Origin of the sequence: Apibacter sp. B3546 (assembly GCF_009827885.1) — a bacterium.
Taxonomy (GTDB): Bacteria; Bacteroidota; Bacteroidia; order Flavobacteriales; family Weeksellaceae; genus Apibacter.
This window is the reverse complement of sequence record NZ_WINW01000002.1, coordinates 148,354-263,696: the sequence shown is the minus strand read 5'-3', so window position 1 is coordinate 263,696 and position 115,343 is coordinate 148,354. Positions and strand designations below refer to the sequence as shown.

Genomic DNA, 115,343 nt, shown 5'->3' with positions numbered 1-115,343 from the left:
TAATATGAAAAGAATACTCTTTGTCTTTACTCTATTATTTTCGTTTCTTATTTTATCAGCTCAAGAGTCAGACAGAAAAAAACTGGAAGAATTTCTTTCGAAACAACAAGATATAACTTATGAAAGGATTGAAACTTATAAAGGAGGACCTTTACAATATAAGTTACAAATTAAACAACCTTTAGATTGGTCGGATACCTATGCCGGTTATTTTAATCAACAAGTCATTTTGACTCATACAGGCTTTGATCGGCCTATGCTCATGGAAACGCAAGGGTATGGGATGTATGATGTTAAAAATGAATTGCAGCAAATCTTAAATTCTAACGATTTAAATATTGAACATCGATATTTTGGAACTTCAATACCCGACTCTTCAATATTTAACTGGAAATATTTGACTCTTTATAATGCAGCTCATGATTTACACCATATAAATACTATTTTTAAAAAAATATACGGTAAAAAATGGATCAGTACAGGTATAAGCAAAGGAGGACAAACAACTATATATTATCGATATTTTTTTCCTGAAGATGTAGATGTCTCCGTTCCGTATGTGGCCCCGATAAATTATTCTTTGGAAGATTCGCGAATATATAGTTTTTTAAACTCGGTGGGATCGGAAACTTGCAGAAAGAAAATTAAAGATTTTCAATTGTTTATGCTAAAAAATGAAAAGGAAGCCTTAAAATATGTACAAGCCTATTCTGATATAAAAGGTCTTACCTATAAATATTTGGGATCCCTAGGCAAAGCATTTGAATATACGGTATTGGAATATCCTTTTTCATTTTGGCAATGGGGATATTCTTGTGATTCCATTCCTCAGTCAAACGAGGTTGCGAAGGGAGTGGATTATCTTATAAAAGCCGTTGATATAAGTTTTTTTAGTGATCAGGAAATTAAGCAATATGCGCCACATTATTATCAAGCAGCCTTAGAAATGGGATATTACGGATATGATATTTCACCATTTAAAAATTATTTAAACTATTTTACTGAAAATCCTTTAGCAACATTTCCTCCTAAAGAAGCAGGAAAAATCACGTATAGTCCGAAACTCACTAAAAAATTAGAAAAATGGTTAGATACTCAGGGTACTAATTTTATATATATTTATGGGGAATTGGACACATGGAGCGCTACCAAAGTTATCCCTTCTTTAAAAACTAATTCCCTTAAATTGGAACTTCCCGGAGCAAACCATGCTTCTGCAAGAATCGCAAACATGAATCAAGTGATGAGAAATCAGTTGAGCGATACCTTATATCAGTGGATAGGGATTAGACCTAATTATAGTTTATTTAATTAATTATTTTATATTTTTAAAAAGAAATAACTAATAAATTTATTAAAATATAAATAGGAAACTAAATTTAAATTTTTATTTTATCTTGGAATAGAATTTGTATTTAAATGATTTAATTGTAGGATATTTCTTTTTTTTAATAAAAATAGAGATAAATACAGGGTTAATCAAAAATACTTTCGTTTTAATTAATATTTAATTAACAAGAATTCTATATATAAATTATAATTTTGTGTAATCATTAATGTACTAATAATACGGATTGAATTAATTATAAATTTAAAAGTAATAAATTTACAATTTTAAAACCTGGGTGTAAAAATGGAAAAAGGAAAGAAGAAGAATAGAATATTTAGAGATGCGTTTGGCCATTGGTTTATCTTAAAAAGATTTCTTATATTCACCTTTGGGGTTATATCATATAATAGATTCAACGGATTTAATAAATTAAAACTTAAAGGAACTGAAAACCTGTTAAAGCTTCCCGATACCAATGTATTGTTCGTATCCAATCATCAAACCTATTTTGCGGATGTATTTGCTATGTATCATGTTTTTTGTGCCGTAAAGCACGGTTATATTGACACCATTAAAAATCCTGTTTATCTTTTAGATCCGAAAGTAGATTTATATTATGTGGCGGCAAAAGAAACCATGAATAAGGGATTACTAGCCAAATTATTTTCTTTAGCAGGAGCAATTACTGTTAAAAGAACTTGGAGAGATGCAGGAAAAGATGTCAATCGAAAAGTTGATATGAATGAAATAGATAATATTTTGCAAGCATTGGATAGCGGATGGGTAGTTACCTTTCCACAAGGTACGGTAACTCCTTGGTCACCCGGTCGAAGAGGTGCGGCAAAAATTATCAAAAAAAATAAACCCATTGTAATACCTGTTGTAATTGATGGATTCAGAAGAGCTTTTGATCGTAAAGGATTACTCGTTAAAAAAAGGGGAGTTGAACCGAAAATGACATTTAAAGCTCCATTAGACATCGATTATGAGAACGAAGATTCAAATGAAATTTTAGCTAAAATCATGATAGCTATAGAACAAGATCCAAGTTTTTTAAAAGTTAAATCGGTGGAGGAACTGGAAGCAGAAAGGGAAGAAGAAAAGACCCGATCATTTTTTGAACTATAATTTATTACAGAGATAAAAAAAGGCAGTCGTATTTAGCTGTCTTTTTTAGTTTAAAAAAGTATCTTTGTTCTGAAAAATATCGGTAAATGAAAATACATTTTATAGCGATAGGTGGAAGTGCCATGCATAATTTGGCTTTGGCCTTGGCTCAAAAAGGCTACACTGTTACAGGTTCTGATGATGCAATTTTTGAACCCTCCCTCTCAAGATTAAAAAAACAAGGTATAGCACCTAATTCATTGGGGTGGTTTCCCGATAAGATTACTCCGGATATAGATGCAGTAATTTTGGGAATGCATGCTCATTCAGATAATCCCGAACTTCAAAAAGCAAAAGAATTAAATTTAAAAATTTATTCATATCCTGAATTTCTATACGAACTATCTAAAAATAAAACCCGAGTAGTTATCGCAGGTTCTCACGGTAAAACCACGATAACCTCCATGGTTCTTCATGTACTTAAGTATCATCAAGTAGATGTTGATTATATGGTTGGTGCTCAGTTGGAAGGATTTGATACCATGGTGAAGCTCACAGATACTAATGAATTTATGATTTTAGAAGGGGATGAGTATTTATCTTCACCGATCGATTTACGTTCAAAATTTCTTTTGTATCAGCCTAATATAGCTTTACTCAGCGGGATCGCCTGGGATCATATCAATGTTTTTCCAACTTTTGAGTCTTATAAGCAACCCTTCCTAAATTTTGTAAATACGATAAGTCAAGGAGGTGCTTTAATTTATAATGAAGAAGATAAAGAAGTTGTAGAGGTAGTAGAACAATCGAGTAACTATCTGAAAAAGTTTCCTTATCATACTCCCAATTATGTAATTAAAGATGAAAAAGTATATCTTCAAACTTCTGAAGGAGAATTACAATTGTCGTTATTTGGTAGACATAACCTATTGAATTTAGAGGGTGCGCGATTGGTTTGTAATCAAATAGGTATACAAAATGAAGCGTTTTATGAAGCAATACTATCATTTAAAGGTGCTTCACGAAGATTGGAAAAAATATACGATACAAATGAATATATAGTATATAAAGATTTTGCACATGCACCATCTAAAGTAATGGCAACAGTTAAGGCAGTTAAAGAAAATTTTTCCAATAAACGACTGGTAGCTTGTTTAGAACTCCATACATATAGTTCACTAAACCCTGAATTTTTAAAACAATACAAAAACACATTAGACAAAGCTGATGAGGCACTTGTTTTTTATAGTGAAGATGCTTTAAAAATCAAAAGAATGGAACCAATTTCAAAAGAACTGATTATAAATTCTTTCGAAAAAAATAATTTACAAGTCTTTACAGATCCTGTTATATTAGAGAACTATTTAAAAGAAATCGATAAAAATAACAGTATTTTTTTAATGATGAGCTCCGGAAATTACGGCGGAATAAATTTGGACTCAATTTTTAAATAAAAACAAAATACACTATATCATAAAAATCTTTCTTTTCGGAAAGATTTTTTTTATGCGATGAATTTTATAAGCCTTTTATAAAGGATATATATTCGTCTATGCTTTTATCCAAAGTGCCATTATCAGCTGCATAATAAGAATTATATAACATATAATATCCCCTAAAATTCGAACTAACATAGGCTGCCGTAAGTTTAATAGGCAAAATTAAATCTTCCAAATTCAGATTTTTATTATCTTTAAGATCGTCTTCACTTATACCGGCAGAAAATGCTAATGCTATTTTTTTATCTTTTAATTTATCCCCTTTAGATCCATAGGCCCAGCCATAAGTAAATACCTCATCGATCCAACGTTTTATTAAACCGGGTACATTAAACCAATATATTGGATATTGTAAAATTAAGTTTTCATGGTTTTCAATTAATTTCTGTTCTTTTTGAACATCGATTTTATAATCCGGATATTCATAGCAAAGATTATGAACTGTAAAATCTTTCGGATATTTTTTTAATTCTTCTGACCATCTTTTATGAATTATCGATTGATTTAAATTGGGGTGACCATTAATAATTAATGTTTTCATCTTTTTTAATTTGATTATAGTTTTTATAAATTATATATTGTAATCATTGTAAATATATTAATTTAAAATCAAATTTAATATAATTATGAATCAATATTTGCTAAAAAATAAATAGATGAATAATTTAGATTTCAATAATTATTAGTACTTAACCAATATAAATAAATATAATATGAAAAATAAAGAAGTATAAATGATTATACTTAAAATAGTGTATATTTTAAACTTTTGAATAAAAAAAGAAATCAGACTATATTTTTAGTAAGTAAGGATTAATTCAAAATGTGACTAAAAAAACTTGAAATTATTTCAATAATTCAATAGCTTGTTTTCTTGCGTTTTCCGTAATATCAGAACCGCTTATTAACTGAGCAATTTCCTCAATCCTTTCCTCATGATTCAGTAAACGTATTTGAGTTTGAGTTTCCCCCGATTTTTCCGTTTTTTCGACTTTAAATTGACTGTTTCCTTTTGCTGCAACTTGAGGCAAATGAGTAATGGCAATTAATTGCATGGTTGAAGCCATTTGCTGCATTAATTTTCCCATTTCATTAGCAATACGTCCTGAAACCCCCGTATCAATTTCATCAAAAATTAAAGTAGGTAATGCTTCTTTCTCAGACATAATTTTTTTTATTGCTAACATTACGCGTGATCGTTCACCTCCCGATATGGCTTTAGCTATAGGCTGTAAGGACATGCCGGCATTAGCGGAAAATAAAATATTGAGGATATCTGTACCGTTTGCAGTAAATTGATCTGTTTTTTGTATGGAAATTTCAATTTTAGATTTTTCCATTCCTAAATGTGAAAGTATAGTGAGTATTTTGTTTTCTAATTCAGGAACATGTGTCTTTCTTTTAGTATGAAGATCCTGAGACCATTTAGTAAGTTCTGAAGAAAGTGTTTTAATAGTATCTTGACAGGCTTGGATTTGATTTTCCAAATTCATCAAATCAGAGGTATCTTTAGATAAAGAATCTCTAATTTGTTTTAATTCCTCTATAGTGGTTACTTTATGCTTCGCATATAAAGAATGAATTAAATCAACTTTTTGAGTAAGATCTTCATAACGCAGCGGATTGAAGTCTAATCTTTCAAGGAAAAACTCGGATTCTGTTGAAATATCTTGTAATTCCAACTTAACGCTGCTGATTCTTTCAGATAATTTCATTAAATCCCCTGAATATTGCGAGCCTTTATCCATGCGCGAAGATACTTTTCGTAATTGATTTAAAATCCCTATCTCATCATTATCTAAGATTTGTTTAACTTCAGTTAAGATTTGAGCTAAATATTCAGAATTTTTCAACAAATTCAGCTCATTTTCCATATCAATAAAATTGATGGAATCTAATTGAGCCGTATTTAACTCTTCTAATAAATAGTTTTTATAATCAACTTCTTCATTACTTAAAAGTAATTTATCCTTTAACGAGTTAAGCCTCGAATTTTCAAATACGTATTTTTGATAAACTTTTTGATACTCTTTCAAATCTAAACTTGCACCGGAATAAGTATCCAATATATGTAATTGATATTTATCATTCATCAGATCCGAAGTATCAAATTGAGAATGAATATCAATAAGTTTTTCAGTTAGCGAATGTAATACAGATAGGGTAACCGGAGTATCATTAATAAAAGCTCTAGATTTACCTGAAGGTAAAATTTCTCTTCTAATAATAGTAATAGGATCGAAATCCAATTCATTTTGAATAAAAAAGTCAGAAAATAGTTCGCGATCAAGAGTGAATTCCGCTTCAACAAAGCATTTTTCATCAGCATTTTTCAAAGATTTGTAATCTGCCCGCTCGCCTAAAACTAATTTTAATGCTCCCAGAATTATGGATTTACCGGCACCGGTTTCGCCTGTAACAGTTATCATACCGTAAGGAAAGTCAATATCCAGGATATCTATCAACGCATAATTACGAATTGATAAATGAGATAGCATAAATTTCTAATTTTTAATTTTATTCCAGTATTCGTTACTGTTGATTGGATTGATTTTTTGTAACAGAGTTTTCAATTCTGAAATGTTCATTGAAGTAACCGGAGTTCCGCCAGAAAATATATTGGCTATTTCTTCACGTTTTGCAGTTAAGAAAAGATCTAAAGGATAAAACTGATAATTGGAAGAATATTCATTTAATTTCATTAAATAAGTAGCAATGTGAGTTTTAGCTTGTAATTCATTAGAAGACATTACATCTAATCCTAAACGATGATAATTATAAGAAATATTTCTTAACATTTTTGCTTTATCATTTATTAGATCGGAAATAAGAGATCCTCGGGTTCTAGGACCGTCAAAAGTATTCCACCCGTTGTATCCTTGATTAATGGAATTATCTGCAATTTTTTGAGCTTTATCAAAGTATTCATTTCCTCCGTATCGTGAAAATGTGTCTGCATCATATCCTAAGATCATATAAATATAATAGGCAATAACATCAGTTAAATTTTTTCCGCTGAATCGGGTTTCATTAAATACTAAATTTTCGGATTCTAGATAATTAAAGGTAAAATCGGTGTCTTGATAATTTAATACGGGTGTGATATATGAAGAATTATAAACCGGTCTGCTGGATTGAATTAATAAGGTAGCTTTAAATTTATCTGTTGAAATTCGTTCCTCAATAATAATTCCGAACGAACATTTAATTCGTTCCTGCACAGATAATTTTTTACCCTGAACCCAATCCGTATTGTTGATAAATTCTTTTAAATCTTTTTTCAAGGTAGTAAAAACTTGATTGTTTGATCCTTGAACTTTACTGTAATCGATATTTACATCAGCCAATAATTGTTGGCAAGTAGCAAACAAAGGTAAAAACAGCAATAGAGTAATTAAAGATATATGTTTCATAAATCAGGTTTTAATTCTTTCATGAATAGATTTTAAAATATTTTCAGCAACTTTTTCTTTGGTTTGAAGATCAAAATACTCTATACCTCCCTTGTTATCTAAAATAGTTATTTTGTTGGTATCGTAAGAAAACCCTGCGCCTTTATCCTGTAAAGAATTTAAAACAATCATGTTTAAATTCTTTTTGTTCAATTTAGTAAGAGCATTTTCTTCTTCATTATTCGTTTCAAGAGCAAATCCCACTAAAAATTGGTTACTTTTGGTTTTACCTAACTCTAAAAGTATATCTTTATTTTTTAATAAGGGTAAAGAAAATGATTCTTCATTTTTCTTAATTTTAGTTTTAGATACAGTTTCTGGTCTATAATCGGCTACAGCTGCGGCCATAATAACAATATCTGTATTCTGATAATGTTCCGTTACTTTTTGATACATTTCTTCAGAAGACATAACATCTATTCTTTTAATGGAAGAATAATGCGAAAGTTTTTGACAAGTAGGACCGGATACTAAGGTAACTTCAGCCCCTAATTTCTCGGCTGCTTTAGCTATTTCAAAACCCATTTTACCTGAAGAATGATTGCCTATAAAACGTACCGGATCAATAGGTTCATAGGTAGGACCGGCAGTAATCAATAGTTTCTTTTTATAAAAAATTAATTCTTTTCGTATATAATTTTCAATAAAGTCTAAAATTTCTTCCGGCTCTGCCATTCTTCCTTCACCTTCTAATCCACTGGCAAGTTCGCCCTTATTTGGAGGTATTAAAATATCTCCTTTTTGTTGAAGTTTCTTAATGTTTTCCTGATTGTATGGATTTTTATACATATCCAAATCCATTGCAGGAGCAAAAAAAACTGTGTTTTTTGCTGACAAATATGTTGCTAAAGCTAAATTATCAGCTTCGGCACTGGCCATTTTAGATAATGTATTAGAGGTAGCAGGTGCTACCACTAAATAATCGGCATGTAAAGCTAAATCTACATGGTTGTTCCATTCTCCGGTGTTTCCTTCAAAAAATTGAGTATATACCGGTTTTTTGGAAAGTGTCGATAAAGTTAAGGGAGTAATAAAATTATGGGCCTTAGGGGTCATAATTACCTGCACTTCACAACCTCTTTTCATGAAAAGCCTTACAAGGGAAGCAGTTTTATAAGCAGCTATGCCACCTGTAATAATTAAAACGATCTTTTTCCCTTCTAAAACCGACATTTGTAAAAATGGATATTAGGCGTCTGTTTTTCTAAAATAAACTTCGTTATCTAACCATTCTTGAATGGCAATTAACGTTGGTTTAGGTAATCTTTCGTAATATTTTGAAACTTCGATTTGTTCTCTGTTTTCGAATACTTCATCTAAAGAATCGCTATTAGAAGCAAATTCATCTAATTTTTGGTTTAAATCATTTTTAATAAAGGTATTGATTTGTTCAGCTCTTTTACCTATGATTACTATGGCTTCATAAATGTTACCTACTTTACTCTCAATTTGTTGTCTGTTGAAAGTAATGGTTGTGTTGGGTGCATTTAATTCTTTTAAATTCATATTTTGATGGTGTATAATTAGTTAACTTATTTTATTTTTTCGCTCTTTTTCTGCTGATTTTAGTTTATCTTCTGATTGATCTTTTGCTTCATTAATGCTTTTTTCTTTGTTTTGATATACAATTCTGGCATTTTCCAATCGATTATTCAATCTTTTAGCTTCGTCCAAATATTCAGATTTTGGAAATAATTTGCAAAAGTTGTTATATGAATTAACCGCATCATTAATCCGTTCATTTTGCAATCTATGAATGGAATTAACTGCTAATTCAGTTTTTGCTCTTAAAGAATAAATTAAGATATCTTCACGCAATTTAGTATCCGGAAAATCGCTTAATACATTATCAAAAGAAATAATAGCGGCTTTATATTCTGTTACTTTATATAAAGTTTTAGCATTTTCAAAGGCTTTCTTTTCCAACTTTCTTGTCAAATCGTCCATCATTCGGTTGCATTCTGCAATCTTATCCGAGTTTGGATATGTGTCGATATAAAGTTGTAGTTCTTTTAACGCATCACGAGTATTCGTTTGATCCAAATTATAATCAGGAGAGTCTGCATAATAACAATAAGCAGCCATAAATGCAGCTTCATCCGCTCTTGAATCTTTAGGATACGACATTACAAAATTTTTAAACTGATGAGCCGCAAGTCTGTAGTTTTTATCCAGGTAATTCAAATAAGCTGTTCGATAAGAAACTTCAGGAGCTTCATCTGTTCCTACTATAAATTTGTTTGCATACTCGTATAAGCTAATGGCTTGAGAATATTTTTTTCTTTGTTCATATTCTTCAGCAACCTTTAATATCAAGTCTTTATCAGTACTTTTCAAAGCTTGATTTAATCTTCTCTCACAACTAATTAAAAGGAGAAATGACAAACCTAGTAGAGGTATTTTTTTCATCTAACTACAAAATTACATCTTTTTATAATTTAAAACAAATAAATAACATTTATTGATATAAATGATACCTAAAAGTAAACAGCTAATAAATAGTTCGATAAACCCTTATTGCAATAAAATTTAAGCTAAGATGGATAGGTTCTCTAATTCTTTTTCTATTTTTTCAATGAGATTAGAAGACGCAGGAGTTAATGGTAAACGCGTATAGGGTTTACAAATTCCTTTAAGAGATAATAATGCTTTTATACCGGAAGGGTTACCTTCAGCAAAGATAAGTTCAAAAAGTTTTTTAATTTTATAATGAATTCTATAAGCATCATCGACTTTCCTTTCCAATGCCAGTTGCATCATTTGAGAAACTTCATGGGGAAGAGCTTGACCTAAAACAGATATAACTCCCAAACCACCTGCTAATACCATAGGTAAAGCTAATTCATCATCTCCGGAAATCACCATAAAATCCGATGGTTTATCTTTAATAATTTGTGTGGATTGTAAAAAGTTTGGGCTTGCTTCTTTAATTCCTAAAATATTTGAGCAGTCTTGAGCTAATCGTAGGGTTGTTGCAGCTTCAATGTTAGAGCCGGTTCTCCCGGGAACATTATATAGTAATATAGGTTTGTTGCTGTTTTCTGCTATGCTTTTATAGTGAAGATAAATTCCTTCTTGGGAAGGTTTATTGTAATAAGGAGAAACGGAAAGTATTGCCGTAAAATCTTCCAGATCGGTTGTACGAACTTGATGTAATATATCTGCCGTATTATTTCCCCCTATACCCAAAACCAAAGGTAATCTCTTGTTGTTACTCTTTTTTACGCAATCAATTACCTGTTTTTTTTCTTCTGAGTTTAAAGTAGCATTTTCGGCAGTAGTACCCAAAATTACTAGGTAATTGGTACCGCCTTCAATATTGTAATTTACTAATTTTTCTAAGGATGGAAAATCAACCGTCCCATCTTCGCAAAAAGGTGTAATCAAGGCCACACCTAATCCTTGTAATGATTTCATAAGAGTAACAATTTTGTCTTTATACTATAAAAAGTAAAAATACTATTAATTATTGAAATATGTAAAAAAATGAATGATAGATATAACTATTTTATGGCCTTAAAAATAAGCATCTTACAAATTTGATAAGAAGTCTAAAGTATCAACTCCATCTGCATAATCATCTATTTTAGGATTTTGAGCCTGTCCGGGAGCTACTGTTTTAAATTGTTGATAAGGTTGGGCACTCACTACGCATTGTAGAGAATCGGCATGCTGAGAGATAAATTTTTCAAGTTCTGAGTCATCCGAATACGTACTGTAATATAGAGTGCCTATAGGACTAAATAAATTTCGAGATTCTTTCAATAGTATAAAGTTATTATCCCAAAACAGTTCTTGATTCATTAGATAAATCGCTTTATTATAATCGTAATTATTCGAATATTTGGTATGATTAATACAATCTTGATAGGAAATAAAAACTTCGAAGAGTTTATTAATATCATAATTCTCAGGAATGAAAAGTTGAGTAACACTTCTGCATCCTAAACCAAAATAAGAAAATACATCATCAGCCAGGCCGTGCAAATCTTCTTTCGATTCATTCCCATTAAGTATAGCGATTGAAGTTCTATTTTTACGTATTATATGCGGTATATCTTTAAAATAATATTCAAAATATCTGGCAGTATTGGTAGTACCGGTAGTAATAACCGCATCACAAGGAGGAAGTTTATCTACCCATTCAAATTCCAATTCTTCACAAAATTCTTTCCATAAGTTAAGTATAAAAGGGATAAGAACAGCGTCTTTAGATGATAATTTTATTTTTGCCTGATGCCCTGCCAGCAAAGTACTGATACAGTCGTGAAATCCAACCATAGGTATATTACCCGCTAATACCAATCCAACTGTTTTAGATTCTTCGGATTTTATTGTATAGTTAGATAACCATTGGGTTAGTATTTCTTCAGTAAGAACATTATTCCAATAAGTCAAAACCGAAAGAATGCTGTTTTCAGTAAACCAAGGGTTTTTTATCTCAGCAAGAGAGATACTATTTTTAAATTCGGAATATGTTGGGGATTCCGTCTGGTTTTTAGTAAGAAATTGATCTAAAATATTTCTTACGGCAGCTAACGACTTTATTCTTTGATTTAAACTCATTTTTACTTATGATAAATGTGAAAAAAATTGTATAATTTTGCACAAAAGTAAATTAAAATTAAATAATGGCTATAAAAATTACGGATGAATGTATAAATTGTGGAGCTTGTGAGCCGGAATGTCCTAATAATGCAATATATGAAGGAGCTGTTGACTGGAAACTGTCTGAAGGAACAGGTTTAACCGGTATGGTAGTTACGAAAAGTGGTCTTTCAATTGATGCGGATGCTCCTCAAAAACCTATATCTGACGATATTTATTATATAGTTGCTGACAAATGTACAGAATGCGTAGGGTTTCATGAAGAACCCCAGTGTGCTGCTGTATGTCCTGTCGATTGTTGTGTTCCGGATGATGCTCATGTTGAAAGTAATGAAGAACTACACGCTAAAAAAGATTTTTTACATCCTTCTTAATAGAAGTTGTACGCATTTACTTTATTTCTCAATAAGATAAAAACATTATATTTATTAAATAATGAAAAAATATAACTTTAGTGCAGGACCTTCTACTTTACCGGAAGAAGTTATTCAACAAGCCTCTCAGGCTATATTGGATTTTAATAATAACGGGATCTCTTTAATTGAAATATCTCATAGAAGTAAAGATTTTATAGCTATCATGGAAGAAGCTAGATCGCTAGCTAAGAAATTAATGAAGTTGGATGATAATCATGAAGTTTTATATTTACAAGGAGGAGCCAGTTTGCAATTTTCTATGGTTCCCTATAATCTGCTTAAATCGAAAGCGGCTTATATTGACAGTGGAAATTTTGCATCTATGGCAATTAAAGAAGCAGAAAAAATCGGTAATATAGAAGTTGTTGCCTCATCTAAACAAGATAAATATACCTATATTCCTAAAGATTATGTGGTACCCTCTGATGCTGATTATTTACATATAACCACTAATAATACGGTTTACGGAACAGAAATAAAAACATTTCCTGATACTGATATACCTTTAGTATGTGATATGTCATCGGATATTTTAAGCAGGAATATCGATTATAATAAATTTGCTGTATTGTATGCAGGTGCTCAAAAAAATCTTGGTCCGGCAGGAGTTACGCTGGTTATTGTGGATAAAAGATTTTTGGGAAAAACAGGAAGAAATTTACCTTCTTATTTAGATTATGAAGTTCATATTGCCAAAGAAAGCATGGCTAATACTCCACCCGTTTTTGCAGTGTACACCACCTTATTAAATTTACGCTGGTTGGAGAAACAAGGAGGAACAGAAGGCATTGAGAAAAAAAATAAAGAAAAGGCGGAATTGTTATATAATGAAATCGATCGAAATCCGTTATTTAGAGGTGTTTGTGTGAAAGAAGACAGATCGCCTATGAATGTATGTTTCTTTTTGAACGATGAAGAAAAACATAAAGCCCGATTTGATCAAATGTGGAAAGATGCAAATATTGTAGGTGTGGGAGGATACAGAACAGTAGGAGGATACAGAGCCAGCATTTACAATGCCATGCCTTTAGAGGGGGTACAAGTGTTAGTTAATGTTATGAAAGAACTTGAAAAAACCGCTTAAAAATTAATTTAAAAGTATTACAATGAAAATATTACCTAACGATGGCATTTCTTTATCTGCGATCGAATTTTTAGAAAAAGAAGGACATGAAGTTTTAAACCATAAAGTAGCTCAAGAACAATTAGCTAACTTTATAAATGATAACAACATTGATGTATTATTAGTTAGAAGTGCTACTCAGGTACGAAAAGAACTGATAGATCAGTGTCCGTCAATAAAAATTATTGGTAGAGGAGGAGTAGGCATGGACAATATAGATGTACAATATGCCAAAGAAAAAGGAATTCATGTAATTAATACTCCGGCTGCATCTTCCAGATCTGTCGCAGAATTGGTGTTTGCACATATGTTTAGCCTATACAGATATTTGCAAGATTCTAATCGTAACATGCCTTTGGAAGGAGACACGAATTTTGCAGCATTAAAAAAGTCTTATTCAGGAGCTATGGAGCTTGGAGGTAAAACTTTAGGAGTTATCGGTTTCGGACGAATCGGGGTGGAAGTTATCAAAATAGGATTGAGTTTAGGAATGAAAATATTGGTTTCTGATGTAAATGACATCACTAAAACAATTACATTGGATTTCTTTGACGGTCAACAAGTTCATTTTGAAATATCCACAGTTCCTATGGAAGAAGTCATTAAAAATTCTGATGTTATTTCTGTACATATTCCTAAACAAAATAAATATATAATTGGAGAAGCAGAACTAAATAAAATGAAGCCAAATGCAATTATTGTAAATGCTTCAAGAGGGGGGATTATCGATGAAGTAGCCTTAATTAATGCCTTAAATGAAGATAAAATATTCGGAGCGGCATTAGATGTTTTTGAAAAAGAACCTAAACCCGAAATTACTTTATTAATGAACCCTAAACTATCTTTATCTCCACATATAGGAGGAAATACCAAAGAAGCTCAAGAAAGGGTAGGTATGGAATTAGCTGATCAAATTATTGAATTAGCAAAAAAATAGTATTGTAAACAATATACATTAAAAATTTTATTTAGTTCTTACATTGTTCTTAAATGGTCTTATATGTTAAGTTTTAAACCTTTTAAAGGAATACATGCTAAAGAGGAAGATATCAAAGATTTTCCCATGTATTCGCCGGATATATATTCTGATGAGCAAATAAGAATGAAACTAAGAGGCAAAACTCCTTCTTATATCGATCTTATTAAACCGATTTTTTTCAAAGGAGAAAGTCCTTTGGAAAATCGTTTAAAAAAGATAAGAAAAAGGTATGAGGATTATGTGAAAGACAATTTGCTTGATCATGATCCTGCCTCATTTTATATTTATGAGCAGAAAAAAAAATCCGGAGAAACCTTTAGAGGAGTTATAGGATTAATCTCTGTGGATGATTTTAAAGGAAAAAATATAAAAGTACCTTCGCCTACTAATGAAACAAAAGTCAATGGATTTACCCAATTTTTAGATACCACCTATTTGCAAACTAATCCGATATTACTTTGTTATGAATCCAATTCCAAAATAGAGATATTAATGGATTTAGAAATGAAAAGTAAACCATTTATCCATTTTGAGGATGAAATGGAGGTTTCACATAGATTATGGAGAATAGATAACCGATTAAAATTATCACAATTTAAAGACGTTGTTTCCAATTTGCCTTCTTTATATTTAGCCGATGGATATTACCGGTTGATGGGAGCTATAAAACACTCAGACAAGATTAAAGATAAAAGTAAAACTAAAAATTTCTTATTTGAACAAAACCATCAAGTATTATCTTTATTAGTTTCAGGTCAAAACTTAAAAATTATAGAATATAATAGATTAATAAAATCACTAAACGGGTTAACCAAAAAAGATTTTTTCTCAAAACTGGAAGAACATTTTACTATTAATCATAAAGGCAAGGAACCCTATTTTCCCTCACATAAACATCATATAAGCATGTACATAGACGGAGAGTTTTTTGGTTTATACATTAAACACGAATTTAGGGGAATGAAGGAAGGATTAGGTTCTATTGATACGTATTTATTTAATACCTTTATCTTAGAAAGGATTTTTAATATAAAGGATTCCACACAAGAAATGAATTTAGTATCTTATATAAAAGGATCCAACGGTATTGAAGGGATAAAAAAAATAAAAGAAGAAGTAGATACGGGTGATTTTACAATAGGATTTGGTTTTTATCCTCCTTCATTTTCCGACTTACAAAAAGTGTTGGAATTAGGAGAAAAATTACCCGATAAAATCACCTATATTGAACCTAAATTTCCTACGGGTATGATCATGGTAAACATGAAATAAATAATAACAAATTATTATAATCAAAATTCATATCCATGAGTCGATGGATAAAATTTTGTAATTATCCAAACTCAATTAATCTTTCATTGATTGTATTTGACCGGCATAAGGGGTGTCATCAATAATTTTCCAATTATTAAGTTTTACCATGTTATACAATTCTTTCAGATTGGAAATTAATTGTTTTTTAGCTAAAGATTGTATATTAGATTTTTGAACTTCTTTAGTTATATCTTTTTTCCCTTCTTCCATTACTTCATTAAGTTCAGATTTTGAAAAATCATTTAAAAAACCGGTTTCCATATTATAAATTTCAACATCTGGATATACATGTAATTCGGGATCGGGTATTGACAAAATATGTACTGTTTTATGAGCTGAGTCTACCTCAATTTTCATCTTTTTCATATCATACGTTACTTGAGCCATGGCAGTAATGTACAATACAATATTTTTATTTAGAAAATCAAAATATTTAGGATTAAAATTATTATACTTTTTAGTCTTAAATGAAGAATAATTTTGTTCAATAACAATCATTTTATTCAAACGCTGAATTTCATGATTTATAATTCTGGTTTCAGATTTTACATTTTCTTTACCCGATTGTCTTAAAATAAATATAAATAGTAATAAACCTAAGATTAAAAATACTATGGATATAAAATATTTTTTTAAAAATTTAAGGATTATCATTATATATTTTTTAGTGTTAATAATAGTGCATAAATCATGCAAAAAGATAATAAAATAAAAAAGAGTTTAAGGCGTGAATGGAATAATTTTATGTAGGATTTTTATTTGATTTAAACAATAGTATATTAATATACTATTGTTTAAATTCTTTTCCTGTTAGAATTTTGTATAAATCTAATTCCAGGGATTCTTTTGGAGATTCAACTATTCTGCCAATTTCTATATCACTGCGTTTTGGGTTATGATTGGCTTTGTAGAGTATAAAAGTAGGTATACTAACTATATTCTTTTGATTTTGTTCGCCATACAAACTCTCTTTTTTACGATTTAAAGCATAAAGTTTTAATTTCCTTTGAGGATAATTGGTTACATCCAGGATTTTTAAAAATCGAGGAAGTTGCTCATGAGTGTCGCTGCACCAAGTTCCAAAATATATTTCAATTTTATATATTTTTAATTTATTTTTTATTTTATTTATAACATTACGATCAGGAACATAGGAATTATATTCGTCTGTATACCATGAATTAAAATCAGATTGTTTCAAGGCATCTCTAGTTATTTGACCAAATAATATGGTTTCTCCCTCCGGATCGGTAAGCTTTTTATTAACAATCATTTTATCGGATGTTCTACAACTTATAAGTATAGTTAAAATAAATATAAAAATAAGGGATTGTTTAAACTTCATATAAATATAATTTTGGTAAATATACAAATCTCCGTCTATTATCTTTAAAAGAATAGTTCAAACATTTAATATAACATAATTTCACAAAATTTAACTTACAAATACCAATAGTATAAAATATAAAATTTAAGTATTTAATTATATAGTATCAAGCATTAAAATGAAGAATAAAAGATAATGCTTACTAGTTTATCATAAATAATTAAATATATGTTTGTATGTTAAATGTTGTTAGTTTAAGCAACTGTGTTTAGATGGAATATTATAATTGTTTATTCCAAAACAGCTATAGGAATTATCATTTCCTCAAGTGAAATCCCACCATGCTGGTAGGTATCTTTATAGTAATTAACATAATGGTTATAATTTTTTGGATAAGCAAAAAATTTGTTTTCTTTAGCAAAAATATATTTTGAGTTTAAATTAACTTTTGGTAAAAAATAATCCTCCGGATCACTCACGGCAAAAACATCTTTTTCATCATATTGTAAGTTTTTTCCTAATTTATATCTAAGATTGGTGGATGATTCTTTATCGCCAATTACTTTACTAGGTTTTTTCACATAAATGGTACCATGATCGGTTGTAATGATCAATTTAAACCCTTCTTCCGCGGCGGATTGAATTATTTTTAATAAGCTTGAATTTTCAAACCAAGTATAAGTCAAGGATCGGAATGTTTTGTCATCCCTGATTAACTCATTGACAATATTATTGTTGGTTTTCGCGTGAGAAAGAATATCTATAAAGTTATAAACGATAGTGATAAAATCTGCATTACTGCTGTGATGTTTAAATTCATCTGAAATTTTTTTCTCAAATTCAGCATTTAAAATTTTAAAATATTTATTTCTAATATTTTTTAGCCCTAAACGCTGAAGCTGAGCTGTTAATAATTCACTCTCATATTGATTTTTATGTTCTTCATCATTCTCGCCTATCCAATATTGAGGAAATTTTTTTTCAATCTCTAAAGGTAGTAATCCGGCAAAAAAAGAATTTCTTGCATATTGAGTAGCTGAAGGAAGAATGCTAAAATAGGATTTCTCAGTTACAGAATTAAAATACTTAGAAAATAATGGTTCAATAATTTTCCATTGATCATAACGCAAATTATCGATCATTAAGAGCAAAACCTTTTTATGTTTGTTAATAACCGGTCTAACGACATCATTGAATGCAGTATGAGACATGATCGGTTTTTGTTCAGAATGCAACCAATCATGATAATTATTTTCTATAAACTTTGCAAACAAACTATTTGCTTCATCCTTTTGATTGCTTAAAATAGCACTCATTTCAACATCGGAAAGTTTATCAAAACTAATATCCCATTGAATAAGTTTTAAATAAAGTTGAATCCAATCTTCATACGATTGAGCATACATTAAGTCCATTGAAATCTTTCGAAATTCCTGTTGATAATTTTGAACCGTTTTTTTCTCGATTATCTCATCGCTTTTAAGTATTTTCTTTAAACTTATCAATACTTGATTGGGATTAACAGGCTTAAGGATATAATCTGTGATTTTTTCGCCAATAGCTTCTTCCATAATATCTTCAGCTTCATTTTTCGTTACCATAATTACAGGTAAATTCGATTTTATTTCCTTAATCTTTTGTAGAGCTTCTAAACCGCCAATACCGGGCATATTTTCATCAAGCAGAACTGCGTCAAAATTGTTTATGGGAATCAGTTCTAAGGCTTCAGCTGCATTGTTGACATAAATAACCTCATATCCTTTGTTTTTTAAAAAAATTATATGAGGTTCCAATAGTTCTATTTCGTCATCAATCCATAATATTTTTTTACCCATGCCTATATAGTTATTTATTTACATTAATTTTGCATTAATGTACAAAAAATATGCCTATTGGAAAAAATAAATAAGAGGAAAATTTTTAATGATCCGGTATTAGGATTTGTTTCCATATCCGATGATTTACTATTTGATATCATTGAACATCCCTATTTTCAGAGGTTACGACGGATATCTCAAACAGGCTTAAGCTATTATGTTTATCCCGGTTCTACACATTCGAGATTCCTACATGCCTTAGGGTGTATCAATTTAATGCAAATTACCCATAAAGTCCTTAAAGATAAAGGCGTTAAAATTTCAAAAGAAGAAGAAAGAGCCTCTTTAATAGCTATATTATTACATGACATAGGACATGGACCCTTTTCTCATGCACTTGAATCAACATTGTTGGAAGGAATACATCACGAAAAACTTTCAATCACTTTTATGAAATTATTAAATGAGGAGTTTAATAATGAATTATCATTAGCAATTGATATTTTTTTAAATAAATATCCTCGTAAATTTTTCCATCAATTAATTTCAAGTCAAATAGATTTAGATCGATTGGATTATCTAAAAAGAGATAGTTTCTTCACCGGAGTTTCTGAAGGGAATGTAAATTCAGAAAGGATTATAACTATGATGAATGTAGTTAATGATGAATTAGTAATTGATGGTAAAGGAATCTATTCAATAGAGAAATACTTGACATCGAGAATGTTTATGTATTGGCAGGTATATTTCCATAAAACATCGGTAACTGCCGAAATATATTTAATTGAAGCTTTAAAAAGAGCCAAACAATTGGTAAAAAAAGGTAAAAATGTTCCTTCTTCCGATGTTTTGCAATATTTTTTGGAAAAATCTGACTTTATTGAAATTAACAAAATGGATTTGGAGAAATTCGCTCAGCTTGATGATTCTGATGTAATTTCAGCCTTGAAATTATGGCAGTCTCACGAAGACAAAACATTGAGTTTATTAAGTCAATTCATTATTCAAAGAAAATTACCCTCATCACTTATAATTTCAGAACCTATTTCAAATGAAAAAGTAGAACAAATAAAAAATGAAGTTAAAAAATTATATTCCGTACAAGATGCAGGGTATTTTGTACACCAAAAAGAGTTAAGTGTATTAGCATACAACGATACCAAAGACCCGATCAAATTACTTTTAAAAAATGGGGAAATTTTGGAATTACAAAAAGCAGATAATCAAGTCTTAGTTAAAGATTTAAGAAAGAAAATAACTCGTTATCATATATGTATACCCAGAGAAATTAGTGGTGTTAAATAAAGATTTTTATAATCATAATAAAATGTTTACATTTGCCAATCATGGAATTTAGCGCTGAACAAGTAGCAAATTTAGTAAATGGGGTTATAAAAGGTAACCCCCAGGAAAAAGTATCTTATATATCTAAAATAGAAGATGGTAAGCCCGGTACCATAACCTTTTTAGGAGGAGAAAAATATCAGGAATATTTAAAAAATACCAAAGCTTCTATTGTTATTATATCAAAAGAACTATTACCGAAGGACATTTCCAATTTACCAACTATTATTGTTGTGGAAAATGCATATTCAGCTTTCAATAAATTATTGACTATTTATAATGAGATGAAAATAAAAAAACAGGGTATTGAAAGTCCTGTATTTATATCTCAATCTGCAACTTTATCGGAAGATGTTTATGTAGGGGCATTTGCTTATATATCAAATCATGTGAAAATAGGTAACAATACTAAAATTTACCCTCATGTATTTATAGGTGAAAATGTTAGTATCGGGGATAATTGTTACTTAGGTCCCGGAGTTAAAATTTATGATGATTGTGTAATAGGTAATAATTGTTCAATTCATGCAGGAACTATAATAGGAGGAGACGGTTTTGGATTTCAGCCAACAAGCGAAGGATACGAAAAAGTACCTCAATTAGGTAATGTTATTATTGAAGATAATGTAGAAGTAGGATCGAATTGTTCTATTGACCGAGCCACCATAGGATCAACAATTATCAAAAAAGGAGTTAAATTAGATAATTTAATACAAGTAGCACATAATGTAGTAATTGGAGAACATACAGTTATAGCAGCTCAAGCAGGTATAGCAGGTTCTTCAAAATTAGGAAAATGGAGTATGATCGGTGGACAGGTGGGAATTTCCGGACATCTAAATGTAGGAAATAGAGTTATAGTTCAAGCACAAAGCGGGATAACTAATGATGTAGAAGATGACCAAAGACTATTCGGTTCTCCTGCAATACAATATTTAAAATATCAAAAAAGTTTTATATACTTTAAAAAACTTCCTGAAATAGTCAATAGATTAGAGAAGTTAGAAAAAGGTAAAAAGTAAATCTTTAACTAGTAATTTATATAAAATGTCAGATAAGCAAAAGACACTTAAACAGGAGTTTACATTAAAAGGAAAAGGTTTGCATACAGGTAAAGAAGTTGTCATGACAATTAAACCTGCACCTGTAAACACAGGATTTATTTTTGTTAGGGTGGATTTGGAAGGGCAACCTACTATTGAAGCCGATGCAACCTATGTGACTTCTACTGAAAGAGGTACCGTTTTAGAAAAAAAAGGAGTAAAAATACATACTTGTGAACATGTATTAGCTGCATTAACCGGAATGGATTTGGACAATGCATATATTGAGATGGATAGTTCAGAACCTCCTATTATGGATGGCTCATCTAAATTTTTTGTAGAAGCTATTGAAAAAGCCGGTGTAGTTGAACAAGAAGCTAACAGAGAATACTTCACAATAAAAGAAATAATTTCTTACACAGATCCGGAAACAGGCTCAGAGATTACTGCAATACCTTCCGATCACTTTGAAGTAGCAACTATGGTAGATTTTGGTACGAAAGTATTGGGAACACAAAATGCTACCATGAAAAGTATTCAAGATTTTAAATCTGATTTTGCCAATGCCAGGACCTTCAGTTTTCTTCATGAACTGGAAACTTTATTAGACTCCGGATTAATAAAAGGCGGAGATATTAATAATGCCATTGTTTATGTAGATAAAGAACTTTCCCCGGATACCCTGGATAAACTAAAAGTTGTATTTAATCAACCGGAAGTTAGTGTAAGACCTAACGGAATATTAGATAATGTGACCTTATACTATCCTAATGAAGCAGCAAGACATAAATTATTAGATGTCATTGGTGATTTAACCTTAGTAGGTGTTCGATTAAAAGCTAAAATCATAGCTACCAAGCCCGGACACCATTGCAATACACAGTTCGCAAAAAAATTAAATAAATTATATAAATTATTTAAAAGAAAAAATATACCGGAAATTGATTTGCAAAAAGAACCGGTATACGATATAAAAGATATCATGAGAATGCTTCCCCATCGTCCTCCATTTTTATTGGTGGATAAAATAATGGAAGTTGATGATAAACATATAATCGGAGTTAAAAACGTAACTATTAATGAACCTTTTTTTGTAGGTCACTTTCCTAATGAACCTGTTATGCCGGGAGTATTACAAATTGAAGCTATGGCTCAAACAGGAGGTATTTTTGTGCTCGAAAATGTAGATGATCCTCAAAATTACTCTACCTACTTGATTAAATTAGATAATGTGAAGCACAAAAGAAAGGTGATACCCGGAGATACCTTAATTTTTAAAATTGACTTATTAGAACCTATACGAAGAGGAATTGTACATATGCAAGGATATGGATACTGTAATGGACATATGGTTGTTGAAGCAGAAATGATGGCTCAAGTAGCGAAAACCAAAGAAGAGAAGGAATAGAAAAATGATTCAACCATTAGCTTTTGTACATTCCGATGCAAAAATTGCAAAGAATGTTGTTATTGAACCATTTTCATCGATTTATAAAGATGTTGAAATTGGAGAAGGAACATGGATAGGCTCTAATGTCATTATTATGGAGGGAGCTCGAATTGGGAAAAATTGTAAAATATTTCCCGGAGCAGTAATTTCAGCAGAACCTCAAGATTTAAAATATAAAGGTGAAAAATCTTTAACGATTATAGGAGATAATACTGTACTGAGAGAATGCGTTACTGTAAGTAGAGGTACTTCAGATAAAATGAAAACAGTTATAGGCGAAAATTGTCTGATAATGGCTTATTCCCATATCGCACATGATTGCGAAGTAGGAAATAATTGTATATTCTCTAATAATACCACCTTGGCAGGACACATAACTGTAGGAGATTACGTTGTAATGGCAGGAATGACAGCTGTACATCAATTTTGTTCCATTGGTAATCATGCATTTGTAACCGGAGGATCACTTGTAAGGAAAGATATTCCCCCTTTTGTAAAAGTTGCCAGGGATCCATTGTCCTATGTTGGTATTAATTCTGTAGGACTAAGAAGGAGAGGTTTCAGTTCCGATAAAATTGCGGAAATACAAAACATTTATCGAGTTATTTTTCAAAACAAATTGAATATCACACAGGCCTTATCAGTAGTAGAAGCTGAATTTGAGGCCACCCCTGAAAGAGATGAAATCATCCAATTTATACAATCAAGTATGAGGGGGGTAATGAGAGGATTTAACGCTCAAGGATTATAAAAATAGTAGTAAAAAAATTTAAATTATATACATATGGCTGGAATGGGAGATATAAAAAAGGGACTTTGTATCAATTTTAATGATGACATCTATAAAGTAATTGAGTTTTTACATGTTAAACCGGGTAAAGGCCCTGCTTTTGTAAGAACTAAATTAAAATCTTTAACATCAGGAAAAGTTGTTGATAATACCTTTTCAGCAGGTAGTAAAATAGAAGATGTAAAAGTTATTACTCGCAAATATCAATATTTATATGATGACGATCATGGTTTTCATTTCATGAATAACGATGATTTTTCTCAAATTTATATAGATAAAAATTTGATTGAAAATGCTCAATTTATGAAAGCAGGAGAGGAGGTTATGATTATTCTTAAAGAAGAAGATGAAACACCATTGTCAGCAGAATTACCGGCAAGTGTTATCATGGAAGTAATAGAAGCAGAACCCGGCGTTAAAGGAAACACAGCTACCAATGCGCTTAAAAATGCAATCATTGAAACCGGAGCTAAAGTTTTAGTGCCCCTATTTATTGAGGCCGGTGAAAAAATAAAAATTAATACAGATGACGGCTCTTATATCGAAAGAGTAAAAGATTAGAAAAGATTAAATATATTCGTATATTTACCTATCATTTTTATTTAATATCATGAAATTTCCAAAATCATTTACACTAAAAAACATTGCATCAATTATAGGATGTGAATATATTGGAAAAGATGACTTTCCAATTTATGGAACTAACGAAATTCACCGCGTAAAAGAAGGAGAAATAGTTTTTGTAGACCATCCCAAATATTATGACAAAGCATTACGCAGCGAAGCAAGTGTAATTTTGATTAATAAAAAGGTTGAATGTCCGAAAAATAAAGCTCTCCTTTTATCTGATGATCCTTTCAGAGATTTTAATAAAATCAATGATTATTTTGTAAAATTTACGCCTCAAAATAAGTTAATTTCAGATGACGTTCAAATTGGTACAAACACCGTTATACAACCGGGAGTTTACATTGGTAAACATGTAAAAATTGGCAATGATTGTGTAATTTTTCCAAATGTTACCATACATGATTATACTGAAATAGGTAATAATGTCGTTATACAATCAGGAACGGTACTTGGAGGTGATGGCTTTTATTATAAAAACCGCGGAAGTTATTATGATCGATTGAAATCCGTAGGTAATGTTATAATAGAAGATAATGTTGAAATTGGTTCGAATTGTACTATCGACCGAGGAGTTACAGCTTCTACCATTATCGGTGAAGGTTCAAAATTGGATAATCTCATACAAGTGGGACATGATACCGTTATTGGAAGAAAATGCTTAATAGCATCTCAAGTAGGTATTGCCGGTTGTTGTAATATTCAAGATGAAGTGAGCATATGGGGACAAGCAGGATTTGCCTCTTCACTTACTGTGGGAGAAAAAGCTGTGATATTGGCACAATCGGGAGTTTCTAAAAATTTGGAAGCAGGAAAAACTTATTTTGGTTACCCTGCCGAAGAAGCTAAAAAGAAATTAAAAGAAATGGCTACACTCAAAAGATTAGCCAAATAAAAATTGAATTAATTATTCATCTTTAAATTATAGATATGTCTGTTTTGGTTGATAAAAATTCCAAAGTAATTGTTCAAGGATATACAGGTAAAGAAGGTTCTTTTCATGCAGAACAAATGATTGAATACGGAACCCAAGTGGTTGGAGGAGTAACTCCGGGAAAAGGAGGAACAACCCATTTGGATAGACCTGTTTTCAATACAGTTAAGGAAGCTATCGACCAGACAGGGGCTAATACCTCCATCATATTTGTTCCCCCTGCGTTTGCTTCAGATTCGATTATGGAAGCAGCACAAGCCGGAATAAAAGTTATTATATGCATTACAGAAGGTATTCCTGTTGAAGACATGGTTCAAGTTAAAAATTATCTTAAATCGTACGATTGCACATTAATAGGCCCTAATTGTCCGGGAATTATTTCAGCGGAAGAGGCAAAAGTTGGAATCATGCCCGGTTTTATTTTTAAAAAAGGAAAAGTCGGTATAGTTTCTAAATCAGGTACGCTAACCTATGAAGCTGCTGACCAAGTGGTTAAAGCCGGGTATGGGATTTCAACCGCAATTGGAATTGGTGGAGATCCTATCGTAGGAACATCTATTAAAGATGCCTTGCAACTACTTATCGAAGATAAAGATACAGAATGTATAGTTATGATAGGGGAAATTGGAGGTCAACTGGAAGTAGATGCGGCATTATGGTATAAATCTAATAATATAACCAAGCCTATTGTCGGATTTATTGCAGGAATTACTGCACCTAAAGGAAGAACTATGGGTCATGCCGGGGCTATTGTTGGAGGAGAAAATGATACAGCACAATCAAAAATGAAAATTATGGCTGAATGCGGTATCCACGTTGTCAACTCTCCTGCAGATATAGGAAAAACGGTAGGCAAAATATTCGTTTAGGTATTTTTTGCACAGCAACAAACCAAAAAATTATATATTTATGAGAAAAAGCGTTCTTTTATTATTAATTCCGATTTTGTCTTATTCGCAAGTAAGATTTGGTGTAAGAGGAACACTTCAAAATACAAGTGTTTCCAATATACATAAAGAATCCAGCAGTAGAAATGCAGCATCTATCGGTGTTTTAGCCCAAATTCAATTAGACTATTATAATCGGTTTTTCATACAGCCTGAGATATCATATTCCATGCAAGGGGAAAAAGATAAGATTAATCTGTCAGGAAATCAAACGAAGGCTAAATTTTTTCAAAATTATATAAACATACCGATTTATTTTAGGGCATATTTATCAGAATCCGAAAACGAATTTTTTGCAGAAGTTGGTCCTCAATTAGGAATATTAATATCCCAAAAAGATAAAGACTTAGAAAAAAAGCGATACGGATCCAACCCTAAGAATCTTGATACATCCATATCAGTAGGTTTAGGATATAGTATTGTTAGAAAATCAGAAATTTTCGTTCGTTATAATTACGGTTTTATGGATATTTATGATAAATTTTACCAAAAACAAAATACATCAGTAATTGCTTTAGGTTTTGCCTATATTTTTGATTAATTAAATATAAATAAAAATATATTTATGGGATTAATTTTGTTTAATCCCATTTTTTATGCTTATAACTCTTTGTGTTTTTAAAATATTTGATCTAAAATACCGACAGCTTTAAGCTTTGTCTATGAAAAATTGTCAGTTATAATATATGACATTTGTGACAGAAAATTTTCAGCTATTATTTTTTTTAAATTGCAACATTTTTTTTAAAATATGTATTATTTAAATTAAAGGACACTTTTTATAAAAATAATATTAATATTTTTATATATAATAGTTCAATAATTTATATTTTAAATACAATAATTACCACTTTTATATATTGTCTGACCTATATAATAGTCAACTTGATAAAAATTATTGACGATTATAATCCAATAAACTAAGTGAACAAATTATCTCAAATACTATAATAATTAGATTATAAATTGAAACTATTTGTATTAAATAGAAATAAAAAATGGGATTAAAAAATTTGGCTTGAAGTTTGATGTGTGGAAGGAAAAATTAATCATAATATAAATTTTACCTTATGTATTGGACCTTAGAATTAGCGTCTTATTTAAGTGATGCGCCGTGGCCCGCCACAAAAGATGAATTAATTGATTATGCCATCAGAACCGGCGCCCCTTTGGAAGTAGTTGAAAATCTACAGGCAATTGAAGATGAGGGCGAGATTTACGATAGCATTGAAGAAATATGGGCGGATTATCCGACTGATGATGATTTCCTCTGGAACGAAGATGAATACTAATTTATAAGCCCTAGCTCGTTTAGGGCTTTACTTTTCATAGTTCATACTAAAAAAGCTTTTTTTTAGTACATTTGTACGTACAAATTAATTACATATAATGAATATATTAAATTCAGTCCTCAAATTATTTATTGGGGATAAACATAAAAAAGATCTTGCACAATTAAATAAATATCTGGACAAAATTAAAAAGGAAGAAGAAAGTATTTCTTCTTTATCTTTTGATGATCTAAGATTTAAAACCATTGAGTTTAAAGAAAAAATATCTCAAGCAACTTTTGATCTTAAAAATAAAATTGCAGAATTAAAAGAACAAACTCAAAATGTTGATAATATAGACGAAAAAGAGCGATTATACAGCGAGATTGAGAAATTTGAGAAGGAATCCTACGAAGTAGAAGAAAGAATATTGGAAGAAATACTTCCTCAAGCGTATGCTTTAATTAAAGAAACAGCCCGTCGATTTGCTGAAAACAACACTATTACCGTTACAGCCACCGATTTTGATAAAACATTGGCATTAACTAAAGAGTATGTTACCATTGAAGGAGATAAAGCCGTATGGAGAAATTATTGGAATGCGGCGGGTAAAGAAGTAAAATGGGACATGATTCATTATGATGTTCAGTATATAGGAGGAACGGTATTACATCAAGGAAAAATTGCTGAAATGGCAACCGGTGAGGGGAAAACATTAGTAGGAACACTTCCTATGTATTTGAATGCTCTACCGGGACGTGGAGTTCATGTAGTAACAGTTAATGATTATTTAGCAAAACGGGACTCCGCATGGATGGCTCCTTTGTTTGAATTTCATGGATTAAAAGTAGATTGTATTGATAACCATCAACCCAATTCAGAATCTCGAAGACAAGCTTATCTTGCTGATATTACTTACGGAACTAATAATGAATTTGGATTCGATTATTTACGTGACAATATGGCAAATTCTCCAAATGACTTAGTTCAAAGAGAACTTAATTATGCCATTGTCGATGAGGTAGATTCCGTTCTAGTAGATGATGCACGTACGCCATTAATTATATCCGGTCCGGTACCTCAAGGAGATAAACAAGAATATCAGGAATTAAAACCGGTTGTTGAAACCATTTTTACGGCTCAAAAAAATGAAATTTCAAAATTATTTCAGGAAGCAAAACAATTAATAGCTTCTGGAGATAAAAAAGAAGGAGGCTATAAATTATATCAAGTATATAGAGGATTACCTAAACATAAGCCTTTAATTAAATACCTTTCAGAAGAAGGGAACAAAGCTATTTTGTTAAAAGCTGAAGCTTATTTTATATCGGATAATAACCGAATGATGCCTGAGGCAGATAAAAATTTATATTTTTCAATTGATGAAAAAAATAATCAGGTAGAGCTTACCGATAAAGGAATTGAATTTTTGTCAAAAGGAAATTCCGATCCTAACTTTTTTGTATTAGAAGATTTAGGAACTGTATTTGCCGATATTGAAAATAAAAACTTATCCAAAGAAGAAGAACATAAAGAAAAAGAAGAGTTCTTACGATACTTTGCTATCAAATCCGAACGTATTCATTCTTTAAGTCAATTGCTCAAGGCATATACTTTGTTTGAGAAAGATGTAGAATATGTTGTAATTGACGGGCAAGTTAAAATTGTTGACGAACAGACCGGACGTATTATGGAAGGCCGTCGTTATTCTGATGGATTGCATCAAGCTTTAGAAGCTAAAGAAAATGTAAAAGTCGAAGCAGCAACACAAACATTTGCTACAATTACTTTACAGAATTACTTTAGAATGTATAATAAATTGGCAGGTATGACCGGTACTGCCGAAACGGAAGCCGGAGAATTTTGGGAAATATATAAATTAGATGTAGTGGTTATTCCTACCAACAAACCTGTAATTAGAAACGACCAACAAGATTTAGTTTATAAAACCAACAGAGAAAAATTCAATGCCGTTTTAAATGAGGTGATACGTTTATCTCAAGAAGATAAAAGACCGGTATTAGTGGGAACTACTTCTGTAGAAATTTCCGAATTATTAAGCAAAGCTTTAAAATTAAGAAAAATACCACATAATGTATTGAATGCAAAATTACATAAAAAAGAAGCAGACATTGTTGCAGAAGCGGGAAATCCGGGAGTAGTAACTATTGCTACCAATATGGCAGGAAGGGGTACCGACATTAAGTTAACGGATGAAGTTAAAGCCGCAGGAGGGTTAGCTATTATTGGTACGGAAAGACATGATTCTAGACGGGTAGACAGACAGTTAAGAGGTCGTGCCGGTCGTCAGGGAGATCCGGGATCTTCTCAATTCTATGTTTCTCTAGAGGATAACTTAATGCGTTTATTCGGTTCTGATCGAATAGCTAAAATGATGGATCGATTAGGGCATAAGGAAGGAGATGTAATTCAACATTCTATGATCACTAACTCTATTGAAAGAGCTCAGAAAAAAGTTGAAGAAAATAACTTTGGAATTCGTAAAAGATTGTTGGAATATGACGATGTAATGAATAAACAAAGGGAAGTAATTTACAGCAGACGTAAAAATGCTCTTTTTGGTGAGAAGTTAAGTATCGATATCGCTAACATGATTTATGATACTGCTGCTTTATTAGTAAGAGACAATAAACAAGATAAAAACTATAAAAATTTTGAGTTTGAGTTAGCAACAGTGTTTGCTATGGATACTCCTGTAGATGAAGCAGAGTTTAACAGATTATCTGAAAAAGAACTTGTTGATAAAGTTTTTGAACAAGCAGAAGCTTTTTATAAAGAAAAATTAGAAAATACGGCACAACAGTTGTATCCTATCATATCTAACGTCTTTTTAGCAAGAGGAAACACATTTAAAAATATTTCCGTTCCTTTTACTGACGGTACAAAAGTATTAAATGTAACCACCAATTTAGAAGATGCTTACAATTCTGAAGGAAAAGCTTTATTAAAAGACTTTGAAAAAGGAATTACTTTAGCATTAATAGATGAAAATTGGAAAGAACATTTAAGAGAGATGGATGAATTAAGAAAGTCTGTACAATCTGCCGTTTACGAACAAAAAGATCCGTTGGTTATTTATAAACAAGAATCCTTTGCTTTATTTAGGGATATGTTAGATAAAACCAATAAAGAAATTATCTCTTTCTTGTTCAAAGGAGGTTTACCATCTGAACCTGAAGAATCAAAAATAGAACAAGCTCGTGAAGTAAAACAAAAAGTGGTTGAGAGCAGAGAGTTTGTTGAAAATGATGAAAAACAGACTCAAGAAAAGCCGGTTTCCGAACCATTACGTGTAAACAAGATCGGAAGAAATGAAATGGTACATGTACGTAATTTGAGAACCGGAGAAGTTAAATCTTTGAAATTTAAACAAGCGCAAAGTCTTATAGAGGAGGGAAGTTGGATATTGGTAGATCAAGAGGATGAATAACCTCTAAAAAATATTAGAACATTGAGCCGGAATAATAATATTTTATTATTCCGGTTTTTTATAAAAAAAATTAAAACCTAAATGCATATTTAGCATGAAATCATTAGCAGAAATTAGAAACGAGTTTATTAAAAATCTTTCTTCGCAATATACACTTAAAGAAATAGATATTATTTTTTATGCGTTGGCAGAAACATATTTGCATAAAGATAAAATTACCTTAAAATTAGGATTGGATGAAATGCAAGAAGATTCTCAAATAAAATCTACACTTTTTCAAACAGCCTTATTTCATTTAATTAGCGGTATGCCTTACCAATATGTGGTAGGTTATACGGAATTTTACGGCTGTAAAATTTCTGTAAATTCCCATGTGTTGATTCCCAGACCGGAAACAGAAGAATTGGTATCTTGGATTTGCAATGACTTTGAAAATAAAAATGAAGAGTTGAATATCATTGATTTATGTTCCGGAAGTGGATGTATTGCTATTGCATTAGCTAAAAACTTAAAAGCAAAAGTATCTGCACTTGAAATTGACGAAAAGGCTATAAATTTGGCCAAAAAAAATGCAGAAAGCAATCAAGTACAGGTAGATTTTATACAGGCTGATTTACTTAATACGGGTCACCTAATAAAGAATACTGAAAAGTATGATATTATTGTATCCAATCCTCCCTATATCAGAGAATATGAAAAAGAAGGTATGGAAAGTAGGGTAGTCAATCATGAACCATCCAAAGCCTTATTTGTGCCGAATGATGATCCATTGGTTTTTTACAGGAGTATAATAGATTTTTCACTAAAAAACATGAAGCCACAAGGAAGAGTATATGTTGAAATTAATCAAGATTTAGGAGAAAAAACCAGACAACTGTTTTTGGAATACTTTAATTACGTTGAGTTAAAACAAGATATATCCGGTAATTTTAGGATGATTAAGGCTAAAGAGATAGTTTTTTAAATAAGTAAGTATATAGTGTGTAATTGTATTAAAAAAGTTAAAATATCTATTTTTGAAGTAGCATTTCATTTTCCATCAAAATTCATCATCGCAGGTTCTTAGTCAGCCAAAGTCATAGAACGTTCTTTTTCTTAAATAGTAAGATTAGATCCTCCTGCCTTTTCCAAACCTTACTTTTATAAGAATATAATGTTAATAATTAATATATATTAATATAGATAGTGTAAATGTTTGGCACAATTATTTTATTTACAGTAAATAAGGTTAAAAACTTAATCTTTGTCATTACTATTTAGATACAAAAGTGTAGTTTTTATCTGACAAAATTTATTGTAAATTTGAATTGTGAAAAATCAGATTAACATTGCCGATATTCCCGGAAATTCTCAATTAATTAAAGATTATATAACTAAGGAGGAAAAAATCGCATCTTTTTATGGAAGAAATTTATCACCTGAATCTTTACTTATACAGGCTAGAGAAAAAATTTCCAATTATAAACACAGGGAAAAGTTAATTGATGAATTGCAACGACAGTTAAAAAATTTACAATTGTCTGAAAAGCAAACAATCAATCTAAAAAATCTTAGTTTAGCGAATTCAATAACCATCACAACAGGTCATCAACTAAATTTAATGACCGGTCCGTTATATTTCATCTATAAAATTTTACAGGTAATAAAATTATGTGACACGATGAATGAAAGACAAGAGGAATTTAAATTTATTCCAATTTTCTGGATGGCTACGGAAGATCATGATTTTGAGGAAATAAATCATTTTAATTTTAATAGAGAATTTATAAGTTGGAATGAGAAACATCATGATTATGTTGGTGAAATTTCAACCGGTGGATTAAAAACTGTCCTATCCGATTTTTATGAAGAATTAAAATATTATCCTTTTGGAAAGGATTTAAGAGAGATTATTGAAAAATCCTATTATACTGCGGATAATCTTTCAAATGCCACTCGAATTTTAGTTAATGAATTGTTTAAAGAATATGGTCTATTGTTTATAGATGGTAATACAGAATCTTTAAAAAAATTGTTTATACCTTTTATTAAAGATGACATCAAGGAAAAAAAATCTTTCCAAATCATTTCAAAAACAATCGAAAAATTAAAATCGAATCATTATAAAATACAAGTAAATCCGAGAAAAATTAATTTTTTTTATCATAAAAATAAAGAAAGAAACCGTATAGATGAAACCAATGGTAAATATTATATTTTAGGAAGCTGTAAAAATTTTAGTGAAGTTGAAATACTGGAAGAAATAGATAAACATCCCGAAAATTTCAGTCCCAATGCATTAATGAGACCGGTGTATCAGGAAGTCATATTGCCTAACGTTGCCTATGTTGGTGGAAATGCAGAAATTGCATATTGGATGGAACTTAAAGATTATTTTTCTGCACAAAATATTCCCTTTCCTATATTGGTGCCAAGAAATTCCTTTTTATTGATTAATGACAATCAAGAAAAAAGAATGAAAAAACTTTCTTTGAATATCAATCATTTATTTCTTCCTAAAGAACAAACAATTAATACCCTAGTAACTCAAAATTCATCCTATATATTTGATTTTGCAAAGTACGAAAATCGTTTAAAAGAAATTTTCGATGATTTATTGAAAGAATCTGCCAATACAGATCCTAGTTGGGAAAATATGATTATGGCTCAAAAGAAAAAGCAACTCAATGGGTTGGAAAAAATAAACAAACGTTTTTATAAAGCAAATAGATTAAAACATAAAGAAATTGTGTATAATTTTGAAAAATTATATGAAGAATTATTTCCTGAAGGTAGTTGGCAGGAAAGGGTCTATAATTTTTCATTTTATTATGCCACAATGGGATCTGAATTTTTAGCTCGAATATATAATGAAATCAAAGAATTTCAAAATATTGTAACAGTATTTAATTTAGAAAAAGGGAAATAAATAATTTAATTACATTTGCAACAAAGTTATTTAGAAATGAAAAAGCAATTTAATACGCTGCTATTATTATTTATAAGTTCCTTGATGCTTTCGCAACAGCAAAAACATACTGTTATGGCGAAAGAAACGCTTTATGGGTTAAGTAAAAAATACAATGTTTCCATTGATGATTTAAAAAAAGTAAATCCTCAATTAAATAGCCGTACGCTTCAGATAGGGGAAATTCTTATTATACCGGATAAAATAGCTTTACCTAAAGCGAATGAATATTTAACGTCCAACACTGTTAATAACATACAAAATATAGAAAATTCACAAAATTTAGATTATTTTTATATTACCGTTGAGCCTAAACAAACGTTATACGGATTAAGTAAAAAGTATCATACTACAATTAAAAGCATAATAGCTCTTAATCCGACTATGGATAAGAACGGTCCCAAAATTGGTGAAATTTTAAAAATTCCTGCCAATTCCTCATTGGAAAATTCAAATGCTTATAATCATGTTTATAGTGAAGATAAAAAGGATCAGGAAGATTTAAAAATAAATAATTCAGATTCAAAAGAAGAAATCAACATAAAAGATAAAAAAGAGTTGATTTCGGCAAAAGATGATCCAATAGAAACTAATAAAAAAGAAAATATTGAAAACCAGAAAGATAAGGAATCAGATATCTTAAGTAAAAATAAATTACCTGAAAATGATTTACAGAATGATGCTAAAGATCAATCATCAAGTCAAGCCGATAGTGAATTTAGAAAAGACGGAGTAAATGTGGTTTTATTTTTGCCTTTCCATACCGGAGAATCGTCCGTTAATGCGGAAAGACGTATAGCTACTCAATTTTATTCAGGAGTTAAACTTGCACTGGATTCTTTGTCCAATAGAGGAAAAAGAGTTCATGTAAAAATATTTGACACAAGTAATGATAATAAATTCAGAGAAATTGTAAATACCTATGATTTTTCGAATACCAATCTTATAATAGGCCCTTTATTTAAATCGAACTTATTAACCCTAGCAGATAAAATTAAAAAAATTCCGATAATTTCTCCATTTTCTTCCAGCGATGACCTAGATGAACACGAAAATTTAATTTTATATAATACAAAAGATCAAATATTAGCAGAGAAAGTAACTGATGAAATGTTAAAAAAATATTCCAACGAAAAAATATATATAGTATATGATGAGGAACATTTTAAAACGGCTCAATTTATTCAATCATTAATTAAAGATAGAAAAAATAATGCTGAAGTAATTTTAACTAAAAATGCAGAAGATATTAAACCGGATCAGAATTTAGTTACTGAAGAATATAATAAAATTTATGCGCTATTAATTTCAAATCAAGATCCGGTAATAAATAAATATTTGGATACGATAACTAGTTTTGAAACTAACCAAGTACAACCTATTTCTTTATTTTACTCTTCTTTGTTTGATAATAAAAAATACGAAGAAAAACTTATAAATTTCGGATTGTTATATTTAGATACAAATTATGTAAATGAATTTGGTTTTAATGAACAAAAAATGATGAATTTATATAAGAAAAAATATTGTCATATACCGGATAAATATGCTATTACCGGTTTTGATGTAACCTATGATATTTTGAGTCGTGTTGATGAAAAAGGGAATTTATCTAACGCAATTATGAAAGCTGAAAGTAAACAAGTCAGCAATAAATATTCTTTTAGAAGAATAAATAAAAATGGAGCTTGGGTTAATCAAGAAGCTAGAATTATTCAATTATTAAAATAACTTAGAACAAACAAAATTACATTTAACAATAAAATACTTAATATTAAAAAAAATTAATGAATTCATTAGTATTTCCCGGACAGGGTTCTCAGTTCCCAGGCATGGGAAAAGAAATATATGAGAGCAGAGCTGATATTAAAGAAATGATGAACTCTGCTAATGATATATTAGGGTTTAATATCATTGATATCATGTTTAAGGGAACCGAAGAACAACTAAAACAAACAAAAGTAACACAACCTGCAATTTTTATCTATTCCATCGCTTCTGCTAAAGTTAATGAAAATGCCCGAATTGAAATGGTAGCAGGGCATTCCTTAGGAGAATTTTCTGCATTAGTTGGAAATGGAGTCCTGTCTTTTGATAACGGTTTAAAATTAGTTTACGAAAGAGCCTTGGCGATGCAAGAAGCTTGTGAAGAAAATCCTTCTTCGATGGCAGCGGTTATAGGTTTAGATGATGAAACTGTCGAAAAGGTATGTCAGGAGATATCCTCTGAAAATAATATTGTAGTTCCGGCTAATTATAATTGTCCGGGGCAATTGGTTATATCAGGAAACACAGAGGCAGTTAAACAAGCTTGTGAAACTTTAAAAGAAAAAGGGGCTAAAAGAGCAATTTTGCTACCCGTTAGCGGGGCTTTCCATTCACCACTTATGAAAAGTGCCGAGAAAAGATTAGAAGAAGTTATTCTTAAAACTAAATTTAATACACCCAGTGTCCCAATATATCAGAATTATACTAGTAAAGCTGTTACCAATATTGAGGAAATAAAAGAAAATCTTATTAAACAATTGACCTCTCCGGTAAACTGGACAAAAATAATTCGTAACATGATACAAGATAATTGTTCGGTATTTACAGAAACCGGTCCGGGAAAGGTTTTACAAGGATTAATTAAAAAAATTGACAGTTCCGTTGAAGTTTCCTCACTTTCTAATTAAAAAAATTAAATAGAATACAAAAAAGAGATCTTATATTAAGATCTCTTTTTTTATGAAGAATATTTTTTAACGATAAATCATTAACTTTTTTTAAAACAAAAAGATTTTAAATCTTTATATTATCACCATTTAGAATATATGTATATAAAAATTTTTAAAACAGATTAAACAAAAATTCATTAAAGTTTTATACGGATATAATTAATTTGCTTTAGTAAAAGCTATAATTAAACATTTAATTTAATTTATCGATCATTTTTAGTTTATATAGAATGTTAAACATATATTAAATAAACTGTTTCGATTTTGCGGTAATCTGTAACATTTAGTAGTTAAATTATACAAATTAGTAACTACAATTGCAAACGACATGATTTCATTGAAAAACATACATAAGTATTATGACATAGGTCATAATAAATTACATGTATTAAAAGGAATTAATCTGGAAATAGGAGAAGGAGAAATGGTTGCTATTATGGGATCTTCCGGATCAGGTAAATCTACCTTATTAAATATTCTTGGAATATTGGATTACGCTGACGAAGGAGAATATCTATTAGATGGGGTTAAAATTGAAAAAGATTTAAGCGAATCAAAAGCAGCAGATTATAGAAATAAATTTTTAGGCTTTGTTTTCCAGTCCTTTAACTTGATAAGCTTTAAAAATGCTATTGAAAATGTCGCACTTCCTTTATATTATCAAAAAGTAAAACGTTCTCAAAGAAATTCCAGGGCCATGGAATATTTAAAAAGGGTAGGATTGGATGATAGAGCAGATCATATGCCTAATGAGTTGTCGGGTGGACAAAAACAAAGGGTGGCAATTGCTCGCGCATTGGTAACACATCCTAAAGTTATTTTAGCCGATGAACCTACAGGAGCACTTGACAGTCAAACCACTTATGACGTAATAAAATTTTTACAAAAAATTAATAACGAAGGAAAAACTATTTTAATAGTTACACATGAACCCGATGTGGCGAAACAATGCAAAAGGGTAGTTCATTTAAAAGATGGTATAATTGAAAGGGATGAATTTATTAATCAAGAAGTTTTAGTATAATTTATTAACTATGTTTAATATAGATCGCTGGCAGGAAATATTTTATTCCATCAAGCAAAATAAATTAAGAACTTTTCTTTCAGGTTTTACAATATCATTAGGATTATTTATCTTCATTATACTTTTCGGTTTTGGAAATGGTTTAAAAAATGGCTTTTCACAAGCCTTCATATTGGATTCTTCCAGTACAATTAATATTATTCCGGGAAAAGCAACCGAAGCATATTTAGGTTTACAACAAAACAGGGATGTTACTCTTAAAAATGAAGATCTTGAACTTGTAAAGAAAGAATTTGATGAAAATTTAGAGTATAAAACAGCTACCATCACACAGCCTGAAAATGTTACTTACAGAACATCTTCAGGAATCTATACAGTTCAGGCAACTTACCCGGATAAGCAATATATAGAAAAAGCCATTATTACATCAGGACGTTTTTTAAATCAATCAGACATTATAAACAAAACTAAATTTGCCGTTATAGGTCGATTGGTAGAAAAAGATCTTTTTAAAAATGAAAAAGCCTTAGGTAAATATATAAATATAGGCGGAATCAATTATAAAGTTGTTGGTATATTCTACGATGAAGGAGGGGATAATGATGAAAGAATAATTTACATCCCTATATCCACTTTACAAAGTCTCAAAAAAAGTACAGATCATGTAAGCCAGATAGATGTTGCTTATCTATCGGACATGAAACCTAGCGTAGCTGTTAAATTAGGGGATGAGATTGAGAGAACTTTACGCTCCAAACTTAAAATTTCACCCACAGATAAAACCGGTTTGGTTATTCGAAACAGAGCCCAAAATATGGAAGATACCTACTCGTTTTTCACGGTGATTTCTTCTTTGGTTATGTTTATAGGATTTGGTACCATAATGGCCGGAATTATCGGTATTAGTAATATTATGGTTTATATTGTAAAAGAAAGAACAAAAGAAATAGGAATTAGAAAAGCCTTAGGAGCAAAACCATTCAGTATAGTTTGGCTTATCTTGCAAGAATCTATTTTCATTACAGTTATTTCCGGTATTTCAGGGGTTATTTTAGGTAGTCTGGCTCTTTATTTTATAGGTAATAATCTTTCCACCTATCTTATAGTAGATCCTTCGGTAAGTAAAGAATTATTAATTTTTGCAACGGTATCCTTAATAACTTTTGGTACGGTAGCAGGATTTATTCCGGCAAGAAAAGCTGCAAAAATAAAACCTATAGAAGCCTTAAGTTCAGATTAAACTATTTATTGAAATTTAATATCTTATACAAATGCAAATTTTAGATAGAGAAACATGGGTTGAAATTTACCATACTCTCAGCAAAAATAAGTTGCGCACCATTTTAACAATGATCGGTGTGGCATGGGGAATGTTTTTGTATGTATTTCTTTTAGGAGCTGCTAAAGGCGCTGAAAATGGTTTTTATAAAATATTTGACGGATATGCAACCAATAGTATATTTCTTTGGGGTGGATCTACAGGTGAACCCTATAAAGGATACCCGAGAGGAAGGGAGTTAGCTATACATTTGGATGATGTAGAATATTTGAAAAAACAAGTTCCTGAAATTGATTTTGTAGTACCTAGGAATGCTGCTTCCTCAGAACAAAGTGTTATAAACAGAAAAAATAAAAGTAAAAATTTCACCGTATTTGGTGATTTTGCTTCGGTATCCAAAGTTCAAAAGAAACAATTGATTACAGGAAGATTACTAAATGAAGAAGATGATGTTCAGAAAAAAAAGGTTGCGATAATCGGTAAAGAGGTTTATGAACAATTATTCAATAATAAAGAAAATGCTATAGGTGAATATATCAAAATTAACGGAATTTATTTTCAAGTAGTTGGAGTTTACAGAAATCCAAATTCAGGATTTTTACCGGAAGATGTGGTATATATTCCTTTTAATACCTATCAGAAAATCTACAATCAAGGAGATAAAGTAAATTGGATGGTAATTTCCATTAAACCACAATACAATGTTAATGTGGTCGAAGAAAAGATCAAAACAGCTTTAAGAAAAAAATACGATGTAGCCCCCACAGATGAAAAGGCTTTCGGTGCTTGGAATTTTGCTGAGAACTTTAGAAAATTAACCAATTTCTTAAAAGGATTGCAAATCCTTACTTGGTTTGTGGGAGGATTAACCATTCTTGCTGGAGTAGTTGCTATTTCCAATATTTTATTAATAACGGTGAAAGAAAGAACCCTGGAAATAGGTATTCGAAGAGCATTAGGTGCCAAACCGGGTGAGATAAGATCACAAATACTTATGGAAAGTGTGTTTTTAACTGTATTTTCCGGTCTACTCGGTTTCATATTAGGAGTATTACTTTTAATAGGAATGAGTTCATTTATGGGCGATGCCAATCCTAAATTTCCGTTCTATAATCCAACTGTAAATATTTGGAACGTATTAGCAGCCTTGTTTTTAATGGTAAGTTTAGGTTTGTTTATTGGACTTATACCCGCTCAAAGAGCAGTACAAATAAAACCGATTGAGGCTTTACGAACAGAATAATAGTCATTTAAATTAGTTTAATTTTGGAAATTATGACTTTATCTAAAAAATCAGATAAGTGATAAGACACAAAAGCAAATGCGATAGGATTTTCAAATTATGAAAATCCTATTTTTATATCTAGTGATATAATTTTTTTAAAAAATTTTAATAAAATACTACCTTTGTAGTCATTCTCAAAAAATAAGAATTCATGTCAGAAATTACAGCAAAATATTCTCCTAAAAATGTTGAAGATAAATGGTATAAATTTTGGATGGATAACCACTTTTTTCATTCAGAACCGAATGAGAAAAAACCGTATACTATTGTAATTCCTCCCCCTAATGTAACCGGTGTATTACACATGGGTCATATGCTTAATAATACAATTCAGGATGTATTAATAAGACGTGCCCGAATGTTGGGATATAATGCTTGCTGGGTTCCCGGAACAGATCATGCTTCCATAGCCACTGAGGCCAAAGTAGTTAACAAGCTAAAAGAACAGGGAATTAGTAAATTTGACATAGGAAGAGAAAAGTTTTTAGAACATGCATGGGAATGGACTCACACACATGGTGGAATCATATTAGAACAATTAAAAAAATTAGGTTGTTCTTGTGATTGGGATCGTACAAAATTTACCCTTGACGGTGATCTATATAATTCAGTAATTAAATGTTTCGTGGATCTTTATAATAGAGGATATATTTATAAAGGGAACAAGATGATTAATTGGGATCCGGAAGCGAAAACCAATATATCCGATGAAGAAGTAATTTATAAAGAACATAACGGAAAACTATATTTTTTGAGATATAAAGTAGCTCATGAAGACCATTATGTAATCGTAGCTACTACAAGGCCGGAAACTATATTCGGTGACACCGCTCTTTGTATAAATCCTAGTGATGAGCGTTATCAATTTTTAAAAGGAAAGAAAATTATAGTACCGATCTGTAACCGAGAAATACCGGTCATTGAGGATGAATATGTAGATATGGAGTTTGGAACGGGAGTTTTAAAAATAACGCCTGCTCATGATGTGAATGATTATAATTTGGGTAAGAAGCACCAATTAGCTACCATTGATATTTTTAATGATAATGCAACTCTAAATGATAATGGATTGCATTATAAAGGAAAAGACAGATTCATAGTTCGTAAGGAAATAACAAAAGAGCTTAAAGAAAAAAATCTTCTTGAAAAAGAAGAAAATTATGTAAATAAAGTGGGAACTTCTGAACGAACCGGAGCAGTTATTGAGCCTAAAATATCGGTACAGTGGTTTATGAAAATGAAGGATTTTGCTAAACCGGCTCTTGATGTAGTATTAAATGAAGAGCTTAAACTGTATCCGGATAAGTTCGTTACTACTTACAAAAATTGGTTGGAAGACATTCATGATTGGAATATCTCACGTCAGCTTTGGTGGGGACATAGAATACCTGCTTATTATTATGGAGAAGGCGAAAATGATTTTGTAATTGCAGAAACAAAAGAAGAGGCTCTAAAGTTAGCTCAAGAAAAAAACTCATCCATCACACCCGAAACCTTACGACAAGAAGAAGACGTATTAGATACCTGGTTTTCTTCCTGGTTATGGCCTATTTCAGTTTTCAATGGAATCAATGAACCGGACAATAAAGAAATTAATTATTATTATCCTACCCAAGATTTAGTTACCGGACCGGATATTATATTTTTCTGGGTAGCCAGAATGGTAATGGCAGGATATGCTTTCAGAAATGAAAAACCATTTTCTAACGTTTATTTCACCGGAATTGTACGAGATAAATTAAGAAGGAAAATGTCTAAGCAGCTCGGAAATTCTCCGGATCCTTTAAAATTGATTGAAGAATACGGAGCAGATGGTGTACGAGTAGGGGTATTATTAAGTTCATCTGCCGGAAATGATCTTATGTTTGATGAAGATTTATGTTTACAAGGAAGAAACTTTTCAAATAAAATTTGGAATTCTTTCCGTTTAGTACAATCTTGGAATGTAGATTCGTCAAAACCTCAAACCATTGAAAGTAAAGAAGCTATATCTTGGCTAAAAAATAAAATAGCTAAAACAGTTACTTTAATAAATGGAGATTTTGAAAAATATCGAATTTCCGATGCTTTAATGAATATTTATAAACTCATTTGGGATGACTATTGCTCTTGGTATCTAGAAGCTGTTAAACCCCCGTTTGGTGAAGATATTGATGAAAAAACTTATATAGAAACAATAGCGATTTTAGAAGACCTGTTAAAATTGCTTCATCCATTCATGCCATTTATCTCTGAAGAGATTTGGCAAACAATTAAAAAAAGAGAAATACAAGAAAGCCTTATTATTACTTCAACAGTCTCTGAAAACGCATATAATGAGTCCATTATATCCGATTTTGAAGTAACCAAAGAAATTATTTCAAGTATTAGAAATTTCCGTTCTGAAAAAGGCCTTTCACCTAAAGAATCCTTAACTCTTATAGTTAAATCATCCGATAAATTGGAAAATATTGCTACCATAAAAAAATTAGCTAATATCTCACAAATAAAGGATCAACTGAATGAAAATGAGCCTTCATATACTTTTTTAGTTGGTAAATTGGAATTTGCCATACCTTTTACACAAACAATCGATACAGAAGCAGAAAAAGCAAAAATATTGGAAGATATAGCTTATTTAGAAGGATTTTTAAAAAGCGTAAATGCAAAACTGTCTAATGAAAAATTTGTGAATGGAGCTCCTCAAAAAGTAGTCGAAATGGAAAGAAAGAAGCAATCCGATACACTGGAAAAATTAACTATTTTAAAAGACAGCTTAAAAAAGTTATAAGACTAGCTATTTTTATCAAATTTTAGTTTATAGAAAGAAATAAAACTATTGAAACATTTAAAAATGATTTATTTGAATTAATAAGTAAGTAGGAATAATCCTATCCATTAAATCTGAGAACGTATGATGAAACTACCTAGACTTATTTTTTGTTTTGTTTCAATAGTTTTATATAGTCAGGTAGAGAAAAATATATTAGACTTATCCGAATATCCCGAAAAATATATATTGTCGTCTCAAATCAATGAAACTTCTGCACTTGAGTTTTATAATGATTTCCTATATACCTGTAACGACAGCGGAGGAGAAGCCGAAATATATAAATTAAGCACTCAGGATGGAAAAATAGTAGAAACAATAAAAATCAAAGGAGTTAAAAATGTTGATTGGGAAGAATTGGCACGTAAAGGAGATACACTTTTTATTGGTGATTTTGGAAATAATTTAGGCATTCGCAAAAATTTAACCGTATATCAAGTAGTTTTGCCTACCAATGCAACAAATTTAAAAGAAATAACTATAGTAGATCAGTTTCAATTTACGTTCGAAGATCAAATAGATTATGAAAACAAAGGAAACTTTAAGACAAACTTTGATTGCGAAGCATTTATCTATTATAAAAATAAGCTTCATTTATTTACTAAACGATGGGGTGATTTTTATACCGCACATTACGAATTAGATTTAACTTCTGTATCAAAATCTAAAATTGCAAAAAAGATAGAAACTTTTAATACGGAATGTTTAATAACCGGAGCAGACATACACCATGATACATTATATTTGATAGGATATACCAAAGAAGCAGCCTATGTATGGAAATTTTATGATTTTGAAGATCATAATTTTTTTAAAGGTAAATCCAAACAAACCTTGATCGGTTTAACTGCTGCTATCGGTCAAACAGAAGGTATTGCCGTAACAGATTCCAAAATATATATAACCGCTGAAGAAATGAATTATTCGCTCTTCCACGTTAAACCCACGCTCTATATTCTCAATAAAGATGAACTTTAGTTTAAATAATATTTTTTTGATTTAAATTTTTAACTTAAGATGGTTTTATTTAATATCATTTTATAGTCTATAATTTTATATCTTTTAAATTAAATAGGAGGTTACTAATGCTCAAATTAATAATTCTCAAAGTTATACCTTCATAAAAAAATAGATGTTTCTATCTGTATTTATCCTTATAATCAGTTTTTTCATTTTATATTAAAAATTAAATCTAATACTATATTTAGTGAAAATAAATATCTTTATTTTCAAAGTAATAGAAGATAAAAAAATGAAAATATATACTTTATTTTTAAAAATTATTTTATCTTTGCTTATAAATCACAAAAATTAATACTATGGCTAAAGAAAAAAAAATAGTAAGGTACAGAGATGCCGAAACTGGACACTACACCACTAAAAAATATGCTGAAGAAAATCCTAAGACTACAGTAAGGGAGACTGATCGGGTTAGACCCAGAACTAAGAAAAAATAATAGTTAATTTTGCCTTTATCTTTTTTGTCATCTAATTAATAAATTATGCAAAAGTTGCATTTATTAAATGAAAATTTATTCATTTTTCCTTAGTAACGTGGAAAAATCAAACCTTTATATATTGAAGCTATCTGATTATTGCAAAATTTCATTAATAGTTAGTTTGCATAAATAATTATGGCAAAAGTAATAGATAAAATAAAAATTAGTAGTATTCCGATACTATAATCTTATAATTTTCAAATCTAGTTATAGTACAGTAAAAGCTCACATTAATTAATGTGAGCTATTTTTTGCATATTTTATTTGCTAATTTATAGTATGGAACTAATTATACTTAATAATTAATCTATACAGTATAATGTTGGACTTAAATATGAGCCCTTTAAAAATAAATTTTACGTAATTTAACTATAATATTGAATGCTATATATATTTACTTAAAATACGTAGATATTAAATAAATCAAATCAAAAGATTTCAAGATTAAACCGTCATAGAAAATAATTTGGTTTGAGGTGCATTTTTCATCATTCTCAGATCAAAAGCCATACAAATATTACGAATAAACGAACGACCATTTTCTTTTATAACTAAAGAATTTTCCGATAATTCAATAAGACCGTCTGCTTCAAACTCTCGTAATCTTTCGATGATTTCAGGATAATTTTTTTGAATAATTCCATCTTCCCAACGGGTTTCCAACAAACACATTAAATTAAGAATGTGTCTTCTAATAAACAAATCTTCCTCGCTTAACATATGCCCTCTAAACACTGAAAGTTCTTTATTATTAACTTTTTGGTAGTATTCTTCTATAGTTTTAACATTTTGAGCAAATGCATACCAATTATCTGAAATCGAAGAAACTCCTAATCCGATCATTACTTGAGTGGAAGAGGAGGTATATCCCATAAAATTTCTATGTATTTTTCTATTTAGCATGGATTGGTACAAAGAATCTGATTTTAAGGAAAAATGATCCATTCCGATTTCAAAATATCCCATATTTTCCAATAACTCTTTACCTTTTTCATACAATTCTCTTTTTTCCTCACCGCTTGGCAAATCTCCATCTTTGAAACCCCTTTGTCCTACACCTTTAATCCACGGAACATGAGCATAAGAATAAAATGCAATTCTGTCGGGTTGCATTAATTCGGTCATCTTTATGGTATGCTTCACTTTATTTAAATCTTGAAAAGGCAAACCAAAGACTAAATCATGACTTATACTTTCATATCCTATTTCACGAGCAATATCGGTTACTTTTTTAACGTTTTCAAGGGGTTGAATACGATGTATCGCTTGTTGTACTTTAGGATCGTAATCTTGAACTCCAAAACTTACTCTTCTAAATCCTAGATTGTATAAGGATTGAAGATGTTCACGGGTGGTATTATTCGGATGCCCTTCAAAACTAAATTCTTTTTCCGAATGAATTTCTGCTTTTGAGAAAATATTTTCTAATAAATACGTTAGATTTTCAGGAGAAAAAAACGAGGGAGTTCCACCTCCTAAATGTAATTCTTTTATAACGGGTTTTTCAGGCAGTAAAGCTAAATACAACTGCCATTCTTTTAAAAGAGTTTCTATATATACTAACTCAACATTATGCTGTTTAGTAATACGCTTATTGCACGCACAAAAAGTACATAAGCTTTCACAAAAAGGAAGGTGAATATACAAACTAATGCCTTCTCTTTTATTACTTTCTAAAAAAGATTTTTGTAGCGTTTGAATCCATTTTTCAGAAGAAAAATTTTTTTCATCCCAATAGGGTACCGTAGGATAACTGGTATATCTGGGACCGGGTACATTATATTTTTGTATAAGAGTATTATTTTGCATATTTCGTTTCGTTACTGCAAATTTATTGATAACAAAATATATGACTTACATAATTCAATTACTTTGAATTATGTATTTATAAATCAAACCAATAAAGTTATTTTAAATTTTATTAAGATGGTAAACCCAGGATAAAAAATTAATTAAAAAACAATGTCAAAGTCAATAATAATCAATAAAAGATATGAAATGATTGATTTATATTGTATTAAATTAAAATCATTTTTTACCCAAATACTAACTGATAGCTTTTCGTATTTTTACCAATTTTTGCAACAAGTTTTCCAGTAAATCCAGTTTTAACATATTTGCACCATCGGAAAGGGCAATTTCAGGATTCGGATGAGTTTCAATGAAAATTCCATCTGCACCAACGGCAATACCTGCTTTAGCAATAGTTTCAATCATATCGGGTCTTCCTCCCGTTACACCGGTTGTTTGATTGGGTTGTTGTAATGAATGCGTAACATCTAATATTACAGGTGCGTAGTTCCTCATAGTAGGTATTCCTCTGTAATCTACAATTAAATCATGATATCCAAAAGAAGTTCCTCGATCAATAATTGCATAGTTGGAATTTCCTGAATCTTTTATTTTTTGAGCGGCAAATTGCATGGCTTCTGGAGACAAAAATTGACCTTTTTTTAAGGTAATATACTTTCCGGTTTTTGCAGCCGCAACTAACAAATCGGTTTGTCTAACCAAAAAAGCAGGAATTTGTAATACATCCACATATTTTGCAGCCCATTGAGCATGTTCGTTTTCATGAATATCGGTAGTGGTGGGTATTGAAAACGTATCACCAACTTTTTTTAATATTTCTAAAGATTTTTGCTCTCCAATCGTGGTGAAGCTGTCAACTCTTGATCGATTTGCCTTTTTGAAAGAACCTTTAAAGATATAAGGAATACCTAATTTATCAGTAATTTCAACAATTTTTCCGGCAATATCCATAGCCATTTGCTCACCTTCAATAATACAAGGTCCTGCAATTAAAGTGAAATTATTAGTAGTTGTATTTTTTATTTTAGGAATTGAATATAAGCTGTTTTTCATGAGGAATCTTTTTTACAAATTTAGTATATATTTATGATCCATAGAAATTACCGATAGATCACTTTTATAAAAGGTTGAAAAGAAATTACTTTCCAATAAAAAATGATTATTTATATAAAATATATACTAATTAAAAGATGTAAAATTGTATAAAAACACTTATAATTTTTATGAAAATGATTTAAAAATACCAATTTAACAATTTACCTAAAATTTATTGCGGTGTATTGAAATGAATATAAGATCTCCATTTTTCTATCACCTGTTTCATATCTTCAGGTAATTCAGTTTCAAAAAACATTTCTTTTTTTGTTCTAGGATGAACGAAACCTAAGGTACGAGCATGCAAAGCTTGTCGCGGAAGAACTTGAAAGCAATTTTCAACAAATTGTTTATATTTTGTGAAAGTAGTTCCTTTAAGAACAATGTTTCCTCCGTATCTTTCATCATTAAAAAGAATATGCCCTAAGTATTTCATATGGGCCCTAATTTGGTGAGTTCTTCCGGTCTCAAGTTGACATTCAACCAATGTAACATAACGGAATCTTTCTAAAACCTTGTAATGGGTTACCGCATGTTTACCATGAGAACCATCAGGAAAAACAGCCATTTGCATACGGTCTTTCAAATCGCGTCCTATATGACCGTTTATTGTTCCTTCATCTTCCTCAAAATTACCCCAAACTAATGCATTATATACCCTTTTAGTAGTCTTATTAAAAAATTGCTTAGCTAAATGATTCATCGCAAATTCATTTTTAGCAATTACCAATAATCCCGAAGTATCTTTATCAATCCTGTGAACTAGTCCGGGACGCTTGTCTAAGTCTGTTTGAAAATAGGGGAGAGTACTAAAATGGTAAGCCAAAGCATTAACTAGGGTGCCTTCAAAATTTCCAAATCCGGGATGAACCACCATGCCGGCTTTCTTATTAACCACCAACAAATCTTCATCTTCATAGATAATATCTATAGGAATATTTTGGGGAAAAATACTCGTATCACGAGGAGGATGTGCTAAAACAATGGACACGATATCATTAGGCTTAACCTTATAGTTAGATTTTACAGGTATATTATTAACTAAAACATTACCGGCAAGAGCAGCCTTTTGAATTTTATTTCTTGTAGAATTTTCTATTAAATTTACAAGATATTTATCAATACGTACGGAACCTTGACCTTTGTCTACAGTGATTTTAAAATGTTCATATAATTCATCCGCATCATTATTCTGATCAGTATCTAATATATCTTGCTTTTCCATAATATTTATAAATCTATCCTAACTATTCCAATATTACTCTCTTAGGTTTTTTCGGAGCATCATCTTTTGGAAGATGAACAGGTTGAGCCGAATTATCTTGAATGTTAGAATTATTATTAGTAGTGTTAATAGTTTCGTTAGAAGAAGGAATATTTTGATGATGGTTAGAAGATTTACTAATATCATGAGAATAATTAACAGAGTTCAAAGAATCGGAATATTTATGAATGTTAAATGTTTGATCCAATTCTCTGATCTTTTCTCGTAAACTACTCAAAGGTTTATCACTAAGATATAAATCTATGGGTTGACCTTGATCATAAATAAATGAAGGAGCAGGCACTTGATAATAAACACGATTGTTTTCTGTTTTGGCAGGATCATCATAGGTTATATTACCAATTGAAAACAGGTTTTCTGTAATCAGTTTCTTGGCTGTTTCTTCATTTAAACCAATAAAATTAGGTACGGAAACATTTTTGGCAAGGCTTTTTGCTAATACAATAGTTAAAGGAGAAAAACGGGGTAACGTTAAACCCGGTTGTACTTCTTTACCTTTATATAATAATTTTAGAACCGTATTTGTTGCCAAACTTGGTTCATAAATCGTATCGGTAACTTTTAATCCGACTAAATCTAATTGACTGAAAGCTAAGTATTTGTATTTTCCGATAACATTGGGTACCGTTACAGGTTTCCATGTTTTGGCATTGGCTCGAATAAATATTCTTCTGCCTTTTTTAACATGCGAACCTATTAGAGGATATATATCTAAAATTTGATATGATTTATATTTAGGATCATACTTAGAAGTATCAATCTCATATTCCAAGTCATTATCTTCAAGCTTAACTACTGCTTGATCCAGAGTTAAATTATTTAAATTAGGAACTTCCACTTGAACACCGTGATTTGTGTAAGCATTCAACCATAGAAAGGTTCCTTGTAAAAGTCCAAAAAATATTACTATAGCTAGAATAATGCTGACCCAAAATTGCCAAGATCCTAACAGTTTTAAGAATTTCATACTTACATTTTACAAAGCAAATATATAAATAATAAAAATATTATGGTTTATTAGTTAAAAATATGTTTAATTTTGTACGTTCTAACTCTAAATAACAATAAATAATTAATTACTATTATAATAATTGAAATTTTATGATGACAGTCGGAATTGTAATGGGAGGCTATTCTGAAGAAAGTAACGTTTCTTTAAAAAGCGGTGATTATTTTTATTCTCAAATAAATAAATCAAAATATACTGTCTTTAAAATAACCATTTTAAAAGACGGATGGAATGTCATTATAAATGATCAATCATATCCTATAAATAAAGGAGATTTTAGTTTTCAGTTAAATGAAAAAAAAATCCATTTTGATGTGTTGTTAAATACAATACATGGAAATCCGGGTGAAAACGGATTGATGCAGGCATATTGGGAATTGCTGAATATTCCCTATTCAGGATGCTCTTTTTATAATTCTGCATTAACATTTAACAAAAGAGATACTTTATCCGTACTTAAAAAATTTAATGTTTCGGTAGCCAACTCAGTTTATTTAAATCAAGGAGATCATATAGATGTTGATTCGATTATTAAAGAAGTAGGTTTACCTTGTTTTGTTAAACCCAATCAGTCGGGATCAAGTTTAGGAGTATCAAAAGTGAAAAAAAAGGAAGATTTCTTAACAGCCTTAGATTTTGCATTTAAAGAAGATAAAGCCGTATTAGTAGAAAGTTATTTAGAAGGAAGAGAAGTTCAAGTAGGAGTATTTAAAAATCAAGGAGAAGTGGTTGTAGTAAATACAACCGAAATAATTTCCAAAAATGAATTTTTTGATTACGAAGCCAAATATTTGGGAGCATCAGAAGAAATAACTCCCGCTCCTATTTCAGAAGAAGAAGATAAACGAATAAGAGAGGCTGCGGCCCACATATACAGATCTTTAGATATGACCGGGTTTTCAAGATTAGATTTCATAATAGTTAAAGGAACACCCTATTTCTTAGAAATAAATACAACTCCCGGATGCTCACCGGCCAGTATATTTCCACAACAAGTTAAACAAGCAGGGTTGGATTTTTCGGAATTATTAGACAACGAAATTTCAATTGCATTACAAAGATTTGAAAATAAATAAACATGGAAAGAGTAGCAGTATTTCCTGGTTCTTTTGATCCAATTACCTTAGGACATTCAAATATTATTGAAAGAGCTGTCCCATTATTTGATAAAATTATTGTTGCCATAGGAAATAATTCCAATAAACAATATATGTTTCCCTTAGAAAAAAGAATGGAATGGATACGTGAGACAGTTAAAATATTTCCTAATGTAGAAGTTGACTCTTTTGATGGGCTTACAATTGATTATTGTGCAAAAAGAAAAGCTCCTTATATTATTAGAGGTCTTAGAAATCCAGCAGATTTTGAGTTTGAAAAAGCAATAGCACATACCAATCGAACATTGGCAAAAAAATCTGTAGAAACCGTATTCTTTTTAACATCATCCGGAAAATCTTTCATAAGTTCAAGCATTGTAAGAGAAATAATGAGATATAACGGAGATTATGAAATATTAGTGCCAAAAGCAGTTAGAATATGAATTTATTATTAAAATAATATATAACTAAGAACGGCTGCTAAGATTTTTTGTGAAATCAATATTCTTAAAATAAATATAGTTCGATTAATGAAGGAGGAATGTTAATAATATCTAGTAAAACTTAGATAAAAATTATTGCTTAGTTAATTTTTTTGTATTTATTTTACGTGATATTTTTACGAATAGTTAAAAAATTAATTTATATATCAGATGGAAAAACAACAATTAACCCAAACAAATTCAAAGACTAGAGTAGGAGGATTAAATCCTTTTATTACGATCATTATTTTAATAGCTATAGGAGAATGCATTTATCACTTTGTACTAGGTGCACCTTCAAATTTTAAAGGTGATACTACCGATAGCGACCCTAAAACGTTTATGGGTATTATCCATAAAGGGGGTGTGATTGTTCCTTTTTTGATTTCCTTTTTACTTATGGTTATCGTATTTTCAATTGAAAGATTTTTTATCATTGGAAAAGCGGAAGGAACAGACAGCTTAACAAAATTTGTAAATGATATCCGTGTATTATTAGATAAAAACGATATCAATAATGCCATTTCATTATGTGATAAACAAAAAGGTTCTATAGGAAATGTAGTAAAAGAAGGGTTAATTTCATATAGAGCATTAGCTAATGATACAACTTTAGATAAAGAACAAAAATTAGTTTCATTAAACAAAACATTAGAAGAAGCTACCTCATTGGAAATGCCAATGCTTGAGAAAAATATGACTATTTTAGCAACGATAGCATCAATCGGTACATTAGTTGCCTTAATGGGAACCGTAATTGGTATGATCAAAGCATTCTTTGCATTAGGTGAAGGAGGTGGGTCTCCGGATGCCGCTGCTTTATCAGTAGGTATATCTGAAGCCTTAGTAAATACTGCATTAGGTATTGGTACTTCAGCACTTGCTATAATTGCTTATAACTATTTTACATCAAGAATAGATACTTTAACTTTCAAAATTGATGAAATAGGTTTAAGTATTCAACAGTCTTTTTCTGCTCACCATTAATTAAGTTTCTAATTTTCTTTAAAGAGTAAAGAAAATTAAAAAGATAAGATTAAAAATTATTTTAAAAACTTAAAAAATAATATGGCAAGAGTTAAACCAAAAAGACACGGGATACACATAGATATGACGCCAATGAGTGATTTGGCGTGGTTGCTGTTAACGTTCTTTATCTTGACAACACAATTTAAGCCTAAAGAAACGGTAACCATTGATCCGCCTTCATCTATATCTCAAATTAAAGTCAGAGATCATGGAATGATGAAGATATCTATAACTTCAGATGGAAAATACTATTTCTCAATGGATGAGGAAAAATACAAAGTTCAATTGCTCGATGCAATGGGAAAGAAGTATGGCATCAATTTTACGGATAGAGAAAAAAGCGAATTTAAAAAATTAACGGATTTCGGGGTATCAATAACCGGTCTTAAGCAATATTTAAATATTCCGGAAGGACAAAGAGAATCTGTAAAAGTTCAGGGAATACCGGCAGACAGTGCAAAACCTGAAATTACCGATTGGGTTTTTGAAGCTAGAGAAATAGCTAAGAAAAATGGCGATTCATTAGACTTAGGGATCAAAGGTGATGTTAATACGCAATATCCTGTATTTAAAAATCTTTTATCTAGATTACAGGAGAAGAATATGAATAAATTTCAATTAATTACGTCAGCCGAAAGTAAACCGGAATAATGTAATTAAATTAACCCATTAACGAAAAAGAAAAATATGTCAGCAGGCGTAGATACAAGTAATAGTGGAAAAGGGGATGGAAAGGTAAGGGCTAAAAAAATGAACCTTAATGTGGATATGGCACCGATGTGTGATTTAGGTTTCCTTTTAATTACATTTTTCATGTTTACAACCACGTTCAGTAAACCGAATATCATGCATTTAAACATGCCACCCAAGGTTGAAATCCCCCCTTCTAATATTCCTGAAATTAAAACAAAGAATTCGTTAACTATAATTTTAGGAAAAGACGATAAAATATATTGGCATCAACAGGAACAACAGGATTTAAATGCTTCCACTCTGATGGAATCCGACTATTCAAAAGAAGGAATACGTAAGGAAATATTACGAGCTCAGAAACAAGCAGATCAAAATAAATTCACTGTGATTATAAAACCTACCGATGATTCAAGTTATAAGAACTTGGTGAATATATTAGATGAAATGGAAATTACTAATTCTGATCGATACGGAATTAAAGAGCTTTCTTCAAAAGAAAAAGCAGTATATAAAGAAAAAGTTAATAACTAACGAAAAATTAAAAGAATGGCAGAAAATAATATGAAGTCCTTAGACGACATAGTTTTTGAACATAAAAATAAAGACTATGGAGCCTATTGGATAAGAAATACAGAAAGAAAATATCTGACAAGAGCATTTATTATAGGAACGGCTATCTTTATTGCATTCGTTTTGTTATTATATTTTTATAACAGATGGCAAGCTAACAGCGGAGAAGTACAAAAGGCGGTAAATATTGAATTAACGGATATACAAACTCCTGAAGAGGAAAAAGAAGAAATCTTTGAACCTAAAGATGAACCGCCACCGCCACCACCCGTACAGCAAGATGAAGTGGCCCAAGTAAAAATGGTTATCCCTGAACCTAAAAAGGTTGTGGTTAAAGAAGAAACCGTTCCTAAAGTTCAAGATACCAAAGACAAGGCAATTGGATTAGAAGATAAAGAGGGAAAAAATACAACAGATGCAGCCATATCTCATGGACCTAAAAATGATGTACCTCCGGCACCACCACCGCCAATCCCTCCAGCAGATCCTAACAAAGTATTTACTCAAGTAGATCAAGAAGCCGAATTTAAAGGAGGAGGATTGAAAGAAGTAAGTAAATTTATTGCTCGTTATATGGAATATACAGATCGAGCAATAGATAATGGAACTGAAGGGAAAATAACCGTACGTTTCGTGGTAGAAAAAGACGGTAGCGTAACCGATGTTCAGGTTGCCGGTAAAAAATTGGGTGACGGGTTAGATGAAGTAGCTATTGCAGCTATTAAGAAAACCAGTAAAATGTGGACTCCGGCCAAAGTAAATAATCAACCGGTAAGATCTTATTTTAGAGTACCCGTAGCATTCAGATTGCCACAATAATTTTATAATTATTTACAATAATAGTAAAACTATCTCTTTTAGAAAGAGATAGTTTTTTTGTTTTTATATACAATTATATACGGATGAAATAAGTTATTTAGATGCATTCTAAAAGAACGAAAGGTGATATAAGTCATAACACACAGGGTTAGACGTTTTTTAAATTTGTATTCCAAAATTAAACATTAAAGTATTATGACAAGATTTTACTCTTCCTCCATAGGAAGAAAGTTTATGATGGCTTTAACAGGCTTTTTTCTCATGATTTTTTTACTGGTGCATTTAGGAATAAATTTAACTCTATTTGCAGGTAATACAGATAATGAAGGAAAATTATTGCCTAAAGAAGAAGTGATTTTTAATCAGGCGTCACATTTTATGGCAACTAATCCCTTAATCCAGATCATGCAATATGTACTGGCTTTTGGCTTTATCTATCACATCTTCTTAGGTATTATATTAACCTCCAGAAATCAAAAAGCAAGAGGAAAAGAACGTTATGCCGTAAATCAGTTTTCAGCAAACACTCCTTTTAATTCAAGAACTATGATTTATACAGGGTTGTTAATTTTAATATTTTTATTATTACACCTTTATAATTATTTTGTTCCCATTAAATTCGGTACGGTAGGAGATGATTATTTATTAGTGACAGAATTATTTAAAAGTCCAGTATATACCTTAATATACGTCTTGGCTTTTATATTTTTAGGATTGCATTTAAGTCACGGATTTGCATCTTCTTTCCAGTCAGTTGGATTTAATCATAAAATTTATACTCCTGTTATTAAAATACTGGGAAAAGCATATTTTATATTTATCGCAGTTGGATTTGCCGCAATTGCAATTTATTTTTACTTCAAAGGCAATGGTTTAATTTAAATTATTTTAAGAAAATACTATTATGGGTATAAAATTAGAATCAAAAATACCGGAAGGAGATATCCATGAAAAATGGAAAAATCATAAAGATCATATGCGTTTGGTTGCGCCCAATAACCGAGGAAAAATAGATATAATTGTAATAGGTACGGGATTAGCGGGAGGTGCAGCAGCAGCATCGTTAGCAGAGATGGGGTATAATGTAAAAGCTTTCTGTTATCAAGATTCCCCGCGACGTGCGCACTCCATTGCAGCTCAAGGAGGGATCAATGCAGCTAAAAATTATCAAAATGATGGCGACAGCGTTTACAGATTATTTTATGATACAATTAAAGGAGGAGATTATAGAGCGAGAGAAGCAAACGTATACAGATTAGCTGAAGTTTCCAATTCAATCATAGACCAGTGTGTGGCACAAGGAGTACCTTTTGCACGAGAATATGGAGGACTATTAGATAACCGATCATTCGGGGGTACACAGGTACAAAGAACCTTTTATGCAGCAGGACAAACCGGACAGCAACTATTACTAGGTGCTTATTCCGCAATGAACAGACAAATAGGTAAAGGGCGTTTACAAATGTTTAATAGACATGAAATGCTTGATCTGGTAGTGGTTGATGGAAAAGCTAGAGGAATTATAGCCAGAGATCTGGTTACCGGAGAAATACAAAGACACTCTGCTCATGCGGTTGTTATTGGTTCAGGAGGATACGGAAATGTATTTTTCTTATCAACCAACGCCATGGGATCCAATGGAACAGCAGTTTGGAAAATACATAAAAAAGGGGCAGCCTTTGGTAATCCTTGTTTTACACAAATTCACCCGACATGTATTCCGGTTCATGGAGATCAACAATCCAAATTAACCTTAATGTCAGAATCTTTAAGAAATGACGGAAGAATTTGGGTACCTAAAAAAATTGAAGATTCACAAGCTATACGTGCAGGAAAATTGAAACCGACTGAAATAGCTGAAGAAGACAGGGATTACTATTTGGAAAGAAGATATCCGGCATTTGGAAATTTAGTTCCAAGAGATGTGGCTTCACGTGCAGCAAAAGAACGATGTGATGCAGGATACGGAATCGAAAATAATGCTACCGGAGAAGGAGTTTATTTGGATTTTTCTTCATCTTTTGTAAAATACGGTAAAGAAAAAGCAAATGAGCTGGATATTCACAATCCATCACAAGAAGAAATTATTAAATTAGGAAAAAAAGTAGTTGAAGAAAAATATGGAAACTTATTTACCATGTATGAAAAAATTACAGGTGATAATCCATATGAAACTCCAATGAAAATATATCCTGCAGTGCACTATACTATGGGAGGAATTTGGGTTGATTATAACCTAATGAGTACCATTCCGGGTTGTTTTGTAACGGGTGAAGCTAATTTCTCTGATCATGGAGCTAACCGCTTAGGAGCGTCAGCCTTAATGCAAGGGTTAGCCGATGGGTATTTTGTTTTGCCGTATACTATTGCTGACTATTTAGCTGATGATATACGTACCGGACCGATATCAACAGACTTACCGGAATTCGTAGAAGCTGAAAAACAAGTCAAAGATAGAATTCAACATTTTCTAACCAATAAAGGAACTAAAACCGTTGATTATTTCCATAAAAAATTAGGTCGTGTCATGTGGAACAAAGTAGGTATGGCTCGAGATGAAAAAGGATTAAAAGAAGCAATCTCTGAAATAGAAGAAATCAGAAAAGAATTTTGGAGAGATGTTAAAGTACCGGGTTCCGATAATACGATTAATATGGAACTTGAAAAAGCGGGTAGAGTGGCAGATTTCCTAGAATTAGGTCAATTGATGGCCATGGATGCATTAAATAGAAATGAATCATGCGGAGGACATTTCCGAATTGAATACCAAACAGAAGACGGTGAAACGCTGCGTAATGATGAAGAATATTCTTATGTAGCCGTTTGGGAGTATAATGGTGAAGATTTAAATAAAGAAATTCTGCATAAGGAAGATCTAAATTACAAATACATTAAAATAGCAGCAAGAAATTATAAATAACCTGTAAATAAAAATAAAAAAATGGCAGGAAAATTATTAAACCTAACACTAAAAGTTTGGAAACAAGCAGGTAGGGGACAAAAAGGAAAATTTGAAGAATATAAATTAGAAGGAGTATCTACTGAAAGTTCATTTTTAGAAATGTTAGATATGCTAAATGAGCAATTAGTAGAACAAGATAAAGAACCCGTTGCATTCGATCATGATTGTCGTGAAGGAATATGCGGAATGTGTTCACTATATATAAATGGAAGGGCTCATGGTCCGGATCGAGGAATAACCACTTGTCAATTACACATGAGAATGTTTAATGATGGTGACACTATTGTTATTGAACCTTGGAGATCAGCAGCTTTTCCTGTAATTAAAGATTTAATTGTTGATAGAACTGCATTTGACAGAATTCAACATGCCGGAGGATTTGTTTCTGTGAATACTTCAGGAAATACAATTGATGCTAATGCGATACCAATTGAAAAAGAAAAAGCAGATAAAGCATTTGCTGCAGCCGCTTGCATTGGTTGTGGAGCTTGTGTGGCTACTTGTAAAAATGGATCAGCCATGTTGTTTGTTTCTGCTAAAGTTTCTCAATATGCATTATTACCTCAAGGTAAAATAGAAGCTACCCGCAGGGTATTAAATATGGTTAGAAAAATGGATGAAGAAGGATTTGGTAACTGTACCAATACAGGAGCTTGTGAGGTTGAGTGTCCTAAAGGAATTTCTCTTGAAAATATAGCCAGAATGAACAGAGAATTTCTACATGCCAGTATTGTAAATGATATTAAGGCAGAATAATTGTCAAATATTTTTAAGTATAATTTACAGTTCGAAGCGTACGTTTCGAACTGTTTTTTTATTTTATAATCTCATCTACTATATTAATATTTTGTATCAGTATATAATCCGAAAACTATTTATCCCAAAAAAGATAAAGATATATTACGAGCTTAATTGATCCGTAAACGTTAATAATCTTTCATAATTATTATAATTCAGAATTACCTTTGGTAAAATTTCAAATGAATTCAAAATATTATATTTCTTTATAATATGTTTTTCTTCTTTTATGATTAATAGGATTATAATCCTTCCATAATAATTGAATACTTTTATTATCTGCTAATTCAGGATTAGTTTCCAAATATTTAACACCTTTATTGTTAAATAAATCAAAGAATTCTTTCAATACGATAGCAGTAATTCCTTTCTTTTGATAATCGGGATGGATTCCTATCAAATAAAAATTAGCCCATTCATTATTTTTGGAAGCTCTAAGTAAATGATACCATCCGAATGGAAATAATTTCCCTTTCGCTTTTTGTAATGCTACGGAATAGGAAGGCATGGTTATGGCAAAACCCACTAAATTATTACTTTCATCTGCAATACAGATTACATAATCCTTATTTATAAATGGAATGTATTTTTCCTTATAATATTGTATTTGCTTATCTGAAAAGGGAACATAAGTAGGTAAAACCTTGTAGGTATCTTCTAACAATTTAAAAATTTCATCCGCTCGCTCAATTAATTCATCTTTCGTTTTAAACTGTAAAGATTTTAGTTTATATTTTTGCTTTAATAAGTCGGAGAACCGAATGACTTTATCCGGTAATTCTTTAACTACTTCAATGTAAAATTCAACCCATTCATTAGCTTCAGTAAAACCTAATTTTTTAAAATGATCATGATAATAAGGAAAATTATAAATACCAATCATAGTTGCTAATTTATCATATCCTTTACTTAAAAATCCCGCCTTATCAAGGTTAGTAAAACCAACAGGTCCTTCAACTCGTTGAATACCCTTTTCCTCAGCCATTTCATAAGCTTTATCTAAAAGTCTTTTGGTAACTTCAAGATCATCTATAACATCAAACCAACCGAATCGTAGTTTCTTTATACCGGAAAATTTTTCCTCATTTTTATTGATAATCAAAGCAATTCTTCCAACGATTTCATTATCCCTGTAGGCAAGAAATTTTTTACATGTTGAAAATTCAAAAACAGGATTTTTAGTTTCGTCGAAAATTGCCATTTCTTCAGAAATTAGCGCCGGTACATAATAAGGGTTATTCTTATAGAGTTTAGTTGGAAATGTTACAAAATTTTTTAAATCTGATTTCGTGACAACCTCGTTAATACTAATTTTGTTCATGTACTGTTAGATTTACAAGTCTTTTTGGTTTTACAACTAAAAAGTTATAATTTTAGCAAATATACTTAGTATAAATTAATTTTAAAATTTACAAGAATAATAAGTCTATAAAGAATTTAAACAATTATGGTAAACGATCCCATTTATTTATTAATAACAGCAATTATTTTCATAGTAAGTACGATTGTCCAAGGACAATTAAAATCAAAATTTGAAAAATACTCCAAAACAAGGTTATCTAATGGGTTGAGCGGAAAAGAAATTGCAGAAAAGATGTTACGAGATAATGGAATAACCGATGTTAAAGTTACATCAACTCCCGGAATGTTAACAGATCATTACAATCCGGTAAATAAAACCGTTAATTTATCTGAAGGTGTTTATAACCAGCGGTCTACAGCCGCAGCAGCGGTTGCTGCTCATGAATGCGGACATGCCGTACAGCATGCCGTTGGATATTCCATGTTACAATTACGTTCCCAATTAGTTCCCATAGTTAGTATTAGTTCTAAATTTCTACAATGGGTGTTATTAGCAGGGTTAGCAATTATGGTGTTTTCAGGAAATACGATTGTATTAGGAGTTGGAATAGGTTTATTTGCCATAACTACCCTTTTTGCATTTATCACCTTACCGGTAGAATATGATGCCAGTAACAGAGCATTAAAATGGTTAGAAAATAATCATGTCGTTCAACCCGGTGAATATGATGAATGTAAAGATGCTTTGAAATGGGCAGCAAGAACTTATTTAGTATCAGCTGCCGGGTCTTTAGCTCAATTAATTTATTTCGTCATGATATTTTTAGGAAATAATCGAAGAAATGACTAACTAATAAGCCAATCATAACGAGTTATGAATTTTATAAATCCTATATATTACGGAGTCGAAGGAATCAAAGAAATCAATAAGTATATTCAAAGCTATCAACCTTCCAAAATAGTTTTTTTGGTGGATGAAAATACGCATGAGCTATGCTACCCAAAAATTATTACTGAAATTGAAAGTTCTGCTGAAATTGAAATTTTGGAAATTGATTCAGGAGAACATAATAAAAATTTATATATATGTATAAATTTATGGGAGGCTTTAACAGAACTCAAAATAGATAGAAAAGCCTTGCTGATAAATGTTGGAGGGGGAGTACTTACGGATATGGGAGGATTTGTAGCAAACTGTTACAAGAGAGGAATTCCTTTCATAAATATTCCAACCACACTTTTAGCAATGGTGGATGCTTCCATTGGAGGAAAAACGGGCGTTGATTTAGGCAGTCATAAAAATCAAATTGGTAACTTTGTTTTACCTCAATTAGTCCATGTAGATGTTGGTTTCCTTACTACACTTCCTACCGAGCAAATTTTAAGCGGTTTTGCAGAAATTATTAAGCACGGACTAATTGCAGATAAAAAATACTGGGAAGAAATAATTCGCTTAGATGATCGTAATCCGGATTATTTAGAACCATTGATAAAAACTAGTATTGAAATAAAAAAGAAAGTAGTTTCAAATGATTTTACCGAATCAGGATTAAGGAAAATATTAAATTTTGGTCATACCGTAGGTCATGCAGTAGAAAGTTTCTTTTTAGAAAATAACACCCCTATTTTGCATGGAGAAGGGGTAGCCATGGGAATGATTGTAGAAAGTTATATTTCCATGAAAAAAGGCTTTCTTTCTTATCCCGAATACGAAGAGATTAAGCTATATATTTCCTCCTTGTATCCTAAATTAAATTTGAAGAAAGACTATTTTGATGATATTTTTTCATTCATGCAAAACGATAAAAAAAATGTGAATCGGGAAATTAAATTTGTTTTGTTGGAAAAAATAGGACAAGCAGTTTATGATATTTCTGTGGAAAAAGAACTTATTAAAGAGGCAATTTATTTATATATAGAGTAAGAAGGTTGAATATGGTTTAATTAACCAATTGAGAAAATATAATGAAATTAGCTAACTCTAATAGGTATCACTTTTTTCAATCCATATATGTAGATTTCATTTTGCAAAACCAATAAAAATCTATATATTTGCACTTCGAAAAAAATAATTAAAAAATTTTGATCTATGAATCATTACGAAACTGTTTTCATTTTAACTCCCGTTCTGTCTGATTCTCAGGTAGAGGAAGCAGTTAAATCATTTGAGGCTTTACTCAAAGAAAACAATGCAACTATTGTAAACCAGGAAAACTGGGGATTAAAAAAATTAGCATATCCAATTCAACTTAAAAGAAATGGATTTTACAATCTGATTGAGTTTCAAGCTCCCGGAGAAATTGTTAATACATTAGAATTAGCATTCAAGAGAGATGAAAGAGTATTAAGATTCTTAACTGTGAAATTAGACAAGCACGGGGTAGAATGGGCTAGAAAAAGAGAAGAAAAAGTTAAATCATTAAAAAAATAAGACATGGCAATTGATGAATTAGCAAAACAGGCAGCAGGAGGAAATGTCAGTGAAGTAAAATTCTTAAGTCAATTAGATATTGAGACTAAGACAGAAAAAAAATATTGCCGTTTTAAAAAATACGGTATAAAATACGTTGATTATAAAGATCCTGATTTCTTATTGAAATTTGTGAATGAGCAAGGTAAAATCCTTCCAAGAAGACTTACCGGAACATCTTTAAAATTTCAAAGAAAAGTATCTCAAGCAATTAAAAGAGCAAGACATTTAGCATTATTGCCATATGTTGGAGATCAATTAAAACCTTAATTTAAAGAAAAAAAGAGATCATGGAAGTAATTCTTAAACAAGACGTTGAAAATTTAGGACTAGAGTTTGACGTGGTTAGCGTAAAACCGGGTTATGCTCGTAACTTTTTAATACCTAAAGGATTTGCTTTATTAGCAACTCCTAAAAATAAAGCAGCATTAGAAGCTACTTTAAAAGAAAGAGAAGCAGAAGAAGCAGCTCAAGTTAAAGCAGCTAACGATATCGTTGCAAAATTAAAAGAAGTAGTAGTTTCTATTCCTGCAAAAGTAGGTGCCGGAGATAAATTGTTCGGTTCTATTAACAATTCTGACTTAGCAGAAGCATTAGCAAAAGCCGGAGTTAATGTAGATAAAAAATACATCAAAATTCCTGGAAATACTATTAAAAGATTAGGAAAATATACTGCAAAAATTCGTTTACACAGAACCGTTGAGTATGACTATTCCTTTGATGTAGTTTCCGATGGAGTTGCTGCAGAAGAATAATATACTTGTAAAAAGTAAATACAATACAAAAAACTGTCAGTTTAACTGACAGTTTTTTTATTGCTTAAATTCTTGGCTTATTTTATTTCTTATCTTATCTTTGATAAGAAAAATTATTTAAATATGAAAGTAGCAGATGTTGCAGAACTTTTAAAACAACTGGCGCCTGAGTCCAATGCAGAAAACTTTGATAATGTTGGTTTATTAGTTGGAGACCTTCAAGCTGAAATATCAAGCATTTTAATAACCCTGGATTGTTTAGATGAAGTAGTAGACGAAGCAATTCAAAAAAATTGCAATATGATTGTTACCTTTCATCCCATAATTTTTTCGGGTATGAAATCAATTACCGGTAAAAATTACGTTGAAAAAGCAGTTATTAAAGCCATCAAAAATGATATAGCAATCTATGCCATTCATACGAATTTAGATATAGCTAAAGAAGGAGTTAATTATGAAATATGTAAGCGTTTACATATTAAAAACAGTAAACCGTTAATTCCTAAAATTAAAAGCATTAAAAAGCTGCAAACATTTGTACCTTTGACGCATTTTACCCAAGTACAACAAGCATTATTTAAAGCCGGGGCAGGAGAAGTAGGGAATTATAAAAATTGCAGTTTTAGAGTTGAAGGAACCGGCACATTTTTACCAACAGAAAATTCTAATCCTTTTATTGGCAAAAAAAACGTAATTGAAGAAGTACAAGAGGTATTGATTAGTGTAATATTTGAGGATTTTAAACAAGCAACCGTTTTAGAAGCATTACGAAGATCTCATCCTTACGAAGAAATTGCTTATGAAATTTTCACTTTAGATAATGTAAATCAAGAATTAGGTATGGGTAGAATAGGAGAATTGGAAACCTCATTATCTCAAGAACAATTCTTATCATATCTTAAAGAAAATTTGCCTACCTCATGTATTCGCCATTCCAATTTAAAAAATAAACAAGTCAAAAAGGTAGCAGTTCTAGGGGGAGCAGGTAGCTTTGCAATAAAAAATGCGTTAAATGCCGGAGCAGATGTTTTTGTGACGGCAGATATAAAATATCATGAATTTTTCCAAGCAGAAGGAAAAATTCTTCTGGCAGATATAGGACATTATGAAAGCGAGCAGTTCACTAAAAATTTATTGCATAATTATTTACGTGAAAAATTAAATAATATCGATATTTTACTCTCTGAAATAAATACAAATCCGATAAACTATTACTTTAAATAATAGTTGAGTTTTAAAACTCCTTTTTATAAAATTGTGACAATTAATTTAGATCTATCATAAAATATGATATTACAAGATTAATCAACTATATTGTAAATAATAGATGCTAAAAGACTAATTTTTTTCCTTAAGGATATTTTTAATATAAAGAAACTATATTAAATAATAAATTAATAATTTAACTAACCAATGAATGTTCGTTAAGCAAATACCTCATGCTATTGAAACATATTATAAAATTTAGTAACTTTGTAAACTTTAATAAGATATAAAAACATAAATTCCAAAAATAATTATAATCAACCCTATGATAAAGAAAAAAGCAGATAATACTACTGTTGAAGAAAAGTTGAGAGCATTATATGATTTACAAATCATAGATTCCCGCCTGGATGAATTGAGAAACTTAAGAGGAGAATTACCTATTGAAGTGGAAGATTTAGAAAACGATATAGCCGGATTGGAGAAACGAATAGGGAAAATGGAAGATGAAGTAGTTCATCTGAATAATGAGATTAAAGTAAAAAATGAATTAAACAAAAATTCAGAAGCTCAAATAAAAAAATATAAAGTACAGCAAGATAATGTACGTAACAATCGTGAATTTGAAGCATTAACAAAAGAAATTGAGTATCAAGAATTGGAAATTCAATTACAAAATAAAAAAATAAAAGAAATTAATGCTAAAATTGAGTTTAAAAAAACGCAGATAGAAGAACAACGTACCAAATTATCTAATTTCCAAGAACACCTTAAATTTAAAAATTCCGAATTATCTAATTTGATAAAAGAAACTGAAAAAGAAGAAAATTTCTTATTGGAAAAATCGGAAGAATTTGCTTCTAAAATTGACGAAAGATTATTAAATAGCTATCGTCGTATTAGAAAAAGTTCTAAAAATGGTTTAGCTATAACCAGCATTGATCGTGGTGCTGTAGTAGGATCATTCTTTACCGTTCCTCCTCAAAAACAAGTTGAAATTGCTTCCAGAAAAAAAATTATTCTGGACGAACATAGCGGAAAGATTCTTGTAGATGAATATTTAGCAGGAGAAGAACAACAAAAAATGAAAGACTTATTAAAATAAGATAACAATATCTTTTAAATAAAAAGGCCTATTTCATGTGAAATAGGCCTTTTTTTATTTTAGATAAAATTTTAATTGAAAGAGTTTAAAATGTAAAGAAAATAATTTTTTAAACGTAAAATAGTGGATATTTACACATTAAATCTTATTTTATATTTTATTTATAAAATATATTGGTCTATTATTTGACAATAATTAAATATTATAAAAAAATAAAATAGGTTTTAAAATATTTTTATAGATTTGTTTATCGCAATAATAGGATAGCAAAGATTTATTTAAGGTTCTCTTTCATAAATCAACTATAATCCAAAAATAGTCATGAAAAAGAAAATAAATGAACTTATTGATCGATTAGAACTTCATCCAATCTGTTTACCTATAAATAAAAAAGAATTAGAGCAGGTAGTAAAAATACTATTTTCCAAAATGTTTCCGGTCTGTGAGAGAAAAAATCGACGTAAAATAGAGCAAGAACTTACAACCGTTTATAATATCTTATTGGAAAATATTTCCAAAATTATTAATACTAAGGCTGCAGAATCAATAGTAAATACTTTTTTTGATAAAATACCTTCGATTCAGGAAGCATTATATAAGGATGCAAATGCCTTTTATAAGAATGATCCGGCAGCAGACTCATTGGAAGAAGTCGTATTGGCATATCCCGGTTTTTTTGCGTTGGCAGCTTATCGTATTGCCCATGAATTTCACAGGTTGGAGGTTCCTATAATTCCTCGTATTTTTTCTGAATATGCACATGCTAAAGTAGGTATAGATATACATCCCGGAGCACAAATAGGAGAGAGTTTTTTTTTAGATCACGGTACGGGAACAGTCATTGGAGAAACAACCATTATCGGAAACAATGTTAAAATATATCAGGGAGTAACTTTAGGAGCTTTGTATGTAACCAAGAATCTGTCTAAAGTTAAAAGACATCCTACCGTTGAAGATAATGTGGTGATTTATGCAGGAGCTACCATTTTAGGAGGAGATACAGTTATAGGCCATGATTCGATTATCGGAGGTAATGTATGGATAACAAAATCCATACTTCCTTACACATTGGTGTATTATTCTTCGGAAATGAAAATTAAAACCGTGAAGGATTTTAAAGAACCTATTAATTACGTAATTTAAAACATATAATAACCATAAAATTTCAAAAGCATATTGTCATGAAAATAAATAGCATTTTAGAAGCCATAGGAAATACTCCTCATGTGAGATTACCCAAAATATTTCCTGATCATGAAGTATATATTAAATTAGAAAAACAAAACCCCGGAGGAAGTATCAAGGACAGAATTGCTTTGGCAATGATAGAAGATGCTGAAAAAAGAGGAATTCTTAAACCCGGTGGAACCATTATAGAACCGACTTCGGGAAATACAGGAGTGGGATTAGCATGGGTTGGAACGGTTAAAGGGTATAAGGTTATATTAGTTATGCCGGAATCCATGTCAATTGAACGCAGAAGACTTGCAGCCGCTTATGGTGCTGAATTGGTATTGACTCCCAGAGAAAAAGGAATGAAAGGAGCTATTGAAAAAGCGGAAGAGTTACAAAAAAATACACCAAATTCATTTGTTCCTCAGCAATTTAAAAATCAAGCCAATCCTAAAATACATGCACAAACAACCGCTAAAGAAATTGTTCAGGATTTTCCGGATGGAATAGATGTTCTAATTACCGGAGTGGGAACAGGAGGACATATAACCGGAGTAGGCGAAGTATTAAAACAAAAATTTCCTTCTGTAAAAATCTTTGCAGTAGAACCTACTGAATCTCCTGTTATTGCAGGAGGAAATCCCGGACCTCATGCAATTCAAGGAATTGGTGCAGGATTTATACCGGAAACTTTAGATACAAAAATTCTTGACGGCTCCATACAAATTACAAAAGATGAAGCATTTAATTATGCAAAGCTTTTAGCTAAAAAAGAAGGAATTTTAGGTGGTATATCCACCGGAGCTTCTTTGGCTGCTGTTGCTAAAAAAATACAAGAATTGAATCTTCCTTCAAATGCTAAAATTTTAACATTCAATTACGATACCGGAGAAAGATATTTTTCTGTTGAAGGTTTATTTTAAAACGTTTTAATCAAAAATATAAATGCAAAAAAAATTCCGATAAATACTTATCGGAATTTTTATTTAGATTTTTTATTTTTCTAAAAATTCTTTGATTTTTTGAATTTTATTTTGAGCATGGCTCAGTTTGCTTTCAAATTCATCTTTAGAAGATAACGTATCTTGCACGGAGAAATAGAATTTAATTTTCGGTTCAGTTCCTGAAGGTCTACAAGCTAATTTAGTTCCTTTATCTGTGTAGAATATTAATACATTTGATTTGGGAATATCGATTGGTGTTTTTTCACCAGTAATCAAATTTAAAGAAGTGGAAGATTGGTAATCATCTAGTTTAACAATTTTCTCACCTACTAATTCTTTAGGAGGATTACTTCTAAATTCTTCCATCATTTTCGCGATTTGTTCAGCTCCATCTTTACCTTTTTTAACGATTGAAACCAATTCTTCATAATAGTATCCTACTTTGGTGTATATTTCAATCAATTTATCAAATAAAGTTTTACCTTCATTTTTAGCTTCCTGAGCCGCTTCACAAGCAACTAAAATTGATGAAATGGAATCTTTATCACGAACATAGTCACTTGGCATAAAACCGAAACTTTCCTCACCGCCGCAAATAAATTTTTCTTTACCTTCAGCTTTTCTAATCAAATCGGCAATCCATTTAAAACCGGTTAAACCTACTTTACATTCTACACCATAATATTTAGCTAAAGGAAAAAATATGTCAGAAGTAACAATAGTTGAACCGATAAATTGTTTACCGTCTATTTTACCGTTTTCTTTCCATTTTCCTAAAATATAGTCAGTAATAACCGTGTTGGTTTGATTCCCGTTTAAAAGTACTAATTTACCGTCTAAACCGCGTACGGCTACTCCTAAACGATCTGCATCGGGGTCGGTACCGAATACGATATCTGCATTTTGTTCTTCGGCATATTTTAAAGCTAACGATAAAGCTTCCGGTTCTTCCGGATTCGGTGATTTTACAGTAGGAAAATCTCCATCGGGATTTTTTTGTTCCGGTACAATAAATACATTTTCAAAACCTGCTTCAGCCAAAGCATCAGGCAATATTTTTATGGAAGTTCCGTGTAAGGAAGTATAAACAATTTTTAAGTCTTTTTTACCTTTTAAATAGGAAGTATTTTCAACCGCGGCATGGATAAATTTTTTATCTTCCTCTTCCCCTAAATAGGTAATTTTGGAATCATCACCGTCAAATTTTATGTCAGCAAAATCAACCGAACGAACTTCATTTATAATAGCAGAATCATGAGGAGGAACAATTTGAGCTCCGTCATTCCAATATACTTTATAACCGTTATATTCCGGTGGATTATGAGAAGCTGTCAAAACAATCCCCGCATCGCATTTTAAATTACGCACGGTGAAGGATAATTCCGGTGTGGGACGAAATTCTTTATATAGATAAACATATATACCATTGGCAGTAAGAACATCAGCTACTAATTTAGCAAACGTGTCGCTGTTATGTCTCACGTCAAAAGCTATGGCTACTGTAATTTTTTTATCAGGAAATTGCTGATGCAGGTAGTTAGCCAAACCTTGGGTTGCTTGACCATAGGTATATTTATTCAACCGATTTGTACCTATACCCATAATTCCACGCATTCCTCCCGTTCCAAATTCGAGGTTTTTATAAAAAGCATCATCCAATTCTTTTGGATTAGAATTTATTAAGTTTTGTACAGCCTTTTGAGTTTCTTCATCAAAAGGAGGTTGTAACCATGTTTTTGCAATTTCTAATGAATTCATATAATAAAAATGTTAATTTTATAATTATTTAAAATTGATAACCGCAAGATCTTTTTGTTGAATGTTCTTAGCGGGATTACCAATTACTGTTATTTTCGTATTGTCGGATATTCTTCCAACCAATTTGCTTTTTACATTTATTTCTGCAGTAGCAACATCGGAAAGCTCAACATTTGCTTCAGATACTTCTAAAAACGGCGCAGTAAAGTCACTTGTATCACCGGCAGTTAAATGTAATGTATTACTAGTCCCTTTTAAATTTATCTTGGAAACATCGCTCACATTTACATTTAATTCATCGGTAATCACTGTGTTGGCTATAAGTTTAGAAACATCATTCAGATTAATGGATAATTTTGAAACTCGTAATTGAGAGTTTATGTCAACATTAACAAGATCATGAATGTCAAATGTTTCGATCTGAGGATTGTAAACATATACATTATAGAGATCAGGATCTTTAACGTTATCGATTTCAGAGATAGTTAGTTTTCCGTTGGAATCATCAATTTTTAAGTTATCGATCAAGTTCTTATAAGATTCTATTACAATTCTCGGATTATTGCTGTCATATAAATAGATCAATCTATAGGAGCCATTGGCTAAAATTTCTTTTACGGGACTAATTTTAAGTTCCTTGGTGGTTACTTCTCCTTCTCCTTTAATAGAACGAGAACAAGAAAGTAAAACGATAGATAGTATACATAAAATGCTATAATGTACTAATTTTTTCATGTTAATTAATATTTAGATATTGTGAAACCGTATAATCATCTTTTTTTCCTCGTTTTAATTGTACGATTAATTCTCCTAAAAATCCGGCAATAAATAACAAAGTACCTAAAATCATCATAGTTAAAGCTATGTAAAACAAAGGATCATTAGTAACCAGTTGAGCAGGAATTTTTTTCCATACTTTTATCAATTTATTGATGCCTATCCAAGCGGAGGATATAAAACCGATGATAAACATTAAAGTACCAATAAAACCAAAAAAATGCATAGGTCTTGTTCCAAAGGTGGACATAAACCAAACGGTAATTAAATCTAAAAATCCGCGTACGAATCGATTGGCACCAAATTTTGATTTTCCATATAGTCGCGCTTGATGAGGTACTTCCTTTTCAGTTATTTTAGTAAATCCTTCATTTTTTGCCAATACAGGTATGTAACGATGCATATCGCCGTGTACGTCGATGGCTTTAGCTACTTCATTTCTATAAGCTTTTAACCCATTATTAAAATCATGCAATCTGACCCCTGAAGTTATTTGAGCGGCTTTATTAAATAATTTAGAAGGAAGATTTTTTGTTAGAACATTGTCGTATCTTTTCTTCTTCCAACCGGAAACCAGGTCAAAACCATCTTCAACAATCATTTTCCTAAGTGCAGGAATTTCTTCGGGAAAATCTTGTAAATCCGCATCCATAGTTATGATTACTTCTCCTTTCACTACTTTAAAAGCAGCATTTAAAGCTTGAGATTTTCCATAATTTTTAGCAAATTTAATACCTTTTACTTCCGCATATTGTTGGCTGAATTCTGAAATGATTTTCCAGGATAAGTCGGTGCTTCCATCATCTACGAAAATGATTTCATAAGTATAGTTTTCTTTTTCACATACGGCTTGTATGCGATTCAATAATTCTTGCAATGATTCTGCTTCATTGAGCAGGGGAATGACTATAGATAGTTGCATTAGGTTTTCTGGTTCTAAAAAATATTGACAAAAGTACGGATATTATAAAGTAAAAAAAGTATAGCACACTTAAAATAATGCAGGAATTTTTAAACGTGAAAAAAGATTCCTTTTCAGTTATTCTTGTTTGAATATTGTTTACGTATTCCTTATATTTTAACGTAATTTCTTCTGTTGGGTGTTCAATGGATGCATATTCGGAAGTAAGATTTTCCAACATTTTATTTAATCCTTGATTTTGCAAAAGTTGTTGTGCATCTTGATCTATATAATTGAAAAATAAAGCTATAAAAAGGAAGGAAAGAGTACCTCCTATAAACATCGTCGTAAATGAATATTGTAAACACGTTAGAAAAGAAAGTTTTTCATAATTAGTCAGTTTATATAGCAAAAGTATCGATGCCAACGTATAAAGAGCAGGAAGAACAAAAAAATTTACCTGAATACTAATTATATAATAATTAAATCCTATAAAGTAAAAATATACAGCAAAAAATAAAATAAGAGTAATTGCTGCCAATAATAATCCGTAATGCGTAGGTTTATTTTTCATATCGATATGAAAGCAAATTTAACGTTTTTTGCCATAATCGAAAAAATATCCTTTATTTATGCTTATAAATCGATTAGATTCCAAAGAATAAAAAATATACACCTGCAGAAACTTTTTCAATGAAATTTTTTAAAATTTAAACAGGTGTAATAAAAAATAATCAGCCGGATTGAAAAAAAGTGGTTTTTATCGTGTTAACGGATAATATTTATCATGGATGTATTTATCAATCCAAGAGTAAAAATTAATTAATTCTTTAGTATTAATTTTACCCTCATTTCTCCATTCATTAAGAAGCACGCCCGATTGTTCCAATATTTCATTTTCAATCGATATAAGTTTAGGATAAACCGATACTAAAGTAGGAACATGAATATAATCTGAACCTTCTCCTTTTTGTATGGGAAATAATTTCTTTTTTATTGTAGTGGCCCATTCATCCATTGGTGTCGAATTGTTTGAATCAGCGGTTAAAACTTTCGGAAATATTTGATTAGAATTTAACCATAAAGGAATGCTAACAGAGCCCAGCGAAGAACCTAAAATAGTCCAGGCAGTAGTAAGTAAAGGCGTTTCGTTAGGTTTAACTCCTTGAATAACTACCACGGATGCAGTATAATAACGAGGTATAAAATCTCTGAAAGCTGAAAATTGCTCAGGATATTTGGTCAAGTCAACTTTGGTCAAACCATGAACTAAGGATCTGGAAACATTTTGTAAAAAGTATTTCGGAGTAAGAGAATTAGTAAGAGAGGCCGAATACAACAATTCCTGTGCGCGAAGGAATCTACTATATCCTTTACCATCTTCAGGTTTGCCTGAAAAAGAATAATTCGTACGTATCAGATATCCAAACGGTGCCACATCAGGATTATTAGCATCGTATTTAACAAATCCCTGATTTCCTGTTTCATAATAAGCAGCACCACCGTGTGCATCAATAACTCCGAAATTGGAACTTAAGCGCAAAGGCTTTGGAAGATGAGAAAGTAAGTTTTCAAAGTCTTCAAGAGTGGAACAATTTTCCAGTGCAAGTCTCATTATTTCTCCATCTTGTCTTTGATCCTCTTTCAATTCAGGATAATTGAGGTTATAGCTGTCAGAATTCATGATGGCAAATCCGGCACTATTATGTCCGTTCAGTATATTTTTATTGTCTTTATCCTCGGGATTAGTCATTCCTATAAAAGAATATTTTCCACGATTGGAATAAACCATTCGACTATGTAGGGTGGTAGTGTCCCTGTTTTTATATAATAAAGGTCTTCCGTCAGGAGTGGCTTTACCGGATATAACGGCAGTAGTACAGCCGGATCCTATTGCCATTGAAAAAATTAAAATAGTTATAAGAAAATATTCTTTCATAGGTAAGATTTTAATTTATTAAATTTTCAATACTTTGTATAAGATCTTCTTCATCGATCAATCCTACTTTTTCCCATTGCGTTTTTTGGTTTTTATAAGCTATTAATTTTGGAAAACCATCTTTAATATAGGGTTTAGCTAAATTTTTATTTTCATCGCTGTTAATTTTGATAATTTTCACTTTGTTTTTATATTTTTCAGCTAAATTTTTAAACATAGGTTCCATTTTCAAACAAGGTCCGCACCACGGAGCATAAAAATCAATTAAAACTATGCGATCAGAAGAAATCATTTTTTTAAATTCTTCTTTAGATATTTTATCTTCGGCTTCACCCACCACCGGTAGATTTTCAGTTTTCCAAGCATTGATTCCCCCTTTAAGGTCGTATAGATGAGTAAACCCTAAGTTTTTTAGAGAGTCAACCGTTGAAGCAGAACGTTTTCCTGATCTACAATAGATCATGTATGTTTTAGAAGGATCCAGCTTACGAATTTTATCACTAAAAGAAGCATTTCTGTAATCTAAATCGATAGCATTTTTGATATGTCCGGTTTCAAATTCTTCAGGTGTGCGGACATCAATCAATATACTATTTGAATTTTTTAATTTTTGTAAAAAATCTTTGGGCTCTAAAACCGAATTCACTTGTGCGGATATATACCATCCAAAAAGTAAGTTAATGGTTAAAATAATTTTTTTCATGGTTTTATTATAATTATAGATTAAAATTTAATCGAGTAAAAATATAACGACCATTAAAACCAAATTGACTGACATATCGAGAATAAACGAATTGTCCTTGGTTACTGTTGGCTTTTTTGGCTACTTTTTCGGGGTAGCAATTAAACAAATTATTTGCTCCTACGGTAAGTTTTAAAAAATCAGTTAATTTATAGGCTATAGAAGCATCCGTAATCCATCTTGGATTATAGTATTGTTGATTTGAAAGTATATTAGAAGGTTCCGTTACGCCTCCAAAATAATTATTTCGTAAAAATAAGTTCCATTTTTGGATAGCATAAGTAAGTGAAATATTAAATTTCTGATTAGGAATTACATTTTCTAAATACACTTTACTGGAGTTGCTGAAATATATATCTTTTTTATCTTTTAATAAACGGGAAGTATGAATCGAACCCACTTGTTGAGTATAGGAGATCGTTCCGGCTAAATCTATAAACAGTTTTCCATTTCCTAAAAGAGTATTATAGGAAAGGACAGCATCTATACCTTTAGTTTCCGTGTCAACAGCATTGGCAAAAAATCTAGCTTTTTGAGCTCCTGCTTGTTGCAATATTTGATAGATTTCTTTTTCTGAAGAGGAACCGTTGGGATCTCCGCTAAACAAATCGGTATATATAATTTTATCATTAATTCGAGTAAAATATCCGTCAAGGCTGAAATGGAATCTTCCAACCTTAGCCGAAAGTCCTGCACTCAAACTCCTGGATTTTTCCGGTTTGAGTTTGGGTATACCCAGAAGTTGAGCTACTTTACTGTCATTCGTAAAAGTTCCAACCTCATACATATTTCCGTTTACATATGAAGTCCCCGTACTGGAATAGTAACGTTGTTGTAAGGACGGAGCACGAAATCCGGTACTTCCCGAACCTCTGAAATTAAAAGAATTGGAAATTTTGTAACGAAGAGCTATTTTACCGTTAACGGTCGATCCGAAATCATTGTAATATTCATATCTTCCGGCCAAGTCCACCAGGAATGATTGGTTAAAATTGATTTCAACATCTGTATAAGCGGCCAGAGAGTTTCTTTGAGAGTCCGTTGCATTTTGCGGAGAAAATCCTGCATTTCCTTGTGCTCCGCTCGGTATCGGTGTTTTACCGTCCGGTCCAAACTTCATAGGTATAGTGCCATTAATATCGGGTACGAGGGAAATACTGCCATCGGGATTGACTATTTCTCTGCCCATAGCATAATTGGCATAAGAAGCTTCTTCGCCGGCAATAATTTGGTATCTTTCATATCTGTATTCACCTCCCCATGCTATTCCTACTTCGGAAAGCCAATTAAATTTTTTAGACATATCTACATTGACCACGTTTTGTGTAAATTGTAATTTTCCCCCTCGGAAGGAGGTTGGAGACAGTTCGCCTAAAGAAGCATTTAACGTGTTTTTCGCTTTATTAGTAAATGTATTTTGCCCGAAGGTATTGCTGACTTCCATTTTCCAACCTATGAACATTCCTTTTACCCCGAGAGTGGCAGATTTGTCATAAATGCTTACTTCGGCTTGCGGTCTAAAACCTAAGGGATATATGGATGGTACATTATTTTCAGAATTTGGATATCTGTAAAATTGAGAAGCAGTGCTGTTTCTATATCCGAAAATTCCAAAAGAATATACTTCCGTTTGAGTATTTAAGGGAAAAGAAGCATTATAAGCAATTTGCCCGTTTAATGCCTTAGATTGGCCGATAATTAAACTATAATCGCGACGATTGGTATGTGTTGTTTCTAAAAATTCATCGGTTTTATCTACAGGAGCACCCGAAGTATACTCTTTATAAATACTACCTTGATACATTCCGCCTCTGTTTGTCGGGTTTCTTCGGTCGAATGTTGCTGAAAAATTGATATATCCTCCTTTTTCACTCAATGGAATACCATAATTTAAACCCACCTGTACAGCTTCTCCGTCTTTGGAAGTTTTACCTTGAGCGCTATTTTTACTTATATATTCTCCGCCTGTAATCGTTGCACTAAATTTATTAATTGAAGTTTTTAGGATAATGTTAATCACTCCCGCTACGGCATCACTCCCGTATTGGGCAGCAGCTGCGTCTCTCAATATTTCGATTCGATCAATTGATGAAACAGGAATTGAATTTAAGTCAGTACCGACTGTACCCTTACCAAATGTTCCGTTGACATTTAATAAAGCAGAATTATATCTACGTTTGCCGTTTACTAAAACTAGCACCTGATCCGGAGTTAAACCTCGTAATGATATAGGATCTGTCATATCCGTTCCGCCTCCTAACGATTGAGTGGTAGAGGTAAATGAAGGTGCTACATAATTTAATATTTGATTGACACTAACTTGTGCTCCGGTTTCTGCTATTTTTTTAACATCAATAATGTCCACAGGAGTAGGGGATTCCAATAATGTTCTAGGTTTAGAGCGTGTACCCGTTACCACAACATTCTCAATCGTAAATGTTTTTATGGTAAAATCTACAATTTTTTGTTTTTCATTATTGATAGGTATTATTTCCGAAATTTCATCGTGATCGGGCGTGGTAATAATAAATTTATATTTACCATTCGGTAGGGTGATTTCATACCTTCCATGATCATCAGTTGATGTTTCCATACCTATTTCTTCCACATTAATTTGTGCTCCTTTCATTTTTTCTTTTTTATCATTTTGTACCGTTCCTTTAACAAGGGTTTGAGCAGATAGAAACGAATAAAAGATGCTAATAACCGCTACCAAAGTCTTACTAGTTAATTTTTTTTTCATGAAAAATTAAAATAATTACTACACTAAAAATATTTCCTACTTAACAGGTAGGAATAATGTCAAATGTAAAAAATTTATTTTATATTATTATATCTTTGTAATTAAAATTTATATTATTTTATTATTATTGATATATATAGCTGATAATCAACTGTATATATTTGTTTTTAAAATACTATTATTTATTTAAATGATTTAATTTTAAATATTTAAAAAATATAATTATAGTATGTATTTATGGTAATAATAACTATTTAAATAATTTTATTCTTTTATTTAAACATGATATCCTTCCTGAAAAAAATGAGTATAATAAAGGAGTTGAAAATTTTATATTCTTTTTTTTATATCTGATGATACGAAATTTTTAAAGTAAACGAATGTTTACGGTTTCGCATTATTAATAATTTGAGAGAGTAATAAAAGTATCTGATTTACGAAATCTGTGGTAACGATTTTTTATATACTTTTTTTTTAATTACTTAAAGGTAATGGTTGTGATACTTAGGAAGAAATATATAATCCTTAACAGGTTCAATAACTAAAGTAAGAATTTTTTAGAATCAAATTTGGTGTATACATAAAAAATTAAGAAAAAAAAGAATACTCAATTTAAATAAAAAATCCGGTTACGATCTAACCGGATTGATTTATAAAAAAAAGATTTTTTTATTTAGCTTTCACAAGTTCAACTTTGAAAATAAGCCAAGCATTCGGAGGAATAACTCCACCACCGGCACCTTGAGCACCATAACCTAAAGAAGGTGGAATTAAAAAAGTAGCTTTATCGCCTTCATTTAATAATGAAATACCTTCTTCCCAACCTTTAATTACCATTCCTTTGCCCAAAGGAAATTCAATAGGTTCATTTCTTGCAAAAGAAGAATCAAATATACTTCCATTAGCTAAAGATCCTTCATAATGTACGGAAACAGTATCACCCGATTTTGCTTTTGCTCCTGAGCCTTTTTCATTAATTTTATAAAATAATCCACTAGGCGTTTCAGTCATATCGGCTTTTAATTCATCCAACTTGGCTGCAATCTGTTTTTGTTTTTCCTCCAGATATTTTTTATTTCTTTCGGAAATCAAATCTTTATTGTCTTTAAAAAATTGTGCAGCATCATAATTTTTATATTCGTCCCCTTTGATAATTATAGAAACTTTTTCCATAATTACAGGATCAATCGGTTTATCTTGAGCGCCGGTTTTAACACTAGCAATAACGTTAACGGTTTCTAAACCTTTAATAACTTCTCCAAAAATAGTATGTCGTCCATCCAACCACGGGGTTGGGACTTCTGTTATAAAAAACTGGCTTCCGTTGGTATTAGGGCCGGAATTAGCCATTGATAAAATTCCTGTTCCGGTATGTTTTAAATCATTTTTCTCATCTTCAAATCTGTATCCCGGGCCTCCCATTCCTGTTCCCTGAGGATCTCCGGTTTGAATCATAAAATCTTTAATGACTCTGTGAAATATAATTCCGTCATAGAAGGGTTCTCCCGGTTTTTTGGCATCATTAGGAATTTTACCTTCTGCCAATCCTATAAAGTTAGCGACAGTTACCGGAGATTCATGATCAAAAAATTTAACCAACATATCTCCTTTATTGGTTTTAATATTTGCATATAAACCGCTTTGCAGCCCGTCATACGTTTGTTTGTCTATTTCCAATGTTTTACAATTTATAAAGGTTAGTATTAATAAACAATATAGTACGATTTTATGTATCTTACGTATACTGTTATTTAGAAAATTCAAATTTACTAAATTAATTAGTATCTTATATTTTAAAGTTGATAGGAACGGAAATTCTTCAGCCATATGTATGAATTCAATACATTATTTATTTTTATGAACGGCTATATTAACAAATTTTATTTTATATGATATTTTTTTTCGATCAATTAAACACATAAAGTAATTGAAAAACAATATAGATAAGTTAAATTTCTATGTAGTCATTAACTGTAAAAAAACAAATTGTTTAGAAAAATAAACATTTTGATATATGAAAATAGAAAGATAATAATATAAAAATACTTTATTGTTATAAATTTATATTAATATTAATATAATTGATATTTTAATTAAATAATTTTTAAAAATTAAAAATAATTAAATAGGATAAAACCAGATAAATGGTATGGTGTTTGTTTAATAGTACAATGATTACAAACACACTAAAATAGTTTATATTAAAAAAGGCATTATTTTAATGTTTATTTAGTTTTTATTTCTTTAAAAACCTTGGCCTCTGTAAAAGGAGGCTTTTTTATTGAATTTACTTTCTGTTTAATTGATCTAAAATTATTTATGATATCTTTTATTTAAATTAATAATAGTATTTTTGTTTTATTATTTTTGCAAGAAGATAAAAATCTTTATAAAATAGAAAATATTAAAGATAACTAATGATTAATACTATCAAAAAATATTTAGAAGAAGTAGAATCTTTTACTTCTCAAAAAACTGAGGATGTTGAACAGTTTAGAATCAAGTATTTAGGTAAGAAAGGAATTTTGAACGATCTGTTTCAAAAATTTAAAGAAGTACCTAATGAAAATAAAAAAGAATTTGGACAATTGATCAATAATTTAAAACAATCGGTTGCTCAAAAAATAAATACGTTAAAAGAGAATGTCGGCGAGTCTGCAAATGCCGGTTTGCAAGAAGATTTAACCCGTCCGGGACTAGCCTTGAATTTAGGCAGTAGACATCCCATTAACATTGTTAAGCATAAAATCATAAACATATTTAAAAAAATAGGATTTTCAGTAGCTGATGGTCCTGAAATTGAAGATGATTGGCATAATTTCACCGCCTTAAATATGTCTGAGTATCATCCTGCAAGAGATATGCAAGATACTTTTTTTATCGAGAAAAATCCGGATAGGGTATTGAGAACTCACACTTCTTCTGTACAAATACGGTATATGGAGCAAAATGAGCCGCCTATTCGTATATTGTCTCCCGGACGAGTTTACAGGAATGAAGATATATCGTCTCGATCTCATTGTATGTTCCACCAAATAGAGGGGTTATATATTGATACGGATGTATCCTTTGCAGATTTAAAACAAACCTTACAATATTTTACTTCAGAATTATTCGGTAAATCCGAAATTCGAATGAGACCTTCATATTTTCCCTTTACAGAACCCAGTGCAGAAGTAGATGTATATTGGGGATTGGAAACAGAAACCGATTATCGCATCACTAAAGGAACGGGTTGGTTGGAAATTCTAGGATGCGGAATGGTTGATCCCAATGTTCTAAAAAATGTTAATATAAATCCTGAAAAATACAGCGGTTTTGCCTTTGGTATGGGTATTGAAAGAATTGTCATGCTGATGTACCAAATTGGCGACATTCGTATGTTTACAGAAAACGATATACGAATGCTACAGCAATTTAAATATGAATTTTAAATTAAGCTAAATTTATAACTATTTGTAGATGTATCATATAAATAATAATTTTTAAAATTATTAATAAAGTATATTTACCTGGAACAAATTTTGTGCATTCAGTATCTAAATATACTTTATAAATTTAAAAATTATTATGGAAAAAAAAGTAGCAGATCAATTAGTTGAAATACTAGTTGATGCCGGTATAAAAAGGATTTATGCTGTAACAGGCGATAGTTTAAATGAGCTTAACAGGGCCATTAAAAAAAACGGAAAAATACAATGGATCCATGTTAGGAATGAAGAAGCCGGTGCTTTTGCTGCCGCAGCCGAAGCTGAATTGGAAGGCATTGCTTGTTGTGCCGGTAGTTCCGGCCCCGGGCATGTACATTTAATTAATGGATTGTATGAAGCAAACAGGGCAAATGTACCTGTTATCGCTATTGCCTCCACGTGTGGAACAAGAGAATTTGGTACAGATTATTTTCAAGAAACTAATATAACCAAACTATTTGATGATTGCAGTGTATACAACCAAATCGCAACATTACCGGAACAAGCCCCTAGAATGTTACAAAGAGCAATTCAAAATGCTATATCTAAAAAAGGCGTAGCCGTTTTCGGGTTACCCGGTGATTTAGAATCAAAACCGGCGGAAGATATTTTGAGTTCTTTAAAAGTTTATCAAAACGAACCTATTTTAAGACCATCCGATAAAGAACTACAAGAGTTGGCAGATGTTCTTAATGAACATGATAAAGTTACCATTTATTGCGGTATCGGTGCTTCGAAAGCTCACAAAGACTTGGTAAAACTTGCAGGTAAATTGAAAGCTCCTGTAGGATATTCTTTTAGAGGTAAAATGGGTATACAATATGATAATCCTTATGAAGTGGGCATGACCGGATTATTAGGGTTGCCTTCTGCATTCCAAAGTATGCACGAAGCGGATGTAGTACTACTTTTGGGTACAGATTTTCCGTATGCGAATTTTATGCCTTCCAATAAAAAAATAATTCAGATTGACGAAAGGGCAGACCGTTTAGGCAGAAGAGCTAAAGTAGATATGGGATTGTGCGGAAAAATTGAAGATACTTTATCTGTATTATTGCCTTTGATTGAAGAAAAACAAGATGATTCTTTTCTTAAAAAACAGCTGAAAAAATACGATAAAGTTAAAGAAGATTTAGATGTATATGTTAAAGATCCGGGAAAAGAAAATTTAATTCATCCCGAATATGTAGCCTCAGTTATCAATAATCTAGCAGCTAAAGATGCCATATTTACCGTAGATACCGGTATGTGCTGTGTATGGGGGGCGCGATATATTCATGCCACAGGAGAAAGAAAAATGTTAGGTTCTTTCAGTCACGGTACGATGGCTAATGCCATGCCGATGTCCATAGGAGCATCCTTATCTCATCCTGACAGACAAATTATAGCTTTTTGCGGAGATGGTGGTATTTCAATGCTTTTAGGGGATTTAGCCACTATATATCAATATAAATTGCCTGTCAAATTATTTGTGTTTAATAATCGATCCTTAGGAATGGTAAAACTTGAAATGGAAGTGGATGGTATCCCTGACAATGAAACCGATATGGTAAATCCTGATTTTGCCATGATAGCAATGGCTATGGGCTTTAAAGGAATAAATGTTAATAAGCCTGAAGAGGTTGAAGGAGCTGTAAAAGAAGCATTTTCAACGGAAGGACCGGTTTTAGTTAATGTAATGACCGATCCCAATTCACTTGCTTTACCGCCTAAAATTGAATGGAGCCAAATTAAAGGTATGACTACTTCCATGACTAAAATGATGCTTGGAGGAAATATTAAAGAAGTGGTTGACACAATTCAAAGCAATATCAAACATATAAAATCCTTAATTTAAAGGATAAGTAATCGAATATCTTAATGAAACAGAAAATCTAATTTAGATTTTCTGTTTTTATAATTAACGCTAGGTATACATTTACTTTATTTCTTACATTTGTAAGCATATGTTCAACGAATTCGGTAAATTTATAAAGCTTACTACCTTTGGTGAAAGTCATGGACAGGCACTGGGAGGCGTAATTGATGGTTTTCCAGCTGGATTATCCGTTAATTTTGATGAAATACAAAAAGAATTGGATCGCAGAAAACCCGGACAATCGAAAATTGTAACTCAACGAAAAGAAGACGATAAGGTAGAATTTCTTTCCGGCATTTTTGAAGGAAAAACAACAGGACAAGCTATTGGATTTGTTATTAAAAATACCAATCAAAAATCCAATGATTACGATCATAATACCGGTATTTTCAGACCTTCACATGCAGACTTCACTTATTTTCAAAAATATGGAATCAGAGACCATCGAGGCGGGGGGAGAACCTCAGCAAGGGAAACAGCTAACTGGATTGTTGCCGGAGCTTTAGCTAAACAATTACTATCCTCAATATCTATCCATGCATTTGTTTCTTCAGTAGGGGAAATTACTTTGAAAAAGAATATCCATGAACTGGATTTAAGCCAAACGGAATCTAATATAGTTCGATGTCCTGATTGGGAAACTGCTGAACAAATGATTCAGAAAATAGCTGAAATTAAAAAGGATGGAGATACTATTGGCGGAGTCATAACCTGTATGATTAAAAATGTTCCAATGGGTTTAGGCGAACCGATTTTTGATAAATTATCTGCCAGATTGGCTCAAGGAATGATGAGTATAAATGCAGCTAAAGGTTTTGAAATTGGCAGTGGCTTTGCAGGTACTCGATTAAAAGGTTCTGAACATAATGATATTTTTACTCAAGGAGGAAAAACACTGACGAATAATTCGGGAGGTATACAAGGGGGAATATCCAACGGTATGGATATTGTTTTTAAAGTTGCCTTTAAGCCGGTTGCTACCATTATGAAAGAGCAACAAACGATAGATGAAAACGGAAATGTATGTTCAATTAAAGGGAAGGGAAGACATGATCCTTGTGTGGTTCCCAGGGCGGTTCCTGTTGTAGAAGCTATTGCAGCTTTTATTTTGGCTGACTTTTGGTTGATGAATAAAGTTAGAAAAATGTAATTTTTAATTTTAAAATAAACCTTTACATACAATTGGCAGAAATTATCCTTTACCAGTTGAAATACTATTTGAAGATATCTTTCGTTTAACAAACCAAGAATATACATAACTATATTTTCAATTTATCGGTTAAATAAAGAATATATCAAATTATGTATTTGAAAACATGTAATTTTTGTTATTAATAAAGATTACCAAACTATAAAATGGTAACAGCTAATAAATATACGATGGATTCAATAAAATTAGAAAACTATTGGGACAAAGGAGTGTCTTACAATGAATATAAAGATATTATAGAGATTCAAGCAAAAGAAGGTTTACTTTCTAAAAATGAAGATATTAAAAAACTTGCTGAATACACCCGTTTAAATTTGAGCCGAATCCATAGGAATGATAAAACGCTCGTATTGGATGAATCAGTGAGTTCAGGCTTGAAGAAAATTAGTCGTAAAATTCATATATTAGTCATATCCGAAGGATGGTGTGGAGATGCAGCGCAAATAGTGCCGGTAGTCAATAAAATTTGCGAATCATCCGAGGGGTTGGACATGAGAATTTTTTTTAGAGATCAAGATGAATTATTGATTAATCAATATCTAACTAATGGAGGAAAGGCAATTCCCATTGTAATTTTTATTGATGCGGAAACTTTCGAAGAAATTGCTCATTGGGGGCCTAGACCTAAACCTTGTGCACCTTTCCTAAAAAAATATAAAACAGATCCTGAAAACTATACCCATGACGATTTTGCAAAGGATATTCAAGGATTCTATAACAAGGATAAAGGACGTACCATTTCAGAAGAATTGTTGGAAAAGATTTTACAGTAAAAATGTTTAATTTTTTCGAAAATCTATAGTATTCTTTACATAAGTTATTACAAATCTTTATTTTTTTAATTTGGCAAAAGATCTTATCTAATTCTATCCTTTGTATATAATAAAATACTCATTGCATCAATGTTTTAGTGGGATACTAGTTTTTTCGTATACACATATTTTGATTTAAAGAGCCAGTTCTTAGGCTAAATTATAATTTTATATATTTGTCACAAATTTTTCGAGTATGAAATGTGGAATTGTTGGTCTACCCAATGTAGGGAAATCTACTTTATTTAATTGTTTATCTAATGCAAAAGCACAATCGGCTAATTATCCGTTCTGTACCATCGAACCGAATGTAGGTACAGTTTCTGTGCCTGATTTAAGGTTAAATAAACTTGAAGAATTAGTAGTGCCGGAAAGGGTAGTGCCTGCCGTAGTGGAAATAGTAGATATTGCCGGTTTAGTTAAAGGAGCCAGTAAAGGAGAAGGTTTGGGAAATCAATTTTTAGCTAATATCAGAGAAACCCATGCAATAATCCATGTGTTGCGTTGTTTTCAAAATGATAATATTACCCATGTTGAAGGAACTATAGATCCGGTTAGAGATAAAGAAATTATTGATATTGAGCTGCAACTTAAAGATTTGGAAACCATTGAAAAAAAATTGGATAAATCCAAAAGAGCGGCTAAAGCAGGAAATAAAGAAGAGCAGCAAATTGTGTCTGTGTTGGAAAAGTTGAGAGCTTTTATTGAAGAAGGTAAAAATGCACGAGAATTCGAAACAGATTCTATTTCAGAGCCGATTATTGCAGAATTACAACTCTTGACCTTTAAACCTATCATGTATGTGTGTAATGTAGATGAAAAATCAGCAAAAGAGGGCAATGAATTTGTTGAAAAAGTAAAAGAAAAGGTAAAAAACGAAAAGGCGGAAGTGATTGTATTAGCGGCTCAAATTGAGGCAGACATTTCTGAATTGGAAACCTATGAAGAGCGTAAAATATTTTTAGAAGAATTAAATTTAGAAGAACCGGGAGTAAATCGCTTGATTCGCCAAGCATACAAACTCTTAAATTTACAAACTTATTTTACTGCCGGAGTTAAAGAAGTTAGGGCTTGGACTATTGAAAAAGGATGGACAGCTCCTCAAGCTGCCGGAGTAATACATTCTGATTTTGAAAAAGGATTTATTAGAGCTGAAGTTATTTCCTATCAAGATTTTGTAACTTACGGATCGGAAGCTAAAGTTAAAGAAGCCGGAAAATTATCGGTTGAAGGTAAAGAATATATCGTTAACGATGGAGATATTATTCATTTCCGATTTAATGTTTAAGCTATTTTAATATCAATCGTTTAGTTTTAAACTATATTTTTAAAACACGTCTCCTTTATTTAGCATAGATTATAAATAAAGGAACTCGTATTTGAATACATTATAAAATTATTCAGCTATTTGTTATAAAACTTTTTAGTATTCAAAAGAATTTTAAATTTACGTATAGTATTTGTGCAATTAAATTAGAATTATTAATTTTGCACCCAATTGATTAACCTCTGACGAAAGACGTGAATGTTATTCAATTTTATAACTGTTATATTTTTTAAATGGAACCATTAATTAAGTACGTACAGGATAAGTACATCGCAAAAAAAGAATTTCCAAAATTTGGAGCCGGGGATACCCTAACTGTTTATTACGAAATTAAAGAAGGTAATAAAACAAGAACCCAGTATTTTAAAGGGGTAGTTATTCAGGTTAAAGGAACCGGAGCAACCAAAACATTCACTATCAGAAAAATGAGCGGTGATGTAGGTGTTGAAAGAGTTTTTCCTATTAATATGCCAGCGCTTCAAAATATTGAAGTTAACAGAAGAGGAAAAGTACGTAGAGCAAGAATTTACTATTTTAGAGATCTACGTGGTAAAAAAGCAAGAATTAAAGATGCTAGAGTTAAATAATATTACATTTAGCATTTATTTTAAAATAAAAGAGGAAAATTTAAATTTTCCTCTTTTTTTTGGTTTTTACTTTCCTTTTAAAAATTAATTTTCGAATACTTCAAACGTATGATCTTCGTATATAATTAAGATTTTTTCTATTTTTTTCTTGTTATTTTTCGTTTTCTGCAGGATTGAATTTTTAATTATTTGATCTTCTGTCTGAGAATTTTCTTTTACGCGATTCTCAGGCGCTTGAATAGTATTATCATTATTAGAGTGTGAAGAATCTTTTTGTTTTTGATCCATTTCATCTAAAGAAAAGAGTGTAGGGGATGGTTGTTCCTGAACCGTCTTATTTTCTAAATCTAAACTTTCCTTTTTATTATTTTCCAATTGAGATTTCAAAGGTTTTCCTTTTCCTAAAATAAGCCATTCAGAATTTATTTCAGGAAAAACAGATAGAGTTCTTTCTAAAAAATCTAATGAAGGTTTATTTCGAGCAGAAGTGATATGCGAAATGCTCGATCGTTGGACATTTATCTTATCTGCAAATTCTCCTGATGTTAAACCTAATATTTCTATGAGTGTAGCTATTCTTTTATCAATTTCCATGATTTACAAATGTTAACTATTTACATATGTGAAATAGAATAATAAATACAAAGTTACTAAAAACACCATAGATTCTGTCAAAAAATAACTTAAAGTTAATTTCAATAAAAACATTAAATAAATATGTATAAAATACTGGTAAATAGATAATTAAATATTTTTTAATAAGAAAATTAAATAAATAACTTATAATTATATGACACAATATCAGAACTAATAATTTAGGAAAGAAGATTGTTTTACAAATGTAAATTACAAATGTAAATCAAGAAAACTGTGTATAATTGAATATCTTTGTAAAAAATATAATTATGTCTGCAGAGTTTAAAATCTTTGATTTAAATGAAAATTTAAGTATCGAAGAAAATTTTAAAAATAGATATGTAAACCCTTCGGAGCTTTCCGATTTTTTAATGAATAATTATAAAAGTTTACTTACAGAAATTGGAAGATCGGAACTTAATAAACCTATATATAAATTGACTTTAGGAAAAGGACCTAAAAATATATTACTATGGACCCAAATGCACGGGAACGAAACAACGGGTACTTTAAGTTGTTTAGATTTGCTTAAATTTTTTGAAAGTGAAAATAATTGCTCACATGAAATTCTCAACAAGTTTACTCTCGATATTATCTTCATGTTAAATCCGGATGGCGCTGAAATTTGGACACGAAGAAATCGTTTAGGAATTGATATTAATCGGGATTTTTTAACCGCTTCATCAATAGAAATGCAAGTATTAAAAAAAACTGCAAGTGAAAAAAAATATGATTTAGCGTTTAATCTACACGATCAAAGAACTATATTCGGAGTAGAAGGAAAAAAAGAACCGGCCACCCTGGCTTTTTTATCGCCATCGGAATCGGTTGATAGAAAGGTGACTGAAACCCGAAAAAAATCGATGGGATTAATAGCTGATATTTATCAAGAAATTTCAAAACTTCTACCTAATAAGATATCAAGGTTTACCGATGAATTTTATCCAAGATCAGTCGGTGATAATTTTCAAAAATTAGGAATTCCTACTATATTGTTTGAAGGAGGGCATTTTCCCAAAGATTATTATCGTCAAATAACCAGACGATATTTTACATTATCGTTGATTACTGCTCTATATTATGCCTCTATTAAGGATGAATGGCAAAAGGGGTATGAATTATATAATGAAATACCTAATAATTCTTTATCATTTTTTGATATTATATATAGAAATGTACGCATACGTGAAGATAAAAAAGAAACAGTTGATATTGGTATACAATATGCAGAAAAGATTACTAAGGGAGAAAATGAACTTTCATTTATTGCCAAAATAGAAGACATTGGAGACCTTTCATTCATGTATGGACATGAGGAAATTGATGCAGAAGGAAGATGTATCGTTTTCGCGGACTCTGCCATACAGTTTCCTAAAATAGGCATCTTGGCTGATTTTAAATTAGATGAGTGGATTATTGTAAATGGAAAAAAATTGGATTCATTTGCTTAATAGTTACTTAACAATATATTCAAACATGATAATTTATTTCTAATATTAGCGGAAAAAATTGCTTAATACTTGAAATAATTCATTTACCGTCCTTTTAGATAGTAAATCATAATAGTATTATATAGAGTTTACATAGGCTTACACACAGTCTCAAAGATAAATTTAGTAACTTTGCCCGGTTAATTATATATGATAAAGATGACAGAAAACACAGATATATTAGAAACTATTATTATAGGTTCCGGCCCTGCAGGATTTACGGCTGCAATTTATGCTGCCAGAGCAGAAATGAATCCGCTTATGATCACCGGTTTAGAATTAGGGGGACAGCTAACGACTACGACCGAAGTTGAAAATTTTCCCGGATATCCCGATGGGATTACCGGTCCTGAAATGATGATTCAGTTACAAAAACAAGCCGAAAAATTCGGCACTCAAGTTATCATCGATACCGTATCAGAGGTTGAATTAGGAAAAAATGTAGGAGACATACATATTGTAAAAACTATATCGGGAAAAGAATTTAAAACTAAGACTATTATTATTTCAACGGGTGCTAGTGCAAAATATTTAGGTAAAGATTTTGAAAAAACGTATAGAGGAGGCGGAGTTTCTGCTTGTGCCACTTGTGACGGATTTTTTTACAGAGGTAAAAATGTGGTAGTTGTAGGAGGCGGAGATACGGCAGCAGAAGAAGCAACGTACTTAGCAAAAATATGTAAGACTGTTTATATGCTTGTACGTAAAGATTATTTAAAAGCTTCTAAAATTATGCAAGAACGAGTAGACCTTACCACTAATATTGTACTTATGTATAATACCGAATTGCAAGATTTAAAAGGCGATAATAATTTGGTTTCTCAAGCAGTGGTTATTGATAATTTAAACAACGAAGAAAAAGTATTGGATGTAGACGGAATATTTATTGCTATCGGACACAAACCCAATACCGAGATATTTAAAGGTAAATTGGAAATGGACGAAACCGGATATTTACATGTTAAGCCATTTAGTACAGAAACAAATATTCCGGGAGTTTTTGCGGCGGGTGATGTTGCCGATAAAAAATACAGACAAGCAATTACTGCCGCAGGAGCAGGTTGTATGGCTGCTTTGGATGCAGAAAAATATGTATCGTCCCTAGATCATCATTAAATTTAAGCAGGTCTTGATAATTGTATGAATTATCCCAGCAAAATATTAGAAAAAGCAGTTGAAGAAATTTCACAACTTCCGGGTATTGGAAGGAGGACGGCCCTACGTTTAGCCTTGCATTTATTGGATATACCTGAAATTCAGGCAGATAATTTATCAAAATCAATTAGTCAGTTAGTACATGAAATAAAGCACTGTAAACTGTGCAACAATCTATCGGATACTGAGATCTGTACCATCTGTGCAAATCCGTATCGAAATGAAAAAATTATCTGTGTAGTTGAAGATGTAAGAGATGTAATGGCAATAGAAAGTACCCAACAGTTCAATGGGAAATATCATGTATTGGGGGGAAGAATTTCCCCTATGGAAGGAGTCAGCGCAACCGATTTGTGTATCAATCCGCTAATTGAAAGAGTTAAAGAACAGGGAACAGAGGAAATTATATTTGCATTAAGTGCTACTATAGAAGGAGACACAACCATGTTTTATTTGTATAAAGTATTGAATGATTCTCATATAAAATTCACTGCAATAGCAAGGGGAATAGGAGTCGGTGATGAACTTGAATATACAGATGAGTTAACTTTAATACGTTCCATACAAAACAGAGTACCTTATAAACAAGGAATTAAGTAGTTCTTATAGTAATTAAAAAATAATTAATGAATTTGAAACAACTTTCAATTATTATTGTTAATTATAATGTAAAAGATCTTTTAAAAAATTGCATTCAAAGTTGTTTACATGCAATAAAAACTATTGATGCAGAAATTATTATTGTAGACAATAATTCCAATGACGGTAGCAAAGAATTTATAACGCGAGTATTTCCTCAAGTTAAATGGATTCAAAATTCGGCAAATTTAGGTTTCTCTAAAGCAAATAATATAGGTGTGGCGTATTCAAATGGAAACTATTTACTAATTCTCAATCCCGATACTATTGTTAAGCCGGATGTTTTTGAAAAAATTATACCTTTTGCCGAACATGCAAAAAAATTTGGAGCCTTAGGGGTTCGAATTACCGATGAACACAACCATTATCGTCCGGAATCGAAGAGAAATTATCCGAATCCTAAAAATACATTTGATAAGTTATTCAGCCAATTATTTTTTAGTAAATCAAAAAAATCTAAAGGCTATTATAATACGGAATTGGGTGAATATGATATTGGAAAAGTGGAAATTTTAACAGGATGCTTTTTCTTTACTACCAAAAAAATATATACTGAAGTAGGAGGTTTCGATGAATCTTATTTTATGTATGGTGAAGATATCGATCTAAGTTATACTATTTTAAAAGCCGGTTATCAAAATTATTATTACGGGAAAACTTCCATAATACATTATAAAGGAGCAGCAACTAAAATAGATAAATCGTATTACAAAAATTTCTATAATGCTATGGAAATTTTTGTAAGAAAATATTTTAAAAAGCCTTTTGTAATGTATATTTTCCTATTGTTCGGATTAAAAATAAGATATTATTTAGCTTTATTAATATTTAGCATGCAAAGAAAAAAATAACACAATATTTATAAAACAATGCTCATAAATTTATTTAAATTTATGAGCATTGTTTTTTTGGAAAACTACTTATTTTAATCTTTAAAAACTTTTAAATTAGAAGAAAGTATAAAAATACAAATTCCAAAAATACCTATTAAAGCAAAGGAAAATCTAAGATTAAGAGCTTCGGATATGTAACCTATTACCGGAGGACCTAATAAAAAACCTATAAATCCTATGCTGGAAACTATAGTCAATGCCATGCCGGTTGGAATTTTAGTTTTCTGTCCTGATAAACTGTAAATAGTGGGTATTATGCTGGATACTCCTAAACCGATAATCATAAAAGACAAAGTAGTAATAATCAGATTAGGAAAAGCAACAGAAATAAATAAGCCCAATGATATCAGTATACCACTTAGTTGAACTACACGTTTTCTTCCCCATTTTTGTATGGCATGATCAGCAATAAAACGACCGCTTGCCATCATAATCATAAACGAGGTGAAACCTAAAGGAGCCCAATTTTTGGAAGCTTTAACGATTTCTTCAAAATATATCCCGCTCCAATCAAACATGGCACCTTCGGAAGCCATACCACAAAAAGCAGTAATTCCCAAAAGAAATAAAAATTTTTCAGGTTTTTGCTTCTCTTTTGTACTTTTTGTTTCTGAATTTTTATCAGAAATATTTTTTGCGTCTATTTGTAGATATTTGAAATTAAATAAAATAAGTATCCCTACTGTAAAAAGAATAAACAAATAATGTTGAAAAGGCGATAGCCCTAAATTTACCATTACTAATCCTATTAATGAACCGGTAAATCCGGCTATGCTCCATCCTCCATGAAAAGAAGACATGATGGATTTTTTGTATAGATTTTCAACAAGTATTCCTTGAGTATTAACGGAAATATTGCAAAAATTACCAAAAAAGCCAAACAAAATTAAAGTAAGAATTAACATTAATTCGGTTTGTGAACATCCGATTAATAATAAACTTAAAGCATAGCAAGGCAGAGAAGCTATCAATATTTTTTTACTTCCCATTTTAGATATTAAAAATCCCGATAGGGTCATCCCTAAAATTTGACCAACCGGCAGCATTAATAAAATAGTTCCCCAGGAAGCATCCCCTAATTTTAAAAAGTTTTTAATATCGGGAATTCTGCTGGCCCAGCTGGAAAAACATATTCCTTGTGAAAAGTAAAAAGCAAATACTCCCAAACGGATTCTTTTGGGCGATAGATTGTTAGGCTTCGAATCAATTGCGTTAGTCATGAATTAAATTTTGATTTTTTTTGAAAATTAGCTGCAAATTTAATTCGCAAGTTTGTAAAATCATAAAATATTATGTATAGCTCTTAAATGAGAACATTTTGTTTTAAATTAAACTAATTAACAAAAATTTAACATTTATATTGTTTCTTGGTTATATAATTTTGTGCTAAATTATAATAGATAAAACAATGAAAAAAGTATTTTTATTTTTAAGTATACTTGCTGCAAGTATGAGCTATTCTCAAAATCATCATTGGGGATATGAAGGAGAATCTTCTCCTGAACATTGGGGAGAATTGGAAGAGGGAAAACAATGCGGTATAGGTAAATTTCAATCGCCAATTAACATTTCAAAATCTAACTATAAAAAAGATTTATCGCCTATACAATTTAATTACGGATCCGGAGAAATCGAGGATATCGAAGACAATGGGCATTCTCTTCAATTTGATTTTAAATCGGGAAGTACCATTACGTACAACAAAAAAGTTTATACCTTAGTTCAATTCCACGCTCATGAAGAATCTGAACATACCATTGATAGAGTGAGATACCCGTTGGAATTACATTTTGTTCATAAAGCAGAAGATGGTTCAGTATTGGTAATTGGTGTTATGGTAAAAGAGGGAAATTTAAATTCTTATTTTGAAAAACTCGAAATTTTTAAATCATTAAAAGGGTTAGGAAAAATTAATACGGTTATAAAATTCAATCCTGAAAATTTATATCCAAAAGATAAATCTTATTACACTTATTTAGGATCTTTGACTACCCCTCCTTGTGCAGAAAATGTCACTTGGATCGTATTTAAAAATCCGATCACAATGAGCGAAGAAGAAATTGATGAAATAAAATATCACTTACCAAAATCAAATAACAGACCTCTTCAACCTTTAAACGGTAGAAAAATATTTAATAATTAAAAAAATACAGTCATAACTTAAATTCCCTGATTATACTTTTAATAATCAGGGAATTTTAATAAAATCATAAAAATTATTTAATACTAATTATATTAATTTCAGTAAATAAATTAAATACGTAATTTTGCACTATGCTAAACGAAATCAGGAAATCCGTAGCTTTTCATACCATAGGATGTAAATTAAATTTTGCTGAAACTTCTACAATTGCTCGACAATTAATTGAGGAAGGATTTGTAAAGGTATCTTTTGAAGAAACAGCAGATGTTTATATTATCAACACATGTTCGGTAACCGATAATGCCGATAAAGAGTGTAAAACTATCGTTAAAAGAGCGTTACATTTAAATCCTGATGCTTTGATTTGTATTATTGGTTGTTATGCTCAATTAAAACCGCATGAAATCAGTAAGATTGACGGGGTAGATTTAGTTTTGGGTGCAAAAGAAAAGTTTAATATTCACAAGTATATTATGGATCTTAAAAAAGATTCTGAAGTAAAAGTTCATTCTTGTGAGGTTGATCAAGCTGATTTTTTTGTAGGTTCCTATTCAATTGGAGACAGAACACGTGCTTTTTTAAAAGTACAGGATGGTTGTGATTATAAATGTACGTATTGTACAATTCCTTTAGCAAGAGGAATTTCACGTTCTGCAGAGCTTGAAACCATTATTAAACAAGCCGAAGAAATTTCTGAGAAAGGAATTAAAGAAATTGTACTTACAGGCGTGAATATTGGCGATTATGGAAAAGGTGAGTTTGGAAATAAAAAACATCAACATACTTTTTTAGAATTAATACAAAATTTAGATATGGTAGAAGCCATAGAGCGCATACGAATATCTTCCATTGAACCAAATTTGCTTAAGGATGAGATTATTGATTATGTTGCTGATTCGAAAATTTTCGTTCCTCATTTCCATATTCCTTTACAATCCGGCTGCGATGATTTGTTGAAGAAAATGAAGAGAAGATATCTGACTCATTTATACGACGAGAGAATCCATAAGATACATTCTGTAATCAAAGATGCTTGCATAGGAGTTGATGTAATTGTAGGTTTTCCAGGAGAAACGGAAGAAAAGTTCTTAGAAACGTATAATTTTTTACAAAATCTGCCGATTAGTTATTTACATGTTTTCACTTATTCGGAGAGGGATAATACAGAAGCTGTTCATATGGAAGACAGGGTACCTTATTCTGAGCGCAAAAAAAGGAATAAAATGTTAAAAATTCTGTCTGAAAAAAAACGCCATGCATTTTATGAATCTCAATTAGGCAAAGTTAAAACGGTTCTTTGGGAGCATGAGAACAAAAATGGGATGATGTACGGATATACTGAAAATTACGTACGCGTTAGCCAACCTTATAATCCTAAACTTATTAACCAATTAGAAGAAGTTTACCTGGAAAAACTTGATTCTTTTGGAAATGTGCTGGTAAGATCTACCATTGCAGCTTACTAATCTAAGTATTAAAATTAGTACACATAAACCGTCGGTTTACGTTTAATTTAACTTTACACTCAAATGTTAAGAAATAGAAGTCATTTCTATATCTTCGGATGAATCTTTATATCCTAAGAAATATAAAATTCCATCTAATCCGATGGTAGATAAGGAATGATTCGCATTTTGTTTGACCGTTGGCTTCGCATGAAATGCAATTCCGAGTCCGGCTATGGATAACATAGGTAAATCATTTGCCCCATCGCCAACTGCAACAGTTTGTTGTATATCTATATTTTCAAAAGTTGAAATTAATTTTAAATATTCGGCTTTCTTTTTGCCATCCACAATATCACCAATGTAATTACCTGTTAACTTTCCATCAATAATTTCCAATTTATTGGCAAATACATAATCGAATCCAAATTTATCTTTGAGATAGTCTCCGAAATAGGTAAATCCTCCGGATATAATTGCTGTTTTAAATCCACTTTTCTTAAGAACTCCCATCAGTCGTTCGAGACCTTCAGTAATGGGTAAATTTTCTGCTATCTCTTTTAAAACGTTTTCATTCAAGCCTTTTAATAACTTTATTCTTCTTTTAAAGCTTTCGGAAAAATCTATTTCTCCGTTCATGGCAGACTCAGTGATGACTCTAACTTCATTTCCAACTCCGGCTTTTTCTGCAAGTTCATCGATAACTTCAGTTTGAATTAAGGTTGAATCCATATCAAAGCAGATCAAGCGTCTCATTCTTCGGTACTTGTTTTCTTCCTGTAAGGCAATATCAATATTTAAATCAGATGATAAGGATAAGAATTTATTTTGTATTTCTTTTAGGTTAGATAAATTCCCTCTTACAGCAAATTCAAAGCAAGTTCGATCAATATTTCGATCCAAAGGTATGCGTTGAGTTAAACGTATAATCCGTTCGATATTAAGTTTAAAATCCAATAAAACTTTAGAAACTTCAGAAATTTGGTTAGCACTAATTTCTTTACCTAAAATATTTATTATGTATCTGTTTTTACCCTGAACTTTAACCCAATTACTGTATTCTTCTTTGGTTAAGGCTGAAAATCTAACATTAATTTCTAATGAATTGGCTTTAAATAAAATTTCTTTTAAAATGTTTCCGGAACTTCCGTTTTCAGACATGAAAATAATAGCTAAGGATAAAGAATGATGTATATTGGCTTGACCAATGTCAAGTATTTTTGCATTATATTTTCCTAAGATATGAGTGATTGCTGTTGTTATTCCCGGTTTATCAACTCCTGATATGCTGACTAAAATTATTTCTGATGAATTTTTCATGTGAAAATTAATTTTTTTAAATCATTTAATTATTAATTTAACATTTTCCACAGTTTAATCATTTGTTTTGCTTCTTTCACATCATGAACACGCAAAATATGAGCACCTTTTTGTAAGGCATAAAAATTTAATGCGGACGTACCTATCAATGCATCTTCAGCAGATGTTTCTAAACATTTATAAATCATGCTCTTTCTGGAAATTCCTATATATAAGGGAAGATTAAATATTTTGAATTTATCTATATTTTTCAGCAAATCGTAATTTTGTTGTAAAGTCTTACTGAATCCAAATCCCGGATCTAATAAAATATCATTGACTCCAAATTTTCGTAATTCACTAATTTTTTTAGAAAAGTAATAATTAATATCGGTGATTAGATTTTCATAATCTGTATAATTTCCCATAGTTTGAGGAGTTCCTCTCATATGCATTAAAACATAAGGAACGTTGAGTTTTCCCATAGTTTCAAACATTTTATTATCTAAAGTACCTCCCGAAATATCATTAATCATTCCCACTCCTTCATTGACACTTTCAATGGCAACTTTAGACCAAAAGGTATCGATCGATAATTTTACCCGAGGAAATTCTTTTTTAATAGCTTTAATTACAGGAATTACTATGCTTAGTTCTGTTTCATCAGATAAAAATTCGGAATCCGGACGAGTGGATTGTCCGCCAATATCAATGAAATCAGCGCCTTCATCTATTAATTTTTCTGTTTGTTTTAAAGCTTTATCAATAGTGGAATACCTACCTCCATCAAAGAAAGAATCCGGAGTAACATTTAGTATTCCAGCTACTTTAGGCTCATTACAATCGACCAAATCACCATTAATATTAATTATCATATATCTTATTTGAATCTGTAAATTTAAAAAAATAAATAAAGTTTAAAGTAAATATAGTTACACAGTTTAATAGCTTTCGTTTTTTATATTAATGAAGTTTAGTTGAAAATTATATTTTCACAAATGTTTCAAAATTGTTTAAAATATAAATGCTACTGAATAAACTTTCTACAATTTTTATAGTATTATATCCCTAAATTTACATAATAGCATATTTTTTACTAAATAATAAATTTTATTGATGTAAAATAATTTTTAAATTTATTAAATTAGTATAATAAATTATATTGTAACAATTTTTTGAAACGATAGACAAATAGGTTTTTATATTTAATCTTAAAATAAAGAGATAAAATGAATAAATTTTTTATCTGTTATGTAACTAATATTATAGTCAACTAGTAAACAAGTATTAATATAAAGATATAGTAATTAAAATTAATTTATTTTTGCGCTCTTAAAATTAGGATTAAATGAAAGAATCTGTGAATACAAATAAAATCATATGGATTGATAATCTTAGGGCTGTTTCAGCTATAGGAATTATTTTAATACATGTGTCCGCCATAATGAGTCATCATTATGGAAGTATTCCAAATAAAAGTTGGTGGATATCAAACTTTTATATTAATATAGCTCGGTTTGGTGTACCGGTTTTTGTTATGATGACCGGTATGTTATCTTTAGGAAAACAATACACTTTTAAACATTTTACCAAAAAATTATGGAGAATATTAATACCTTTTGTGTTTTGGAGCTTAATATATATTTTCTTTAAAATACTAGATATTCATTATAAAGATCATGTAGATCTGGGATATAGATTTGTTATAGACTATACGTATCTAGAATTGGTTTCGGGAGCGAGCTATCATATGTGGTATATTTACATGATTATAAGAATTTATCTATTATATCCCATAATTAATCAATGGATTTTAGATAGTAATCCAAGACAACAATTATATTTTATAGTCGTTTGTTTTATAATATTTTTAATTTTCTACACTTTTTTTAGTACGGTTTATTTAGTAAACTATATAAAACTATATTCTGAATTTCTGGGATATTTAGTATTGGGATATTATTTAGTAAGAAGAAAATATGAATATAGTGTTAAATATTACGTATATGTATGTTTAATTATTTATTTATTATCCCTTTTTGGAATTTGCTTTGATACTTATATCACATCTAAAATGAACAATTTTTATATAGAGCAATATAAGCCCTGGGATTTATTTCAAGCTCTTTCCGTTTTTTTACTTTTCTTTTTAGTTCCGGTATTCAATAAAAAAAGTAAAATATTATCTTTTATAAGTGAATACAGTTACGGAATATATTTAATACATGTATTAGTCATGAGATTAATTGAACATTTTGGTTTAAACGCATATTCTTTTAATCCTTTATTTTCTATTCCAATTACTACTTTTTGTACTTTACTTATATCAATTATCATATTATATACTTTAGATAAGATACCTTTAGGAAAATATATAGTTAAATAGTACATTTGTAGGTATTAATGGAATAATGGAAAAAACATCAGAACAATTTGATTCAGTAATTTCAGTTTGTAAGGAATTATTTATAAAAAAAATGATTGATTACGGATCGGCTTGGAGAATATTACGATTGCCTTCCTTAACAGATCAGATATATATCAAAGCCAATCGAATTAGAACTATTCAGGAAAAAGGAAATCAAAAAATTTCAGAAGGAATCGACGAAGAATTTTTAGCGATAGTTAATTATTCTATTATGGCATTGATTCAATTGGAAAAAGGAATTGCTGAAAATCCTGACTTAAATTTAGAAGAGGCTGAACAGCTTTACGATGAAAAGGTTAGCCAGGCTAAAAACTTAATGATGCGTAAGAACCATGACTATGGAGAAGCTTGGAGAGATCTGAGAATAAGTTCGATTACAGATTTAATTTTGCAAAAATTATTGCGTATAAAACAAATTGAAAATAATGAAGGCAAAACATTAGTTTCCGAAGGTTTAGACGCCAATTATTTTGATATACTAAATTATTCTGTATTTGCTTTAATTCTTCATCAGGAAATTAATTAATTGTTGTTACATGAAATTTTTAACTCAATTTTTTAGAATACTTGTTGGAGTAGTTTTCATAATTTCCGGTTATGTTAAAACTATTGATCCCATTGGATTTTCATATAAATTGGAAGAGTATTTTGGAGAAAGTGTGTTTAATCTGCCGAGCTTACATCACTTAGCACTTCCGTTGTCTATTTTTTTTGTAGTTTTTGAAGTCATGTTGGGAGTATTTCTTTTATTGGGAGTTTGGAAAAAATTTACACTTTCTTCTTTAGTTTTATTAATAATTTTCTTTTCATTTTTAACTTTTTATTCTGCATATTTCCACAAAGTAACTGATTGTGGTTGCTTTGGAGATGCTCTTAAATTATCACCGTGGACTTCATTTGGAAAAGATATTGTCCTTTTGGTAATGATTTTAATCTTAGTTTTCGGTTCAAAATACATCCGTTCTGTATTTTCTGTAAAAATTAATTGGATAATCGTGAGTGTATCTTTTGCTATCTGTGTATGGACTGTTTATCAAGGCATTGCTCATTTACCTATTATTGATTTTAGACCTTATGCTGTGGGAAAAAATCTTAAAGCAGGTATGAATGACGGTGAACCGGAGCAAAATATAATTATATACACACTCAAGAATACCTCCAATAATGAGATAAAAAAAATGAATTCCGAGGAATATATCAGTTCAGGAATTTGGAAAGATACCCTAACGTGGAAGATTAATGATACTTCGGTTAAAATTTTAAAAGAGGCAAAATTGCCTTCGGTACATGATTTTACAGTAGAATGTTTAGGAAATGATATAACGCAAGATATTTTAGATCAAGAGAAAATAGTAATAATTACTGTGCCTTTTGCAAAAAAACTTAGTATTATTGAACGAGCTAAATTGAGAAAAATCACTTTTCAATTTAACGAGAAAAAACTTAATTTTGTTATTTTAACGAATGATCCACAATATTTGAATCCTTTATCTTCATGCATTACAGATCAAACAACATTAAAAACAATTAATAGAAGCAATCCCGGGGTACTAATATTAAAAAGAGGAATAGTTGTTGCCAAATATAATGGTAATGATTTTCCAACCGTGAATGAAATAGAAAAATTATAAACTTAATAAACATACATATGAGAAAAAAAATTGTAGCCGGAAATTGGAAAATGAATAAAACATTGCCTGAAGCTAAAGCTTTATTAGCAGAAATTGACTCATTTATTCAATCTAATTCACCTAAATGTGAAGTTGTTGTAGGTATACCATTTATATATTTAGAAAATGCCAAAGCAAATCATAAAAATGTACAAGTTTTTTCTGAAGATATTTCCGAACACAAGTCGGGAGCATATACAGGAGAAATTTCCGCAGAAATGCTTACCTCTATTCGGGTAGACGGTTCTATCATTGGCCATTCTGAAAGAAGACAATATCATAAAGAAACAGACGAACAAATAGGAGCTAAAGTTAAAATAGCTTTAGATAATGGTTTAACTCCTATTTTTTGTAATGGAGAATTATTAGAAGAAAGAAAAGCAGGTAAACATTTTGAAGTAGTAAAAAGACAAACCGAAATTGCTTTATTTAACTTATCCGCTGAAGAAATAGTTAAAGTGGTAATTGCCTATGAACCGGTTTGGGCTATTGGTACAGGCGAAACAGCTACCCCGGAACAAGCGCAAGAAATACATGCATATATCCGTTCATTAATTGCTGATAAATATGGAAAAGAAGTAGCTGATTCAGTATCCATTCTATATGGAGGAAGCGTGAAACCGGATAATGCTAAAGAAATTTTCTCAAAACCGGATGTTGACGGTGGATTAATCGGCGGGGCTTCTTTAAATGTTAAAGACTTTGGATCATTAATCAATACATACAAAGAAATTTAATTACATTATAAAATAAGTTTTAGAAAAAACAGATTCATTGATTCGAATCTGTTTTTTTATTTGGTTTTATAGAGTATGAAATACCCTAAATACTAGTAAATATCAATATTTTTACGTATATTTGTAAGCATTTCTTGAAATAAATTAACGATTAAAAAATGAGTGAACAAAAATATACTGCAGATAGTATTCAAGCGCTTGAAGGAATTGAACATGTACGTATGCGTCCCTCCATGTATATTGGGGATGTGGGAGTTAGGGGATTACATCATTTAGTATATGAGGTAGTTGACAATTCCATTGATGAGGCTTTAGCCGGGTATTGCGATACTATTAATGTAAGTATAGGTAAAGATAATTCTATAACGGTAAAAGATAACGGTCGAGGTATTCCTGTTGATACTAATAAGCAGACGGGATTGTCTGCTTTAGAATTGGTTATGACTAAAATTGGAGCAGGAGGGAAATTTGATAAAGATTCATATAAAGTTTCCGGAGGATTGCATGGAGTGGGAGTGTCCTGTGTCAATGCATTATCTACTGAATTGATTGCTACCGTTAACAGAGACGGTAAACAATACCAGCAAAAATACTCTAAAGGGGTTGCATTAACTTCTGTTGAAATTGTTGGGGTTTCCACCCATACAGGAACTACAGTAACATTTATTCCCGACAGTTCAATTTTTACCGAAACTATTTATAATTACGATACATTAGCCACTCGTCTTCGTGAACTTTCATTTTTGAACAAAGGAATTACTATTACTTTATCAGATGAACGTGAAGTAGATGAAGAAGGCAACATTAGATCGGAAGAATTTTATTCTGAAAGAGGATTAGAGGAATTTGTCGAATTTATAGATGAAAACAGAGAACCCTTGATGGACGAAATCATCCATATGGAGGGAGAAATTGATGAAATACCGGTTGAAGTTGCGATGAGATATAATACTTCGTATACGGAAAATATTCATTCGTATGTAAATAATATCAATACCCATGAAGGGGGAACGCATTTAACCGGGTTTAGAAGGGCGTTAACCAGAACCTTGAAAAAATATGCCGATGAAAATATTAATTTGGCAAAAGAAAAGGTTGAAATTACCGGTGACGATTTTCGTGAAGGTTTGACTGCTGTTGTTTCCGTTAAAGTCATGGAACCTCAGTTTGAAGGACAAACCAAAACTAAATTAGGTAATTCGGAAGTTAGTTCTGCTGTAGATAAAATAGTTGCCGAAATGTTAACTAATTATCTGGAAGAACATCCTAATGAAGCAAAACAAATTGTTCAAAAAGTTCTTCTAGCAGCAAAAGCACGACAAGCGGCTAAAAAAGCAAGAGAACTTGTACAACGAAAATCTCCGTTAGGAGGAAGCGGATTGCCTGGAAAATTAGCTGATTGTTCTTCACGTAAAGCAGAGGAAAGTGAATTATTCTTAGTCGAAGGAGATTCAGCAGGGGGGACAGCCAAACAAGGTAGAGACAGAAACTTTCAAGCGATCCTTCCATTGAGAGGTAAAATACTTAATGTAGAAAAAGCTGTTAGCTATAAAGTATTTGAAAGTGATGAAATAAAAAACATTTATACCGCCTTAGGGGTATCTGTAGGTACGGAAGAAGATTCCAAAGAATTAAACCTTTCTAAGCTAAGATATCATAAAGTGGTAATTATGACCGATGCGGATGTAGACGGTTCTCACATTACAACTTTAATATTAACCTTTTTCTTCCGTTACATGAAAGAAATGATAGAAAAAGGATATATTTATATCGCAACCCCTCCTTTATATTTACTGAAAAAAGGAAATAAAGAATATTATGCCTGGGATGATAAACATAGAGAGGAAATAGCTTCACAATTAGGTAACGCTCAAGGTAAAGGTTTTACCGTTCAAAGGTATAAAGGTTTAGGAGAAATGAATGCTGAACAGCTTTGGGATACGACTATGAATCCTGAAAAAAGAACGTTGAGACAAGTTACCATCAACAATGCATCTGAGGCTGATCGTATATTCTCCATGTTAATGGGAGATGATGTGCCGCCACGTAGAGAATTTATTGAAAAAAATGCTGTTTATGCAAATATTGATGCTTAAAATATTATAACATTATATATAAAAAAGCCTATTTTTATTAAATAGGCTTTTTTTATTAGTAATATTTTAGATTAAACTTGATACACTTCAGAATGTATTAACTTTATAACATTTATATCCTCTTTATCTAGTTGTATTTCACGAAGAGACATTAATTTCATTGGGTAACTTTTACCATCCTGATGATAGGAAGGTTGTTTATATTCAATATCATTCCATAATTTGAATCCTAATCGTTCATAAAAATTAATTCGACGTATATCCCAATGTGAAGTAGGAGGTTCCACTTCAAGTACAATAGGTTGTGAAATTTTTTCTATGAATAATTGCATAATCTTACTTCCATATCCTTTTTGTCTATGAACAGAAGAAATCGCAAAATGTTCAATAAATGTAAAAGTATTTAATTTCCAATAAGTAATGAAACCGATTCTTTCGTTTTCTTTTATACATAATAATATTTTAAATTTATCTTTATAATCTTCATAAAGTTTAAACATTTGATCCGTAGGCCTCCTTTCTTCAACAGGAAAAGATTTTGTATAATTATTTTCGACAAATGTAATTTCATTTTGATCTAAAAGATTTAATTTTTCAAGTTTCATATTAATTTATGGAATTTTATTTAAAATTGAGAGTAAACACTTTTATTAAAAAATTGAATATAATTTATTTCAAAATAATCAAATTTATTAATGATTATCAAAATAATCTGAAGAATGATAATCTTTTTCTTGATCAGTTGTATTTAAATTTTCATTGTTATCAGTACTAATGGTAGGAGAATTATTATAATTAGTAGTCGGTTCACTTTCAGTTGAAATAGTATTTTCACTCTGATCATCAGTAGAAACTTTACCTTCTAGAGTGTCTAATTTGTTTTGGAAACCTTGAATGACCAATATTTGAGAATTTAATTCTTGATCAATGTCTTTATTACGGTTTTTTAAAGTTTGTAACTCCGCTTCATTTAAAATTATCCTTTCTTTAATTTTAGTTAGATTATCTTGTTCTTTGTCAGAAATTTTGGAGTTGGCTTTTAAGTCAATTTTATTGTAATCGTCACGAATAATTTTTTCTAAATATAAAATTCTATCGGAATTACGAACTTTTTCTTTAGTAAGCTTGATGGTAAAACTTTTTGCATTCGTTAAATCATCAATTGCACAAGATTTTTGAATATCTAATTTAAAATCTTCAAGAACTGGGATTGCTAATTCTTTTTCAGTAGTATTTGAATTGATGAAAGTATTGGATAAATTATGAAAAGAAGTGAATATTGTCATACTTTTATCATCATTATATTCGTATGCAAAATTTCCTAACCAGCTTTCACCATTTGGTGAAAATTTAATATCTGAACCATACACTTTATTAACAATTCCACCTTTCACTTTACCTCCTTGTTTTTTGATAAAATTCTTCCAAGTAGTTACTAAGACATCCTTATTACAAATTGGTAATGTAAAACTTAAGGATTCCATAATCTTGTTTTTTTCCGTATATGAAGATTCTTCAATAGTTTGAGAATGTGCAAAAGCACAGATAAAACTTAAAAGTATAATAGGTGTTTTATTCATTGTTTTAAAGATTTAATATAATGAGCTGCAATTTCCTCACCTGAACTTACCGATTTTATAGCCCATTTTATTTTTAAATTAAGTTTTTGAATTTCAGTTAACTGCCAATTTAAATGACTATCTTCCAATTTCTTTCTCATTTCATAAAAACATATTCCGGCTGCTACAGAAACATTAAGACTTTCTGTAAAACCTATCATTGGAATTTTAATACACGCATCAGCATAATTTAAAGTTTCTTCATTTATACCTTTAAATTCAGTACCAAAAATTAAAGCTGTTGGCTGAGTTAGTTGAAAATCATAAATATCTATAGCATTTTTTTCAGGAGAAACTGCTACCAGTTGATATCCGTTTTCTTTAATCTCTTTTAAAGATTCCAGATTTGAAGATTTATAAGAGATATCAACCCATTTATCGGCTCCTCTTGCTACGGTACTTTCCGGCTTAAATTCATTTCTGTTTTCCAAGGCAATCAATGATTGAAACCCAAAAGCTTCCATACTTCTAACTATGGCACCGGCATTACGATATTGATACAGATCTTCAAGTATGGGAAGTACATAGTTTGACCTGTAGTTAACTAAATTTTCTATTTTTTCAAATTTTTCTTTTGATATAAAATCTGTTAAATAGTTATATAAATCCAAATTATTCAAAAATTCTTTTGAAATCATGTTTCAAAAATAACAATTAAAGCTGTTAATATTTTCATAAATTGCAATTTAAAACCGAGAAATATAGATGAAACGTAAAATTTTATTAATTTATACAGGAGGAACTATAGGAATGATCAAAGAGTATAGTACCGGAACACTAAAACCTTTTGATTTTAATGCGCTATTAAAGCATATACCCGAGATAGAACTAATTGATGTAGATATAGATATCAACGTATTTGAAAAACCTATTGATTCTTCAGACATAGATATTCATGATTGGATTAAATTAGGTAATATACTTGAAAATTCTTATTTCAAATATGACGGATTTGTAATATTGCACGGAACGGATACGATGTCCTACACTGCTTCTATGATGAGTTTTATGTTACAAGGATTGAAAAAACCTGTAGTATTTACGGGATCTCAATTGCCAATTGGTGAATTACGAACAGATGCCAAAGAAAATTTGATAACTTCAATTTATTATGCTTCTTTATATGAGAATGATAAGCCAGTTATCAACGAAGTGTGTATTTATTTTGAATATAAATTATATAGAGCAAACAGAACAACCAAATTCTCAGCAGAACATTTTGATGCTTATATTTCTCCCAATTATCCTAAATTAGGAGAGTCCGGCGTTAATCTTGGAGTTTTTAAAGAATATCTTTTAAAACCTGGTCATACAGATTTTAAGGTAAATAAAAATCTTGCTAATAAAATTGATATATTCACATTTTTTCCGGGAAAAAATAAGTATTTATTAGATCGAATGGTTTCAGACAATGATCTAGAAGGGATTATCTTAAGAACCTTTGGTTCGGGAAATATTCCTTCCGACAAAGAAACATTAAGAGCCTTACATAAAGCTAAGGAGTTAGGAAAAGAAATTATAGTTATTACACAGTGTGTAAGAGGAAATGTAAATTTTGGAAAATATCATAATAGCCTCATATTTAAAGATTTAGGAGTAATATGTGGTTATGATATAACAGTAGAAGCCGCTACAACTAAGCTAATGCATTTACTCGGACAAAATTTAAATGGTAAAATACTCAAAAAACAGTTTGAGGAAAATTTATCCGGTGAAATAACTAATTAAAATTAACTAATTTCAACCATTATTTTAGTCTTTAAAATAATTAAAATTGCTTGTAAACTAGGCTAATATATTTATTTCTTATAATTTACTTTTATTATAGTATATAAATATAACTTTATATACAAAATTATAAATATTAATAAATAAAATTATTTTATATTAATATCACAATATTAAGTATTATCGATATTAAGATAAGATATTATTTAAATAAATACTTTTTATATTAAACATTAATTAATAAAAAATGATGAAATAATATTAATTGAAAAAGTATGTTTATATTAGAAAAAGTAAAAATAAGAAACTCCTAGATTAGATGTATTATGAGATTTAAACCATTTTCCATTCTTAGAATACACTTTATTGTTATCATAAATATTATTTAACCCCCAATTATATCTGATACCTATTTCGTGTTTACGAGCAAAGCTAATTCCACCTCCTAATCCTGCTGAAATATCAAATTTTGAAGCTCCTCCGTACCATTTTTTGTCTCTGTGTTTATTTTTTTCATGAATTAAATAACCAATCTGTGGACCGGCTTCTATAAAAAATTCGTGTGTTTCTTTTCCTCTACAGCAAGGAGGGAATATGAAATCTCCAAAATAGTACTTAACCATTAACGGAATGTTAATATAAGTCTGATAAAATTTAACATTAATATCTTTACCATCTTTTTCTCCTTGTTCAGAATAAACTATTTCAGGCTTAAAAAACCAACTATCGTTGAAGTCATTAAAAGGAATTTGTGCAAACAAACCTACTGCAGGTGCAAAAATACGGGTATCTGAGTGTTTATGCACATTTCTGATATTTGTAAATTGTAAACTCCCTTTTACACCAAATTTAACTTGCGATTTTAATGTAGAAAAACTTAAAAATAAAATTACTACATAAAAAATTTGTAAATTTTTAATCATTTTATGAAATATAACTTGTAAATATTTTAAATATATTAATAAACTTTTATAAAAAATTTAACATTTGCGCAAATATAAACATTATTTTAAAATATAAAAATGAAAATAATCTGAGAAAATATCATTAAATAAATATAAAATATATGTAATAATTAAAGATTATTTATTTGTATTTTATATCATTTGTTTATATTAATACAAGAAAAAATATTTATAAATAACTTTTTTAATTTAATTTATTTCTTAATATTTAATTCGTATGCACTTAAAATAATTATTTTTTAAATCTAAATATGTTACTATTTATAACTAGGATTAAGCTAACCATGACCTAATTAAAAATTTTTTTTAATTTAAAAAATAACATTTAATAGTATAAAATTATAAAAAAAAAAATTATTATAAAAAACTTTTATAATAAATTTTTTAATTATGTGAAGTAAATTTTATTATTTTTAAATTATTATCATAAAAATTAATAAATAAGATGATATTTATTTAAAAATTAACACTATTATATTTAAAATAGTTGCTAATATTTTATATTAAATAATAGCATTTTATTTAATGTATTAAATTTAATTAAAAAATAAATCAAAATGAAATGAGTTTTATATTTTATGTTTATATAATGATATATATTTTTAAATGTGTTTATTAATATAAATATGTATATTTTTATTTTTTATATTTAAAATATTAAAAATTAAGTAAGGGAAATATTGATTTTTAAAAAAATAATAGTATTTTTGCATAAAATTAACACTAATAAACGCCTTATGAAATTTAGAAGAATTATTTCCGCTCTTAATTTAGAAAATTCCTTATTATTTATTGCTTTAACATTATTTTATTGTTTTGCTAAAATGTTAAAAATAGCAACGTCTTAAAAACATATTTATCATTACAATATATATTATCTTGTATTTTAGTTGAATATAGATTTTAAATATATATGTGACTAATATTTTAAAGTGATTATAAAAATTTTAAGCTTAAAAAAATAAAGGGAATATGTTATCATATTCCTTTTTTTATGATTATTTAATTATAAAAAAGAATCAATTATTAAAAACTCACTAGTACGATTAACTATAGTATTAATAATATCAATGGTGTAACCATTACCACTGTGTTGGAAATAATACCAATAAAGAAAAAAATATATCCGTTGGTATAGGTATTTATTGGAGGCTGCTTTGGCACCGACATTAAAAACGGATGAATACCAACTATAGTCTTTGGTATAAGCTATAATTATAATTTTATAAGGCTTTAAATTTATATTTATTTATGAGAAAAAATAGATTGTTGTATTTTAAATCATGAATTTTTTGGTCACATAAATCTTTTATTATAAATTTGTATATATTTAAATTAGACATTTGACATATTAGACATAGAAAAATTAATTGAACATTCTAAATCACTCTGAATTACTCAATACAGAGTGATTTTTTATATTCTAAAGTAAACTTTTATTATGATGTAGAATATTCAAATTCCTAATTATTATATTAAAGATAATCTTAAAATATTTATTTGATAATAGTACGTTCAGTGTAGTTTTATTCAAGTTTTTCGCAAGTATCTAAATATAGATATTTGCGCCTTGCATTAAATTTATAACTCTTCCTATTAGTTAATAGGAGGTAACCCCAGCTCTTTTAGAAATTCATTATGTTTATCCGTATTTGTTTTTATGCTTTCGTTTATTGATATCAATTTTTTATTCACCTCTTGTAAATCAATTGGTACTTCCTCTTCTGATATATCTACATATCTCGAAATATTTAGGATATACCCATTTTTCACAATTTCTTCCATCGAAACTTTACGAGAATATCGTTCTATTTCATATCGGTGCTGATAGGTTTCGACAATTTTATCTATATGTTTATCTTCTAATGAATTTTGCCTTTTACCTTTTTCATAATGTTCACCGGCATTAATAAACAAAATATCATCCTCTTTTTTACATTTTTTCAAAACCAGAATACATACCGGAATACCTGTTGAGTAGAATAAATTGGAGGGTAATCCAATAACCGTGTCAATATTATTATCTTTTAATAGCTTAGTTCGTATTCGCTCCTCTGCTCCTCCGCGAAATAAAACACCATGAGGCAATATAATAGCCATAGTTCCTTCTTTAGCTAAAAAGTGAAATCCGTGTAATAAAAAAGCAAAATCAGCTGCTGATTTTGGTGCCAAGCCATGACTTTTAAAACGAAAATCTTCTGCCAGAGTATCGTTCGGCTCCCAACGTAAACTAAAAGGTGGATTAGCTACTATGGCATCAAATTCGATCTTTTTAGAAGGATTCATTTCGTTCAATATATCCCATTGGTTAAGCAAAGTGTCTCCGTGGAAAATTTCAAACTCGGTATCTTTCATACCGTGTAGAAGCATGTTCATACGTGCCAGATTGTAAGTCGTTACGTTTTTTTCCTGCCCGTATATTTTCCCTATAGTACCGCCATTTTCCCTTAATTTGGTTCTTACATTTAATAGTAACGAACCCGAACCACAGGCAAAATCCAATACTTTGTCTAATTTAGATTTTGGACCTCTTACAGGGTCTTGAGTATCTAAGATAACAATTCTGGAAAGAATGGTTGAAATTTGTTGTGGTGTATAAAACTCTCCTGCCTTTTTTCCTGAACCGGCGGCAAATTTTCCAATCAAATATTCATAAGCATCTCCAAGAGTATCGGTATCTGTAGAAAAATCAGCAATGCCTTCGGCTATTTTTGTAATTATCTTACAAAGCTTATCATTTCTTTCTTTGGAAGTTTTTCCGAGTTTTTCCGAGTTCAAGTTGATTTCAGAAAACAAACCTTTAAATGTGGTTTCAAACGATTCGTTTTCAATGTAACGGAACCCTTTTTGAAGTGTTTCCAATAAATCATTATCTTGAGTACGAGCCAGTTCGATAACATTACTCCATAAATATTTAGGTTTGATAACATAATGCACTTTTCTACGCATCTGCATTTCAAAATTTTCTATATCCTCTTGGTTTTTGTCGTACCAGAATTGTAAAGGGAGAGGTATAATAAAATCATCTCGGTTATCTTTAGAAGAACTTTCGGGATAATCTTTTCCTAATTCCTTTTTGGCTGCTTCTTCATAGTTAAAAGACAGATACCGGAGAAAGAGAAATGAAAGCATATAGTCACGAAAGTCATCCGCATTCATGGCTCCTCGCAATTGATCTGCTATATCCCAAAGTGTATCCCCTAATTTATTTTTATCTTGTTGTGTCATACTGTATCTGTTTAAGTTTCTTAGTTAAATATTTCTGGAAAATGAAATTCGTACTTTTCTGTAAAACCGGTAAAAATTCTTTTGAAAAGTTCTTTGTTGTCATCTCCCATTTCTAGGGGGTCGAATATTGAATATTTACCATGGCTGAATAATTGTAATGCCCGTTCAAAAAGCACTTCATCTTCTAAACCGACAATACATTTATCAATTTTATCATATCCAAAAAAAGTTGCCGTTTTTTCTAAAATACTTCTCAAGGAATTAAAATGATATGTATAAATTTTATTTGATTCACAGACTTTTTTTAATTCGCTCAGTATGGCTATATGATGAAAAAAAGGGGTATCTTTGGTATTTTGTAAAGCATATCCATCAGTTCCTTTACTATGTAAAAAATAACGTTTATACTGCAGTTTTTTTCTACCAAATTCATTGAAAAGTACGTTAAAGAACAAGCTGTGATGCGTTGAAATTACCGTTTTAATCATGTTACCTTCTGTGGTAATTAAATTACATAAATCACAAGCAACCGCAATAGCATTATTTTCATCAAGGGAGGATATGGGATCATCAATGTAAATATACTTCACCCAACTGTATGCAGGGTCTTTATCAATAGCTAACTGACAAATGGCAAGAAAAAAACACCATATAAATAAGGTTTCTTCTCCTCTTGAGATTTTAATATTCTCTATAGTTTGTTCATTTCCGTCAACAATCATGCTTCGTGAAAAAGCTACGGTGGAGGTATCATAATCGATGTCGAAATTTAAATCTGCATAATTATTAAAGAATGATTCAATTTTGACATCCAAATCCAACTCATGTAATCCGTCAAAAAATACAGAGTCAGGATTTAATTTAAGTACTCGGTTGGTATCATTTTCAAGGTCATTATTCCAGAAAAATAAATCTTCAGTAAATGCATTGAAATATAAAGTATCCCGACTGGTTACATTACCATCAACATCAACCTTTTTTCCGGCCTGTTTAAATTCCATGGAAAGCCGTGTTTTACCACTACCATTATGAGCAAATAATAATACCAAATTTTTCATTTTACGATTATCTCCTATTAAGTCTTTTCGGAGATGTTGGGCTACTTCTGCAAGGTCTGTAAAAATAGTTATTTCACTCATATTTTAGTCGTTTATTTTAGGAAACAATCTCTGCATCAACCCTTTTTTATGCAGTTTTAATTGTTTTATCTTCTCTGTTTTAGATGTGATTAGAGCATCTAAAAATGAAAGACAAGAAGCGATTTTTTGTTGTTCTTCTAATTTTGGAGGCATAAAAACTTTGACTTGTCTTAAATCAGTTTTATTAATCTTAGGATGACCGCTTCCTGAAATTACAGATGAAATATTTGCAACGCCAATATCACTTGTTAGGTATTGATAAATAAATTGATTATCTATATCAGATTTAAATTTTATCATTATCATATTAGGAGCTAATGTAGCTGGCTTTTCAATAAATGGCATCTGCCAAACTTCACCAACGTTTGCTCCTATATTTGCCATTAAAAGTTCACCGCCAAAGAGCGATGATTTATTTAAGAATAAATATGTGTTCTTATCTACATATTTTTGATTTGAATGCCCTAATCCAGCTCTTAAATCGGTCAATCTAACATAAAAAGCATAGTCTTCTGAATCTAAAACATTCAAATTTTTTCTAAGAGATTGAAAACTTCCATTTGCTACATAATCAGTTAAAATTGTTTTTATCTTATCTATAGGTTTCTCTACCCACTCTCCATCATTATCGAACTCTTTAAACCGATATTTAGGTACTTTTTCCCCTTCTTGAGGAAAAAGCTTTTGCATTAATCCTTTTTTGTGGTCTTTAAGCAGATCCAGCTTTTGGCTCTCAGATGCTATGACCTCATCTAAGGAAGAGAGGCAAGAAGCTATTTTTTGTTGTTCTCTTTTATCCTTAGATAAATAAATTGGAAGTAATTTAATTATGTCTGCATTTAAATTTTTTACTGCTGCTCCTGCCGCATTTGTATGAAAATATTTTTGACTTGCCTCTGATAAAATAAAATAGTATAAATAATATTCAAAAGTTTTATTGGAAATATTTCTTATTGCTATCCATCCATCATGAATACAAGTTTTAATTTTAAGAATATAAGGACGTCCAAAACTCATTGAGTTAGATAGGATTAAATCACCCGGATTTACTTCTCTGGTACTGCTTAAACCTTCCTTTATTATTTTTTCTTTTGTTTCAGTTATATATTTTGAATCAGAAGAGACATCTGCTATTTTCAACCAATTTAGTCCACTTTCATTAGTAGTCAAAAAATCTTGAATAGGTCTTGGAGAACCACCACGAACAATTTCTGAAATTTCCCCTAATTTCTTAGTATCCCATTCACCTTCATCCACAAACTCAGGAAAACGCAATTTGGGTATTAATTCTTTTTTCTTACTCATAAGCATCTAATCCTGATATTTCACGTCCTTGGGCTAATTTATTTAATTGGGGTACTAGGTCTTCCATCAATGCTAATTCTTTAACCCTGCGTTCTTTCCAGCCTAAGCTTAAGGGTTCTAATAAATCCGTAAGCTTTTCCCCGTCAAAAATCATCCGGCTCATGATCTCTTCTACAAAAGCTTTCAGGTCTGCTGTTTCTAATCCGTACTTGTGAGCTATGGCAGCTAGTTCTTTGTTGTGTTTTTGAACTTTAAATGTATTGTACCCTTGATAAAGCGACTTTACATCCTGACCGCTGTTCCAATCCAAACTGTTGATATATTCGGTTAAATCTTCTTCTTCTTCCATTAAATTGGAATTGGATTTCAGCAAACTAATTACCTGTTCTTTAGTCATCTTATGCTTAGAAGGTTTCTTTTGCGTATTGTCTGCAATCAGATTCATGATATAATCATAGTCTATTATAGCAGAGGCAAACAATACAAATTCAAAATCCAGTTGTTGAATTTCGGGCGGTACTTCATCGCCTCCTTTTTGCTGGATTTCTCTTAGTCGCTTCGCTGTTTCCAAATACGAACTTCTAAATCTTTGTAAAGTTTCGTAAGGTAAAATGGTTTCGATGGTAGTTTTTTGATCTTCATCCAAGTCTGTATATTGATCAAGCTGGGTTTTAAGCCGTTGTACCTCTTTAAAATTTTTCACAAAGGTAATCCTTGCAGCATCTCCTCTCAATCCGTATACTTCTTGCGGTTCATTAACAAGGTTTTGTTGTTGCATAAAATCTCCCAATTTATCTACGGCTTCTTTATATTTTTCAATAATTACCGGAGCAGGATCAACCAGCCAAATTTTTCTGGACTGTCCACTGTCTTCTCCCGAAAAAAGAGCGATAGCTTGATTTACGGCATCCTGCTGCGAACGGAAATCTAAGATATTGCCGTAAGGCTTGGAATCATTGAGTACCCGATTGGTTCGTGAAAATGCCTGAATCAGTCCGTGATATTTTAGGTTTTTGTCTACGTACAAAGTATTAAGGTATTTGCTGTCAAAACCTGTGAGCAACATATCCACTACTATGGTAATATCAATTTTATTTTTATGTGGATAATCTTTATTACTATATTTTTGATCTTTAATGCGTTTTTGTACGTCCTGATAGTATAAATCAAACTCATGGATGCTATGATTCGTACCGTATTGTATATTGTAATCGGTAATAATTTCCGTTAAAGCTCTTTTCTTTTCTTCAGGGTTTTGTGTATTGTCTTCTCTTTCCTGAATTAAATCTTCCTGAAGTTGCTTGATATCTGCTGCATTCTTTTGGCTTTGACGGTCTCCATCCTTAGCAATTAACTGAGCGGGTGGTGAAAATACACAAGCAATATTCAACGGCAGATAATCAGGATTTTCGCTTTGTTTCTTTTTCTGAACTTTTTTGAATAACTGATAGTATTCAATAGCATTGTTGATAGAAGCAGTAGCCAAAATAGCATTAAATTTTCTGTTGTTGGTTGCTCCATTATGCTTCTCCAAGATGGACTCCACAACAGCCTTTCGTTCAACCGTTTCTCCCTGATTTATTTTAGTAGAATTTTTGCCTTTAAAAAAATCTATGTGAAAACGCAATACATTTCTATCATCAATAGCATGAGTGATGGTATATTTATGCAACACTTGATCAAATATATCTTCTGTCACTTTGTATGTTGCTTTTCCATCTTCTCTTATAACATTAGTCGCATTATCTTCAAAAATGGGTGTACCTGTAAAACCAAATAGCTGTGCATTGGGAAAAAACGCTTTTATCGCTGTATTATAATTTCCAAATTGAGAACGATGGCATTCGTCAAAAATGAAAACCATACGTTTATCTTTCAAAGGTTCTAACCTCTTTTTATAAATTTCTTTACCGTTTTTTTCCTTTGCTTTGTTATGCTTACTATCTTCCTCAGCTAAAGCCAAACCCAATTTTTGGATGGTAGTAACAATTACTTTGTCTGCATAGTCGGTAGAAAGCAAACGCCTTACCAATGTTTCTGTATTGGTATTTTCTTCTACACTCCCTTCCTGAAATCTATTGAATTCCTCCCGGGTTTGTCTATCGAGATCTTTCCGGTCAACCACAAACAAACATTTTTCAATATCAGGCATATCTTTCATCAAAGTAGAGGCTTTGAAAGAAGTTAGGGTTTTACCACTTCCTGTGGTATGCCAAATGTAACCATTTCTTCTGTTTTGTTTAATAGATTTAATAATAGCCTCTACTGCATAAATCTGATACGGACGCATCACAAGCAATTTTTGTTCGCTTTCCACCAGTACCATATATTTGCTAATCATTTCTCCAAGTGTGCATTTTTTGAGGAATTTATCAGCAAAATCATAAAGATTATTAATCTTGTTATTATTGATGTCAGCTAATTCATAAACCGGAAGAAATTGTTCATCTGCATTAAATGCAAAATGCTCATTTTTATTATTCGCAAAGTATAAGGTTCTGCTTACATTACTCACTATAAATAACTGCATAAAGCAAAGTAGAGAATTTCTGTAACCGTTGCCCGGATCGTTTTTATAATCCACTATTTGCTGCATGGCTTTTCGCGGCGATATATCATACTTCTTTAATTCAATCTGCACCACAGGCAAACCATTGATTAAAAGAATAACATCATAACGTTGATGACTGTTTTCTGTATTAATGCGTAATTGATGTATGACTTCATAATCATTTTTACACCAATCTTTGATGTTTACCAAGGTATAGTGTAGAGGAGTTCCATCTTCACGCAGGAAGTATTGTTTTTCACGCAACATTTTGGATGTAGTAAATACATCGGAATTAATTATTTCTTCCCGAAGTCGAGAAAACTCACTCTCTGTAAGATGAACACGGTTAAGCTTTTCAAATTTGGCTTTAAAGTTTTTCTCAAGCGTTTTTCTATCAACTATATCCGGGCGATAATTATATTTTAACTCTGAAAGTTGTTTAATTAATTTTTTCTCTATTTCTATTTCTTTAATCATATATAAATGTATATGCCAAAATGATATATTTTTTTCCCTGTTCTGTTAATTACAGATGGTTAATAGTTTATATGTTCTGTTACAAGTTAATTAGATAAATAGTACAAATATACATAAAAAGCAACGCTTATTAATGATCATAAATCATATTTACTATTCTAATATTATCTCATCTAAGCCCTTAAGAAAATTCAATTTTTTTCATCCCGAATGGGTATTTTTTTAATCTATTTTTATGTTAATTATGGGAAAAGCAGTAAAATATAGAGTTTAAAAATATAAATTACCGAAATAATAATGGGATCCGATGAGCCTTAGCGGTTATGGCAGATGCATTAGGATGATTCTTGCAGGTAAATCCGTTTTTGGGTGTAAATTCAGAAGATTTTAATTTGATCCCCGTTGGTATTAATATACGTTTCGTAGATTTATCTTGTCTAACTTCAATATGCAAAGGCGCTAACGTTTTCCCCTTTGCTATTTCATTTCGCCTATCAAAAACAAATCGTATACTTAAATTGTCCATATTACAAGTTGTAACAAAATTTTTGTTACAAATTTAAAAAAGTGTAACAAAAAAA

The 115,343-nt window shown here is 30.6% G+C and carries 100 protein-coding genes; 63 read left to right on the top strand and 37 right to left on the bottom strand.

Annotated elements, in window-relative coordinates; translation table 11 throughout:
* Positions 1-4: 4 nt before the first annotated feature.
* The 3 genes from GFU93_RS01295 (at position 5) to murC (ending at position 3,891) form a co-directional block, all read left to right on the top strand.
* Positions 5-1,315: a S28 family serine protease gene (locus GFU93_RS01295; protein WP_160566401.1), complete on the top strand. Its 1,311-nt coding sequence runs from the start codon at positions 5-7 to the stop codon at positions 1,313-1,315.
* Between the two features lie 318 nt (positions 1,316-1,633).
* On the top strand, positions 1,634-2,458 hold the full coding sequence (locus GFU93_RS01290; protein WP_160543121.1) for a 1-acyl-sn-glycerol-3-phosphate acyltransferase: 825 nt from the start codon (positions 1,634-1,636) through the stop codon (positions 2,456-2,458).
* 86 nt (positions 2,459-2,544) lie between these two features.
* A complete protein-coding gene (murC, locus tag GFU93_RS01285) occupies positions 2,545-3,891 on the top strand; it encodes a UDP-N-acetylmuramate--L-alanine ligase (protein WP_160566398.1) in 1,347 nt (448 codons plus the stop codon).
* Positions 3,892-3,955: 64 nt separating this feature from the next.
* On the opposite strand, the gene GFU93_RS01280 is transcribed toward murC, so the two are convergent.
* From GFU93_RS01280 to GFU93_RS01245, 8 genes are all read right to left on the bottom strand, one after another.
* The gene (locus tag GFU93_RS01280) at positions 3,956-4,477 is read right to left on the bottom strand and encodes an NAD(P)H-dependent oxidoreductase (RefSeq protein WP_160566395.1); all 522 of its coding nucleotides are present in this window, start codon (positions 4,475-4,477) and stop codon (positions 3,956-3,958) included.
* Positions 4,478-4,781: 304 nt separating this feature from the next.
* The gene (recN, locus tag GFU93_RS01275; RefSeq protein WP_160566392.1) at positions 4,782-6,434 is read right to left on the bottom strand and encodes a DNA repair protein RecN; all 1,653 of its coding nucleotides are present in this window, start codon (positions 6,432-6,434) and stop codon (positions 4,782-4,784) included.
* 6 nt (positions 6,435-6,440) lie between these two features.
* Positions 6,441-7,349: a DUF4835 family protein gene (locus tag GFU93_RS01270; protein WP_160566389.1), complete on the bottom strand. Its 909-nt coding sequence runs from the start codon at positions 7,347-7,349 to the stop codon at positions 6,441-6,443.
* A 3-nt stretch (positions 7,350-7,352) separates the two neighbouring features.
* Positions 7,353-8,561: a bifunctional phosphopantothenoylcysteine decarboxylase/phosphopantothenate--cysteine ligase CoaBC gene (coaBC, locus tag GFU93_RS01265; RefSeq protein WP_160556746.1), complete on the bottom strand. Its 1,209-nt coding sequence runs from the start codon at positions 8,559-8,561 to the stop codon at positions 7,353-7,355.
* Between the two features lie 15 nt (positions 8,562-8,576).
* Entirely contained in the window at positions 8,577-8,894 is a 318-nt protein-coding gene (locus GFU93_RS01260; protein WP_160543115.1) for a DNA-directed RNA polymerase subunit omega, read from the bottom strand.
* Positions 8,895-8,915: 21 nt separating this feature from the next.
* Entirely contained in the window at positions 8,916-9,797 is an 882-nt protein-coding gene (locus tag GFU93_RS01255) for an outer membrane protein assembly factor BamD (RefSeq protein WP_105297779.1), read from the bottom strand.
* Between the two features lie 120 nt (positions 9,798-9,917).
* Complete coding sequence (gene dapA / locus GFU93_RS01250; RefSeq protein WP_160566386.1) at positions 9,918-10,805, bottom strand: 4-hydroxy-tetrahydrodipicolinate synthase; 888 nt, start codon at positions 10,803-10,805, stop codon at positions 9,918-9,920.
* A gap of 114 nt (positions 10,806-10,919) precedes the next feature.
* Entirely contained in the window at positions 10,920-11,954 is a 1,035-nt protein-coding gene (locus GFU93_RS01245) for an acyl-CoA reductase (protein WP_160566383.1), read from the bottom strand.
* Positions 11,955-12,019: 65 nt separating this feature from the next.
* Here GFU93_RS01245 and GFU93_RS01240 point away from each other — a divergent pair, with 65 nt between their 5' ends.
* From GFU93_RS01240 to GFU93_RS01225, 4 genes are all read left to right on the top strand, one after another.
* A complete protein-coding gene (locus tag GFU93_RS01240; RefSeq protein ID WP_105297776.1) occupies positions 12,020-12,370 on the top strand; it encodes a 4Fe-4S dicluster domain-containing protein in 351 nt (116 codons plus the stop codon).
* A gap of 61 nt (positions 12,371-12,431) precedes the next feature.
* Positions 12,432-13,496: a 3-phosphoserine/phosphohydroxythreonine transaminase gene (serC, locus tag GFU93_RS01235; protein WP_160566381.1), complete on the top strand. Its 1,065-nt coding sequence runs from the start codon at positions 12,432-12,434 to the stop codon at positions 13,494-13,496.
* 22 nt (positions 13,497-13,518) lie between these two features.
* Positions 13,519-14,472, top strand: a complete 954-nt coding sequence (locus GFU93_RS01230) for a D-2-hydroxyacid dehydrogenase (RefSeq protein WP_160564961.1) — start codon at positions 13,519-13,521, stop codon at positions 14,470-14,472.
* 63 nt (positions 14,473-14,535) lie between these two features.
* Entirely contained in the window at positions 14,536-15,786 is a 1,251-nt protein-coding gene (locus tag GFU93_RS01225) for a DUF1015 domain-containing protein (RefSeq protein WP_160566378.1), read from the top strand.
* A 75-nt stretch (positions 15,787-15,861) separates the two neighbouring features.
* Here GFU93_RS01225 and GFU93_RS01220 read toward each other — a convergent pair whose 3' ends face one another.
* The 3 genes from GFU93_RS01220 to GFU93_RS01210 form a co-directional block, all read right to left on the bottom strand.
* Positions 15,862-16,482 (bottom strand): DUF4230 domain-containing protein, encoded by a 621-nt coding sequence (locus tag GFU93_RS01220; RefSeq protein WP_105297772.1) that lies wholly within the window; start codon positions 16,480-16,482, stop codon positions 15,862-15,864.
* 133 nt (positions 16,483-16,615) lie between these two features.
* Positions 16,616-17,173, bottom strand: a complete 558-nt coding sequence (locus GFU93_RS01215; protein ID WP_160566375.1) for a hypothetical protein — start codon at positions 17,171-17,173, stop codon at positions 16,616-16,618.
* Between the two features lie 272 nt (positions 17,174-17,445).
* On the bottom strand, positions 17,446-18,990 hold the full coding sequence (locus tag GFU93_RS01210) for a bifunctional response regulator/alkaline phosphatase family protein (RefSeq protein WP_160543106.1): 1,545 nt from the start codon (positions 18,988-18,990) through the stop codon (positions 17,446-17,448).
* 57 nt (positions 18,991-19,047) lie between these two features.
* Between GFU93_RS01210 and GFU93_RS01205 the strand changes: the two genes are divergently transcribed.
* The 20 genes from GFU93_RS01205 to GFU93_RS01110 all read left to right on the top strand — a co-directional run bounded on the left by GFU93_RS01205 (position 19,048) and on the right by GFU93_RS01110 (position 44,347).
* Positions 19,048-20,277 carry an HD domain-containing protein gene (locus GFU93_RS01205; protein ID WP_160566372.1) on the top strand — a complete coding sequence of 410 codons (1,230 nt, stop codon included), beginning with the start codon at positions 19,048-19,050 and terminating at the stop codon, positions 20,275-20,277.
* A gap of 41 nt (positions 20,278-20,318) precedes the next feature.
* Complete coding sequence (gene lpxD, locus GFU93_RS01200; RefSeq protein ID WP_160566368.1) at positions 20,319-21,338, top strand: UDP-3-O-(3-hydroxymyristoyl)glucosamine N-acyltransferase; 1,020 nt, start codon at positions 20,319-20,321, stop codon at positions 21,336-21,338.
* 25 nt (positions 21,339-21,363) lie between these two features.
* On the top strand, positions 21,364-22,767 hold the full coding sequence (locus tag GFU93_RS01195) for a bifunctional UDP-3-O-[3-hydroxymyristoyl] N-acetylglucosamine deacetylase/3-hydroxyacyl-ACP dehydratase (protein ID WP_160543103.1): 1,404 nt from the start codon (positions 21,364-21,366) through the stop codon (positions 22,765-22,767).
* Between the two features lie 4 nt (positions 22,768-22,771).
* Positions 22,772-23,560 (top strand): acyl-ACP--UDP-N-acetylglucosamine O-acyltransferase, encoded by a 789-nt coding sequence (lpxA, locus tag GFU93_RS01190; RefSeq protein WP_105297766.1) that lies wholly within the window; start codon positions 22,772-22,774, stop codon positions 23,558-23,560.
* Positions 23,561-23,593: 33 nt separating this feature from the next.
* Positions 23,594-24,160 carry an elongation factor P gene (efp, locus tag GFU93_RS01185; protein WP_105297765.1) on the top strand — a complete coding sequence of 189 codons (567 nt, stop codon included), beginning with the start codon at positions 23,594-23,596 and terminating at the stop codon, positions 24,158-24,160.
* 49 nt (positions 24,161-24,209) lie between these two features.
* Positions 24,210-25,121: a UDP-3-O-(3-hydroxymyristoyl)glucosamine N-acyltransferase gene (locus tag GFU93_RS01180; protein ID WP_105297764.1), complete on the top strand. Its 912-nt coding sequence runs from the start codon at positions 24,210-24,212 to the stop codon at positions 25,119-25,121.
* A gap of 35 nt (positions 25,122-25,156) precedes the next feature.
* Complete coding sequence (gene sucD / locus GFU93_RS01175) at positions 25,157-26,029, top strand: succinate--CoA ligase subunit alpha (RefSeq protein ID WP_160566365.1); 873 nt, start codon at positions 25,157-25,159, stop codon at positions 26,027-26,029.
* A gap of 40 nt (positions 26,030-26,069) precedes the next feature.
* On the top strand, positions 26,070-26,648 hold the full coding sequence (locus tag GFU93_RS01170) for a porin family protein (RefSeq protein ID WP_160566362.1): 579 nt from the start codon (positions 26,070-26,072) through the stop codon (positions 26,646-26,648).
* 529 nt (positions 26,649-27,177) lie between these two features.
* Positions 27,178-27,399, top strand: coding sequence for a DUF2795 domain-containing protein (locus GFU93_RS01165; RefSeq protein WP_055424695.1), 222 nt, complete (start codon positions 27,178-27,180; stop codon positions 27,397-27,399).
* A gap of 97 nt (positions 27,400-27,496) precedes the next feature.
* Complete coding sequence (gene secA, locus GFU93_RS01160) at positions 27,497-30,829, top strand: preprotein translocase subunit SecA (RefSeq protein WP_160566359.1); 3,333 nt, start codon at positions 27,497-27,499, stop codon at positions 30,827-30,829.
* 94 nt (positions 30,830-30,923) lie between these two features.
* Positions 30,924-31,793 carry a peptide chain release factor N(5)-glutamine methyltransferase gene (gene prmC, locus GFU93_RS01155; protein ID WP_160566356.1) on the top strand — a complete coding sequence of 290 codons (870 nt, stop codon included), beginning with the start codon at positions 30,924-30,926 and terminating at the stop codon, positions 31,791-31,793.
* Positions 31,794-32,138: 345 nt separating this feature from the next.
* Positions 32,139-33,737 (top strand): bacillithiol biosynthesis cysteine-adding enzyme BshC, encoded by a 1,599-nt coding sequence (gene bshC / locus GFU93_RS01150; protein WP_160566353.1) that lies wholly within the window; start codon positions 32,139-32,141, stop codon positions 33,735-33,737.
* A 36-nt stretch (positions 33,738-33,773) separates the two neighbouring features.
* Positions 33,774-35,507: a LysM peptidoglycan-binding domain-containing protein gene (locus tag GFU93_RS01145; RefSeq protein ID WP_160566350.1), complete on the top strand. Its 1,734-nt coding sequence runs from the start codon at positions 33,774-33,776 to the stop codon at positions 35,505-35,507.
* 56 nt (positions 35,508-35,563) lie between these two features.
* Positions 35,564-36,451 carry an ACP S-malonyltransferase gene (fabD, locus tag GFU93_RS01140; protein ID WP_160566347.1) on the top strand — a complete coding sequence of 296 codons (888 nt, stop codon included), beginning with the start codon at positions 35,564-35,566 and terminating at the stop codon, positions 36,449-36,451.
* A gap of 370 nt (positions 36,452-36,821) precedes the next feature.
* Positions 36,822-37,517 (top strand): ABC transporter ATP-binding protein, encoded by a 696-nt coding sequence (locus GFU93_RS01135; protein WP_160566344.1) that lies wholly within the window; start codon positions 36,822-36,824, stop codon positions 37,515-37,517.
* Positions 37,518-37,527: 10 nt separating this feature from the next.
* On the top strand, positions 37,528-38,757 hold the full coding sequence (locus GFU93_RS01130) for an ABC transporter permease (protein ID WP_160566341.1): 1,230 nt from the start codon (positions 37,528-37,530) through the stop codon (positions 38,755-38,757).
* Positions 38,758-38,788: 31 nt separating this feature from the next.
* The gene (locus GFU93_RS01125) at positions 38,789-40,039 is read left to right on the top strand and encodes an ABC transporter permease (RefSeq protein WP_160543213.1); all 1,251 of its coding nucleotides are present in this window, start codon (positions 38,789-38,791) and stop codon (positions 40,037-40,039) included.
* 193 nt (positions 40,040-40,232) lie between these two features.
* Positions 40,233-42,851: a valine--tRNA ligase gene (locus GFU93_RS01120; RefSeq protein ID WP_160566338.1), complete on the top strand. Its 2,619-nt coding sequence runs from the start codon at positions 40,233-40,235 to the stop codon at positions 42,849-42,851.
* A gap of 123 nt (positions 42,852-42,974) precedes the next feature.
* Positions 42,975-43,868 (top strand): hypothetical protein, encoded by an 894-nt coding sequence (locus GFU93_RS01115; RefSeq protein WP_160566335.1) that lies wholly within the window; start codon positions 42,975-42,977, stop codon positions 43,866-43,868.
* 341 nt (positions 43,869-44,209) lie between these two features.
* On the top strand, positions 44,210-44,347 hold the full coding sequence (locus GFU93_RS01110) for a multidrug transporter (RefSeq protein ID WP_105297751.1): 138 nt from the start codon (positions 44,210-44,212) through the stop codon (positions 44,345-44,347).
* 486 nt (positions 44,348-44,833) lie between these two features.
* On the opposite strand, the gene hemN is transcribed toward GFU93_RS01110, so the two are convergent.
* The 4 genes from hemN to GFU93_RS01090 form a co-directional block, all read right to left on the bottom strand.
* Entirely contained in the window at positions 44,834-46,198 is a 1,365-nt protein-coding gene (hemN, locus tag GFU93_RS01105; protein WP_160566332.1) for an oxygen-independent coproporphyrinogen III oxidase, read from the bottom strand.
* A 237-nt stretch (positions 46,199-46,435) separates the two neighbouring features.
* Positions 46,436-47,254 (bottom strand): 3-deoxy-8-phosphooctulonate synthase, encoded by an 819-nt coding sequence (gene kdsA, locus GFU93_RS01100; protein ID WP_160566329.1) that lies wholly within the window; start codon positions 47,252-47,254, stop codon positions 46,436-46,438.
* A gap of 214 nt (positions 47,255-47,468) precedes the next feature.
* Positions 47,469-48,521, bottom strand: coding sequence for an RluA family pseudouridine synthase (locus tag GFU93_RS01095; protein ID WP_160566326.1), 1,053 nt, complete (start codon positions 48,519-48,521; stop codon positions 47,469-47,471).
* A gap of 22 nt (positions 48,522-48,543) precedes the next feature.
* Positions 48,544-49,548 (bottom strand): PASTA domain-containing protein, encoded by a 1,005-nt coding sequence (locus GFU93_RS01090; RefSeq protein WP_160566323.1) that lies wholly within the window; start codon positions 49,546-49,548, stop codon positions 48,544-48,546.
* A gap of 137 nt (positions 49,549-49,685) precedes the next feature.
* Here GFU93_RS01090 and GFU93_RS01085 point away from each other — a divergent pair, with 137 nt between their 5' ends.
* The 9 genes from GFU93_RS01085 (at position 49,686) to GFU93_RS01045 (ending at position 57,998) form a co-directional block, all read left to right on the top strand.
* Entirely contained in the window at positions 49,686-50,666 is a 981-nt protein-coding gene (locus GFU93_RS01085) for a D-alanine--D-alanine ligase (RefSeq protein WP_160567188.1), read from the top strand.
* Positions 50,667-50,668: 2 nt separating this feature from the next.
* Positions 50,669-51,130: a pantetheine-phosphate adenylyltransferase gene (coaD, locus tag GFU93_RS01080; protein WP_105297745.1), complete on the top strand. Its 462-nt coding sequence runs from the start codon at positions 50,669-50,671 to the stop codon at positions 51,128-51,130.
* Between the two features lie 210 nt (positions 51,131-51,340).
* Complete coding sequence (locus GFU93_RS01075; protein ID WP_160543221.1) at positions 51,341-52,156, top strand: MotA/TolQ/ExbB proton channel family protein; 816 nt, start codon at positions 51,341-51,343, stop codon at positions 52,154-52,156.
* A gap of 81 nt (positions 52,157-52,237) precedes the next feature.
* The gene (locus GFU93_RS01070; protein ID WP_105297743.1) at positions 52,238-52,849 is read left to right on the top strand and encodes a biopolymer transporter ExbD; all 612 of its coding nucleotides are present in this window, start codon (positions 52,238-52,240) and stop codon (positions 52,847-52,849) included.
* Positions 52,850-52,885: 36 nt separating this feature from the next.
* Positions 52,886-53,422, top strand: a complete 537-nt coding sequence (locus tag GFU93_RS01065) for a biopolymer transporter ExbD (protein WP_160566320.1) — start codon at positions 52,886-52,888, stop codon at positions 53,420-53,422.
* Positions 53,423-53,437: 15 nt separating this feature from the next.
* Positions 53,438-54,280: an energy transducer TonB gene (locus tag GFU93_RS01060; protein WP_160543223.1), complete on the top strand. Its 843-nt coding sequence runs from the start codon at positions 53,438-53,440 to the stop codon at positions 54,278-54,280.
* A gap of 195 nt (positions 54,281-54,475) precedes the next feature.
* Positions 54,476-55,162: a succinate dehydrogenase cytochrome b subunit gene (locus GFU93_RS01055; RefSeq protein ID WP_160543224.1), complete on the top strand. Its 687-nt coding sequence runs from the start codon at positions 54,476-54,478 to the stop codon at positions 55,160-55,162.
* Positions 55,163-55,184: 22 nt separating this feature from the next.
* Positions 55,185-57,200 (top strand): fumarate reductase/succinate dehydrogenase flavoprotein subunit, encoded by a 2,016-nt coding sequence (locus GFU93_RS01050; protein WP_160543225.1) that lies wholly within the window; start codon positions 55,185-55,187, stop codon positions 57,198-57,200.
* Positions 57,201-57,221: 21 nt separating this feature from the next.
* Positions 57,222-57,998 carry a succinate dehydrogenase/fumarate reductase iron-sulfur subunit gene (locus GFU93_RS01045; RefSeq protein WP_105297739.1) on the top strand — a complete coding sequence of 259 codons (777 nt, stop codon included), beginning with the start codon at positions 57,222-57,224 and terminating at the stop codon, positions 57,996-57,998.
* 238 nt (positions 57,999-58,236) lie between these two features.
* On the opposite strand, the gene GFU93_RS01040 is transcribed toward GFU93_RS01045, so the two are convergent.
* On the bottom strand, positions 58,237-59,361 hold the full coding sequence (locus GFU93_RS01040; RefSeq protein WP_160566317.1) for a GNAT family N-acetyltransferase: 1,125 nt from the start codon (positions 59,359-59,361) through the stop codon (positions 58,237-58,239).
* Positions 59,362-59,487: 126 nt separating this feature from the next.
* On the opposite strand from GFU93_RS01040, the gene GFU93_RS01035 reads away from it, so the two are divergent.
* The 9 genes from GFU93_RS01035 (at position 59,488) to cysK (ending at position 66,974) form a co-directional block, all read left to right on the top strand.
* Positions 59,488-60,192 carry a zinc metallopeptidase gene (locus GFU93_RS01035; protein WP_105297737.1) on the top strand — a complete coding sequence of 235 codons (705 nt, stop codon included), beginning with the start codon at positions 59,488-59,490 and terminating at the stop codon, positions 60,190-60,192.
* A 24-nt stretch (positions 60,193-60,216) separates the two neighbouring features.
* On the top strand, positions 60,217-61,266 hold the full coding sequence (gene aroB, locus GFU93_RS01030) for a 3-dehydroquinate synthase (RefSeq protein WP_160566314.1): 1,050 nt from the start codon (positions 60,217-60,219) through the stop codon (positions 61,264-61,266).
* 165 nt (positions 61,267-61,431) lie between these two features.
* Positions 61,432-61,773 carry a 30S ribosomal protein S6 gene (gene rpsF, locus GFU93_RS01025; protein WP_105297735.1) on the top strand — a complete coding sequence of 114 codons (342 nt, stop codon included), beginning with the start codon at positions 61,432-61,434 and terminating at the stop codon, positions 61,771-61,773.
* Positions 61,774-61,776: 3 nt separating this feature from the next.
* Entirely contained in the window at positions 61,777-62,082 is a 306-nt protein-coding gene (gene rpsR, locus GFU93_RS01020) for a 30S ribosomal protein S18 (RefSeq protein WP_055425972.1), read from the top strand.
* 20 nt (positions 62,083-62,102) lie between these two features.
* On the top strand, positions 62,103-62,567 hold the full coding sequence (rplI, locus tag GFU93_RS01015; protein WP_105297734.1) for a 50S ribosomal protein L9: 465 nt from the start codon (positions 62,103-62,105) through the stop codon (positions 62,565-62,567).
* A 123-nt stretch (positions 62,568-62,690) separates the two neighbouring features.
* Positions 62,691-63,791 carry a Nif3-like dinuclear metal center hexameric protein gene (locus tag GFU93_RS01010; protein ID WP_160566311.1) on the top strand — a complete coding sequence of 367 codons (1,101 nt, stop codon included), beginning with the start codon at positions 62,691-62,693 and terminating at the stop codon, positions 63,789-63,791.
* Positions 63,792-64,101: 310 nt separating this feature from the next.
* The gene (locus GFU93_RS01005; RefSeq protein WP_105298147.1) at positions 64,102-64,878 is read left to right on the top strand and encodes a zinc ribbon domain-containing protein; all 777 of its coding nucleotides are present in this window, start codon (positions 64,102-64,104) and stop codon (positions 64,876-64,878) included.
* 321 nt (positions 64,879-65,199) lie between these two features.
* Positions 65,200-66,021 carry a serine O-acetyltransferase EpsC gene (gene epsC, locus GFU93_RS01000; RefSeq protein WP_160566308.1) on the top strand — a complete coding sequence of 274 codons (822 nt, stop codon included), beginning with the start codon at positions 65,200-65,202 and terminating at the stop codon, positions 66,019-66,021.
* 38 nt (positions 66,022-66,059) lie between these two features.
* Positions 66,060-66,974 carry a cysteine synthase A gene (cysK, locus tag GFU93_RS00995; protein ID WP_160565037.1) on the top strand — a complete coding sequence of 305 codons (915 nt, stop codon included), beginning with the start codon at positions 66,060-66,062 and terminating at the stop codon, positions 66,972-66,974.
* Between the two features lie 72 nt (positions 66,975-67,046).
* On the opposite strand, the gene GFU93_RS00990 is transcribed toward cysK, so the two are convergent.
* The 8 genes from GFU93_RS00990 to GFU93_RS00955 all read right to left on the bottom strand — a co-directional run bounded on the left by GFU93_RS00990 (position 67,047) and on the right by GFU93_RS00955 (position 77,532).
* Positions 67,047-68,753 carry a phospho-sugar mutase gene (locus tag GFU93_RS00990; RefSeq protein ID WP_160566305.1) on the bottom strand — a complete coding sequence of 569 codons (1,707 nt, stop codon included), beginning with the start codon at positions 68,751-68,753 and terminating at the stop codon, positions 67,047-67,049.
* A 24-nt stretch (positions 68,754-68,777) separates the two neighbouring features.
* The gene (locus GFU93_RS00985) at positions 68,778-69,488 is read right to left on the bottom strand and encodes a GIN domain-containing protein (protein WP_160566302.1); all 711 of its coding nucleotides are present in this window, start codon (positions 69,486-69,488) and stop codon (positions 68,778-68,780) included.
* Position 69,489: 1 nt separating this feature from the next.
* On the bottom strand, positions 69,490-70,452 hold the full coding sequence (locus GFU93_RS00980) for a glycosyltransferase family 2 protein (protein ID WP_160566299.1): 963 nt from the start codon (positions 70,450-70,452) through the stop codon (positions 69,490-69,492).
* A complete protein-coding gene (locus GFU93_RS00975) occupies positions 70,418-71,005 on the bottom strand; it encodes a DUF4199 family protein (protein ID WP_160566296.1) in 588 nt (195 codons plus the stop codon). Before GFU93_RS00975 ends, GFU93_RS00980 begins: the two co-directional genes overlap by 35 nt.
* 186 nt (positions 71,006-71,191) lie before the next feature.
* A complete protein-coding gene (locus GFU93_RS00970) occupies positions 71,192-72,370 on the bottom strand; it encodes a carcinine hydrolase/isopenicillin-N N-acyltransferase family protein (RefSeq protein WP_160566293.1) in 1,179 nt (392 codons plus the stop codon).
* A 10-nt stretch (positions 72,371-72,380) separates the two neighbouring features.
* The gene (locus GFU93_RS00965; RefSeq protein ID WP_160566290.1) at positions 72,381-73,073 is read right to left on the bottom strand and encodes a thioredoxin domain-containing protein; all 693 of its coding nucleotides are present in this window, start codon (positions 73,071-73,073) and stop codon (positions 72,381-72,383) included.
* 13 nt (positions 73,074-73,086) lie between these two features.
* On the bottom strand, positions 73,087-75,855 hold the full coding sequence (locus GFU93_RS00960) for a TonB-dependent receptor (protein WP_160566286.1): 2,769 nt from the start codon (positions 75,853-75,855) through the stop codon (positions 73,087-73,089).
* Positions 75,856-76,524: 669 nt separating this feature from the next.
* Complete coding sequence (locus tag GFU93_RS00955; protein WP_255448633.1) at positions 76,525-77,532, bottom strand: peptidylprolyl isomerase; 1,008 nt, start codon at positions 77,530-77,532, stop codon at positions 76,525-76,527.
* Positions 77,533-78,272: 740 nt separating this feature from the next.
* Between GFU93_RS00955 and pheS the strand changes: the two genes are divergently transcribed.
* The 6 genes from pheS (at position 78,273) to rplS (ending at position 85,119) form a co-directional block, all read left to right on the top strand.
* Positions 78,273-79,289: a phenylalanine--tRNA ligase subunit alpha gene (gene pheS / locus GFU93_RS00950; RefSeq protein WP_160543238.1), complete on the top strand. Its 1,017-nt coding sequence runs from the start codon at positions 78,273-78,275 to the stop codon at positions 79,287-79,289.
* Between the two features lie 136 nt (positions 79,290-79,425).
* Positions 79,426-81,162, top strand: a complete 1,737-nt coding sequence (locus GFU93_RS00945; RefSeq protein ID WP_160566283.1) for a thiamine pyrophosphate-dependent enzyme — start codon at positions 79,426-79,428, stop codon at positions 81,160-81,162.
* A 109-nt stretch (positions 81,163-81,271) separates the two neighbouring features.
* Positions 81,272-82,333, top strand: coding sequence for a chorismate synthase (gene aroC, locus GFU93_RS00940; protein WP_160566280.1), 1,062 nt, complete (start codon positions 81,272-81,274; stop codon positions 82,331-82,333).
* Positions 82,334-82,563: 230 nt separating this feature from the next.
* On the top strand, positions 82,564-83,166 hold the full coding sequence (locus tag GFU93_RS00935) for a thioredoxin family protein (protein ID WP_160566277.1): 603 nt from the start codon (positions 82,564-82,566) through the stop codon (positions 83,164-83,166).
* A gap of 235 nt (positions 83,167-83,401) precedes the next feature.
* Positions 83,402-84,493, top strand: coding sequence for a redox-regulated ATPase YchF (gene ychF, locus GFU93_RS00930; protein WP_160543242.1), 1,092 nt, complete (start codon positions 83,402-83,404; stop codon positions 84,491-84,493).
* A gap of 272 nt (positions 84,494-84,765) precedes the next feature.
* The gene (rplS, locus tag GFU93_RS00925) at positions 84,766-85,119 is read left to right on the top strand and encodes a 50S ribosomal protein L19 (protein WP_105297718.1); all 354 of its coding nucleotides are present in this window, start codon (positions 84,766-84,768) and stop codon (positions 85,117-85,119) included.
* Between the two features lie 84 nt (positions 85,120-85,203).
* On the opposite strand, the gene GFU93_RS00920 is transcribed toward rplS, so the two are convergent.
* Positions 85,204-85,713, bottom strand: coding sequence for a helix-turn-helix domain-containing protein (locus GFU93_RS00920; protein ID WP_160566275.1), 510 nt, complete (start codon positions 85,711-85,713; stop codon positions 85,204-85,206).
* Positions 85,714-86,024: 311 nt separating this feature from the next.
* Here GFU93_RS00920 and GFU93_RS00915 point away from each other — a divergent pair, with 311 nt between their 5' ends.
* From GFU93_RS00915 to GFU93_RS00900, 4 genes are all read left to right on the top strand, one after another.
* Entirely contained in the window at positions 86,025-87,206 is a 1,182-nt protein-coding gene (locus GFU93_RS00915) for a M14 family zinc carboxypeptidase (RefSeq protein ID WP_160566272.1), read from the top strand.
* Positions 87,207-87,404: 198 nt separating this feature from the next.
* Positions 87,405-88,361, top strand: coding sequence for a thioredoxin-disulfide reductase (gene trxB / locus GFU93_RS00910; RefSeq protein ID WP_160543245.1), 957 nt, complete (start codon positions 87,405-87,407; stop codon positions 88,359-88,361).
* A 24-nt stretch (positions 88,362-88,385) separates the two neighbouring features.
* Positions 88,386-89,000 carry a recombination mediator RecR gene (gene recR, locus GFU93_RS00905; RefSeq protein WP_160556690.1) on the top strand — a complete coding sequence of 205 codons (615 nt, stop codon included), beginning with the start codon at positions 88,386-88,388 and terminating at the stop codon, positions 88,998-89,000.
* Positions 89,001-89,026: 26 nt separating this feature from the next.
* On the top strand, positions 89,027-89,890 hold the full coding sequence (locus GFU93_RS00900; protein WP_160566269.1) for a glycosyltransferase family 2 protein: 864 nt from the start codon (positions 89,027-89,029) through the stop codon (positions 89,888-89,890).
* A gap of 74 nt (positions 89,891-89,964) precedes the next feature.
* On the opposite strand, the gene GFU93_RS00895 is transcribed toward GFU93_RS00900, so the two are convergent.
* A complete protein-coding gene (locus GFU93_RS00895; RefSeq protein WP_160566266.1) occupies positions 89,965-91,152 on the bottom strand; it encodes an MFS transporter in 1,188 nt (395 codons plus the stop codon).
* 188 nt (positions 91,153-91,340) lie between these two features.
* Between GFU93_RS00895 and GFU93_RS00890 the strand changes: the two genes are divergently transcribed.
* Positions 91,341-92,075 (top strand): carbonic anhydrase, encoded by a 735-nt coding sequence (locus GFU93_RS00890; RefSeq protein WP_105297711.1) that lies wholly within the window; start codon positions 91,341-91,343, stop codon positions 92,073-92,075.
* A gap of 131 nt (positions 92,076-92,206) precedes the next feature.
* Positions 92,207-93,541 (top strand): tRNA (N(6)-L-threonylcarbamoyladenosine(37)-C(2))-methylthiotransferase MtaB, encoded by a 1,335-nt coding sequence (gene mtaB / locus GFU93_RS00885; RefSeq protein ID WP_160566263.1) that lies wholly within the window; start codon positions 92,207-92,209, stop codon positions 93,539-93,541.
* 66 nt (positions 93,542-93,607) lie between these two features.
* On the opposite strand, the gene serB is transcribed toward mtaB, so the two are convergent.
* Positions 93,608-94,840: a phosphoserine phosphatase SerB gene (gene serB / locus GFU93_RS00880; protein WP_160566260.1), complete on the bottom strand. Its 1,233-nt coding sequence runs from the start codon at positions 94,838-94,840 to the stop codon at positions 93,608-93,610.
* Between the two features lie 32 nt (positions 94,841-94,872).
* Complete coding sequence (gene folP / locus GFU93_RS00875; protein WP_160566257.1) at positions 94,873-95,694, bottom strand: dihydropteroate synthase; 822 nt, start codon at positions 95,692-95,694, stop codon at positions 94,873-94,875.
* A gap of 473 nt (positions 95,695-96,167) precedes the next feature.
* Between folP and GFU93_RS00870 the strand changes: the two genes are divergently transcribed.
* The 5 genes from GFU93_RS00870 to gyrB all read left to right on the top strand — a co-directional run bounded on the left by GFU93_RS00870 (position 96,168) and on the right by gyrB (position 101,750).
* Positions 96,168-97,205 carry an acyltransferase gene (locus GFU93_RS00870; RefSeq protein WP_160566254.1) on the top strand — a complete coding sequence of 346 codons (1,038 nt, stop codon included), beginning with the start codon at positions 96,168-96,170 and terminating at the stop codon, positions 97,203-97,205.
* 25 nt (positions 97,206-97,230) lie between these two features.
* Positions 97,231-97,773 carry a DUF1599 domain-containing protein gene (locus GFU93_RS00865; RefSeq protein ID WP_105297706.1) on the top strand — a complete coding sequence of 181 codons (543 nt, stop codon included), beginning with the start codon at positions 97,231-97,233 and terminating at the stop codon, positions 97,771-97,773.
* A 10-nt stretch (positions 97,774-97,783) separates the two neighbouring features.
* Positions 97,784-98,878: a BT_3928 family protein gene (locus tag GFU93_RS00860; RefSeq protein ID WP_160566251.1), complete on the top strand. Its 1,095-nt coding sequence runs from the start codon at positions 97,784-97,786 to the stop codon at positions 98,876-98,878.
* Between the two features lie 17 nt (positions 98,879-98,895).
* A complete protein-coding gene (gene tpiA, locus GFU93_RS00855; RefSeq protein WP_160566249.1) occupies positions 98,896-99,654 on the top strand; it encodes a triose-phosphate isomerase in 759 nt (252 codons plus the stop codon).
* Between the two features lie 158 nt (positions 99,655-99,812).
* Positions 99,813-101,750 (top strand): DNA topoisomerase (ATP-hydrolyzing) subunit B, encoded by a 1,938-nt coding sequence (gene gyrB, locus GFU93_RS00850; protein WP_160543257.1) that lies wholly within the window; start codon positions 99,813-99,815, stop codon positions 101,748-101,750.
* Between the two features lie 71 nt (positions 101,751-101,821).
* Here gyrB and GFU93_RS00845 read toward each other — a convergent pair whose 3' ends face one another.
* From GFU93_RS00845 to GFU93_RS00835, 3 genes are all read right to left on the bottom strand, one after another.
* A complete protein-coding gene (locus tag GFU93_RS00845) occupies positions 101,822-102,355 on the bottom strand; it encodes a GNAT family N-acetyltransferase (protein WP_160566246.1) in 534 nt (177 codons plus the stop codon).
* 87 nt (positions 102,356-102,442) lie between these two features.
* Positions 102,443-103,330, bottom strand: coding sequence for a hypothetical protein (locus tag GFU93_RS00840; RefSeq protein WP_160566243.1), 888 nt, complete (start codon positions 103,328-103,330; stop codon positions 102,443-102,445).
* Positions 103,327-104,007, bottom strand: a complete 681-nt coding sequence (locus GFU93_RS00835; protein WP_160566240.1) for an RNA methyltransferase — start codon at positions 104,005-104,007, stop codon at positions 103,327-103,329. The genes GFU93_RS00840 and GFU93_RS00835 overlap by 4 nt, the downstream gene beginning before the upstream one ends.
* Positions 104,008-104,074: 67 nt before the next feature.
* On the opposite strand from GFU93_RS00835, the gene GFU93_RS00830 reads away from it, so the two are divergent.
* Entirely contained in the window at positions 104,075-105,097 is a 1,023-nt protein-coding gene (locus tag GFU93_RS00830; protein WP_185150446.1) for an asparaginase, read from the top strand.
* A 284-nt stretch (positions 105,098-105,381) separates the two neighbouring features.
* Here GFU93_RS00830 and GFU93_RS00825 read toward each other — a convergent pair whose 3' ends face one another.
* The 6 genes from GFU93_RS00825 to GFU93_RS00800 form a co-directional block, all read right to left on the bottom strand.
* Positions 105,382-106,020 carry a porin family protein gene (locus GFU93_RS00825; protein WP_160566237.1) on the bottom strand — a complete coding sequence of 213 codons (639 nt, stop codon included), beginning with the start codon at positions 106,018-106,020 and terminating at the stop codon, positions 105,382-105,384.
* 1,638 nt (positions 106,021-107,658) lie between these two features.
* Positions 107,659-109,290, bottom strand: coding sequence for a type I restriction-modification system subunit M (locus GFU93_RS00820; protein ID WP_160566234.1), 1,632 nt, complete (start codon positions 109,288-109,290; stop codon positions 107,659-107,661).
* A gap of 20 nt (positions 109,291-109,310) precedes the next feature.
* On the bottom strand, positions 109,311-110,429 hold the full coding sequence (locus GFU93_RS00815) for an AAA family ATPase (RefSeq protein ID WP_160566231.1): 1,119 nt from the start codon (positions 110,427-110,429) through the stop codon (positions 109,311-109,313).
* A 3-nt stretch (positions 110,430-110,432) separates the two neighbouring features.
* Positions 110,433-111,740 carry a restriction endonuclease subunit S gene (locus tag GFU93_RS00810; protein WP_160566229.1) on the bottom strand — a complete coding sequence of 436 codons (1,308 nt, stop codon included), beginning with the start codon at positions 111,738-111,740 and terminating at the stop codon, positions 110,433-110,435.
* Entirely contained in the window at positions 111,727-114,762 is a 3,036-nt protein-coding gene (locus tag GFU93_RS00805; RefSeq protein WP_160566226.1) for a type I restriction endonuclease subunit R, read from the bottom strand. Before GFU93_RS00805 ends, GFU93_RS00810 begins: the two co-directional genes overlap by 14 nt.
* A gap of 283 nt (positions 114,763-115,045) precedes the next feature.
* On the bottom strand, positions 115,046-115,288 hold the full coding sequence (locus GFU93_RS00800; RefSeq protein WP_160566223.1) for a hypothetical protein: 243 nt from the start codon (positions 115,286-115,288) through the stop codon (positions 115,046-115,048).
* Positions 115,289-115,343: the final 55 nt, after the last annotated feature.

Coding starts and splice junctions, on each gene's coding strand:
- GFU93_RS01035 (WP_105297737.1), top strand. CDS start 59,488: ATGGTAAACGATCCCATTTATTTATTAATAACAGCAATTATTTTCATA.
- GFU93_RS00900 (WP_160566269.1), top strand. CDS start 89,027: ATGAATTTGAAACAACTTTCAATTATTATTGTTAATTATAATGTAAAA.
- GFU93_RS00865 (WP_105297706.1), top strand. CDS start 97,231: ATGGAAAAAACATCAGAACAATTTGATTCAGTAATTTCAGTTTGTAAG.
- GFU93_RS01245 (WP_160566383.1), bottom strand. CDS start 11,954: ATGAGTTTAAATCAAAGAATAAAGTCGTTAGCTGCCGTAAGAAATATT.
- GFU93_RS01095 (WP_160566326.1), bottom strand. CDS start 48,521: ATGGAAAAGCAAGATATATTAGATACTGATCAGAATAATGATGCGGAT.
- dapA (WP_160566386.1), bottom strand. CDS start 10,805: ATGAAATCATTACAAGGATTAGGTGTGGCCTTGATTACACCTTTTTGC.
- GFU93_RS00985 (WP_160566302.1), bottom strand. CDS start 69,488: ATGAAAAAATTAGTACATTATAGCATTTTATGTATACTATCTATCGTT.
- epsC (WP_160566308.1), top strand. CDS start 65,200: ATGAAAAAGAAAATAAATGAACTTATTGATCGATTAGAACTTCATCCA.
- ychF (WP_160543242.1), top strand. CDS start 83,402: ATGAAATGTGGAATTGTTGGTCTACCCAATGTAGGGAAATCTACTTTA.
- murC (WP_160566398.1), top strand. CDS start 2,545: ATGAAAATACATTTTATAGCGATAGGTGGAAGTGCCATGCATAATTTG.
- kdsA (WP_160566329.1), bottom strand. CDS start 47,254: ATGAAAAACAGCTTATATTCAATTCCTAAAATAAAAAATACAACTACT.
- GFU93_RS00975 (WP_160566296.1), bottom strand. CDS start 71,005: ATGAAAAATAAACCTACGCATTACGGATTATTATTGGCAGCAATTACT.
- GFU93_RS01195 (WP_160543103.1), top strand. CDS start 21,364: ATGTCAGATAAGCAAAAGACACTTAAACAGGAGTTTACATTAAAAGGA.
- GFU93_RS01055 (WP_160543224.1), top strand. CDS start 54,476: ATGACAAGATTTTACTCTTCCTCCATAGGAAGAAAGTTTATGATGGCT.
- GFU93_RS01230 (WP_160564961.1), top strand. CDS start 13,519: ATGAAAATATTACCTAACGATGGCATTTCTTTATCTGCGATCGAATTT.
- lpxD (WP_160566368.1), top strand. CDS start 20,319: ATGGAATTTAGCGCTGAACAAGTAGCAAATTTAGTAAATGGGGTTATA.
- GFU93_RS01260 (WP_160543115.1), bottom strand. CDS start 8,894: ATGAATTTAAAAGAATTAAATGCACCCAACACAACCATTACTTTCAAC.
- GFU93_RS01130 (WP_160566341.1), top strand. CDS start 37,528: ATGTTTAATATAGATCGCTGGCAGGAAATATTTTATTCCATCAAGCAA.
- sucD (WP_160566365.1), top strand. CDS start 25,157: ATGTCTGTTTTGGTTGATAAAAATTCCAAAGTAATTGTTCAAGGATAT.
- rpsF (WP_105297735.1), top strand. CDS start 61,432: ATGAATCATTACGAAACTGTTTTCATTTTAACTCCCGTTCTGTCTGAT.
- GFU93_RS01075 (WP_160543221.1), top strand. CDS start 51,341: ATGGAAAAACAACAATTAACCCAAACAAATTCAAAGACTAGAGTAGGA.
- lpxA (WP_105297766.1), top strand. CDS start 22,772: ATGATTCAACCATTAGCTTTTGTACATTCCGATGCAAAAATTGCAAAG.
- recN (WP_160566392.1), bottom strand. CDS start 6,434: ATGCTATCTCATTTATCAATTCGTAATTATGCGTTGATAGATATCCTG.
- efp (WP_105297765.1), top strand. CDS start 23,594: ATGGCTGGAATGGGAGATATAAAAAAGGGACTTTGTATCAATTTTAAT.
- aroC (WP_160566280.1), top strand. CDS start 81,272: ATGTTCAACGAATTCGGTAAATTTATAAAGCTTACTACCTTTGGTGAA.
- recR (WP_160556690.1), top strand. CDS start 88,386: ATGAATTATCCCAGCAAAATATTAGAAAAAGCAGTTGAAGAAATTTCA.
- tpiA (WP_160566249.1), top strand. CDS start 98,896: ATGAGAAAAAAAATTGTAGCCGGAAATTGGAAAATGAATAAAACATTG.
- GFU93_RS00945 (WP_160566283.1), top strand. CDS start 79,426: ATGGAAAAAAAAGTAGCAGATCAATTAGTTGAAATACTAGTTGATGCC.
- GFU93_RS01145 (WP_160566350.1), top strand. CDS start 33,774: ATGAAAAAGCAATTTAATACGCTGCTATTATTATTTATAAGTTCCTTG.
- GFU93_RS01110 (WP_105297751.1), top strand. CDS start 44,210: ATGGCTAAAGAAAAAAAAATAGTAAGGTACAGAGATGCCGAAACTGGA.
- GFU93_RS01045 (WP_105297739.1), top strand. CDS start 57,222: ATGGCAGGAAAATTATTAAACCTAACACTAAAAGTTTGGAAACAAGCA.
- prmC (WP_160566356.1), top strand. CDS start 30,924: ATGAAATCATTAGCAGAAATTAGAAACGAGTTTATTAAAAATCTTTCT.
- GFU93_RS01050 (WP_160543225.1), top strand. CDS start 55,185: ATGGGTATAAAATTAGAATCAAAAATACCGGAAGGAGATATCCATGAA.
- GFU93_RS00805 (WP_160566226.1), bottom strand. CDS start 114,762: ATGATTAAAGAAATAGAAATAGAGAAAAAATTAATTAAACAACTTTCA.
- GFU93_RS01255 (WP_105297779.1), bottom strand. CDS start 9,797: ATGAAAAAAATACCTCTACTAGGTTTGTCATTTCTCCTTTTAATTAGT.
- GFU93_RS00845 (WP_160566246.1), bottom strand. CDS start 102,355: ATGAAACTTGAAAAATTAAATCTTTTAGATCAAAATGAAATTACATTT.
- rplS (WP_105297718.1), top strand. CDS start 84,766: ATGGAACCATTAATTAAGTACGTACAGGATAAGTACATCGCAAAAAAA.
- GFU93_RS01220 (WP_105297772.1), bottom strand. CDS start 16,482: ATGATAATCCTTAAATTTTTAAAAAAATATTTTATATCCATAGTATTT.
- rplI (WP_105297734.1), top strand. CDS start 62,103: ATGGAAGTAATTCTTAAACAAGACGTTGAAAATTTAGGACTAGAGTTT.
- GFU93_RS01240 (WP_105297776.1), top strand. CDS start 12,020: ATGGCTATAAAAATTACGGATGAATGTATAAATTGTGGAGCTTGTGAG.
- GFU93_RS00980 (WP_160566299.1), bottom strand. CDS start 70,452: ATGCAACTATCTATAGTCATTCCCCTGCTCAATGAAGCAGAATCATTG.
- GFU93_RS00825 (WP_160566237.1), bottom strand. CDS start 106,020: ATGATTAAAAATTTACAAATTTTTTATGTAGTAATTTTATTTTTAAGT.
- pheS (WP_160543238.1), top strand. CDS start 78,273: ATGATTAATACTATCAAAAAATATTTAGAAGAAGTAGAATCTTTTACT.
- GFU93_RS00970 (WP_160566293.1), bottom strand. CDS start 72,370: ATGAAAGAATATTTTCTTATAACTATTTTAATTTTTTCAATGGCAATA.
- GFU93_RS01120 (WP_160566338.1), top strand. CDS start 40,233: ATGTCAGAAATTACAGCAAAATATTCTCCTAAAAATGTTGAAGATAAA.
- GFU93_RS01085 (WP_160567188.1), top strand. CDS start 49,686: ATGACAGTCGGAATTGTAATGGGAGGCTATTCTGAAGAAAGTAACGTT.
- GFU93_RS00915 (WP_160566272.1), top strand. CDS start 86,025: ATGTCTGCAGAGTTTAAAATCTTTGATTTAAATGAAAATTTAAGTATC.
- GFU93_RS01215 (WP_160566375.1), bottom strand. CDS start 17,173: ATGAAGTTTAAACAATCCCTTATTTTTATATTTATTTTAACTATACTT.
- cysK (WP_160565037.1), top strand. CDS start 66,060: ATGAAAATAAATAGCATTTTAGAAGCCATAGGAAATACTCCTCATGTG.
- GFU93_RS00820 (WP_160566234.1), bottom strand. CDS start 109,290: ATGACACAACAAGATAAAAATAAATTAGGGGATACACTTTGGGATATA.
- GFU93_RS00840 (WP_160566243.1), bottom strand. CDS start 103,330: ATGAATAAAACACCTATTATACTTTTAAGTTTTATCTGTGCTTTTGCA.
- trxB (WP_160543245.1), top strand. CDS start 87,405: ATGACAGAAAACACAGATATATTAGAAACTATTATTATAGGTTCCGGC.
- GFU93_RS01060 (WP_160543223.1), top strand. CDS start 53,438: ATGGCAGAAAATAATATGAAGTCCTTAGACGACATAGTTTTTGAACAT.
- GFU93_RS01170 (WP_160566362.1), top strand. CDS start 26,070: ATGAGAAAAAGCGTTCTTTTATTATTAATTCCGATTTTGTCTTATTCG.
- GFU93_RS00810 (WP_160566229.1), bottom strand. CDS start 111,740: ATGCTTATGAGTAAGAAAAAAGAATTAATACCCAAATTGCGTTTTCCT.
- GFU93_RS00965 (WP_160566290.1), bottom strand. CDS start 73,073: ATGAAAAAAATTATTTTAACCATTAACTTACTTTTTGGATGGTATATA.
- GFU93_RS00860 (WP_160566251.1), top strand. CDS start 97,784: ATGAAATTTTTAACTCAATTTTTTAGAATACTTGTTGGAGTAGTTTTC.
- GFU93_RS01165 (WP_055424695.1), top strand. CDS start 27,178: ATGTATTGGACCTTAGAATTAGCGTCTTATTTAAGTGATGCGCCGTGG.
- GFU93_RS01010 (WP_160566311.1), top strand. CDS start 62,691: ATGAAAGTAGCAGATGTTGCAGAACTTTTAAAACAACTGGCGCCTGAG.
- GFU93_RS00835 (WP_160566240.1), bottom strand. CDS start 104,007: ATGATTTCAAAAGAATTTTTGAATAATTTGGATTTATATAACTATTTA.
- GFU93_RS01180 (WP_105297764.1), top strand. CDS start 24,210: ATGAAATTTCCAAAATCATTTACACTAAAAAACATTGCATCAATTATA.
- GFU93_RS01070 (WP_105297743.1), top strand. CDS start 52,238: ATGGCAAGAGTTAAACCAAAAAGACACGGGATACACATAGATATGACG.
- GFU93_RS00935 (WP_160566277.1), top strand. CDS start 82,564: ATGGATTCAATAAAATTAGAAAACTATTGGGACAAAGGAGTGTCTTAC.
- serC (WP_160566381.1), top strand. CDS start 12,432: ATGAAAAAATATAACTTTAGTGCAGGACCTTCTACTTTACCGGAAGAA.
- coaBC (WP_160556746.1), bottom strand. CDS start 8,561: ATGTCGGTTTTAGAAGGGAAAAAGATCGTTTTAATTATTACAGGTGGC.
- fabD (WP_160566347.1), top strand. CDS start 35,564: ATGAATTCATTAGTATTTCCCGGACAGGGTTCTCAGTTCCCAGGCATG.
- GFU93_RS00920 (WP_160566275.1), bottom strand. CDS start 85,713: ATGGAAATTGATAAAAGAATAGCTACACTCATAGAAATATTAGGTTTA.
- GFU93_RS00815 (WP_160566231.1), bottom strand. CDS start 110,429: ATGAGTGAAATAACTATTTTTACAGACCTTGCAGAAGTAGCCCAACAT.
- folP (WP_160566257.1), bottom strand. CDS start 95,694: ATGATAATTAATATTAATGGTGATTTGGTCGATTGTAATGAGCCTAAA.
- GFU93_RS01290 (WP_160543121.1), top strand. CDS start 1,634: ATGGAAAAAGGAAAGAAGAAGAATAGAATATTTAGAGATGCGTTTGGC.
- GFU93_RS01225 (WP_160566378.1), top strand. CDS start 14,536: ATGTTAAGTTTTAAACCTTTTAAAGGAATACATGCTAAAGAGGAAGAT.
- GFU93_RS00800 (WP_160566223.1), bottom strand. CDS start 115,288: ATGGACAATTTAAGTATACGATTTGTTTTTGATAGGCGAAATGAAATA.
- GFU93_RS01295 (WP_160566401.1), top strand. CDS start 5: ATGAAAAGAATACTCTTTGTCTTTACTCTATTATTTTCGTTTCTTATT.
- GFU93_RS01065 (WP_160566320.1), top strand. CDS start 52,886: ATGTCAGCAGGCGTAGATACAAGTAATAGTGGAAAAGGGGATGGAAAG.
- gyrB (WP_160543257.1), top strand. CDS start 99,813: ATGAGTGAACAAAAATATACTGCAGATAGTATTCAAGCGCTTGAAGGA.
- hemN (WP_160566332.1), bottom strand. CDS start 46,198: ATGCAAAATAATACTCTTATACAAAAATATAATGTACCCGGTCCCAGA.
- GFU93_RS01040 (WP_160566317.1), bottom strand. CDS start 59,361: ATGAACAAAATTAGTATTAACGAGGTTGTCACGAAATCAGATTTAAAA.
- GFU93_RS01115 (WP_160566335.1), top strand. CDS start 42,975: ATGATGAAACTACCTAGACTTATTTTTTGTTTTGTTTCAATAGTTTTA.
- GFU93_RS01280 (WP_160566395.1), bottom strand. CDS start 4,477: ATGAAAACATTAATTATTAATGGTCACCCCAATTTAAATCAATCGATA.
- aroB (WP_160566314.1), top strand. CDS start 60,217: ATGAATTTTATAAATCCTATATATTACGGAGTCGAAGGAATCAAAGAA.
- secA (WP_160566359.1), top strand. CDS start 27,497: ATGAATATATTAAATTCAGTCCTCAAATTATTTATTGGGGATAAACAT.
- GFU93_RS01090 (WP_160566323.1), bottom strand. CDS start 49,548: ATGAAATTCTTAAAACTGTTAGGATCTTGGCAATTTTGGGTCAGCATT.
- rpsR (WP_055425972.1), top strand. CDS start 61,777: ATGGCAATTGATGAATTAGCAAAACAGGCAGCAGGAGGAAATGTCAGT.
- GFU93_RS01270 (WP_160566389.1), bottom strand. CDS start 7,349: ATGAAACATATATCTTTAATTACTCTATTGCTGTTTTTACCTTTGTTT.
- GFU93_RS01210 (WP_160543106.1), bottom strand. CDS start 18,990: ATGGGTAAAAAAATATTATGGATTGATGACGAAATAGAACTATTGGAA.
- coaD (WP_105297745.1), top strand. CDS start 50,669: ATGGAAAGAGTAGCAGTATTTCCTGGTTCTTTTGATCCAATTACCTTA.
- GFU93_RS01125 (WP_160543213.1), top strand. CDS start 38,789: ATGCAAATTTTAGATAGAGAAACATGGGTTGAAATTTACCATACTCTC.
- GFU93_RS00870 (WP_160566254.1), top strand. CDS start 96,168: ATGAAAGAATCTGTGAATACAAATAAAATCATATGGATTGATAATCTT.
- GFU93_RS00990 (WP_160566305.1), bottom strand. CDS start 68,753: ATGAATTCATTAGAAATTGCAAAAACATGGTTACAACCTCCTTTTGAT.
- GFU93_RS00895 (WP_160566266.1), bottom strand. CDS start 91,152: ATGACTAACGCAATTGATTCGAAGCCTAACAATCTATCGCCCAAAAGA.
- serB (WP_160566260.1), bottom strand. CDS start 94,840: ATGAAAAATTCATCAGAAATAATTTTAGTCAGCATATCAGGAGTTGAT.
- GFU93_RS00830 (WP_185150446.1), top strand. CDS start 104,075: ATGAAACGTAAAATTTTATTAATTTATACAGGAGGAACTATAGGAATG.
- GFU93_RS01135 (WP_160566344.1), top strand. CDS start 36,822: ATGATTTCATTGAAAAACATACATAAGTATTATGACATAGGTCATAAT.
- mtaB (WP_160566263.1), top strand. CDS start 92,207: ATGCTAAACGAAATCAGGAAATCCGTAGCTTTTCATACCATAGGATGT.
- GFU93_RS00960 (WP_160566286.1), bottom strand. CDS start 75,855: ATGAAAAAAAAATTAACTAGTAAGACTTTGGTAGCGGTTATTAGCATC.
- GFU93_RS00890 (WP_105297711.1), top strand. CDS start 91,341: ATGAAAAAAGTATTTTTATTTTTAAGTATACTTGCTGCAAGTATGAGC.